Here is a 115343-nt window from a genome sequence, read left to right as displayed (position 1 = left end):
GCGTCCGTCGGCATCGGCACGCTGACCGTGAAGGTGCGCGCCGGCGTCAGCAGCTCCGGGATCAGGGCCTCGGCCTTGGCGCGCGCCGAGCTCGACGCGCCCGCGTCAACGAGGAAGTCGATCAGCTCGCGCAGCAGCGGGCTGACGGCCACGACGGTCGGCGCCGTCCAGTCCGCGCGCATCTCGCGGGGCAGGTAGATGCCCTGCATCGTCGCAGCCGCGCGCGCCGCGGACGAGCTGTGCCGGACGCCGGCCGGCACCCAGAGGGCCAAGCTCGGCGGCAGCACCCAGTTGCGGTCGCCGACCGTCACCATGAGCACGCCGTCGCGCACCCATGCCAGCTGGTGACGGTCGTGGACGTGCTCGTCGAAGCCCTGGCCCGCGTCCAGCGGGAACCGCGCGAGCACGATCGCCGTAGGGTCGTCAGTCATGGTTCGGTAAGGGTCACCTTACCTGGCGCGGGGGCATCGGCCCAGGCCGACCACAAGCGCCGATACGCACCATCGGCAGCGAGCAGCTGTGCATGGTCGCCCTTCTCGACCACGCGGCCGGACGCCATCACGACGATCTCGTCGGCGGCCCGCGCCTGGTCGAGCCGGTGCGCAACGATCAGCGCCCCACGGCCGCGCACCACGGCAGCGGCCGCCGCGTCGAGGGCACGGGCGTCGTCGCTGCCCGTCTCGGCCGTGGCCTCGTCGAGCACCACGAACTGCGGATCGAGCAGAAACACGCGGGCGAGGGCGAGATGCTGCGCCTCCTGTCGCGACAACACGTGGCCTCCGGCACCGATGACGGTCTCCAGCCCGCGCGGAAGGCGATCGACCCAGGCATCCGCCCCGGTCGCTCGCAGACTCGCGCGCAGCGCCTCGCGCCTCGCGCCGGGGTCGGCTAGCCGAAGATTGTCGGCGACGGTGCCGGTGAAGACGTGCACCTCCTGGCTGACGACGGCGACGGTGCGCCCGCGTCGGGCGCGGCCGAGCCGAACGGTAGGAAGCGCGCCGATGCGGGCGCTGCCTTCGTCCGGCGCCCGCAGCCCGGCGACCACGGTGGCCAGTGTCGACTTGCCGGACCCGGTCGCTCCGACCACGGCGACCCGGCGACCGGCCGGAATCCGAACGGTCACTCCGTGCAGCGCCGCAGACCCGCCGGGGTAGCAGAACGAGACCTGCTCCGCAGCGAGCACGACACCGGCGCCGGCGCCCTCATCCGTCGCCCCATCGTCGGGTTCGGGCTCGGGGGCCGCCACGACGCCGAGGAGCCGCGCGAGCCCGGCCGCCGCCTGCTGCAGCTGGTCGACGACGGCGAGCACCGTGTTGATCGGGCCGAACAGCCCGGCGAAGAACAGTGCGGCGGTGGTCGCGGCGCCGAGGCCGACGACGTGGTCGCGCACGAGGACGTAGCCGACGAACAGGATCGAGCCGAGCCCGACGAACTCCGCGACGTTCAGCCTCCCGTAGAACCGCGTCGCCGCCCGCGTGGCTGCAAGCTCGACATCGACGGCCGCGGTCGAGCTCTGCGTGATCCGGCCGAGCGCGCGGCCCCCCAGACGCAGAGCCCGGATCACGGGCAGGGCGCCGAACGCCTCGATGAGCGCCGCTGCGCGAACTCCCTCGGCCGCGCGCGCCGCCGCGTAGATCGGCCGCGCCGTGCGCAGATACCAGCGCAGCGTCCAGGCCTGGACCGGTACGGCCAGCAGACCGGCCAGCGCGAAGCGCCAGTCGAGGCTGCCGAGGCCGATCAGCGTCACCGCGATCGTCACGGCGGCGGACAGGAAGGCGCCGAGGGCCCCCGTCGCGGCATCCGTCACCTGCTCGACGTCTCCCGTGGTGCGCGCGACCAGGTCGCCCGCGCCCGCGTCCTCCAGCCGGTCGAGCGGAAGCCGCAGCGCGGCGTCGATGACGTCCTCCCGCAAGCCGCCCACCGGCGGCAGCACCAGCGCGGCCAGCAGAACGCCTGACGCACGGGTGCCGGCTGCTCCGACGACGGCGCAGCCGAGAAGCAGTCCGAGCGGCGCGATCAGCGCCTCGGCGCCGGCGTGCGTGGTCACGGCCGCGACGATCCAGCCCACGGCGACCGGGCCGCCGAGGCCGGCGACGGATGCCGCAGCCGTGGTCGCGGCGACGCCCAGAGTGAGCGCGCGGCGGCGTCGGAGGACCTGCCAGGCGTAGCGCACGACGACTCTCGGGGACGCGACCGGCAGCGGCGTCATCGGGCGACCGCCCGGCGATAGGCCTCCGTCTCGAGCAGCTGCTCGTGCACGCCGGAAAGCGGCATCTCCCCGAGGAGGAGCACGCGGTCACACGCAGTGAGCAGCGCCGGGGAGGTCGTGATGATCAGCGTCGTGCGCTCCCGGCGCAGCTCGCGCAGACGGCGGGCGATGATCGCCTCGGTGACCGCGTCAACGGCGCTCGTCGGGTTCTCGAGCACGAGAACGGGCGCGTCGGCGGCGAGCAGTCGGGCCAGGCCGAGCCGCTGCCGCTGGCCGCCCGACAGTCGCGCGCCCGCGTCGCCGAGCTGCGTCGTCGCGTCGTCGGGGGTGAGCTCGTCCGCGTGCGCTGCGCTCAGGGCGCCCGCGACCGCCCGCCCGCCGGGCGCCGACAGGAGCCCGGCGTTCTCGAGCACGGTGCCCGCGAAGATCGGCTGCTCACGGGCGCCGACGAGCAGGACGCGGCGCAGCGCATCCAGAGACAGGGAGTGCAGGTCGGCGCCGTCGACCAGGATTCGGCCGGTCAGAGGGTCGAGCAGGCGGGCGAGGAGCTCGACGAGTCGGCCCGATTCCGCGCCGTCGGCGCAGACCAGGCCGGTCAGCCCGCGACCGAATGAGAACGATGCGACCGATCCCGGTGCGAGCTCGACGTCGACCAGCTCGACGGTGGGCGCCGCCGGGAAGCGGCGCTCGACGGTGGCATCCGTCGCCTCGATCACCGCGGGCGCAGCCGAGATGATCTCGTGCACGCGCTCGGCCGATGCGCGCGCCCGCGCGAGCGCCGGCGCGAACCCCGCGACGGCCTGCATCGGCCCGACGACGAAGAGGCAGAGCCCGAGCGCCGAGACGAGCTGCCCGATCGTGAGCGCGCCGCTCAGCGCGACCACTCCGCCCACGCCTGCGACCAGCGCGAAGTAGCAGCCGGCGAGCAGCGCGTTCACGCCGCCGACGGATGCCTCTGCCTGCGCCAATCGACGCGACGCCTCGACGCCTGCGCGATTGAGCGCGCGATATCTCGCGAGCGAGGCGTCCTCGGCTCCGATTCCTTTGACGACACGGATGCCGCGCAGCAGGTCCTCAGCGGCGATCGCCGCCTGCCCTGCGGTGTGCTGCTCGGCGTGGCTGAGCGGCACATTGCGACGCGACGCCATCGCTGCCGCCAGCAGCAGGAGCAGCGCCCCGGCGAGGATCGCGAGGCCGAGCAGGAGCGCGATGCGAAACAACAGCGCCGCTGCGACGAGCACGGCCATCGCGGAGGCGACCGTCTGCGCGATCACTCCGGCGAACGCGCCGACCCTGTCCGCATCCGCCGACGCGCGCGTCAGCAGGTCGCCGGGTGCGCGATCGGCGCCCCCTGCCGGTGCGAGCGCCCGCCGCGCGACGGCGAGGCGCAGACTGTGGCCCGCGAACTGCTTGGCCCGGGCGCTCGCACGCGCGCCGAACCGGTAGGACAGCGAGAGTGCGACGAAGTCGGCAGCCAAGAGTGCGAGCCAAGCCGCGATGTGCACCGCGTCACCATCCGCGATCGCCCCGCCCACCGTGGCGCCCACGATCACCGGGACGAGCGCCTCGCCGAACTGGTGGCCGCAGTAGAGCGCGCACGCCGCCATCAGGTCGCGGCGACGGGCCAGGACCGCCGAGCGCAGGAGCGCGAGCGCCGGTCGATGGGCGCGGGCACCATGCGTGGCAGTGGTCATCCCTTCACGGTAGGCATCCCGATCTCTGTCCGTCTCGCGTCATCCGGCCAGATGATGCCGAGAATCGGCCAGTATCGGTTGCGCGCGGAGTCGGCGCCCGGGGGCGCGCGTCGCCTCGGCCGCCCCTGCACCCCGTGATGGCTAATCGGCCGGATGTCCATACAGTGGGGGCATGCTTCACGCGATCCCACGGGACCCTGACTCCCCGGCGGCGCAGGGCTCGACCTTGGCCGCTCGCGGCGACATCGTGCTGCGCGGCGGGCTCTACGCCCTGCGCAACGCCGACCTGACGCCGCACGAGTCCATGCTGAGCGATCTGCTCGCCGTGCGCGCCGTGCTCGAGGCATCCGGCATCGCCTTTCTGCTCGTGCGCGACGAGACGGGGCGGCTCGTGCTCGCGGTCGATCGCGCCGCCCGGAAGCGGCTCGCCGCAGCGCTCGCTGAGGCCTTCAGAGACGAGCCGTTCTATGCCAAGACGATGCGCGTCGACGGCACACTGGCGCGCAAGGACGACAGTCGGCCACTGCTGCTGGCAGACGGGGTGCTCTCCGAGCGGCGCAAGGCCGCGGTGTTCCGGCTGTACCGCCCGCGCATCGAGCCGATCGGCCGACTCCGCTACGGCCATCGCGATGCGTTCCAACTCGAGTTGTGGCGCTTCGGCGACGAAGAGATCGAGGCGCCGCTGCCCAATCTGCTGACCCGCACCCGCATCACGCGCGCAGAGGCGGTCGCTGACGAGGTCGAATTGTTCGGGCACGGCTGGCCGACCCTGCAGGGCATGTTCGAGCCTGCGGTCGGCGACATCGACTTTCCGATCGACCTGGTCTTCTCGTGGGTCGACGGCTCGTCAGCCGAGTTCCAGCGGGCGCGCGCCGCGCGGATGGCCAGCTACGTCGTCGGTGAAGGCGACGATTCCGAGGCGCGGTTCCGCCAGATCGACGAGCTCAAGTACGCGCTGCGCAGCGTGCACATGTTCGCCCCGTGGATCCGCCGCATCTTCATCGCGACCGATTCGCCTGCGCCGGCGTGGCTCGCGGAGCACCCTCAGGTGACGATCGTGCGCAGTGAGGAGTTCTTCGCGGACCTCGACATGCTGCCCACCCACAACTCGCATGCCGTCGAGGCGCAGCTGCACCGCATCCCGGGCCTTGCTGAGCACTTCCTGTACTCCAACGACGACATGTTCTTCGGCCGTCCGCTGCAGCCGTCGCTGTTCTTCTCGCCGGGCGGCGTGTCGAAGTTCATCGAGGCGACGACCCGCATCGGCCTCGGCGACAACGACCCGGCGCGCAGCGGCCACGACAACGCCGCGCGGGTGAATCGCCGCCTGCTGCGCGAGCGATTCGGTCGCACGACGACGAGGCATCTCGAGCACTGCGCCACTCCGCTGCGCGTCAGCGTCGTGAACGAGCTCGAGGCGGAATTCCCCGAGGAGTTCCGGCGCACCGCGGGCAGCAGCTTCCGCAGCGCGACCGACATCTCGGTCACCAACTCGCTGTACCACTACTACGCCCTCGTCACCGGGCGTGCGGTCGAACAGCGGCAGGCGAGGGTCACGTACGTGGAGACCACCCTGCGCCGCTCGCTCAACCAGCTCGACCGACTGCTGCGCCGTCGCGATCAGGACATGTTCTGCCTCAACGACGGCAGCCGCCCCGAGCTCTCCGTCGAGGAGCGCACAGCCGCCGTGACCGAGTTCCTGGAGCGCTACTTCCCGATCCCGGCGCCGTGGGAACGGCCTGCGACTAGCGCTCGAGCACCGGTTCCTCCTCCGGAAGCCGCATCGGCTCCTCAGGTGTGACCCACGCGTTGACGCGCTCCGCGATACGGATGCCTGCGTCGGCGAGCTGCGCCTCCGCGGCCTCGGGGCTCACGTAGTCGAGCGCCTGGTATTGGCCGAGCGGTACGACCGAGTGGAGCACGGTGTCCGGGTAGACGTGCACGAGGTTGAACGCCCGGGCGCCGTCGCGCGGCCGCGTACCCCTGGTCTGATCGTGGACGGGGACCTGGAGGTCCTGGGTGTAGCAGGTGGCGGACGCCACGGACACCGGGATGCCGGCGAACACGCCGCTCGAGGAGTAGTGCAGGTGGCCCGCGAGGATCGTGCGGACATCTGAGCCTTCGACGACCTCCGCGAGGCTGGCCTGGTCGCGCAGCTCGACGGTCACCGCCAGGTCGAGGACTGCGGGGACGGGCGGGTGGTGCATGGCGAGGACCGTGCCGTGCGGCGCGGGCGTCGACAGCTCCTCCGCGAGCCAGTCGAGCTGCGCCGGAGTCACGGCGCCCCAGTGCACGCCCGGCACGCTCGTGTCGAGGGTGATGACGCGCAGGCCGTTGACGTCGTAGACGCGGTCGACGGGGCGGGGAGTCGGAACCTCGCCGAGGAGGTGCTCGCGGAAGGTGCGGCGGTCGTCGTGATTGCCCATCGCCCAGATCACCTGCGCACCGATTCGCTGGGCGGCGGGCTCGACGATCGAGCGCAGCAACTGGTAGGCATCCGCCTCGCCCTTGTCGGCCAGGTCGCCGGTGAAGACGATCGCCTCAGGGCGGCCGCGGCTCGCCTCGAGCTCGGCGAACAGCTGAGTGAGGTTGGCGGCGCTGTCGACCCGGCCGTAGAGCCGCCCAGGGACACCCTCGTGGCGTCCGAGCAGGTGGGTGTCGGAGAGGTGCAGCAAGAAATGGTCCGGTCGCGGGTACTCCGCTGTGCGGATGTTCACGGGAGAGTCCGTTTCGCTCGTGCGTGCTCGCGGGATGCGACACGCGTCCGGCGACTATACGACCACCTCGAAATGAACTCCCCACGAACGACACGCAACAAGCCGCGCTCGGGCCGCCGCTCTCCACGTCGTCGACACCGACAGCGTCGCGGATATAGCGCGCAGAGACCCGCGCGTCGCGAGGGTCTGTGAAAAGGACAACGAGCTCTCGCACGCCGCACCGTCTTACTGGAATCCGAAGACTCGAGCACCCCACGCGGCGCGCAGAGACGCGTCGAGGTCCTCGGTCTCCCGATCAACGCGCCCGATGACGAGAGAGGCGCGCCGCGTGCCGAAGAGCGGCCATGGCGGCGCCCCCTCGACATCGGGTGGACCGCCGCGAACGAACGCACCCCACCTGCCCTGCGCGTGCGCCGAGATCCGGTGGGCGAGGCGCTGGCCGCCGAATGTGGCAGCGGAACCGAGATTGCCCCACACGTAGGGCAGCTCGGAGCCATGCGTCGCGCCGAGTCCTGTGATCCGCAGCAGCGGAGCGGCATGGTCGAATCGGTACAGCCAGGTTCCTGCGGCCGTCGCGTGCCCCTCGGCGATCCACGTGGCAGGCAGGCGGAAGGCGAGGTCACGGGCGATGTCGATGCCGCCGCGCCGCCCGGACGCCGCGTAGGCCCGCAGGATGTGCTCGACGCCCGGAAGCTTCACCTCCGGTTGCTCATCACGCAGCTCATCGACCATCCGCCGCAGCTGCGCCGTGGTGATCGGCAGGACCGGCGAGCGCATGAGGCGGAAAACGGAGGCCTCGTCCCGATTGGTCCCGATGATCAGCGGAACCGCTGCACCCTCACCACGGCTCAGCGCCCTGATGGGCGCCTCGGGTAGCAGCTCGCCATCGACGACCGGAGCGAATGCGAGTCTGCCCGGTGTCTCGGTAGGGATCTCGGAATACAGCTCGGACGCGGCAGCGAGGATCCTCTCCACCCCGACGTTCCGCAGCGACCGCGTATCGCGCGGCTCGATGCCGAGGCGGCGGACGAAGCGCGCGGCCACCGCCTCGGCCCGCTCGATTCCGTACATGCTCGCCGCCGGCGCCGACTGCATGATCGCCCGCGTGAACAAGCCGCGGGCCGCCTCGCACGTCAGGAGCGCACCGACCATGCCTGCGCCGGAGGACTCGCCGGCGATCGTCACGCGCGCAGCGTTGCCGCCGAATGCCTCGATGTTGTCCCGGACCCACTCAAGTGCGAGCAGCACGTCTCGCAGACCCAGATTGCCGTCGAACTCGGTGCGGTCGCGCAGCAGCGCCCCCAGCTCAAGGAAGCCGAATGCGCCGAGCCGATAGTTGAGCGTGACCACGACGACGCCCTGGGAGACGGCGAACCGGCCGCCGTCGTAGAGCGGTTGGCTGCCCGATCCCAGCGCGTACGCGCCGCCGTGGATCCAGACCATCACGGGCAGGGGCTCGCCCTCGCTGCCGGCCGGCCGCCAGACGTTGAGGAAGAGGCAGTCCTCATCCAACCGGACGCCGTCACCCAGCCGGATCGCGCGGTTCGGGCTCTGCGGCGCGGCGGCGCCGAAGCGGACCGCATCGGCGGAGACCGGCGAGGCCGCACGCGGGGCGCGCCAGCGCAGCATTCCCGTGGGGGCCTCGGCGTAGCGGATGCCCTTCCAGAACTCCACGCCGCCGCTCGCGCCGCCGCGGAACTCACCGGCGGCGCAGCGAGCCGTCGGACCCCGCGTCCCCGGCGCCCGCGCGTCGGCGGTCATCGACGAGCCCCCAACAGCCTTCGCGCGATCTGCGCGGGTGAAGGGGCCGGAACCGCGCCGTCGGCCGCGCACGCCAGGATCGCATGCTCCAGCTCGTCGAGCTCATGCTCGCCGAGCGGGCGACGGCCGGCGCGCAGCGCGGCGTCGAGCGCGCTCACCCCGTCGACCGCGTCCTCCAGGGCGACGGCGACGGGCAGTGCCGCGTCTCCGCCCGTGCGGGACGGCGTCGGGTCTGCGGCGACGGCTGCCGCCGCAGCCCGGGACTCGTGCGCCGCCCGGTAGGCGTCTTCGCGCACGCGGGGCAGATCGTCCGGCTTCCTCCCGGTCGCCGCGATCTCCCGCAGGTAGTCGACGGCGGCGTGGGCCGTCGCGGCGAAGTGAGCCTCGCCCGGCAGCGAGCGCCGCCCCGGCCACAGCAGGTATCCGAACACGAGCGCGATCGCGCAGCCGATCGCGGTGTCGCCGAGGCGCAGCGCGGGAAGCACGGCGTCCGGCCCCGCGAAGCACGCGCTGAGCAGGGCCGAGGCCGTGATACCGACGACGCTCAGCGCATAGAGCCGCGGGGCGACGAGCACCGCAAAGCCGATCGCGCACGCGGCCACCGGCACAAGCGGCCAACCGGAACCGAGGAAGGACAGCGCGACCGCCGCGACGAACGCACCGCCGACCGTGCCGCCGATGCGGTTGACGGTGCGGGCGAACACCGAGCCGTACTCGGTGCGGACGACGACAGCCACCGTCAGCGGAAGCCAGTAGGAATGACCGGCATGATGCAGCAGACCCGCGGCCGCCGTCGCGAGCGCCATGCACCACGCCAGTCGCGCCCCGGCGAGCAGAAGCGCACGCGGCCCGACTCGTCTCAGGTTCGCGAGCGCGCTCCGACCCCACGGAGCCATGACCGGCGGCGCCCCCTCATGCGCGCCCGAGGGCCGGCCGGCGCGCACCAGGCGGCCCTCTGCCCGAAATCCGTTCGCCGTCCCCGGCTCCGCGACGGCACCGCTCGCATAGTGCGTCGCCGCATCGAGCGCCGCGCGCTGTGCGGCGGCCAGTTCGACGAGGATCTCCGGTCGGCGACGCGGCGGAGTGAGCCGGTAGCCGAGCACGGATGCCTGCGCGGCGGCGCTGCGCGAGGCGAGGTCGGCTCGGCGCTCCGGCGCGTCCGCGGTTCCCACGGCGTCGAGCAGATCCGCGGAGGCGCGGAACACCTCTGCGACGGCCCGGCGCTCGAGCGTCCGGGCGCGCACCGCCCACGGCAGCAGTGCCGGCACCGCCACCACGGCCGTGCCCAGCAGGTACCAGAGGGCTTGTTGCCACCACGGCATCGCCAGGCCGCTGAACTGCCCGAATGCGACCCCGATCACCGCCATCAGGGCGCCGGCCGTGAACAGCGGCCCGATCGCACCGGCCGCACCGGAGACGAAGGCCACGGCAGCGGCGACGACGACCGTGCCCGTGAGGCCGACGGGCAACGCCCCGAGCCCGAGACCAGCGGCCGCACCGAGCGCCTGGGCGGCGAGAGCGAGGGCGCGGGCGCGATAGACGCCGGGGGTGACGAACACGGCGGCGCAGGCCGCGCCGAAGTACATCACACCGAGGGCGGCCGGATCGCCGAGGGAGAATCCGAGCACGGCGCACGCGAGAACGGCGGCGACGGTGCGCGCCGCGGGCAGCACCGCGAGGGGTCGGGCGGCGGGTGTCAGCGCGCGCCGCGCTGCCGGACCGAGCGCGCACCCCCCAGGCATCCGATCGCGGTCTCGCCGTGCGTGCGCAGCCTGCGCTGTCCGCATGTTCACGCCTTCCGCCCGCTCGCGAGGCGCACCGCTCCGTAGACGACCGCCGCGACCGCCGCCGCGTAGCCGACGAGGTGGCCTGCCGTCACCGGGACGACCTCGTGCACGAGCAGCGCGCCGAGGGCGACCGCGATGACGGGGTCGGCGGCGAGGTTCGCCGGGAACGCCGCCGCCAGAGGGCCTGCGCGGAAGGCGAGCTGCGTCAGCGCGATGCTGACGCCGCCGAGCACGAGGAGAACGATCAGCGGCACGAGACCGCCCGGACCGGCGAAGCCGGCGATGCCGGCGCGCGCCCATGTCGCGGCGCAGGCGTCGATCAGCACGGCGACCAATCCGAACCAGCACCCGGCGACGCCGCCGAACACGGCGGCCTTCACGGCCGGCCGTGCCCGCGCCGCGAGCGCGATCAGCAGCCCGCCGAGGGCCGACGAGACGGCTGCCGCGGTCAGGACCGCGGCCGGCTGTGCGGGTCTGGCATCCCCCGGCCGCCCGATGAGCAGGAAGAAGCCGATCAGTCCGGCGAGCATCCAGGCGCAGCCGAGGTAGTCGCGTGTCGTCGGCCGCGGACCGCCGAGCGCCCGCGAGAACGGCAGGGAGATCGGGAGCGCCAGCACGAGAACCGGCTGCACCAGCGCGACGGGGCCGGCTGCGAGCGCCGCGATCTGCAGCACCATCCCGAGGGCGTCCCCACCCATCCCGAACAGCCAGCGCGGGGAGCGGAGCAGCTCACGCCAGCGCGTCCTCGCCCGCGCCGTCCGCCCGTCGCCCTCGCCCATCGCGGCGTGCTGCGCGGCGCTCGACGCGCCGTACGCGGCCGCGGAGGCGAGGGCGCAGACCAACGAGACGATCAGCAGCACGAGCAGCCTCCGACTTCCGCCGGCCGCGTGGGGGAGGCCGATCGGTTGACGGCGCGTTCAGCCGGCCGATCGTCCGAGCGGCCGACGGGTCGGTGACGCCGGCCGGCCGACAGTGGTCTCACCGGCCCGGGAGAACCCGGGTCTGAAGATCGAAGGAGAACATCATGACCACCAGCATCGACACCACCACCCGCACGGACCGCCGGGTCCGCCCCCTCAAGGTCATCGCGGTCGTCGCGGCCGGCCTCGGCATCGTCGGCGCCATGGCGGCCTCGGGCATCGCGGTCGCCGACGACGGCAGCGTCTCGGGCCACCACGCCTCCGCACACGTGAGCCCCGCTCCGGGCCACGCGACCACGGGGCAGCCGATCTCGCAGGGCGGCTCCGTCTCTCCTCAGCACCCCGTCGCTCCTCAGCACCCCGTCGTGCCCGCCGTCGCGCCCAGCGCCGCCGTGGCGAGCCTGCAGCGCGAGCTCGGGCAGCTCAACTACTACGAGGGCCCGGACGACGGGCTCATGGGGCCTCAGACGCGGCAGGCGATCATGGACCTCCAGCGCGTGGCGGGTCTGCCCCAGACCGGGGTAATGGATTCGGCGACCGACAGCGCCCTCATCCACCAGCTGACCTTCGGCAACAGCCAGATGGGCGGCGGCGCCTGAGCCGTCCGGGCCGTGCGGGGCCCGGGCACGGCCGCCCCGTCTGTACCATGGGCCCCGGCGCCCCCGGGCACCTCGCGAGGTGAGGAGAGACGACGCATGTCGACGAAGAGCCAGCCGATCACCGTGGTCGTCGTCGACGACCACCCCTTCTTCCGCGACGGCGTGACGCGGGGCTTGAGCAACAGCGGGTACATCCGGGTTGTCGGCGAGGCCGGGAACGGACGAGAGGGGCTTGACCTGATCGCGCGCGAGCGCCCCGATGTCGCCCTCGTCGACTATCAGATGCCCGAGCTCGACGGCATGGCGGTCGTGCACGCGGTGACGCGCGACGGGCTCCCGACGCGGGTTCTGCTGCTGTCCGCTGTGACCGACAGCGCCGTCGTCTACCGGGCGCTCGAGGAGGGCGCGAGCGGATACCTCTCGAAGGAGGCATCGCGGGGCGAGATCGTGGATGCCGTGCTGAAGGCGGCGAAGGGGATTCCGGTCGTGCCGCCCGAGCTCGCCGCAGGGCTCGTCGATCAGATCCGGCTGCGCGCCCAATCGGCGGGACCGGTGCTCAGCGAACGCGAGACGCAGGTGCTCCGGGGCTTCGCCCGCGGACTCTCGATACCGCAGCTGGCCGCGGAGCTGTTCCTGGGGCAGAGCACGGTGAAGACGCACACGCAGCGGCTCTACGAGAAGCTCGGCGTCTCCGACCGGGCGGCCGCAGTGGCAGAGGCGATGCGCCGCGGCCTGCTCGACTAGCCCCGCACCGCCGCGCGCCGCGGCCGCAGCTGCGCGCCTCATGCGAGCGGCACCATGATCGTCACGGTCGTCCCCCGTGGACGTCCCGGCTCGATGACGAGCTCGCCGGAGGCTGCGGCGATCCGCGTCTGCAGCGACGCGAGCCCGATGTGCCCCTCGGCGAGCCGTGCCTGTCGTGCCGTCTCGCTCAGGCCGACGCCGTCATCTGCGACGACCAGCACCACGTTGCCGTCGCGAGAGCTCAGCGACACGGCGGCGGTGGCCGCCCGGGCGTGCTTCGCGACATTGGCCAGAAGCTCGCGCGCGCTGCCGTAGAGCAGGGCGTCCCAGCCTGTGGCGGCCTCCGGCCAGGCATCCGTCTCGACCGTGACCCGCAGCCCGCCGCGGCCGGACATGCCGTCCCCCAGCTCGTGCAGCGCCCTGGCAAGGCCCGCCTGCTCCAGCACCGCAGGATGCAGCTGGGTGACCGTCTCGCGCAGCAGCGCGCCCGACTCGGCGAGGGCGTGAGCGATGCGCGCCCGCGTCTCCGACCCTCCGTCGGCGGGAAGGTCCTCGAGGTCCATCCGCGCCGCCAGCACGTATTGGAGAGCACCGTCGTGGAGCTGCTCGGCGAGCAGGGTGCGCTCGCGCGCCTCGAGCCCCATGAGCTCGCCGAGCAGAGCCGTGCGCTGCTGCGCCAGCTGGCCGATCGTGAGCACCCGCGACAGCTGCACGCGGGACAGCCCGAAGCAGGCGGCGGCGACCGCGGCGAACACGAAGGCGCGCAGCAGGACGGACCCCCACGGCTCGGTGTTCGGCGCCTTCGTCGCGACGCTGGCCGCCAGGTAGGCGAGCGTCGCCGCACCGGCGACCGCCGCGCAGATGCCCGGTCGGAGCTGTGTTGCCGCAAGAACAGGGATGACGAAGAATCCGTTCACCAGCAGGTCCGCCGTCCAGGTGATCTGATCGGAGGCCCCGGCGATGAGCGTGAGCGCAGACAGGACCGCGACGTCCACGACGAGCGCGAGCCACATCCAGCGCACCGGCCCGACGCCGCCCTGGCGCGCCCAGATCGCGAGCGCGGCGATCCAGCAGGCATACCCGCCGATGAGGACGGCCGCCCCGGCCCGCCCATGGACCGGCGGGACGGCGGCGATCGCGAGCGCCATGAAGGCGAACAGCAGGATGCGCAGCACGAACTGCACGCGGAGACCCCGATACGCGTGCTGGATCAGGATCGCCGACAGCTCGGGGCTCTGCAGGAGGCGGCGCACGCCGGCGACGCGTGGGCCGCCCGCCGGTGTCGACCGGGTTTCTGCGGCAAGGGGCATGGCGTTCACGCGAGGCCTTTCCGAATGCGGAGGCGGAGGGACCGCCTCGGCAGGCGGAAGCCAAGCCGATGCGGCGATTAATGTCTACGCGTTCCCGCGAGCGTCGCCACTGGGGACATTCCCTAGCGTCACTCGCCGAGCGCGCGCTCGCCGTCCTGCCGGGCCGAGCCGGAGAAGTCCTGGGGGTTTCCCCCAGTGGCCGAGGCCGCGCGCGCCCGTAGACATGAGAAGCGGCCGTCCGCCGTGTTCCGTCCTGTCCTCTCACTCTCGTCAAGGAGCCGAGCCCCATGCTCGAGTCGCTGCCCCTGGTGTCCGGCCCCCTTCCGGCGCTGGCGCTCGCCGCGGCGATCGGCGCCGTCCTCGGCACCCTCGCCTGGCGACGCCGCACGGTGCTGCGCCGACAGCTGCTGATCGGCGTCCCGATCGCCCTGGGAGCGACCGCGGCACTCGCTCTCGTCGCGTCGGGCCTCGGTGCGGCATCCCTCGGCATCCCGCCGTCCTGCTACGCCGGAGCCGGTCTGATCCTGCTCGCGCTCGCGCTGGGCGTCGTCGGCTGGCGCCGCCTCGGCGCCGGGCAGCGCGCCGTCGCCGTCATCGCCGTCGTGTTGACCACCCTGTCGGCGGGGCTGCAGCTCAATCTGCAGTTCCAGTACCTGCCCACCGTCGGGGCGCTGTTCGGCGTCGACTCGCAGCACGAGACGACCGAGCGCGCCCTCGACAAGCTGCGCGGAGCGGGCGCGGGCGACGCCGGCCTCGGCTACACGGTGCAGATCGCGATCCCGGGCACGACGTCGAAGTTCCGTGCCCGCGACGCGTACGTCTGGCTGCCGCCGGAGTGGTTCTCCCACCCGGCCGTGAAGCTGCCCGTGATCGAGATGCTCGCCGGGGTCCCCGGCGGCCCCGTGGACTGGACCAGGAGCGGGGCGGCCGACCAGACCGCGCAGGCCTTCGCCGGCGCCCACGGCGGCGTCGCGCCGATCCTCGTCATGCCCGACGCGACCGGAGCCGAGACCGTCGACACGGAGTGCGTGAACAGCGCGCTCGGCAACGCCGAGACGTATCTCACCGCGGACGTCCCGGAGTTCGTGGAGAAGAGGTTCGGGGCGGCGGCGGGCGCCGCGTCCTGGGCTGTCGCCGGCCTGTCCGCCGGCGGAGCATGCGCGATCATGCTCGCGCTGCGGCATCCCGATCGCTACTCGGCCTTCGCCGACTATTCGGGGTTGGAGGGGCCGACGGTGGGCGACACGATGGAGCCGGCGCAGACGACGCAGCAGCTCTTCGGCGGCTCGACCGCAGAGTACGACGCCCATCAGCCGGCGATGCTGCTGCGCGAGGGCAGCTTCCCGGGCATGGGCGGATGGTTCGAGACCGGCGCCGCCGACCCGGGGCCGCTGGCCGCCCAGCGTGAGCTGGCTCCGCTCGCGAGTTCCGCCGGCATCAGCACCTGCACGGCGGTGATCCCGAACGCGGGGCACAGCTTCGGCACCTGGACGGAGGCCTTCCGCGACTCGCTGCCGTGGCTGGCCGGACGGCTGCGGCTCACCGCCGAACCGAGCAGCACTGCCCCGGCGATGTGCGCGTAGTGCACGACCTGACCGATTGGAGACCCGGAAAGTGACAATCATGGACCCGAGCCGCGCCGAGGACCTGCCGGCCTACCGGTTCGACGTGGATCGCCACGCCGCAGACATCGCGGCCGAATGGGGCACGCTCGCCCCAGGCGAGCGCGGCACGGCGCCGGTGAGCTGCGCCGGCCGGCTCATGCTCGTCCGCCATCACGGCGGCCTCATTTTCGCGGTGCTGCAGGACCGCACAGCGCGAATGCAGCTGTTCGTCGACCGCGCGGCCGTCGGCGACGAACTCCACGCCCGCTTCGGCGCGCTCCGACGCGGCGACTGGGTGGGCGTGACCGGACCGGTCATGCGTACCGACCGGGGCGAGCTGTCGATCGCGGTGACGGAGCTGACGCTGCTCGGCCGTGCGGCCCGCCGCCCGCCGGACAAGGACAAGGCGTTCGACGACATCGAGGCCCGGTCGCGGCGCCGGTACGTCGACCTCATGGTCAACGAGCGCACGCGGGAGACCTTCCGCATCCGTCGCGCGGTCATCGACAGCATCCGCGACGGGTTGCGGGCCCGCGGATTCTGGGAGGTCGAGGGTCCGATGCTGCAGTCGATCCAGGGCGGCGCGACGGCACGGCCCTTCATCACCCACCACAACGCCCTCGACCTCGACCTGTACCTGCGCATCGCCCTTGAGCTGCACCTCAAGCGGCTCATCGTCGGCGGCATGGAGCGCGTGTTCGAGCTCTCCCGCGTCTTCCGCAACGAGGGCATCGACGTGCGCCACAACCCCGAGTTCACGATGCTCGAGGCGTATCAGGCCTTCGCCGACTACGGCGACATGATGGAGCTGGTGGAGAGCCTCGTCGTCTCCGCCGCCCGCGCCGCCTTGGGCGACCACCTCGTCGTCACCGTCGGCGATCGCCGCATCGACCTGGCGCCGCCGTGGCCGCGGATCACGCTCGACGAACTCATCCGCACGCGCCTCGGCGTGAGCATGGACCCGACCATGCCCGTCGACGAAGCCCGCGCCATCCTCGACGGGCTCGGCGTCGAATGGGAGCCGGGCTGGGGCTCCGGCAAGCTCATGAAGCAGGTGGTGGACGAGCGGATCCAGCACGAGATCATCGAGCCCGTCTTCTGCGTCGACTACCCGGAAGAGGTCTCACCGCTCGCCCGCCTGCACCGCAGCCGGCCCGGCTATGTCGAGCGATTCGAGCTCATGGTCGCAGGCTTCGAGCTCTGCAACGCCTACAGCGAGCAGAACGACCCGGTCGCACAACTGGCCGCCTTCGAGGCCGAAGCTCGGGCGAAGGCGCAGGGCGATCCCGAAGCGGGCGACATCGACGAGGACTACGTGCAGGCGCTGGAATACGGGCTGCCCGCGACGGGCGGGCTCGGCATCGGGATCGACCGGCTCGTCATGCTGCTGTCGGGCGCCGGCAACATCCGCGAGGTGGTCCTCTTCCCCACCCTGCGGCCCATCGGCGGGGGGCGGTCGCTCGGGGCGGGGCATCCGCTCGGGCTCGGTCGCCTCGCAGACCGGGACGGCACGGTGCCGGCAGCGCCCCCCGTCGCGACTGCGGGACCGGCGCAGGCCGGACCGGTGCCGGCCGAGCCGATCATGCGACCGGATGCTCCGCCCGATACCCGCCCGGCGCAGCGCTCCCGCCGACCGGTGCTCGCGCTCGCCTGGCTGACGCTGATCGGCGGAGTGATCCAGCTGCTGCCGCTCGTCCCCGTGCTCCACTCGCGGCTGCAGGCGGACCCGATCGGACCGCTCTGGTTCCGGGTCACGGGCCACCTCGTGTCCACGCTGCTCGGCCTCCTGCTGATCCTGCTCGCCGGGCAGGTGGCGCGCGGGAAGCGCAGGGCATGGCAGCTGAGCCTGATCCTCTTCGGGGCGGGCGCGGCCGTCAACGCTCTGAAGGGGCCCCACCCCGTCTCGCTCGCGTACTGCCTCGTGATGCTCGCCGCACTGCTGGCGTACGACTCCCGCTTCCGCGGTCGCTCCGATCCGCCCTCCCTGCTGCGGCTGGTGCGTCTGGTGCCGCTGTACGTCGCCGCCGTGCTGCTGTTCGGCTTCGTCACGCTCGCGCTCGGACGCCACCAACTCGGCGCGCCGCTGACCTTCCTCGGCGGGCTCGAGACGATCGCGAGGGGCCTCATCGGGCTGCCGGGTCCGTACGACTACGCGCACCCCTTCTTCGACGCGTACTTCCGAGGGGCGCTGCTCGCGCTCGGCGTGGCGGGCGCGCTCGGCGCGGCGTTCCTGCTGTTCCGGCCCTTCCAGGCGCGCCAGCCGCATTCCCCGCAGAGCTGGGAGCGCGCTCGTCGACTGGTTCACAGCTACGGCTCGGACACCCTGGCGTACTTCACCCTGCGGCCGGACAAGAGCTTCTTCTTCGGCTCGGACGGCGAGGCGTTCCTCGCGTACACCTACCTGGGCGGCTATGCACTCGTCTCGGGTGATCCGATCGGGGCGGGAGCCTCGGTCGATCGGCTGCTCGACGAGTTCCTCGCCTTCTGCGACGACCGATCGTGGAAGGTCGCGTTCCTCGGCGCCCGCGGATCGGAGTCGGCCCGCTACACGGCGCGGGGGCTGCACAGCTTCTATCTCGGCGACGAGGCGATCGTCGAGTGTCAGCGGTTCACGCTGGAGGGCGCGGGCATGAAGGGGGTCCGTGCGGCCGTGAACCGTGTCGGGCGCACCCACCGCTTCGAGCTGCTGCGCGAATCGCAGGCCTCGCCGCAGCTCGTGGCGGCACTGAACGGGATCAGCGCCCGCTGGCGGGGCAAGGCGCCGGAGCGTGGATTCACGATGTCGCTGAGCCAGGACGTCGAGGGCAACGGGCGCAATCCCGAGTTCCTGCTCTGCGTCGCGCTCGACGAGGACGATCGGCCGAGCGGATTCCTGCGCCTGGTCCCCGCGTACGGCGAGGACTTCGGCTACACGCTCGACCTGATGCGGCACCTGCCGGACGCCCCCAACGGGATGACCGAGTTCCTCATCGCGCGCACCGCGGAGGCGTTGAGGGCCGAGGGCATCGACCGCCTCTCGATGAACTTCGCCATGTGGGGGCGGCTCTACTCGGACGACATCCGGTACTCGCCGACCCAGTGGCTGGCCAAGCGGGCCATCGACGTGCTGAACCCGTTCTTCCAGATCAAGTCGCTCCGTGACTTCAACGAGAAGTTCTCGCCGCGCTGGCTCGGTCGCGTGCTCGTGTTCCAGGAGCCGGCCGACCTGCCGCAGGTGGGGCTGCTCTACGCGGGGGCGGAGGGGTTCCTGTCCATCCCGGTGGTGGGCGAGCTGTTCGTGCCGCGGGCCGTCGGAGAGGAGAGCGCGGTGGGCTGACAGAGGCGCCTGCCCCCCCGAAAGGGGGGAAAGTGGATCGCGATGGTCCCGCCGTGGCGGGGATTGGGTCAGGATCGGCTCATGATGCGGGGCGAGGCGGCAGGAGCGAGCTGATGGCTGAGCAGCCGGATGTCGTCGGCTTCGTCGGTCGCGACGAAGAGCTGGCGCGCATCCGCTCCGCGGCCGCCGTCGCGCTGTCCGGCCAGGCGCGCGTCGTGTGGATCGAGGGGCCGGCCGGTGCCGGCAAGACCGCTCTGCTCGATCGAGCGGTGAGCGAGCTCGCGGATTCCTTCACCGTGGTGCGCGCGGAGGCGGACGAGCTCTCCGCCGAGTTCCCCCTCTCCGTCGCCCGCCAGCTCGCCCCCATCGATGCGTCAGACGCTCTCGGCGCGGGTCTCCAGCTGCTCGACGGCATCGTCGAGCTGCAGCGGCACGGGCCGCTCCTGCTGGTGGTCGAAGACCTGCACTGGGTGGATGCGACCTCGCGCGAGGCGGTCCTCGCCGCGGTGCGGCGACTCGACCGGGACCAGGTGCTGACGATCGTCACGAGCCGCGCGGACGACGCCGAGGTGGGCGGCTGGGAGCGGGTGCGACTCGACGCGCGACGCTGCGAGCGGATCGGTCTCGGCCCGCTGACCGTCTCGGACGTCGTCGAGCTCGCCGCGCCCATCGTGGCGCTCTCGACGGCCGCAGCCGAGCGGCTTCACCGCCACACGGCGGGTCACGCGCTCTATCTGCGCACGCTGCTCTCCGAGCTGCGCGCAGACCAGCTGGCCGTAAGCAGCGGCGAGCTGCCCGCGCCACGCTCCCTCGCGGCGACGACCGCCGCGCGCCTGGCCGACGCGTCGGTGGAGGCGCAGTCACTGGCGGTCGCACTGGCGGTCATCGGGCACCCGGTGAGGCTCGCTGTCGCGGCGCGGGTGGGCGCCGTGCAGCATCCCACCGAAGCGCTCGAGTCACTGCTCGAGACCGGATTCTTCGCGTGGCGTCACGGCGACACCGGCTCCGTCGTCGGCTTTGCCCACCCGCTGCTGCGGGCGGCGGTGTACAACGATCTGCCGCCGCTGCGCCGCCAGCGCCTGCACCTGGCGGCGGCGGAGGAGCTCGGGGCGGCCGATGGCCTGGCTCACCGCGTCGCCGCCGTCGACGGAGCGGACGATGCGCTCGCGGACGAGCTCGTCGCCGAGGCCGAGCGCGAACGAGCGGTCGACGCGGCTGGATCGGCCGCCCGCCTCCTGCTCTGGGCATCGGGGGTGCGCACCCCCGGGGCAGTGGCCGACCGGCATCTCACCGACGCCGCGCGCCTGCTCATCTACGACGGCCAGCTGGCGCGCGCGGCCGAGCTGCGCGCCGAGGTGGAAGCCACCCGGCCGAGCCCCGCGCGCAGCCTCGTGCTCGGCACGCTCGACTGGGAGTCGGGCGACACCGTCGCCGCGGAAGCCGAGCTGCGCGCCGCAGCCGATTCCGCCGATCCGGGATTCGCGGCGGAGTCGACCGAGGCGAACGTGGTCCTCGCTCGGCTGCTCGCCCTGCAGGGTCGGGGCCCTGAGGCGATCGCCGCGGCAGAACGCGCGCTGCGTGTGCCGGGGTTGCCGCGCCGGCTGGAGCACCTCGCCTGGCTGGGGTCCTCGCTCGGGGTCCTCATGCGCGACGGCGGGCCGGCCAGCGTCGCCCACCTGTCCACCCGGCTGCCCCAGCCCGCGCCGGAGGTTCCCGCCGAGGAGGTCGACCTGCTCGTCGCGCGCGGTGCGATCGACTACTTCGCCGCGCGGCCCGCGGCGGCGGCCGCCGACCTCAGGGCGGCGATCGCGCTGATCCGCGCCGGCGCCCCTGCCGCCGAGCTGCACCGCGCCCACTACCAGCTCGCGCAGTCGCTCGTGCTCACCGGCGACTGGGATGAGGCGGCCATCCACGCCCACACCGCGCTCGAGATCGTTCAGGACCAGCAGCTGGTCTCCCTGCGGGTCCAGGCGCACTGCGTGCTCGCCTCGCTCGCGGGGCTGCGCGGCCACTGGGACGAGGCGGACGAGCAGCTGCGCCGGGCGATGGACGGTGTCGCGCCCGGTCGTGTGCTGGAGGCGCTCATGACGCCGATGATCGCGCGCGCGACCATCGCGCGCGCGCGCGGCGACTGGGCCGACATCCTGCGGGCCTTCGAGCCTCTGCTGGGCGAGGCCGCCACGCGCGCAGGCATCCGGCTGACGATGGGCACCTCGCTCGAGTGGTGGGCGATGGTCGTGAGCGCGGCGATCGAGGTGGGCGATTTCGACGAGGCCACCCGCCAGCTCGACTCCTTCGAGCGAGCCGCCGTCGAGCGACAGATCGAGCTGTCCGCCGCGCTGCTCGGGCTGCGCGCACGGCTGCTGGCCGCGCGGCCCGGTGCGACGTTGACCGACGCCGAGAACGCGATCGCCCTCCTCCGGCAGGCGATCGCGCAGGAGACCACCGAGACCGCGGTGCTCACGCACGTCGAGCTGCACCGCTGGCTCGGCCGGCTGTTGATCGCGCGCGGCGCCCGGCGCGAGGGCCTCGACGAGCTGCGTGTCGCGCATCGCCGGCTGACGCAGCTCGGCGCCGGACCCGAGCTTGCGCGGGTCGCCGCCGAGCTCGCGGCCGCCGGTGCGGACCCGGGCGTCCCTGCGACCTCTCCGCTGTCGACCCTTACGGAGCGCGAGACGGATGTCGCCGCCCTGGTCATCCGCGGGATGACCAACCGGGAGGTCGCCGGGGAGCTGTACGTGACCGAGAAGGCGGTCGAATACCACCTCGGCAACGTCTACGCGAAGCTCGGACTGCACTCCCGGCGCGAGCTTCGCGCCCTGGCGCACTCGGCGTAGACCCGCGCGGCGGTGTCCGCCGGCGTGCTCCCGGCGCCGCGCCCCCCAAGGTTTAGGGACCGCCCCTAGGGCATCCTGTCGCCACCCGGCGCACGCTTCTGCAATGGACATCGTGCTGACCGTGACGGTCTCCGCCGACGGACGGCTCGCCGGGATCGCCGCGCGCGCCGACGCGTCGGCCGCGCCCCTCGCCTTCTCCGGGAACCTCGAGCTCCTGGCCACCCTCGAGCGACTGTGCGTCGCCGATGTCCCCCGATCGGCTGACGCCTGATTCATCCGATCCGTCATCCGGGCGGCCGACGGATCCGGCGCCTGCCCGACACCAAGCTGATCCACAAGAACGACTTCTCACAGGAGGAACGAGTCACATGAGCACCACGACCGCCATCTCGACCATCGCCATCGTCGCGCTGATCGGATATTCGCTATATCGTCAGACGCGCACCAGCCGGCTCACCCGCGGCGGCCGCTACAAGATGGCGCTGATCTACGGCATCATCGGTGTCTGCCTGGGCGTCAACATCAGCCACGACCCCGCCGCGCTCGGCTTGACCGCGATCAGCCTGGCGGCCAGCGCCGGGGTCGGAGCGCTCCGCGCACAGCGCACGCGGCTGTGGCGCGACGAAGACGGCCGCGTCTTCACCCGCGGCACACGGACCACGATCGGGCTGTTCCTCGCGCTGATCGCCTTCAAGGTCGCCCTCGGCACCTTCGCCTACTTCGTCCACGTGCCGTACGAGGCCAACGTCGGCGAAGTGATGGTGATGCTCGCGCTCATGCTCGCGGTGCAGGCCACGATCGTCTGGCGGCGGGTCGAGGCGCTCGGCTGGGCGTCCTCCAGCGCACCGTCGGATCCGGTGCGCGTCGGGGCCGCCAAGTGAGCGGAGCCACGGCCGCCCTGCTCGCCGCCCGCACCGTCGGGCCCGTGTGGGATCGCTCCGCCGATGACCGCGCCGGCTACGACGCAGGACGCAGCGGATTCAACCTGGCGCTGGACCATCGCCCCGATCTCGTCCTCGCCGCCCAGGTGCCGAGTGACGTCGCCGCAGGCATCCGGTTCGCCGCCGAGCAGGGCCTGACGGTCGAGCTTCAGGCGACCGGCCACGGTGCGCATCGGGCCATGGACGGGGGGCTGCTGATCACGACGCGGGCGCTCACGGAGGTGTCGGTCGACCCGGCGCGCCGCGTGGCGCGAATCTCGGCGGGCGCCACCTCGGCCGACGTCCTCGCCGCGACCGCGCCGCACGGGCTGACCGCTCCGGTCGGCTCGGCCGCGACCGTCGGCTACGTCTCGTACAGCCTCGGCGGCGGCCTCGGCATGCTCGGGCGCGCCCACGGCTACGCCGCGGACCGCATCCGTGCCCTGCAGGTGGTGACGGCGGACGGGCGAGAGCTCTCCGTCAGCTCGGAGCACCACCCGGAGCTGTTCTGGGGACTGCGCGGGGGCGGCGGCAAGCTCGCCGCGGTCACCGCGATCGACGTCGAGCTGATCCCGTTGAGCGAGCTCTACGGCGGCGGCCTGTTCTTCGACGGCGTGCGCGGCGTCGAGCTCATCGAAGCCTTCCGTTCGTGCATCGTCACCGCACCCCGCGAGCTGAGCCTGTCGATCGCGTTCCTCCGCTTCCCCCGGGTGCCGACGGTTCCCGAAACGCTTCGCGGGCGGTACTGCGGTCACGTGCGCGTCGCCTACCTCGGCGAGGCTGCGCGCGGCGCCCGTCTCATCGCGGGGCTGCGCGCCCTGCCGACGCTCCTCGACACGGTCAGGACCATGCCGGTGACAGACCTCGCCAGCGTGCACGCCGACCCCAGGAATCCGATGCCGGTCTGCACCGACAGCGTCGCACTGCGTGGCGAGCGCGCCCTCGATCGGCTGCCCGCCCTGCTCGACCCGGATGCTCCGTTCGTGCTCGAGCTGCGCCACCTGGGCGGCGCGCTGGTAGACCAGCCCGCGCACCCGAACGCGGTCGGCCACCGCGCGGCCGAGTTGAATCTCTTCACCTCCGCCTACCCGGGCACCGATCGGGGCGGCGCGGCGGCGGCGCAGCGCCGGGTCACCGGCGCACTCGCGGAACTGAGCGTCGGCGGTCCGTTGCGCAACTTCCTGCCGAGCGGCGCCGCGGACGCCTCGGCATGCTACGAGCCCGGCCTCGCCGTCGAGCTCGCGCGTCTCGCGACCCGATGGGACCCGAGCGACGTCTTCGCGTTCGCACCCGCGCTGTGATCAGTCGCGGACCCCGAAGAGGCCGTAGCCATGCTTGCTGAGCGCGTCGTAGGCGTCGCCGAAGGTCTCAGGCACCGGCGCGCCGGGCTCGTAGCGCGCGAGGAGCAGACCGAGCAGGCCCCTGCCCGGCGCGGTGAGCGGACGCCGCCGATCCGCATCGGAGGGGGGCTGCTTCGCCGCCTCCGGATTCCGCGGAACGTAGGGGCGCGGCACGTCGGGCCACAGCTGAGGCTGCCGCGGATCCGTGCGGTTGATCGCGTTCTGGATGCCCCGCGCGTTCGCGTCGCGATGCGTGAGGGGAGCGAGCCCGTGCTGCTGCGTCACGGTGTGCACGAGCGAGGCGTGGTCCATGGGCTCATTGATGATCGTGCCGGGCTCGGTGTATGCGGAGACGACGAAGGTCGGCACGCGACCGCCGAGCCGGTCGAAGGTGAAACCCATCTCGCCGGGCTCGGGCCGTCCGGCGGGCGGCGTCGCGCGCGGCGGCGGGACATGGTCATAGAGCCCGCCGTGCTCGTCGAACGTCACGAGCAGGGCCGTGTTGATCGCGTTCGATCCCTCGGGCGAGGCGCCCGAACGGACCGCCGCGTACACCTCGGCCAGCAGCGCCTCCGCAGCGCGCACGTCGGACATCGCGCTGTCGAAGGGCGGCTGCCCCGCCACGTCGACCACTCGCGGCCGGTTCTCGGGCGGGTGCATGTCGTTGTGGTCGAACACCATCCGCGGCTCGATGAAGGCGTAGTCAGGCAGGTTCCCTGTGTGCGCGTCTTCGGCGAACTGCTCCATGCTGCGGAAGTTCGTCTTCCAATACCGCTCGATGGACGGCGCGTGCAGGAACCCGGTCAGGGAGATCACCTGCTCGGCGTCGTAGTAGACGCGCCAGGTCTTGCCCGCGTCCTCGAGCCGGTTGAAGATCGTCGGAACGCCGGGGGCGTCGAGCCACTTCTTCGGGCCGCTGGTGTACCCGTTCGTCACGAAACCGTGCGAGGTGCTGGCATGGAAGAAGGACCGGTTGCAGAACGTCTGCGACGGCACCGCGCAGTGCCAATGGTCGTAGACGGCGAAGCTCCTCGCGAGGGCGGAGAAGACGGGCAGCATCTCGGGCGAGAACCCGCCCATCACCTGGGAGTACTCCTCGACGGTGGGCTCTGCGCCGCGCTCGGCCCGGTAGTTGAGCACGTAGTCGTGCACGAAGCCCGACATCGTGGGGTGGGCGGTGTCGGCCGGGGCGTTCCAGGGCTCCCGGAATCCGTTGTGGACGAAGTCCTCGTTGCTCGCGGGGTCTACGACGCCGAACCACTGCGTGTTGACGTGGGGATAGAACTCGCCGGGGTCAGGGTCGGGACGGGACATGACGTCGTCGGTGGAGCCTTCGTACACGTGCGCCGCGACGACGGTGCCGTCCGGCGCGGTGTTCTCGTGCCGCCCGTGCTGCAGCCCCTCGAACTGCTGGCCTGCGCGCAACTCGCCGTCGGTGTAGAGCCGGCCGAGGACGTGATCGAAGCTGCGGTTCTCGAACATCAGGACCACGATGTGGTCGAAGCCCGGCTCGCGGCGCGGGGGCAGCGGGGTGAAGCCGTAGCTCTGCGCGGTGTGGTGCGCTGCGGCGACTCCGACGCCGACCCCCGCGGCGACGCCGCCGACGGCCGCCCCGGCCGCCCCGATTCCGGCGCGCTTCAGGAACTCCCGCCGAGACGGCGCGGGCTCGTCCGGGTCATCCGCCACCCGCGCTCCTTCGGACACCTGAAGCGGCCCACGAAAGGGCGCGCACGGCGTCAGCTTCCCGCGCGGCACCCTCGGTGTCAATTTCGCACGGATCCCCGCGCAACCCCGATCAGAACGAGAAGACAAGGAGAAGACGGATGAGCGTCATGGATGGCGAGGACAGAACGCCGTGGCAGGCGCCGGGGCGGATCGCGCTCGGCGCCCCGGAGCGACACGGCTGGTGGTGGAAGACGCTGCTCGTGGGCTGGGTCCTCTGGCTCGCGACGATCACCGTCACCCTGCTGACCCGGAACCCCAATCTCGTGCCGACGTTGATCCTGCTCGGCAGCTTCCTGGTCCCCTTCTGCGCGGTGCTGTTCGCCGTCGAGCGTCTGCGCGGCAACGTCACGGCGCTCCAGATCATCCTGGCGTTCTTCGTCAGCGGGGTCGCCGGCGTCCTCGGCGCCTCCTTGCTGGAGGCGAATCTGCACCAGAGCCTCTGGCTCTACGGCCTCGTCGGCCTGATCGAGGAGTTCGTCAAGGGATGCATACTCGTCGTGCTCGGCTGGCGATTCGCGCCGAAGTCAGCGACACAGGGCGCGCTGCTCGGCGCCACGGTCGGTGCCGGGTTCGCGGCGTTCGAGTCGGCCGGCTACGCCTTCAACGCCGCCCTCGGCACGCATGGCATCGACATCGCGGCGCTGCTGCAGACCGAGGTCATCCGCGCCCTTCTCGCCCCCGTCGGGCACGTCCTCTGGACAGCGATCATCGGCGCCGCGCTGTTCGGCATCGCCGAGCGGCGAGAGCGGCCGGACGACCCGGGCTATGCCTGGTCGATCTGGGTCGTGGTCGCGTATCTCGGCGCTGCCGCGCTGCACGCGCTCTGGGACTCGATGAGCAGCATCGCCTCGCTGCTCGCGCTGATCGCGACAGGCAGCACGGCACAGCTGCTGCAATACGGATTCCTGCTGCGGCGCGACGCGGATGCGGTGCAGTCTCTCTCGAGCGTGCTCTACGTGTGCGGGCTGATCGTGGTGTCGCTCGCCGGTGTGGTCACCCTGTGGGCGGTCATCCGCCGCCATCGCACCCGAGCGCGACGTCGACAGGTCTGAGGCGCTCTCGGGCCCGTCGCCCGATCGGAGGAGCGCGCATCATCCTCTGCGTCCCCCGACCAGCCGACGTCGCCGACATCGGCCGACGGCGACGCTTGGGGTCAGAGGCCAACTCAGCCTCGGATCTCATCGAGAAGGAGAACCCCATGATCGCCACCATCGCCACTCACATCGCCGCAGCCGCCGTCGCCGCTGCCATCGGAGGCGCCTCGTTGACCGGAGCGGGCGCTGCCGGAGCGCACGCCGCCGGAGCGGGCGACATCCACACCACCGTCGTCGACAAGGGCTGGTTCTCAGTCCAGGAGACGATCACCAACAACACCGACGTCGACTGGACCTTCAACCCTCAGAACACGAGCGAGGGCACTGAGAACCACTGGCAGCAGCGCCCTCAGCAGGTCCTGAAGGCGCACACCAGCGAGGTGGTGTCCGACTACACCGATGACGGCGTGCTCGGCGAGTCGCTGCAGGTGGCGTACACGATGCCGAACGGCGACTACGTCGTGTCCCTGTACCAGGCGAGCATGAGCGAACTGCCCGAGTTCGACCCGACGTTCACCGGCGTCTTCACCGCGAACCCGATCAACACCTACCCGCCGCAGGACAAGGCCTTCACCGTGTCGGACAACCCGGGATCGGGATACCGCACCGACGCCTCGTTCGCCGTCAGCGCGGCCTCATAACCGAAACAATGACCGAGTGCCCGTCCGACGACGCGCCGTTCGCGTCTCGGGCGGGCACCGGCCGTTGTGCAGCAGCCTCACTCACTGGGAGACCCCTCGAAGATGAACAGCATTCCGATCTTTCATCACATCGGAAGACCCGTCCCCGTGGACGCGCTTCAATCCGATCCGCGTGCGCGTTACAGCCCGCTGTATCGCATGTACACATTGGATCTCCCGAACGACCTTTCCCTGCATATTCAGCTGCACGCCTTCCGCGAAGAATCCGGGCTGCACGAACGCATCCGCACAGAAAGCCACGTTGCCTTCACCGTCGAAGACCTCGAGACCGCACTTCGCGGCACGGAGATATTGATGCCGCCGTACGAGCCGTTCGCCGGCTATCGCTGCGCAATCGTCTCCGTCAACCACCAACTGATCGAGCTGATCGAGACCGGCCTGTCCGATGAGCAGATCTGGGAAGAGGCGCGCTACCGCGGTGGGGTCTTGTACCCCGCCACGGACACGGATTGATCGACCCTGCGCCGACCCGCCGCCGTCGAGTCGAGAGCGACCGGCGTCAGATTGGCCTGAATCATCCGCGGATGATTGGCCGGATATCTGCGCCAATTGCAAACTAGCGTGGCGTCCATGACGCCCCTGGCTCGGCCTCCGCGTTCGCTGGAATCCACGCAAGAACTATTCGAAAGACAGATCCCATGAACGACGCAGCGCCCAAGCTTGAGGCCATCAACAGGTTCTTCGCCGCATATGCCACCTACGACGTCGACGGGATGCGGGACGTGATGACGCCCGACATCGAATGGGTTATCCCCGGACACCATCCCCTGGCGGGAACCAAGCACGGCGTCGACGAGGTCGCGGAGTTCATCACCCAACTCGGCAAAGCAGGATTTCGTGCTGAGCCGCTATTCCTAGAAGCCAACGACCACTACGTCGTCGACATCCATCGAGGCTGGACCACGGACGGGATCGGGAGTGTTGACACTCTCTGGGCGCTCGTCTGGCACTTCGACGGCGACAACAGAATCGACCGAGTCGTCAACCTCAGCGCGGACCAGCACCAGATGGATGCCTACGTCTGGGCGAACTATCGCCTCGCGCCGCTTCCAGCGCGCCTCGCGTCGGGGCGATGACCTCGCTGAGCTCCGCACCGAACGCCTCGGCCTCGCCCTTTCATGCGCCGCTCAGGTAGGCCAGCACCGCGAGGACGCGTCGGTTCGCCCCGTCATCTTTGCCGAGTCCGAGCTTCTCAAAGGTCGTTGTTGTGTACTTGCTCACTGCTCCCTCGCTGAGATGAAGCGCTCGAGCGATCGACTGATTCGAGAGTCCCTCCGCCATGAGCGCCAGGATCGACCGCTCACGCTCAGTCAGCACCGCCAGCCGCGATGTGCTCACCGGTGTTGCGAAGAGCTTCGAAACGACCACCGGGTCCAATACAGTCGCCCCGGCTGCCACGCGTTCGAGCGCGTCCACGAACTGCTCGGCGTCGAAGACGCGATCCTTGAGCAGATAGCCCACGCCGCCTGTGTCATCCGCGATCAACTCGCGCGCATACAACTGCTCGACGTGCTGCGAGAGGACGAGGACAGGGAGACCGGGCACCTCGCGTCTCGCAGCAAGAGCTGCGGCAAGGCCTTCGTCCGTGTTGCTCGGCGGCATCCGCACGTCGATCACGGCGACATCCGGACGGTGCATGAGCAGCGCTCGGGTTGCCTCTGGCCCCGAGGTGGCGGTGGCAACGACTTCATGGCCGAAAGACTCGAGCAGACGGACAAGACCGTCGCGGAGAAGGTACTGGTCCTCGGCTACAACAACGCGCACGGCATCCTTACGGTGATCTCAGTGGGACCGCCCGACGGGCTGGTCACGTCAAGGGTTCCATCGAAGGCCCCGGCTCGCCGACGAACACCGTCGAGCCCTCCACCGGCGACGATCATCGCTCCGCCGCGGCCGTCGTCGCGGACGATCACAGCGACATGGCCGGGCTCTTCGCGCACGATGACACTGCCACGCGCTGCATCCGAATACTTCGCCATATTGGCAAGGGCCTCAACGACGCCGAAATAGAGCGTGGCCTCGACAGGCGACGGCAACCGCAAGCCGTCAGGCGCCACCACCTCGATCGGGACCGGGGAGTCGAGCGCGACCGCTCGCACAGCGGCGACGAAGCCGCGCTCGACGAGGACGGGCGGATACACCCCGCGTACGAGGCCGCGAAGGTCCTCAAGCGAATTCGCAGTGCCTGCGCGCGCGAGCTTCAGCAGTTCTCTCGCGCGGTCCGGTTCGCGCTCAAGCAGACGTTCCGCCGTCGCGAGGTCGATTCCGACTGCCACGAGCCGAGCCTGCGCGCCGTCGTGCAGATCTCGCTCGATCCGGCGAATCTCGGCATCGTGCGCGGCTGTGAGGTCCGCGCGCTGCGCCTGCGACTCGGCCGCTGACCGCCCAGGCGTGAGCCAGCGCGCGGCGACCGGGCGTGTGGCTCGCCACGCGAATGGTGCGAGAGCGAGCGACGCGGCCGCAACCGCGACGCCAGCTGCGATACCTGGCGCCGTCACCGATGCGATCAAGATGGCAGCGCCGAACAGCGCGTAGGCCGGGAACCCGGACACGATAGCCACGACGAGCGCTGGTCCGAGAACCCATCGCACCTCTCGCCAGTACGCTCGCTCAAGCACACGGCTGAGTCGCAGGTCGGATTCCGCGTCGGAGCGCGTTCGTTCGTACGATCTGCCGTTCCACCAATAGCCGGTCGACAGCTGCACCGGTTCAGGAAGTGCCCGGAAGCCGTTCGGCAACCTCAGCCCGCACCAGCGAACCAGCAGGCTGCGGAACAACTTGGTGACCGGGTGCGCAAGCGCAAGCGCAGAGATTGCGATGAGCACTGACAGCGCTCCCCACGACCAGGGATTCCGCCATGACCATGGGCCACCGAGAAGGCCGAAGGAAGCGAGCACCGGAAGGAGCGCTGCCGCGGTCGGGACGATCAGTGCGCAGAGCATGAACCCGAAAGACCGCACGAGTCCGCGACCGGCCGAGAGGGGGGCAGCGCGCAGTCGTGCTCGCATCAGCCGCCTCCCCCCTCAGTGGCGCGCACCGCGCGCGGTGGCCTGCTTGTCACCGAGTCTGCCCTGCAGGGCGAGAGGAGTGCGATGCCACACGCCATGCGATGACCGCGACCGGAACCAGAGCAATCGCCCCGATGCCCTGGAGCGCGGCATACCAGGCCGGGCAGACCCCCGGAATGAGGTCGACGACGATGATGGCGATCGGCAAAACCGTGGCCATGATGCGGATTCGCCCAAGTGCCTCGCGGTTGCCTCTGGCGGCACGACGAACGAACCACAGCAGCAGGGGTGCAACCGCGAGCAGGATCAGGGCTCGTACCCACATGAACGCGCTAGGCGACCCGCCGAGGACCGCCGAACCGATCACCGTTGCCACCACAACCGCATTCGTCACTCCGTAGATCCAGGTGCACTTCCGCACCGCCTCCAGCAGTTCAACTGTCGGGGCATCGGTCGTCATCTGCTCGTTCTCAGCCATGGTTGTCTCCTCACATCAAGCGGCTGAGAACAACGCTAGAAACGGCGAGGTGCCCGGGCTATGGGCCTACACCCCAACCATGGTGGGCCTGTCCCCACCGGTTGGCTCGGCAGCCGAGCTGGCGTCCGCCATGTCGGTGAGCGGGCCGTGCGAGCGTGTCGGCGACGAGGCGACCTCGCGATCGCGAGCACCGGTACCGGTACCGGGGCCGTCATACGAGCTGCGAACGCACGGCCTTCTCTGCGCGATAGACCCCGTCACGCATCACCGGGACGACGTCGGAGACGTCCAGCTGAGCGGCGCTGGTGACGTCGTCGAAGCCGCCGGAAGACGCGAGTTGGCCGGCGGCCGCGAGTTGACGAGCGCTCACGGATTCCGCAAGCAGCTCGCCTGCCGCATGCCGCAGCCTGTCGAACGAGGCCGCAGCGACGGTCGCTTCGGGCGACGGGGAGCCGATGCCGAGCAAGGCAAGGGCGCCGACGAGCGCGCCGGCCGCGAGCTGGTCCTCGACAGCGGGCCGCAGGAGGTCGCCGGGATGGCGTTCGCCCGCGGCCACGATGGCGACGCCCGCACGGTGCCCGAGGACGCGTTGATGCTCGAGGATCCAGCGCGCGACGGCCGAGTAGTTGCGCAGGTTCGCTGCCACGACGGGCACGCCGAATGAGGCCGCCTCTGTCGAGACGCGCGCCCCGTTCAAAGACACGATCACGGCTCGCCGCGCGCCGAAGGCAGCAACGTTCTTCGCGTTCATGCTCGTCGGCGAGAGGGACACCCCTGGTTCGTTGCGGCGCGCGGCGACGCGAGCGCCGATCGACGCGGCGTATTGCTCAGCGGCATCGCGATCGACGGTGCGAAACGGCTCGATCTCCAAACCCTGCCCGACGCCGAGCTCGACAGTCGTGGTGAAGGAGATGGTGTCGATGACGATGACAACGCTCGTGCCTGACGCGATGCTGCGGAGGCCCTCGACCCCCCAGTCGAAGCGCACCTCGTAGCTGCCTTGTGTGGTCTCGCCGGCGCTCGCCTGGGGCATCCCTTCACCCTATAGGGGGCGAGCGGCAGCTCGGCGGCCCGAGCCTTATTCGCGAGTTCCCCGGTTCTCAGCACCGCGCTCACACCACTCTCACCAGGTGATGTCCCTCTCGCCTCTGATCAGGGGTTTTGTTGCAGATCAGCCGCGCTGGGGTCCCCAGGGGGTCCCCGGCTGCCGAAATGGTGACCCCCTGGGGACCCTCGGAACCCCTGAGGGTCCCCATGTGTCGCAAGAATTGATCGATGCAGCGCAATAGAAAAGCGCCGATGACCAGCAAGAAAAGTGCGGAGACGAAGGGATTTGAACCCTTGGTCCCCAAGAAGGGGACTCCACCTTAGCAGGGTGGTGCACTCGACCGGACTATGCGACGTCTCCAATGCTGACCGGGCCGAGACCCTGACAGACATCCGTTACACCTTATCAGGCAGAGACTGGCCGCTCAGCCAGCATCACTCACCCGGGTGGCCGGTCACGCCCTTCGTGCAGGTCTGCTGATCGGCGGTCTGACCGGTCGCGTTCTTGCTCAGCGTCACGTCGCCGGGGGGCGCCGTCGCGGTCCCGGTGGCGGGCGGTGCCGTCGCCGCGCCCGCGGGCGCAGACGGCGTCGAACTCGGCGCCAGCTCGGTGCCGCGGCCTGTCGTCGCCGAGAGAACGACGGGCTGATCGTTCTGAATCGCCTTCGCCAGAATCGGCGCGCCGTAGGTGTCGGGAACCACCCGGTTCGGGTTGGTCGGATCGGTCAGCACCGGGTACTGCACGAAGGTGATCTGCGACAGCGGGATGCTCTTCAGCGCGACCGCCATGCCGACCATCGTCTTCGCGTCGCCCATCGTGTCGGAGAGGGTCATGTTCTGGGTCGCGGCGGCGGCCAGTTGGTAGAGCTTGATCGGGTTGCCGAGCGTTCCCGCAGAGGTGATCGTGCGCAGCAGCGACGACAGGAAGTTCTGCTGATTGCTGATGCGGGCGAGGTCGCTGCCGTCCTCGACGCCGTGTCGCGAACGCAGGAACTGCAGCGCCTGCTGGCCCTGGATGGTGCTCGTTCCAGCTGGCAGGTTCAGCCCGACGTACGGGTCGTTGATGGGGGTCGCGAGGCAGACGGGAACGCCGCCCACGGCATCCGACATCGCCGCAACCCCGTCGAAGCTGATCTCTGCCGCGTAGTTGATGTCATCGATGCCGATCAGCTTCTCGATCGTGAGCACCGGGCAGGTCAGCCCGCCGTAGGTGAGCGAGGTGTTCAGCATCTGCGCCGACATCGCGCTGTACCAGCCGCCCTTGGGGCTCGGGCACGAGGGAATCGGGATGACGAGGTCGCGCGGGAAGCTGACGACCGTCGCCGCGGTGTGAGCGGCGTTGACGTGCAGCAGCATCGTGACGTCGTTGTTGCCCGCGCCGCTCGACGCCCGCAGTTCCGCCTTGCTGTCGAACTGTCCGCCCTGGCCCGTGCGCGTGTCGGTGCCGACGAGCAGCACGTTGAACTCCCCGGCGAGCGCCGTCGCCTCGGGCTCGATGGTCTTCGTCACGGGCGGCGCGGTCTGACCGACGTCCTTCTGCTGGACGAGGTGGACCTGCGCGTTCGTCTGCACGTTGTGGCTGATGTCGGCCACCGCGATCGCGGCGATCCCGAGCGAGCTGACGACCGCGACACTGACGACGGAGGCCACGATCTTCGCAGCCAGGGCGAGCGGATGCCTGCCGGCGGCGCGTGCGTGCCGCAGCACCGGCCCACGCCCCGACTCGCTCATCTGCACTCCACACGATCGCTGCGCCGCGAAATCGGCGCCCGTGGTCATTATGACCCAAGCGTCTAGGTAGCGAATATCAGCGGTGTAACGGATGCTTCCCCTGATCTGGGGCCAGAACACATCGTCACTCGCGTAAACCGGGAAGCCCCGCGCGAGCGCAGCTCGCTCGGCAGGCACCCCAAAAGGCGCTGCCCCTCGCGAGCGCAGCTCGCTCGGCATCCGCCGCGGCGAGGGCCCACCGGGCCCTCGCTCCCAGCGGCGGATGCGGAGGGATTTGAACCCCCGGACGATTGCTCGTCAGCGGTTTTCAAGACCGCCGCATTAGGCCGCTCTGCCACGCATCCGCGTCGAGTCTACCTACCCGCTGAAGGGCTTCGAGCAGGTGTAGTCGCTCGCCGACTGGCCGTGCACCTGGTCGGGAAGGGCCACCGCGCCGCCGGAGCCCGCGGGGGCCGAGGCGCCGTCGCTCGGTGCCGTCGTCGGCGTCGAGCCCGCTGTGGCGGGTGGTGTCGCGCCGGCATCCGTCGTCGCATGTGTCGGGTCCTGCACAGAGCCGATGCCGGTGTTGCCGGTGACCTGCACCGCCTCGTCGTTCTGCAGTGCGGTGAGCAGCGCGCGCTCGCCTGCGGGGTCCGGCGCCACGGCGCCGCCGCCCGGCACGTAGTTCGTCGGGAACTGCACGAAGACGATGTTCGACAGGTCGGCGCCCTTCAGCGCGACCGCCATCGAGGCCAACGTCTGCACGTTCGACAGCGACGTCGACAGCTGCATGTTCGACGCAGCGGCCTTCGCCAGCGAATACACCTTGAGCGGGTTGCCGAGGGTGTCGGCCGACTTGATCGTGCGCACGAGAGACGAGAGGAACACCTGCTGGTTGCTGATGCGGCCGAGGTCCGACCCGTCGCCGACACCGTGCCGGGTGCGCAGGAACGCGAGCGCCTGCTGGCCCTGGATGGTGCTCGTGCCTGCGGGAAGGTTGAGGCCGGTGTACGGGTCCTTGATGGGGCCAGAGAGACACACGGGCACGCCGCCGACCGCATTCGACATGTCGACGACGCCGTCGAACTGGATGACCGCGGCGTAGGGGATCGACAGGCCGGTGAGCTTCTCGACCGTGAGCACGGTGCAGGCGAGGCCGCCATATGACAGCGACACGTTGATCTTCTGCGAGCTCATCGCGGAGTAGCTGCCGCTGCCGTCCTCCTTCGGGCACGACGGGATCGGCACGAGCATGTCGCGCGGGAAGCTGACGACGGTGATGTGCTGATGATCGGCGGAGACGTGCATCACCATCGTGACGTCGTTGAGGTTCTCGCCGCGCTTGCCGTACGCCGCGTTGCCGTCGCCGGAGTCGGAGCCCGCCAGCAGCACGTTGAACGAGCCCTGCAGCGCCGCGATGCCCTGCTGCTTCGTGACCTCTTTATGCGTGGTCGGGTTGACGAGCACGACGGCGGGCTTGGTCGACGTCACCACATCGCCGACCGCGATTCCTGCGAGCGAGAACGCGCTCACCGAGGCGACGACGGCGATTCCCGCGAGGATCTTGCCCAGTGCGACGAACGGATGCCTGCGCGTGAGTCGCCCGTGGCGGGCGATCGAGGTCGGGCGGCCAGGACGGCCGCGCCGGGGGCGCAGCTGTGCGTTCGTGGGCTCGGTCATCACGTCCTTTTGCTGCGGGGGTCGGGGGCACAGACTCACCCACCCTGCCAGACGCGCCCTGGCAATGCACTCAGAGAGCGCGCTCAGAGCGCCGCGAGAACCCTCGCCAGGCCGTCCTCGTCGACGGTCGCGGTGACCTCGCTCGCGACCGCCTTCAACTCATCGGGCGCCTGCCCCATGGCGACCGCGCGGCCGCCGCCCGCGACGGCCCACTCGAACATCTCGAGGTCATTGCGCCCGTCGCCCGCGACGAGGACGTCTGACCCGGGAATCCGCAATTCATCTCGTACCCGCGCCATCGCGGTGCCCTTGTTGACGCCCATGGGCGCGATGTCGAGCCAGGCCGTCCAGCCGATCGAGTAGGACACCTGGTTGAGCCCCATGGCGCGCACGAGCTCGAGGAACTCGTTGTTGTCGAGCTCGGGCGCGGTCACGACGACGCGGCTCGCGGGGAAGTGCGAGAGCTGGTCGAAGTCGACCTGCTCAGCGCCCGTGAGCTCCCAGTCGTTCATGCCCTCGGTGTACCGGCGGAAGCCCGTCGCATCCTCGACCATGTAGCTGCCGCGCGGCAGATGGCCGCGAATGGTGCGCAGCACCTCGCTCGGGTCGAAGGTCTCGACCCATTCGCGGCGATAGCCGCTCGGCTCTGCCGCATCGCGCTGCATGATGAGCGCGCCGTTGGAGCACACGACGAACTCGGGCGTGAGGCCGAGCTTCGCGAGGATCGGCTGCGCGGTCTCCCAGCTGCGGCCGGTCGCGAGCGTGACCTCGTGGCCGAGGCGCTGCACCCGGTCGACCTGCTCGTGCACCGCCGGCGAGATCGTCTCGTCGAGGCGGATCAGGGTGCCGTCGACGTCGAGGCCGATCAACAGGCGGCGCGGGGATGCCACTATCGGGCCGCGACCGGAGTGATGAGCTCGAGGCCGCCGAGGTAGGGCCGCAGCGCCTCCGGCACGCGTACAGAGCCGTCGGCCAGCTGGTGCGTCTCGAGGAGTGCGACGATCCAGCGGGTGGTCGCGAGCGTGCCGTTGAGGGTCGCGACCGCGGCGGTCTTCGCGCCGACCTCGTCGCCGGGCCGGTAGCGGATGCCGAGCCGGCGCGCCTGGAACGTCGTGCAGTTCGAGGTCGACGTGAGCTCGCGGTAGGTGCCCTGCGTGGGCACCCACGCCTCGACGTCGTACTTGCGGGCGGCGCTCGAGCCGAGATCGCCCGCGGCGGTGTCGATGACGCGGTAGCTCAGCCCGAGCGCCGCCATCATCTCCTCCTGCCAGCCGAGCAGGCGGGCGTGCTCGGCCTCCGCGTCCTCCGGCTTGGCGTAGACGAACATCTCGAGCTTGTTGAACTGGTGCACGCGGATGATGCCGCGGGTGTCCTTGCCTGCGGACCCCGCCTCGCGCCGGTAGCAGGTCGACCAGCCGGCGTAGCGCAGCGGCCCTGCCTCGAGGTCGAGGATCTCATCGGAGTGGTACCCGGCGAGCGCAACCTCGCTCGTGCCCGTGAGGTACAGGTCGTCCGCCTCGAGGCGGTAGATCTCATCGGCGTGCGCGCCCAGGAATCCGGTGCCCTGCATGATCTCGGGCTTCACGAGCGTCGGCGTGATGAGCGGCACGAAGTCGTTCGCGAGTGCCTTGTCAAGAGCGAGGTTCATGATCGCGAGCTCGAGACGCGCGCCGATGCCGCGCAGGAAGTCGAAGCGCGAACCCGAGACCTTCGCGCCGCGCACCATGTCGATGGCACCGAGCAGCTCGCCGAGCTCGAGGTGGTCGCGCGGCTCGAAGTCGAAGGTCGGGATCTCGCCGACCGTCTTGACGACGACGTAGTCGTCCTCCCCGCCCGACGGGACCCCAGCGACGATGACGTTGCCGAGGCGGCGAACGGATGCCTCGAAGTCCGCCTCGGCGTCGGTGACCGCGGCCTGCGCCGCCTTGACGCGCGCGGCCAGCTGCTGGGCCTGCGCGACGAGCGCCTGCTTCTCTTCCTTCGGAGCCTTCGCGACCAGCTTGCCGTGCGCGTTCTGCTCGGCGCGCAGCGACTCGAACTCGGTGATCGCCGCCCGACGCTGTTGGTCGGCGGCGAGCGCCGCGTCGACCGTGTCGGGGGACTCGCCCCTGGCCGCCTGCGAGGCTCTGACGACGTCGGGATTCTCGCGCAGCAGAACAGGGTCGATCACGCCGTTAAGTCTAGAGGTCAGGGTAATTTGGTCGAATGAGCGACCCAGCGCCCGAGATCGAGCGCGCCAGCGCGCTCACGAACACGGTCGCCGCGGTCGTGAACCCGGTCAAGGGCGACCCGATGCGGGTACGGCAGGCGATCTCGCGGCACGCCTATTCGACGGGTGCGGGCAAACCGCTCTGGTTCGAGACGACGATCGAGGACGAGGGGGCGGATGCCGCGCGGCGCGCCGTCGCAGCAGGTGCGCGCCTCGTGATCGCCTCGGGCGGCGACGGCACCGTGCGCGCGGTCGCCGGCGCGCTGCGCCACACCGGTGTCGCGCTCGGAATCGTGCCGAGCGGCACCGGCAACCTGCTCGCACGCAACCTCGGACTGCCGATCGGGAACGCGGACGCCGCCGTCGAGGTGGCGTTCAGCGGCCAGGACCGCGTCGTCGACGTCGGGCTGGCCGAGTTCACGTCGCCCGACGGCGTCGCGACCGAGAATCCGTTCACGGTCGTCGCGGGCGTCGGCGTCGACGCCGCCATGATCGCGAACACCAACCCCTTCCTCAAAGAGCGGTTCGGCTGGATCGCGTACATCGACGGCATCCTGCGTTCGGTCATCACCTCGAAGCCCGTGCGGTCGAAGATCGTCATCAAGAACGCCGACGGCTCGCAGGCGACCCACACCTTCGACACCCACTCGGTGCTCGTCGGCAACGTCGGCGGGCTGCCGGGCGGCGCCGAGCTGATCCCCGACGCGCAGATCGACGACGGGGTGCTCGACGTCGCGATCATGCACCCGCGCACGATCTTCGGCTGGCTGTACATCGGCCGCACGATCCTGTGGGAGAACCTCGTGCTGCGGCACACGAAGCTCGGGCGGAAGCTGCTGCGCATCCAGTCGCGGCTGTCGCCGAACGTGCTCGAGTACGCGCGGGGACCGGTGATCACCGTGAAGCTCGACTCGCCCGTCGCCGCGGAACTCGACGGCGACGAGTTCGGCGTCGCGCAGAAGGCGGTGTTCCGGAACGACCCGGGGTCGCTGATCGTGCGCGTACCGTAGAGCCCATGCGCCGAAGCTCGAAGGCCCTGCTCGCCGTCGGCGTCACCGCTGCGGCCGTCGGGGGCGGATACGCCTGGTACCGCTGGCTGATGAAACGGCAGGCCACGTGGCAGCGGATTCTGGCCGACAACATCCCGGTGCACAGCGCCTACTGGCGCGCGCGGCGCGAACTGCCGGGCGACGTCCTCTACATCGCGATCGGCGATTCGGCAGCGCAGGGCATCGGCGCCTCGCGGCCCGCGCGCAGCTACGTCGGCGTGATCGCGAAGCGACTCGAGAAGCTGTCAGGGCGAAGCATCCGTGTCATCAATCTCGGCATCTCGGGCGCGACGCTGTCCACCGCGCTCGAGAAGGAGCTGCCCCGGTTCGCCAGGCTCAGACCCGAGCTCGTCGCGGACGCGATCGTGACCGTCTGCATCGGGGCGAACGACATCGCCGGGTGGGACGCTGCGCGGTTCTCGTCGCAGATCGACGAGGTGCTCTCGCGCCTTCCGGCCCACGCGATCGTCGCCGACCTGCCGAGTTTCTACTTCCTGCCGGGTGAGCGCACAGCGGTGCAGGCCAATCGGATGCTTCGGGCGGCCGCCGCCCGCCACGGCCTGCGCGTCGTCGACCTGCACGAGACGATGAAGCAGGAGGGCATGCTGGGCGTCGCCACGCAGTTCGCGGGCGACCTGTTCCACCCGAACGACCGAGGCTACGACGTGTGGGCGAACGCCTTCGAGGCTGCGGTGGAGGACCGGCTCGAGCAGGTGCTTCGGGCTCAGAGCCCTGCCGATCAGGAATCCGTCTCTGGCTCTTCTGACAGCAGCCCGCGGAGCCAGTCGCGCGCCTCGACGAACACCTCGTCTGCGTAGCGCTGATCGAAGTCGGCCGGCTGGCGGTCGGCGCGCGGGTAGGAGCCGAGGAAGATCACGCGCGGTGTGAAGCGGTAGAGACCGAGCAGGGCATCGGCGATGCGCTCCTCGGTGATGTGGCCCTCGAGGTCGATGATGAAGCGGTGCCTGCCGAGGGCGTCGCCGATGGGCCGCGACTCGAGCAGGCTCATGTTGACGCCGCGGGTCGAGAACTGCTCGAGCAGCTCGACGAGCGAGCCGGGGGCATCGGCAGGCAGCTCGGCGATGAGGCTGGTCTTGTCGGCGCCGGTCGGCTCGGGGATCGCCTTCGTTCGGCTCACCAGGGCGAACCGGGTGACCGAGTTGTCGTTGTCGATGATGCCCTCTGCGAGGACGTCGAGGGCGTGGTGATCGACGATCGTGGGCGGGGCGATGGCGGCGTCGGCAACCGAGCTGTTGTTGCCTTCGGCGTCCGTCTCCAGCAGCTGGGTCGCCGCCTGCACGTTGCTGCCCGCGGGCAGGTGCGCGTGGTCGGGGAGGTTCCTGTCGAGCCAGCCGCGGCACTGCGCGTAGGCGACAGGGTGGGCGGCGATCGTCTTGACGTCGGCCAGTGTCGTGCCAGGGCGTGCGACCAGGACGAAGCCGACCGGGACGAGGTACTCGCCGGTGATGCGCAGGTCGGGGATGGTCGCGAGCGCGTCCTGCGTGGCGGAGACCCCGCCGTCGATCGAGTTCTCGATCGCGATGACCGCCGCCTTCGAGCGGCCCGTGACGACGTCGTCGAGAGCCTCGCCCACGTTGTTGACCGCGCGCCACGGCTTGCCGTGGGCTTCCTCGACCTGCTTCAGCGCGAGCTCGGTGAAGGTGCCGGCCGGGCCGAGGTAGCTGTAGGTCTCGCTCACAGCACTCAGGGTAGTGGCGGGGTGTCACGACCCCCGCACTCAGGGACCTCGCTCGATGTCGGTGGGGTGCTCTAGCTTCGATGCGAAGACCCCGAATGGGCGGGAAGGGAGCGGACGATGACTGCGCTGAGCGACGCACTGCGGTATCAGCGTCTGGTCGAGTCCGATGCGGCGATGCGGATGCTCAGGTCCGACGGCGTGGCGATCGTCGCTGCTCTTCTTCTGACGCATCTCGGTGCGGAGAACCGACGAGTGGCCGCCGACGATCTGTACGAGGCGATCGACGCCGACCTGATCGAGCTTCGCGAGCACTTCGATCTGCCGCGAGCGAAGAACGCCAAGGCATACTGCGCCGATTGGCGCGAGGCCGGTCTGCTGACTCGGCGAGCCGCGGTCGAATCGCGCGGTGAGACCTTGGAACTGTCGCCGGCCGCGCTTGCTGCCATCCGTATCGTCGATCGCCTTGAAGCGCCGACGACCTCTCTGACCGAGTCGCGACTCGCGAGTCTCGCAGCGCAACTGCATGAACTCGCCCTCGAATCCGATCCAGACGCCACGCGCCGCCTCGGGGCGCTTGTCGCCGAGCGCGAGCGGCTCGACGCGGAGATCGCGCGCCTTGAATCTGGGGGCGAGGTACACACGATCGAGCCTTCACGAGCGCTCGAGCGCGTTGCAGACATTCTGGAACAGGCCGCCGACCTTCCCACAGATTTTGCGCGCGTCCGGGCGCGCTTCGAGGAGCTCAACGGCGAGGTGCGGGCGGGCATCCTCGATGGCGACGACTCGAACACAACCGTGATCGACGACATCTTCCGAGGCGTCAATCTGATCGAGAGCTCCGACGAGGGGCGCACCTTCGTGGCGTTCACTTCGCTGCTGCTGGACCCTGAGCGCAGCGCCACGCTTGAGTCGGACATCCGCTCAGTCTTGGATCGCGAATTCGCGGGCGGCCTCAGCCCGGCAGAGCGCCGCGTGCTCCGCAGCTTCCTGCGCACGCTACGAGACCGGAGCACCGAAATCCACGGCGCACTGACCGTGTTCGCACGGAGCCTGCGCCGGTATGTGCAGCAGCAGGACTACCAGCGCGAACGGGTGCTGCGGCGAAGCGTTCAGCGCGCCTTGGCGGCCGCGGTGCAAGCTTCCGCCCACACCAAACCGTATCGGCAGACCGCGATCGACCTGGACCTCACCGCCCTTCCTCTGAGCACAGCAGGGGAGCTTTCTCTTCACGACCCGGCCGACTTCGCTGCGCCCGCGACGCTCGACACGTCGGAAGCGCCCGTTGTCGACCTGGAGGCCTTGCGTTTGCTCGCCCGCGAGACCGAGATCGACTTCGACGAGCTGGAGCGGAACGTGAATGCAGCAGTGGCGGATGGACCGGCGACGATTGGTGAACTACTCGCGCGATGGCCGGCCACCCAGGGCGTGGCGAGCGTAGTCGGTCTCGTCGTGCTTGCCGTCAGACATGGCGACGTCGACCCGAGCTCACTCGAGCGCGTCGAATGGACCGGCATCGACGCGATCGACCGCGCCGCGCAGATTCCCGTGCATCGATTCACAGAGAGGATCAGCTGATGTCAGACGACACGACGAATGTCGACGCGGACGTGCTCGACGGCGCAGACGGCGATACCGCTCGCACCTCGCTCTGGCCCGGCGACTCCGGGGTGCTTGCCGACGGCTCGCGGCGAGCACTCTTGCTCCTCCTGAAGGGGCCGTACCTCTCGGGCGTCGAACGGCCCAGGTCGTGGGCGGCGCTGCTTGCCGACGAGCGCGCCATTCGCTCGCGCCTGCACGAGCTGTTCCTGGATCTGATCATCGATCGCGACGACGAGTTCGCATTCGTCCGGAAGGCGTCAACGGCGGAGTTCGAGGCACCCGCAACGGTGCGCACCGTCTCGCTCACCTTCCTCGACACCGTTATGTTGCTCGTGCTCCGGCAGGCGATGCTCGCAGCCCACGGCGAGCGGCGCGTCATCGTCGGCAAAGACGAGATCTTCGATCAGCTTCGGGTCTACGACACCGCCGTCGACCCCGTGGGGTTCGAGAAGCGGCTCAACTCGTCGTGGTCGAACATGCTCAACAAGCTGCGCGTCGTCCATACCTCGGGATCCGGCGACGAACGCGTTGAGATCTCGCCGGTGCTCAAGCTGCTCGTCGACGACGACCGCGTCAGAGCGCTCGAAGCCGAATACCGAAACATCGCTCAGAGCGACGAGCCTGACGCCATCGAGCTTGACCTGGAATGGAGCGAGCGATGACCGCGCAGCACAACTGGAATGAGGAGTCCGCCGTCGGTCAGTGGCGCCTTGCAGAGGTCCAGCTCGCGAACTGGGGCACTTTCGACGGTCTGCATCGAATGCCGATGGCCCGCAAGGGACAACTGATCACCGGCCCGTCCGGGTCCGGGAAGTCATCTCTGCTCGACGGGATCGCGGCCGTCCTCACGCCCGACAAGTGGCTGCGATTCAACCTCGCCGCCCAGGGTGCCGGCTCGCGCGCGGACCAACGCAGCCTCGTGAGTTACGTGCGCGGCGCTTGGACCCGCACGACCGACGAGTTCGAAGACCGCGTCATCAGCACCTACTTGCGACCGCGGCCCACCTGGAGCGGCATCCTTCTACGCTACAGCGATGGCGCCGGCAATGCGGTCAGCGCATGTCGCCTGTTCTTTGCCCGCGGCACGGGGACGACGCGGGCGGACCTCAGCGATGCGTGCGTGATCACGCGGAGTGCCGTCGATCTCTCGGCCTTCGGCGAGTTCGTGGGCAACGGCATCGACGTCCGCAGGCTGCAGTCAGCCTGGCCTGATGCCGTTGTCACGAGCAACGGCAAGCACACCGCCTTCTACGCGCGACTCCGCTCGCTGCTCAAGTTCGGATCGGACGCGGCACTGCATCTGCTGCACAAGACGCAATCGGCGAAGAACCTCGACAGCCTCGATCAACTGTTCCGGGACTTCATGCTCGACGAACCGAAGACGTTCGCTCTCGCGAAGAACGCGGTCGAACAGTTCGACGAGTTGCGCCGCGCGCACGACCACGTGGTCGAACTGCGCAAACAGGCCGAGCACCTCACCGGTCTTGCCGCCGCGGCGGAGCGCTTCGAACGCGCCGACCGACGCGCCACCGACGCCGCGCGTCTTGCCGCGATGCTGGGCGCCTGGCAATCGCGTGAAGCACTGCGCCTCGCGCGACTGGACCACGCGGTTGCAGAAGAAGCCGTCGCACGCCTGGCAGGCCAGGCCCTGGCGGCCGCTGCCGAGAGCGAAGCGGCGGCTTCGATCCTGCGGGCCGCCCAGCAACGCGAAAGCGGTCTTGGTGCCGGCGACGTCATCCAGCTGCGTGCTCGGATCGACGAAGCCGAGTCGTCCGCTTCGGGCGTGGACCGCCGGTGGCGGCAGCTCGCCGAGCAGCTCGCCGAGGTCGGAGTGGAAGGCGCTCCGCAGGCCGCGGACGAATACGAGCAGCTACGCCTGGCCGCCCGTCATGAGATCGACGAGTCGCCGACGACGGGCCACGACGATGACCTTCACCCTGCGTACTTCCAGAGCAAGCGGAACCTTGCGGAGTTGGACGCGCAGATCGACCATCTCCGCCGCGGAGGGAGCAACGTACCGCTCGGGCTGCAGCAGCTGCGAGGGCGCATCGCAGCTGCTATCGGCATTCCCGAGAAGGCGCTGCCCTTCGCCGCCGAACTGATGGACGTGCAGGCGGAGTTCGCCGGATGGGCGGGGGCGATCGAGCGCGTCGTGCGTCCGCTCGCTCTGACGATGCTGGTGCGCGACGACGACTTGGCTGCGGTGCTCAGCCACACCGAGAAGACTCACCTCAACGGCAGGCTCGTGTTCGAAGCCGTGCCTGGTCGTGCTCCCTCGCCGTCCCCGGCGGCCAGTTCGCGCTCACTCGTCAATCGTCTGACGGTCGCCGAATCCGACTTCGGCGCGTGGGTCTCGCATCGCCTTTCCGAGTCATTCGACTACGCCTGTGTCGAATCCGCCGACGAGCTCGCCCGAGAGCGTCGGGCCGTAACGATCAACGGGCAAGTCAAGAGCGGTGACCGCCGCTACGAGAAGGACGACCGGAGCCGAGTCGATGATCGGTCCGAATGGGTCCTCGGTGACAACGACGCCAAGCTCGAGGGGTTGCTCGCGCGCCGTCAGGCCGTAGCCGCCGAATTCGATGAGTGGACGCGCCGCATGGACGCGTTCGAGAAGCAGCGCACGGCGACGCAGCGACGCCAGGCCGTGCTCGGCGCCCTGCTGCGCCAGGACTGGGCAGACTTCGACAGGGCAGCCGCCACGCGCACGGTTGCGGCACTGAACGCCGAGCTCGACGAGCTGACTCGCGACAACTCAGAGTTGAAGGCAGCGACGGAACAGGTGCGCGATGCCGAACGCGAGTTCAAGCGGCTGGCCGATCACGCAGCCGACGTCGAGCAGCGGCGTCGCAGCGCCGCGACAACGCTCGCCGTGCTCGGCACCGAGATCGAGAGGCTCCAGGCCGAGGTCGCGGACTCGCAGGCGCCGAGTGACGGCGACAGCACCGAACTCGCGGAGCGCTACCGCCGCGTTCAGCGCAGCCTCACCCGCGAAAGCATCGCAACCGTCGGGCAAAAAGTACTGACCGAGCTGTTCGGGCAGGAGCGCGCGGCGAAGTCCGACGCCGGCTTGGCACGGAGCGAATTCGTCGAGGGTGCGACGCAGTTCAAGACACGTTGGCCTGCGGCATCCGCGGATCTCTCAGCAGATGTCGACGACCGACGCGGTTATCTTGCCGTGCTCGAGAACATTCGCGCCCACCGCCTCCCCGAGCATGTCGAGGATTTCAAGCGGCTGCTGCGAGACAAGTCGCGCGAACTCATCGGACATCTGCGCTCCGAAATTCTCGACGCCCCTGCTGCCGTCGTCGAACGCGTCGAGCCCGTCAACGCTTCGCTTCTGCGCTCACCGTTCGACGTCGGTCGCTTCCTTCAGATCGAGCCCAAAGTGCGCCGCGGACCGATGGTTCGGCAATTCATGGATGATCTGAAGACGATCGTCGACGGCTCATGGGGTGACGAATCACTCGAGGCTGCAGAGGAACGATTCGGGACCCTGGCCGAACTCATGACTCGATTCGGATCGAGCGAAGGCGCCGACCGCGTCTGGCGCGAGCAATGCCTTGATACGCGTCGGCACATGACGTTCCTCGCACACGAGGTCGACGAGAACGGCTTCCGGCACGCGAGTTACGACTCAGGTGCCGCGATGTCCGGCGGCCAGCAGCAAAAGCTCGTCGTCTTCTGCCTCGCGGCCGCGCTGCGCTACCAACTCGCCGACGCTGACGATGCGCACCCCGCCTATGGGACGGTCGTGCTCGACGAGGCATTCGACAAGGCCGATGCCCAATACACCCGCATGGCGCTGGATGTCTTCGTCGAGTTCGGCTTCCATCTCGTGCTCGCGACGCCGAACAAGCTCTTGCAGACGATCGAGCCGTATGTCGGTGCCGTCACTGCGGTCTCGAACCCGACGCGTCAGGCATCTCACGCCTCAACCGCCGTGTTCGAGGAACTCGAGTGATCACTGTCGCCGAAGCCCGTGTGAGAGCGACGGCCCGGCTGCGCACCGCGGCGCGCTCCTGGGCTGCGGGTCTTCCGCAGCCGGCGTCCGAGGTCGCGCTCACGTTCGGCCTCAAGCCCCCCTCAGAGAAGTCTGTGCTCTCCGACCCGGCTGCGGCAGAGGCGTGGGCTCGCGAATGGAGTGCCCTCGACTCCTCCGACGACGTCGTCGTGCGCTGGGCCTTGCGTAGTTGGGCACGCGTCGGCGCTCAACGGGTGCCGGAGTCGCTTACCGTCACCGGCGCAGATGCAATTGCACGATTCTCCGGCGGCAAGGGAGAACGGGATTGGTTCCGGCTGCAACGCCGTGCCGAGATAGTGTTCGAGCGTTTCGGCCACGACGAAGCTGTCGCCGTGGGCGTGCGGGCACAGGGCGGACCGCTTCTCGAGCTCGATGACCACACCTTTGAGACTGCTCTCGACGTCATCGAGTGGCTTCGGGACAACCCCGTGTCCGGATATCGGCCACGGCAGCTCCCCATCCGTGGCATCGACACCAAATGGCTGGGATCGCATCGGGGTTTCGTGATGGCGTTCTTCCGTGCGCTGACCGGAGCCGAGTCGCTCGGGCTCACGGAGGCCGACCGGCTGGTTCGGGTGCGTGTTCTCGATCCCGCTCTGGTCAGGTCTGGCCCGCTCGACTTCGCTGCGCCTCCGAACGAACTCGCAACTCTCGCCCTGAGACCGGCAAACGTGCTGGTTTTCGAGAATCTCGAGTCGGTGCTCGCAATGCCCGCACGGTCGGGCACCGTCGTCATCCATGGAGCCGGATATGCCGTTGATGCCTTGCGCGCGGTTCCGTGGGTGCAAAACAGTCGAGTCATCTACTGGGGCGATCTCGACTCGAACGGTTTCGCAATCCTTCACCGCCTCCGCGCCGGGCACCACAACGTGACGAGCACTCTGATGGATGAAAAGACGCTCATTGCTCATCGCGACCTCTGGGTGCCGGAACCGACTCCCGCGCGCGGGGAGATGCCGACGCTGACGACGGGCGAGCGCCAGGCACTTGATCGCTTGCGATCCGAGGGCAATGTACGGCTGGAGCAAGAGCGCATTCCCTGGGCCGCGGCGCTGGCCGCTCTTGACGAGGCATGCGCCGGTGATGCGTAGTTGCGGGTGTCTTTCCGCACACAGGCGAACAATCCGAAGTTACGTACACATATTTGAATATTCCGCGTCGAATGTCGGCGGCTCGTTCTAGTCTTCCGGCATGTCGAGAATCGTCGAGCGGGTGCACTCCCTGGCCGCAGCAGCGGTCGGCGCTCTGCCGTGCGCAGGTGACGTCTCCGGGCTTGCCGGGTCGGAACAGCTCGCGCTGCTCGAGGAGCTCTCGGCGCTTCGGCGCAGCGTCGACGCGTCTATTGCATTGGTGGCCTCCGACATCGAGCGGAAGTCCGCGCGTGAGCTCGGTGCCGAGTCCCTTGCACGGAAAGCCGGCCTGCGGAATGGGGCCGAGTTGGTGCAGAAGGTGACCGGCTCGTCGCTCGGCGATGCGAAGAAGGCCGTGCGTCTGGGCGGAATGCTCGAAACCGCGCATGACGTCGCACCGATCGTCGAGCTGGCGGAGGCTACGCCCGCGCCCCGCTCGCTCAAAGTGCTTGCCGACTTGGCTGGGGACTGGTCGGTGCCGATCGCGGTCGCGGTGAGGAACGGCTGGCTGTCGGCCGAGCATGGCGACCGGCTCACGATCGGCCTTGGAAAGCCCCAAGACCTTGAAAGCGCGGGAGTCTTTCGCGCGGCTGCGCTGCGCCTGATCTCTGATTGCTGGGAGGGCGAGCTGACGCCAGAGTCCGTCGAGAAGGCAGCCAAAGCCGTCCGCGCATGCCTCGACAGGGAATGGGCACAGCAGAACGCCGGCCGCCTCTTCGAGCAGCGGTCGCTGAGGCGCACCGTGCGCGCCGACGGCATGGTCAAGTACGACCTGCTCGTGGACCCCCTGACCGACGCGCAGATCTGGACCCCGATCTTCCGCCGCCTTGCGCCGCGGCTCGGCGGCCCGCGGTTCATGACCGATGAGGAACGCGCCCGCGCCGAGGAGCTTCAGCAGGACTCCCGCACCAACGAGCAGCTCCTCGCCGACACGTTCACTGCCTTTCTCACCGCCGGTGTCACGACCTCCGGCATCTTCGGCAAGTACGCGCCCACGGTCAACATCGCCGTCACCCGCACCGAGTTGAAGAAGGCGATCGCCGCCGACACGCTCCGTCGCGCCGGCCAGGAACCGCCGCCGCCCGCGGACGGCGTCGGGTGGATTGATGGGAAACCTCAGCCGATCACCGGCGCGCAGCTCGTCACCGCGATTTGCGACGGAGCGGCCGCCGGCGTCCTCTTCGACGACACCGGGCAAAGCCTAGATGCCACCAAGGCCGAGAGAACCTTCTCCACGCGGCAGCGCCGAGCCATGGCATTGCGCGACGGCGGCTGCCTGATGCCCGCCTGCACCATGCCGCCGGAGGCCACTGAAGCACACCACATCAACCCGTGGTCCGAGAGCACCCGGAACCAGAAGACCGAGACGAAGGACGGCGTCAGCCTGTGCAAGTTCGATCACCTCAACTTGCACAACAACGGCGGCCGCATCGAGCGCCGCGGTTCTACCTATTGGCTGCTTTGGCCCGGCCAAGACCCCACTCGGCTCATCCCCAAACACGGTGTCATCGCACAGCTGCGAGCAGAAGGGGAACTCGCGTGAATCGCACCGCACATAGGAAGAATCCGGGACCACCTCAACCACTGTCGCGACCGCCGCGGCCCCTGCCAGGATGGGTGCTATGAGTTCACGTGCAGGGACGTACGCGCAGGAATCCGATCTCATCGATGACGAAGCGGTCGTGAGGGCCTACTACGACCTCAAGCCCGACGCCGCGAACCCCGCACAGCGCGTCGTGTTCGGCACCTCCGGCCACCGCGGCAGCTCGCTTGACACCGCGTTCAACGAAGACCACATCGCCGCCTGCACCCAGGCGATCGTCGAATACCGCGAGACGCAGGGCATCACCGGCCCGCTGTTCATCGGCGCCGACACCCACGTGCTCTCCGGCCCGGCGCTCACGACCGCGCTCGAGGTGCTCATCGGCAACCAGATCGAGGTGTACACCGACGCGCACGACGGCTACGTGCCGACGCCCGCCGTGAGCCACGCGATCATCAAGTACAACAAGGAACACCCGGGCAAGCCGCTCGCCGACGGCATCGTCGTAACGCCGTCGCACAACCCGCCGCGCGACGGCGGCTTCAAGTACAACCCGCCGCACGGCGGCCCCGCCGACACCGACGCCACCAGCTGGATCGCGAACCGCGCCAACGAGCTGATCGCCGGCGGCCTGAAGGGCGTCGAGCGCGCAGAGCCGAGCGCCGTCGAGGGCTATGACTTCCGCGAGGAGTACGTGGCCGACCTCGTCAACATCATCGACATCGATGCGATCAGGTCCGCCGGCGTGAAGATCGGGGCCGACCCGCTCGGCGGGGCGTCCGTCGCCTACTGGCAGCTGATCGGCGAGAAGTACGGGCTCGACCTGACCGTGGTGAACCCGCTCGTCGACCCCAAGTGGGCCTTCATGACGCTCGACTGGGACGAGAAGATCCGCATGGACCCGTCGAGCAAGAACGTCATGGCGAGCGTTCTCGAGCACAAGGACGAGTTCCAGGTCGTCACGGGCAACGACGCCGACGCCGACCGGCACGGCATCGTGACGCCCGACGGCGGCCTGCTGAACCCGAACCACTATCTGGCCGTGGCGATCCAGTACCTCTACACGCACCGACCCGAGTGGCGGGCGGATGCCGCGATCGGGAAGACCCTGGTGTCGTCGTCGATCATCGACCGGGTCGCCGCCGAGTTGGGCAGGAAGCTCTGGGAGGTCCCGGTCGGGTTCAAGTGGTTCGTCCCCGGACTCGTCGACGGCTCGGTCGGGTTCGGCGGCGAGGAGTCGGCCGGCGCCTCGTTCCTGCGCACCGACGGCACCGCCTGGACGACCGACAAGGACGGCATCCTGCTCGCACTGCTCGCCAGCGAGATCATCGCCGTCACCGGAAAGTCGCCGTCGCAGCTGTACCGCGAGCTGACCGAGAAGTTCGGCGACCCCGTCTACGAGCGCATCGACGCCGCAGCGACGAAGGAGCAGAAGGCGAAGCTCTCGAAGCTCTCAGGTGAGGCGATCACCGCGACCGAACTCGCGGGCGAGCCGATCGTGGCGAAGCTCTCGGAGGCCCCAGGGAACGGCGCAGCCGTCGGGGGCGTGAAGGTCGTCACCGAGAACGCATGGTTCGCCGCACGGCCCTCGGGCACAGAAGACGTCTACAAGATCTACGCGGAGTCGTTCAAGGGGCGGGAGCACCTCGCGCAGGTGCAGGCCGAGGCGAAGGAGATCGTCGACCGCGCGATCGCGTGACGGGTAGGGCGCCCGATCGGCGGGCGCCGGCCCCGGTAGCGGCAGAGCCGCAGCGCAGCAGTAACGGCGTCGGCAGAGCAGGGGTGGTGACAGCAGCAGAGCAGCGGAGCAGTAGTGGCAGCGCTAGAGCTTGTAGCCGATCGCGCGCAGCAGGTTGTGGCGGTCGGCGGCGTCGGCATCCGTCTCGACGCCGAGCGGGGGTGCGCCGTCGATGACCCCCGTGACGCCGCGGCCCGCAGGAGTGACGGCGACCAGCACCTCGAGCGGGTTCGCGGTCGCGCAGTAGATCGAGCAGACCTCCGGCACGGCCTTCACCTGGTTGAGGACGCTGACCGGGAATCCGTCACGCAGCATGATCACGAACACATGCCCAGCCGCGACCGCGTCCGCCGCGTCGACTGCCAGCGCGACCAACTCGGCATCGTTGCCCGTGCGGCGGATGAGACGCGGGCCGGATGCCTCGCAGAACCCCACCCCGAACCGCAGCGGGCCGCCGGCACCCGCGAGCACCTCGTGCAGATCCTCGACCGTCTTGATGAAGTGCGACTGGCCGACGATGACGTTCACATCCTCCGGCTTCTCGATCGGCACGGCTTCGATGCGAACGGATGACTCGGACATGCCGCCAGGCTAGAACCGCGCCCGAGGGTGCGAAAGGGGCCCCGGGATCGCCGGGGCCCCTGAGCCGGATCAGCTCACGCTGCTCGACTGTCTACTTGTGCTTGCCGGGCTTCCCGGGCTGGCCGTGGCCGTTGCCGTGGCCGTAGCCGTTGCCGTTGCCGTGACCATTGCCGTCACCCCAGCCGTTCCCATTGCCGTTCCCGTTCCCCTGACCGGGGCCCGGGTGGTTGTTGATCGGCACGACCTTCGTGACGGCGCCGCTCTTCGGGTCCAGCAGGACGCTGCGGTTCTGCGGGTGCTGGAAGTCGAACAGGCCGTTCAGCGAGCCGGCGGTGCGGTCGAACGATCCGTCGCCGACCTTGCCCGTCGACCAGTTGTCCTCGATGAACTTGAGGATCGAGGGCTGCGAGGTCGCCGTGTGGTCGACCGAGTTCGCGTTGGTGTAGGGCGAGATGACGAGCAGCGGCAGGCGCTGGCTCGGACCGCAGCGGTCCTCATAGCCACCGAGAACCGGGTTCTTCGGCACCGAGGTGCAGACCGTGGTGTTGTTGGTGGCGTCGGCCGAGCCGTTGATGATCTTCGGCGCGACGTGGTCGTACCAGCCGTCGGAGTCGTCGTATGAGATGACGACCGCGGTGCTCGACCACTCCGGCGACTGCTCGAGCTTGTTGATCGTGTTCACGAGGAACGTCTGCTCGTCGGTCGGGTCGGAGTAGCTGGCGTGACCGTCCTGGTACTCGGGAGCCTTCAGGAACGACACGGCCGGAATGTTGCCGGCCGCGACCGTGTCGTAGAAGCTGCTCAGGTCGTACTGGTGGTTCGCCTGGTCGGTGTAGCCGATGGCCTTCTCCGACGACGGCGGCAGGTGGTGCGGGTTCGAGGTGGACTTGTAGTACTCGAACGGGTTGTGGTGGGGCGAGTAGTCGACGACCGAGGTGCCGGCGACGTTGGTGTGGGTTGTGCCGCAGACCGCATAGCCGGTCGAGCTGGCCTTCGCCGTCGTGGTCGGCGTGAAGCCGCCCTGGAACCAGCCCCACGTGACGCCCTGCGTGTTCAGCAGGTCGCCGACGTTCTTGCCCGACATGCCGCCGAGGGCGTTGGTCGAGGTGTGGTTGCTGTCGGCGCAGTCGTCGTAGACGGGGTCGGGGTCGTTCGTGACCGTGCCGACGCCCTTCGAGTTGGGGTCGACGACCGTGTACGAGTCGGGCGTGGCGGTCGGCTTCGGATTCGTCGCGCCCGTCGAGGGGTCGTACGAGGTGACGCCGTGCGTCTGCCCGGAGACCAGGTTCAGCGCACCGGGCGTCGAGGGGCCGAAGGTCGCATCCCAGCTGTTGTCGCTCATCGCGTAGTTCTGCGCGTAGTTCCACAGGGCCGTGACGGTGTTGCCGTCGTAGTAGTCCATCGCGAGCCCCGGCGCCGAGTACAGCGGCGCGGCGCACTTGTCGACCGACGTGCTCTGCACGAACTGGTCCATCTTCCCGGCGTTGACCGCCTTCTGCTCGGGAAGGTAGCTGTGGTTCTGGTCGCAGGTGTCAGCCTGGGCGGGCGTGAGCCGCGTCGGCTGGTACTGGTTGGGGTTGTTCGTCAGCGTCCTCGACGTGACGAGGTTGTTCACCGCGGGCGTGCCCTTGGCTGCGACGAACTTGGTGCCGTCGGCGTTGGTCGCGTTCGGGTAGGTGCCGAAGTAGTGATCGAACGAGACGTTCTCGTCGAAGATCACGACCAGGTGCTTGATGGGCGTTGTGGTGTGCGCAGAGTTGTTCGGCGTCTCACGGGCATCGGCAGGCGCCGCCGCGAACGCGGTCGCCACAGCGAAGCCGGCCGCGACGGCCAGAGCACCACCGGCGATGCCGAGACGCTTCAAACGTGCTTTCTGGAACACGGTTGACTCTTCTTCCTCTTATGGTTCCCGACGCCCTCTTGCGCCGAGCCTGTGAGTTCGCAGGCGACGGATGCCTGAGGCTCCGCCCCTCATGCGAACAGTCCCTTCCCGAGCCAGTCGGACGAGTTCTTCGCGCCGGGTACCGCGAAGAAGTAGCCGCCACCGACCGGGGAGATGTAGTCGACGAGCGGCTCATCGATGAGCCGCTTCTGCACGGTGACGAACTGGCGCTCGAGGTCCTGGTTGAACGCAGTGAACACGAGGCCCTGGTCGAGGTTCCCGTTCGCGTCGACGCCGCCGTCGTAGTTGAAGGCCCGGCGAAGCATCCGCTGGTCCTCGGTGCCCGGCGTGCGGGGGTTCGCGACCCGGATGTGCGCGCTCAGCGGGATGGAGTCGCCGTTGGGGTCGCGCTCGTAGTGCGGGTCGTCGTGCTCGGCGCTGCCGGTCAGCGGCGCGCCGTTGCCCTTGTAGCGGCCGAACATCTGCTGCTGCTCTTCGATGCCGACGCGGTCCCAGAACTCGACGAGCATGCGGATCTTGCGCACAGCGAGATAGCTGCCGCCCGCAGCCCAGGCCGGCTCGCCGCGCGCACCGCCGTGCACCCAGACCAGCTGGTCCATCAGCTTGGCGTCGGTGCGGTCGGGGTTCGCCGTGCCGTCCTTGAAGCCCATCAGGTTGCGCGGCGTTCCGCTCGGCCGCGGCGGCGATGCGAAGCCGTCCTGTCGCCAGCGCAGCTGCATGCCCGCCCTGGTCGCGCGCAGCACCTCGCGCACGGCGTGCACCACGACGTCGTTGTCGTCCGCCTCGAACTGCAGCAGCAGGTCGCCGTCGCAGATCGAGCGGTCGAGGTCGTCGTTGGGGAAATCCTCCATGGTGCGCAGCTTTGCGGGCTTGACGGATGCCAGACCGAAGCGCTCGTCGAACAGCGACGCCCCCACGGCGAGCGTCGCGGTGAGACCGCCCGCCACGACCTCTGGGCCGAGCACGCCGGAGTCGCTCGGCGCCGCCGTGATGCCGAGCTCCTGCGGGGTTCCGCCCGCGGTGAGGAAGCGCAGCCGCTCGGTGATCGTCTGCAGCAGGGCCTTCAGCCCGTCCACGCCCTGGGCCGTCACGTCGAGGGCGAGCAGCGCCGTCGAGCGGCGCACCGGCGCGAGCACCCCGGCCTGATGAGTCCCATGGAAGGAGAACGCGGCGGGCTGCTTCGTCGCGGCATCCGCGGCATCCGCCGCGCTCCCGTCGATCGTGGCGCTCGCCGCCGTCGCGGCGGCGCCGGCTGCGGCGCCGGCGACGCCCAGCAGGAACCTGCGGCGGCTGGACTTCTCACTCATCTGCGGTGAACCTCGGCTCTGCGATCTCGGCGATGGGGGCGAGCAGCTCGACGAGCCCGCCCAGCGACGCGTTCAGCTGCTGCCGCTGGGGCTGGGTGAGCGACTGCAGGGGCAGCCACGTCCCGTCGTCCGCGCGGTAGGACTCGACGAGCTTCTGCGTGGACGCAAGCGCCGCCTCGACGTCGGGCAGGGCCGAGTAGCGCGACGCGAGGTCGCTCTTCAGGAAGCTGAGCGCCGCCGTCGCGCCGGTCAGGTTGGCGTCGATCGTGGCGAGGTTCGTGTGGCTGCCGGCATCCGTCGCCCCTGTCAGCTCGAACTGGATCGCGTTCTCGACGATCTCGTGCGAGCGCAGGCCGATCAGCAGCGGGTCGATCTGCGAGGTGCCCGGGTCGGCGACGAGCGACGCGACCGCCTGCACGAGGCCCTGCGTCTGCGCGGCGACCGCCGACGCCGGCGCGCCTGACCAGAGCAGCGCCTCGATCTTGTGGAACCCGGTGAGGTCGGGGTCGCCGAGCGCCGTCTGGCCGGAGGCGGGAGTGCCGTTGATCTCGGCGTCGTGGTCGCCGAAGGCGTCATAGGCGGCGCCGAGCGTCTCGTATGTCAGGTGGGCGGTGAGCCAGTCGGCCTTGGCGGCCGCTAAGTCGCCCTCCTCAGCGTCGTCGTCGAGCCGCCCGACCTGCTGCTGCAGCGTCGGAAGCCGACCGTCGACCCACTTGCCGTACGCGATGGCGACGAGGTTGAGCTGGTTGCGCGTGAGCGGCTGCACCCCGGCGCTCAGCACGGCGTTCGGCGGGGCGGCGCCGACATGCACGGTCGCCCCGATGGCGGGCGGCTCGTCCTCCGGGTAGCACGCGAAGCGGTACCTGCCCTTCGCGAGCACGACCTGGGCGCCGACCTTCGATCCTGCTCCGACGCCGTCGAGCTCGAGGAAGACCTTCTTGCTGTCGCGCTCCTGCAGCTGGATGTCCATCGGCGCGTCGTTGCCATTGGCAATGGAGAAGTCCTGCTCGCCCCCGGGCACCGACGCGCCCCAGCCGACGCCGCATGTGCTCCGGTTCGCGGTGAGGTCGTACGAGTGCGCCTGCGCCGACTGCGCGGCCACCGCGCCGGCGTTTCCGGCGTGGGCCGGGGCGCGCGTCACCGTCGCGACAACCCCGATGGCGACGATCACAGCGACCACGACCCAGAAGAGGGCGTACTGCGATCGCTTGGACATCGTGTGCGGGGCCTGTTCGGGGAAGCGGGTGGGGATTCTGGCGCGCTGAGCAGCGGCGCAGGGCGTGCCTCAAACGAGGCTAGGGCGCGGCCCGGGCCACCCTCGGGCAGTTCAGAAGCTGTTCACCGCCGAGACACGGATCGGTCCCCTGACGGGGGCGGTACGCTCTGTCCATGGCATCCGCCCGTATCCGCGAGATTCCGGTGACCACCATCGACGGCGGCAGCACCTCGCTCGCCGACTACTCCGACAAGGTCGTTATGGTCGTGAACGTCGCGTCGAAGTGCGGTCTGACTCCGCAGTACGAGCAGCTCGAGCAGCTGCAGAAGGCCTACGGATCGCGCGGGTTCACGGTGATCGGATTCCCGTGCAACCAGTTCGGCGGCCAAGAGCCGGGCAGCGCGGAGGAGATCGTCGAGTTCTGCTCGGCCACCTACGGCGTGACGTTCCCCCTGATGGAGAAGATCGACGTCAACGGTGCCGACGCCCATCCGCTCTACCGGGAGCTCACGGGCACGCCCGACGGCGAACACGTCGCCGGAGACGTGCAATGGAACTTCGAGAAGTTCCTCATCACGCCGGACGACACCGTGACCAGGTTCCGGCCGCAGACCCGGCCGGACGACCCTGAGATCGTCGCGATGATCGAGCAGGCGCTCGACCGGGTATCCACCACCTGACAAACCGATTGACCGATGAGCGCTGCGGGATTCGCATTGTCGCTTCGCAGGGTGTAAATTTGCAGTCACCGCAAATTTTCACCGAGCTCTCGGATGACTCTTTCTCGAACCTGAATCCCTGGTTCAGCTCTTAAATCAAAGGACTTCAATGTCAGACGCTGTCGCTCCTGCGAGCGCTCACGGTGGCTCCAAGGCCGTGATGTCGCACCAGCAGATCCTGCTGGTCATCTACGGCCTCATGGCCGGCATGTTCCTCGGCGCGCTCGACCAGACCGTCGTCGGCACCGCGATCCGCACCATCGGCGACGACCTGCACGGCCTGAACCAGCAGGCGTGGGTGACGACCGCGTACCTCATCACCTCGACGATCGCCACGCCGATCTACGGCAAGCTCTCCGACATCTTCGGCCGCCGCCCGCTCTTCATCTTCGCCATCGTCGTGTTCATCCTCGGCTCGGCGGCCTCGTCGTTCTCGACGTCGATGATCATGCTCGCCGCGTTCCGCGCCTTCCAGGGTCTCGGCGCCGGCGGCCTGATGTCGCTGCCGCTCGCGATCATGGGCGACATGCTCTCGCCGCGTGAGCGCGCGAAGTACCAGGGCTACTTCCTCGCAGTCTTCGGCATCTCTTCCGTCATCGGCCCGCTCGTCGGCGGCGTGTTCTCCGGCGCACACCAGATCCTGTGGATCTCCGGCTGGCGCTGGGTGTTCCTCGTCAATGTGCCGATCGGCATCGCCGCGCTGCTGATGGTCATCGCGTTCCTGCACCTGCCGAAGTTCAACCGCAGCACCGCACCGCGAATCGACTGGTGGGGCGCCACCGCCGTCATCGCGACGCTCGTCCCGCTGCTGCTCGTCGCCGAGCAGGGCCGCACCTGGGGCTGGGGCTCGGCGAGCGCCATCGCCTGCTACGTGATCTCCGCGATCGGCCTTGTGGCCTTCCTCATCATCGAGACGCTGATGAAGGAAGACGCGATCATCCCGCTGAAGCTTTTCCGCTCGCGCGTGTTCTCGACGGCCACCATCCTCGGTGTCCTCGTCGGCTTCGGCATGTTCGGCGCGATGCTGACGATCCCGCTCTACCTGCAGATCGTCACCGGCCTGAGCCCCACGGCCTCCGGCTTCGCGACGCTGCCGATGGTGCTCGGCCTGATGATCGCCTCGATCGTCTCCGGCCAGATCATCTCGCGCACCGGCAAGTACCGCATCTTCCCCGTCACCGGCACCTTCGTCACCGCGATCGGCTTCTACCTGCTGACCTACATGACGGTCGACCGCCCGCTGTGGTTCATGCTCATCGCGATGTTCGCGATCGGCCTCGGACTCGGCCAGCTGATGCAGACGCTGACCCTCGCCAGCCAGAACTCGGTCGAGCCGAAGGACATGGGGGTGGCGACCGCCGCCTCGACGTTCTTCCGCCAGATCGGTGGAACGCTCGGCACCGCGGTGCTGCTCTCGGTGCTGTTCTCGGTGCTGCCCGGCAACATCCAGACCGCGACCACGAACAAGGCCGACCTGACGAACGCACTCGACGCGGCGCTGAACCCGACCGTCGCCAGCGCGCCGCACAACGCCGGCATCATGAAGCAGTTCTGGACGCCGATCGTCACGCCGCTGAAGGAGGAGGCGCCGCAGGGCATCGACTTCTCCAACACGCAGCAGCGCGAGGCCTTCGTCGACAAGGCCGTGCCGCAGATCATCGAGAAGACCAACGCCGGCACCACCTCGAAGAGCTCCGGCAACATCGACACGAGCAACACGTCGTTCCTGAACAACGCGGATGACGCGCTCAAGCGCCCGTTCCTGAAGGGCTTCAACGCCTCGACGATCGAGATCTACTGGGTCGGCCTGATCGTCATCCTGGTGGCGTTCGTGATCAGCCTGTTCTTCAAGGTGCCCCCGCTGCGCAAGGTCTCTGCCCTGCAGCAGCAGGCCGACGCCGAGGCCGCCGCGGGTGCCGCGGAGAAGCCGTCCGAGATCTCCGCGTCGGACGAGCTCGAGGTCGAGGCGGTCGCCGCCGCCAACACCGCGGGCGCGCTGGTCGCACCGAGCACCGGCTCGCTCGACCTCACGACCGAGAAGAAGTAGCGTCCCGGAAGTCGACGCCCTCCACCCCGAGGCGGTCCCGCATCACGCGGATCGCCTCGGGGTTCTCGTCGATCAAGAGGAAGCGGCGGCCGAGTTGCGCCGCAACCGCTCCGGTCGTCCCCGAGCCCGCGAAGAAGTCGAGCACCCAGTCGCCGGGGCGAGATGAGGCCTGAAGCATCCGTCTGATCAGCCCTGCCGGTTTCTGCGTCGGGTAGCCGGTCTTCTCGCGGCCTGTGGGCGAGACGATCGTGTGCCACCACACGTCGGTCGGCAGCTTGCCGCGCGCGACCTTCTCCGGCGTGACGAGACCGGGCGCCATGTAGGGCTCGCGGTCGACGGCCTCCGAGTCGAAGAAGTAGCGCGCGGGGTCTTTCACGTACATCAGGATCGTGTCGTGCTTCGTCGGCCAGCGGCGCTTCGACTTGCCGCCGTAGTCGTAGGCCCAGATCAGCTCGTTGATGAAGCACGCGCGGCCGAACAGCGCGTCGAGCAGCACCTTCGCATAGTGCGCCTCGCGGTAGTCGAGGTGCAGATAGAGCGTGCCGTCCGGGGCGAGCAGACGCCACGCCTCGGCGAGGCGCGGCTCGAGGAACGCCCAGTAGTCGTCGAACACGTCGTCATAGCCGAGCAGGTCGCCCTTGATGCGCTCGTAGCTCTGGCCGGCGAATCCGGTGATGGCTGTGACAGACCGAGCGGATGCCTCGGCATCCGCCACCCGCACCGCGGTCGTCGTCTGGCGGCGCTGCGTTCGGCCCGTGTTGAACGGCGGGTCGAGATAGACGACCGTGAACGCGCCGTCGGGCAGGTCGGGCAGCACCGCAAGGTTGTCGGCGTGGATCACCGTGTCGGGGTTCTCGGCGGTCCACAGTGGCATGGTGTCGATCATTCCAGCCCACGAGGCGAGCACCGACCCGATGGACTCCCCCACGCCGTACGCCGAGGCGCTGCGCCGCTTTGCGGCGCGCGACACGGTGCGGATGATCGTGCCAGGGCACTCCGGCGACCCGAGCGCCTCGCCCGAGCTCGCCGAGTTCTTCGGCGCGCAGCTGCTGCGGCTCGACGTCGCGCCGCTCGTCTCGGGCATCGACCTCGGGCTGTACACGCCGTACGAGCGGGCCCTCGAGCTCGCCGCGCAGGCGTGGGGCGCGAAGCGCAGCTGGTTCCTCACCAACGGCTCGTCGCAGGCGAACCGCATCGCCGCGCTCGCGCTGGGATTCTTCGGCTCGCGCTCGCAGCCCGTGGTGGCACAGCGCAGCACGCATTCGAGCTTCGTCGACGGCATGATCATCGCCGGGCTCGACGCGGTGTTCGTGCAGCCGACGATCGACCATTCGCTCGGCATCGCGCACGGGGTGTCGACCGCGCGGCTCGCCGAAGCACTCGACCGCACCCCCGACGCGAAGGCCGCGTACCTCGTGAGCCCCTCGTACTTCGGGGCGACCGTCGACGTGCCCGCGCTCGCCGAGATCGCACACACGCACGGCGTGCCGCTCATCGTCGACGCCGCGTGGGGCGCGCACTACGGGTTCCACCCCGAACTGCCACCGTCGCCCGTGGCGACGGGCGCCAATGGCCACGGCGCCGACCTCGTCGTCATGAGCACCCACAAGCTCGGCGGGTCGCTCACGCAGAGCGCGATGCTGCACCTCGGGCACGGCGAGTTCGCCGCCGCGCTCGAGCCGTACGTCGACCGGGCGTTCGTGCTGGAGCAGTCGACGTCGGAGAGCGCGCTGCTGCTCGCCTCCCTCGATCTCGCCCGCCATCAGCTGCAGACGGGCGCCGAGCGCATCGGCGCGTCGCTCGAAGCCGCCGAGCAGCTGCGCACGGCGATCCGCGAACGCGGTCGGTTCCGGATCGCGAGCGACTCGTTCATCAGCGCGGGCTTGCCCGCCGCTGCGAACGTCGCGGGCGAGGCCCGCGACACGGCAAACACAGACGTGACGGCCGTGGACGCCTCGCGCGTCTCGATCGACGTCGGGGCAGGCGGCCTGCTCGGTCACGCGGTGCGGTCGGTGATGCTGCGCGACCACGACATCCAGTTCGAGCTGTCGACGGATGCCTGCGTGCTCGCCATCGTCGGGCCGGGCTCGCACCCCGACATCGCCCGCATCGTCGACGCGCTGCACGGCCTGTCGGCCGACGACCCGGAGGTCGCGGCTGCCGGCTTCGTGCGCGTGCCGCTGCCGGAGCCCGGTGAGAGGCGGATGCTGGTGCGGGACGCCGCCTTCGCGGCATCCGTCGTCGTGCCCGCAGTCGAGGCCGTCGGGCGCGTGTCAGCCGACTCGCTCGCCGCCTACCCTCCCGGCATCCCCAACGTCATGCCGGGCGAGGCGATCACCGCGGAGACCGTCGAGTTCCTGCAGCACGTCGCCGCCGCGCCGACGGGGTTCGTGCGCGGCGCGGTCGACCCTGCGGTCGAGACGCTGCGGGTGGTCGCCGACTAGGCAGACCTACCAGCCGCCGCCACCGCCGCCGCCGAAGCCGCCGCCGGAGAATCCCCCGGAGAATCCGCCGCCGCCCGAGCCCGACCACGAGTGCGAGCCGCTCTGCGTGCTCGCCGTCGTCGCGTAGTTGTGCGACGCGAAGGCGTTCGCGAACAGCAGGGCCTGCAGGGGCAGCAGGGTGGGCGAGACCTCGGTCGGGGTGGTGGCCCAGTAGCGGCCGAGCACCTCGCGCCACTCCTTCTCGATGTTGAACAGGATTGCGTAGGGCAGCAGCTTCTCGTAGAGCTTGACGACCACGGTGTTGTCCGGCGCGCCCTGCGGCGTCGCCGTCTCGGCGCCGCTCGGGCTCTGCAGCATCCGGATGCGGTCGGCCTCGGCCAGCCGCAGATAGTCGCGGATGCCGAGCAGGTGCTCGTACGCCGGCACCGCCGCCGCAGTGCGCCGCTCGCGCGGCCAGACGAGCGCGAGCGCCGCGATGGCGAGCACGGCCGCCAGCACCAGCGCGAGGGTGTGCAGCCAGGTCCCGAACGCCAGCGCGTTGAGGAGCACGGCCCCGGCGACCGCCGCGAACAGCGCGAAGAACGCGATCACGAGCAGCAGCACGCTGAGCGGCGTGTGCACCCGCCCGATCAGACCCTGCTTCCGCACCGAGTCGCGGGCCTCGCGCAGCAGCTTCGCGATGCGGTCGCCGATCTTCGGCTCCTTCGGGTCCAGGGTGACCGCGGCGTCGGGCTTGATGGAGCCGAACAGGGTGTGCACGGCATCCGCATCTTCATCGTCGAGAACGGTCGCATCGTGCAGCGTCAACGAATACAGGTCGTCGCTGGTCTTCTTCGTGCCGCGGTCGTCGCGGATCATCGTCGCCGCCCGGCTCACGACGAGCTGGGTCATCAGGGCCGGGAACGCGCGGTCGCGCTCGTCGAGCAGCTCGGCCGCCTCCATCACCCCGATGCCGGGGAACGCCTGGTACTGCGCGACGATGATGCCCGTTCCCTTCGGGTTGCCGAGGCTCACGATGCGCACCACGAGCGCGAGGGCGAAGACGACGATCGCGATGCCGAGCAGCACCCACACGAGCACGCGCGCGACCGAGACCGGCACCTCGAAGGTGCCGGGCTTGAAGCCGACGCTCATGGTCAGGTTGTGGCCCGCGGCGAGGTTCGATGCACTCGCGGCGACCGTGCCGCCACTCGCGCTGATGTCGCAGTCGCCGCCGGTCGCGCCCCGCGCGCCGGCGTAGCAGTGATTGTCCCCGGTGAGCGCACCGGTGAGCCCCGCGGGCACGTGCAAGGTCGCGCTCACCGTGCCGAACGGCTGCCCCCAGCCGGTGCCGTTCACGTCGAACAGGAACTGCTGCCCGCCGCCGCTCGCCTCATGGATCACGTCGCGCATCGTGTACGCGATGACGTAGGTCTGCACGCCGTGCGCGTAGGCGTACGGGTCGCCGATGCGCAGCACCCTGAACCCCGCGGGCGAGTTGTCGGTCTGGATCTGGTACGGGACGGCGGCTCCGGCGGCATCCGTCACGCCCCTGATCTGAACGTGCAGCGAGCGGCCGTCGGCCGTCGTCGGGATCGCGCGCTCGATGCCGTGGTTCTGGTCGAAATCGGGAAACCGCGCGACGAACGTCTCGGTGACCGCGAGGTTCGCGCGGTGGTCGGCGGTGCGGGTCAGCCGGTAGTCGGTGTGCAGGCTGTCGAAGGTGAACTCGGCGGTGCCCGCCGAGACGACGCGGCCACTGCGAACGGATGCCTGCGCCGGCGCCGCCGCGACGAGACCACCGCTCGCCAGCGCGCCGAAGAGCAGAGCGAGAAGAATCCGGATGCCCCACCGCTGAATCACGCGATGAGCCTATCGGCGGCTCTCGCTCCTGGCCGTGGTGTTGCCCCACTGGTCGAGCTCGATCGTGACATGGCCCGGCTTGCCGCCGCCCGCGCCGATGCCGATGCCGAGCGGGTCGCCGTCGGCCTCGGGCGACGGCGCCGGAAGGCTGCTCTGGCGCTCGAGCTCGAGCTGCGTCTCGTAGCGCACGGGGTGGAACACCTCGTCGAACGCGGCGCCGAGCATGCCGCTGCCCACCGATCCCGAGCCGCGCTTCTGCGTCTTGTCGCTGAAGTCGACGACCCCGGTCCTGTTGAGCACCCACAGCAGCAGGCACACGCCGACGATGGCGGCGCCGACGATCAGGGGGTTCACGGGCGCCAGGGTAGCAAGAGCCCCTGAAGACCCGGCGCGCCTAGTGGCCCTGTGCGCGGGTGAAACGACGCTTCCGCCGGAGTCGTCTCACCCGCGAAAGCGCGTTTTCACCCGCGCACGCGTCACGGGACGCGGTAGAGCCACTCGGGGGTCGAGAACTTCTCGGTGACGAGGCGCTCGGCGGCCGCGTACTCGGCCGGCGTGATGTCGCCGGGGGTCGCGCCGTACATCGACGCGAACTGCTGCTTCATGCGGTCGATGATCTCCTCGCGCGGCAGGCCCGTCTGCGACCGCAGCGGGTCGACGCGCTTCGCGGCGCTCGCAATGCCCTTGTCGCTGATCTTCTCGCGGCCGATGCGCAGCACCTCGGTCAGCTTCTGGCCGTCCATGTCGTAGCTCATCGTGACGTGGTGCAGCACAGCACCCGAGCCGAGCCGCTTCTGCGCGGCGCCGCCGATCTTGCCTTTGGGGCTCGTGATGTCGTTGAGCGGCATGTACGACGCATCGATGCCCATTCCCTTGAGCGCGAGGATCGCCCACTCGTCGAGGTACGCGTAGCTGTCGGCGAAGGTCATGCCCTGCACGAGGTCGATCGGCACGTACAGCGAGTAGGTGACGACCGAGCCCTTCTCCATCATCATCGCGCCGCCGCCCGTGATGCGGCGCACCACGTCGAAGCCGTACTTCGCAGCCCCCTCCGGGTCGACCTCGTTCTTCACCGACTGGAAGGAACCGATGACCACGGCGTTCTCCTCCCACTCCCAGAAGCGCAGGGTCGGCTTGCGCGCGCCGGTGGCGACGGATGCCGTGAGCACCTCGTCGAGTGCGAGATGCGTCGCGGGGCTCACCGCGGGGGCGTGCACGATCTCCCACTGGTAGTCGCCCCAGCTGGTCGCACTGGCGAGCGAGCGGCGGATCGCGACGCCGACGGACTCAGGGGTGAAGCCGAGGAGCACGGCGCCGTCGGGAAGCGCGTGGCGCACGGCATCCGCAATGACGCGCGTGTCCGACTCGACGGGCAAGCCGTTGATGGCCGCGTCGATCGCCGAGAGCGCCTCGTCGGGCTCGAGGAAGAAGTCGCCGGCCAGATGGAAGTTCGCGATGCGCCCGTCCACAGAATCCAGGTCGACGACGACCAGCTTTCCCCCAGGCACCTTGTACTCGCCGTGCATATACCAACCTTAGGCAGGTATGTGCACAGCGAGACCGCCCTAGGGCGCGGGGGTGGCGTGCCTGATCAGATCAAGGGTCTGAGCGGGGAACCAGGAGCCGGCCGCCGGGTCGTTGAGACCCCAGAGCGGGTCGAACTGGGCCTGCGCCGTGGCAGCCGTCGGCCACCCGGGCTGCGTGTACGCGCCGAAGTCCCAGGCGCGCGCGCCGCCCGCCGAATCGCACTGGCCGTCCGACTCGCCCGGGGTCTTCGCCCAGACATACGCGTCGACCAGCGGAGTGCCGGTCTTCGTGGTCGGGCGCAGACCGAGGCCCGCTCCCGGCGGGTTGCACCAGTTGCCGGCGGCGAGCGTCGAGACGGTCGCGGCGCTCTGGCTGTAGGGCGCTGCACCGTATTCCGCCATGTTGTTCGGCCCGGTGCCGTTGCGGCTCGTGTCGACGACGAAGTGCGCCGTCGGGGTCACGCCGGCGTTCGCGAGGTCGGTGTTGTACTTGCCGGTCACGTCGCCCGCGTAGCTCGACAGCTGCGACGGGTCGGTGTTCTGCCACTGGCTGTACGGGTCGAGCGCGACGCCATTCCAGCCGGTGTTCGGGCCGCCGTTCCAGTACTGGTTGTAGCAGTTCGCGGCGGTGGTCGCGCCCGCGTTCACGAGGGCGATGCAGTCGGAGATCCAGGTGCCGTAGTCGACGTCGTTGACCGTGTACTGGAAGTTCGACACGTTGGTGAAGAAGCCCTGCGCGTCGTTCACGCCCGCCGAGATCAGCCGGGTCGTGATGTCGCCGATGTTCAGCCACGCGGGATGCGTGGCGTCGAGGTAGACGCTCGTGTTCGGCTTCGCCTCGAGCGCGTCGACGGCATAGTGCAGCTGCGCGAAACGGGTCGCGTCAGCGGCATCCTGCGGGGTCACCCCGCAGTTGCTGCCGGGCAGCAGGCCGAGCCCGTCCGGCTCGACCAGGATCGCCGCCTTGGCGTTGCCGACGCCTGCGGCGATGCCGTCGATCCATGCCTCATAGGCGGCCGTCGTCTGCGCGCCGCCCGCGGAGTACGAGCCGCAGTCGCGGCCGGGGATGTTGTAGGCAACGAACACCGGGACAGCGTGCTCGACGGTCGCCGCCACGATCGCCTGCTGCACGGTCTTGCGCACCTGGGCCGGGGTGCCGCTCGTGAGCCACACGGCCTGCGGCGTGGCGAGCATCTTGGTGAGCGCGAGCGCGTCCTTCGTGTCTCGGCTCTTCGCGAGCTGCAGTACCTGCTTCAGCCCGTCGACGTCCGGCGCCTTGACGAACAGCTGCGGCGAGCCGAGCGCGTGGCTCGATTTCTGCGGGGCGACCGGCGCGTGCGGCGCGGCCGCCATAGCCGGGGCGGATGCTGCGGCGACGAGCGCCGCGGCGGCGAGGCCGGCGCTGACGAGCGCGGCGGAACGCCAGATCGATCTGGACATGGTTCTCCTCATTGAGACGTCCGTTCGAGGCCCCCGAATGTGGGGCAGAACCGAGATTCCCGCCCTTAACTGGTTAAGTCAAGATGCGTGAGTCCAGCCAGGCCACGAGGTCGGCGAGCACCTCCTCCTTGTTGAGCTCGTTGAAGACCTCGTGGCGGGCATCCGTGTAGATGTGCACGGTCACATCGCTCAGCCCGCTGCGCGTGCGGTACGCGTTCGCGAGCTTGACCACCGACTTCTCGCCGCCGAGGGAGTCGTCAGACCCGATCTGGATGAGCAGCGGCACATCGCGCTCCAGGTTGCGCGCGGGCCGGCCGAGCATGCGCATGGCGTCGACGATGCCGAACTTCGCGATCGTCTCCGCCGAGAAGTTGAGCGGGTCCTCATCGAACGCGGTCTGCACGGCGGTGTCGCGCGACAGCCACTCGTGGCCGGTCGTGCCGAGGTTCTTGTGCAGCGCGTTCAGATCGCCGGAGCGCATCGAGCCCAGCATCCGATACGCCGTGCCGGTCAGCACGACGGCGTCGTAGTCAGCCGCGTGCCGGTTGATCAGCATCTGCGCCATGAGCGAGCCCCAGCTGTGGCCGAGCAGGATGACAGGGACCGAGGGATGCCTCGCGCGGATGATCCTGCCCAGCTGCCGCAGGTCGGCGATCGTCGCGCGCAGCCCGCCAGGGCCGAGCTTCCCCAGCTGTGTGACGTCGCCGCCCCACTGCGCGAGCCCCGTCTGCCCGTGACCGCGGTGGTCGTCGGCGTACACCGCGTAGCCGGCGTCGTTCAGCGCCCGCGCCACGTGGGCGTAGCGGCCGGCGTGCTCGCCGAGACCGTGCGCCAGCTGGACCACGCCCTTCGGATCGTCGACGGGGTACTCGTAGTAGGTGACGACCACGCCCTGGTCGTCGGCGAACGTAGGCATGCGCACATCATGCCCGAGACAAGTAATTGCGGTCAGCTAATTAGCACGGCTAACGGAGTACGCTGTTGTGCGTGAGCGAAGAACTCGATCTCGACGCGCAGCTGCGCATCGCCGTGGGCCGCCTCAACCGCCGCATCCGTGCCGAGAAGGCGAGCGACGACATCTCCGACGGGCAGTTCAGCGTGCTCGCGCAGCTGTTCCGGGAGGGGCCGCACACGGTCGGCCAGCTCGCCGAGGCCGAGCGCGTCACCCCGCCGTCGATGAACCGGCGCGTCAACTCGCTCGAAGCAGGCGGCTACGTCACCCGCGAGGGCTCCCCCGACGACGGCCGCAAGGTCGTCGTGCGCGTCACGCCGGAGGGCTCCGCGTTCGTCACCGAGACGCGCCGCCGCCGCGAGCAGTGGCTCGGCAAGCGCACGAGCGAGCTGACGGATGCCCAGCGGGAGACGCTGCTTGCGGCATCCGCCATCATGCGCGAGATGGCCGACGGATAGGCCGGCACCGATTTGAACAACCTCTTCCGGTCCCTCGCGGGCGTCAACTACCGCATCTGGTTCGTCGGCGCGATCGTCTCGAACGTCGGCACCTGGATGCAGCGCACCGCGCAGGACTGGATCGTCCTCACCGAGCTCACCCGCAACAACGCCACCGCCGTCGGCGTCACGATGGCCCTGCAGTTCGGCCCGCAGCTCGTGCTGCTGCCGGTCACGGGCTGGGCCGCCGACCGATTCGATCGCCGCCGCCTGCTCATGTGCACGCAGGCCGCGATGGGGCTGCTCGGCGCGGGTCTCGGCATCATGACCGTGACGGGCGTTGTGCAGCTGTGGCACGTGTACGTGTTCGCGCTGCTGCTCGGCATCGTCGCCGCCTTCGACGCACCGGCTCGGCAGACCTTCGTCGGCGACCTCGTCGACGGCCGCAACCTGTCGAACGCCGTCGCGCTCAACTCGGCGTCCTTCAACGCGGCGCGCACGATCGGGCCCGCCGTCGCCGGCCTGATGACGGCGGCCGTCGGCGCAGGGTGGGTGTTCCTCATCAACGCCGTGACCTTCGGCGCCGTGCTGATCTCGCTGCGGCTGATGCGCACGGACCAGCTGGGCCGGAACGCGCGCCCGTCGCGCCGGGGCGGCCTGGTCGACGGCTTCCGCTACGTGCGGCGGCGCCCCGACATCATGGTGATCCTCGTGATGGTGTTCCTGATCGGCACCTTCGGCCTCAACTTCCCGATCTACACCTCGACCATGGCGTCGACCGTCTTCGGCAAGGGGGCGGGCGAATTCGGCATCCTCTCGTCGATCATGGCCGTCGGCTCGGTGGCGGGCGCGCTGCTGTCTGCGCGGCGCGAGAAGCCGCGCGTCTCGCTGCTCTTCGTCGGCGCGCTGATGTTCGGCGTCGGATGCCTGATCGCGGCCGTCATGCCGACGTTCTGGCTCTTCGGGGCGGCCCTCGCGCTCATCGGGCTGTTCTCGCAGACGCTGATGACCACGGCGAACGGCACCGTCCAGCTCGCCACCGACCCCGCGGTGCGCGGGCGGGTGATGGCGATCTACATGGCGATCTTCATGGGCGGCACACCCATCGGGGCCCCGATCGTCGGCTGGGTCGCCGACACGCTCGGCCCGCGGTGGGGGCTGGGCGTCGGCGCCGCGTCGGGCATCGTCGCGGGGGCCGTCGGCGTGTACTACCTCGTGCGCTGGCGCGGCCTGAGGCTGCGCGTGCGCGGCGGGCGGCCGGCATTCGTCCTCGAGGAGCCGGAGGTCGCGCGGCCCGAGGCCGCTGCCGCCTAAGCCTCCCGGGTGATCTCGACCTTCACGAAGATGTCGGCCGCGCCCGCACCGGCGTAGACGCCGCGGATCGGCGCGATGTCGTCGTAGTCGCGGCCGTGGCCGACGTAGACGTGCCGGTCGCCGGCCTCGGTGAGATTGGTCGGGTCCCAGCCCCGCCAGATGCCGTGGCCGTCGCCCTCGGCGGCCCCGCAGTACCACTCGACCCACGCGTGCGACTCGCCGGCGACCTTCTCGTGCAGCTCCGCGTCGGGCCTCGGGTGCAGATAGCCCGACACGTAGCGGGCCGGAATGCCCACGGAGCGCAGCGCGCCGAGGGTGACGTGCACGATGTCCTGGCAGACGCCGCGGCGCGCTGCCCACGCCTCCGCGCCGGTGGCGTCGACGCGGGTGACGCCCTGCACGTACTCCATCTCGCCGCCGATCGCACGGCAGATCGCCTCGGCGGCCTCGCACGGCGTCGCGGCTGCCGCGGCGATGTCCGCCGCCTCAGCCGCGACCTCGGCAGGCGGCTCGGTGCGGCGGCTCTGGCGCAGCTGCTCGACGGACTCGACGGTGAGCCTGCTCGCCTCGCGCAGCTCGTCCCAGCCGATCGAGCAGTCCTCGTGGGGGCGGTCGTCGACCTCGATCAGGCTGCTCGCCGAGAGCACGAGCTCACGATGGGGTGAGAGCACCTCGAACGAGGTGACCCGGGTGCCCCAGTAGTCGGTGTAGGTGTGCTGCGGCGCGTTCGGCTTCGTGTCGATGTGCGCGGAGAGCACCCACTGGCCCTCACGCGACGCGGGAAGCATCCGCGCCTCGTTGTAGGAAGCGGACGCCTCGCCCTCGTAACGGAACCCGGTCGTGTGGGTGACCCGCAATCTCTTCATACCCGCTCCCCTGCCCATGTCGGCATCACCTGCGTCGGGAAATACCGCTGCTTGACGGCCTCGCTCGCTGCGCTCGTCGCGCGCTGCACCCCCTCCATGGCGTGCGGCAGATCCACGAGGATCTCGGAGATCGGGCGGTATTCGAGGCTCGACACCGCCTGCCCGAGCACCCGCAGCGCCTGGTCGACGGCGCCGATGCGCTCGGTGCGCGGCTCGAGCGCGTTCAGGCTGTCGATCGCGCGGTTCATCGAGAACAGCACCGAGCGCGGGAAGATGCGGTCGACGAGCAGGAACTCGGCCGCGTTGCGCATCGACGAGACGCCGCGATAGGTGCGCAGGTACGGCTCGTAGGCGCCGCACGAGCGCAGGATCGTGGTCCAGCTCGGGCCGGACACCTCGGTGAGCGCGCGCGTCGCGAGCAGGCGAGCCGTCATGTCGGCCCGCTCGAGCGCGAGGCCGAGCGAGAAGAAATGGTAGGCGTCGTCGCGGCTCATCACCGTCTCGTTCGTGCCGACGGCCAGCGCCGTGCGCTCGCGCACCCAATGGAAGAAGTCGTGCACCCGCTCGCTCGCCACCTTGCGCGGCATGCGCGTGGTGGTCGTGTTGAGGCACTCCCACAGCTCGCTCGACACGATCTCGCGCGCACGTCTGGCGTTCTCACGCGCGGCGTTCAGCGAATAGGCGATGGATGCCGGATTCTGGCGGTTCACGGCCAGCAGGCTGAGCACACCCTCGCGGTCGAGGCGGGTGTCGGGCGGAACCTCCGACCCCATCACACCCAGCAGCGCGCGGCACGCGGTGTCCTCGTCGACCCAGGGGTCCTCGAGCAGCAGCTGGAGCTGCACGTCGAGGATGCGGGCGGTGCCGTCGGCCCGCTCGAGATAGCGACCGATCCAGAACAGGGATTCGGCAATTCTAGAGAGCACGGATTCCTCCCCCGTTGTGCTGCGTGACGGCCTTGTGGGCCTGCTGCTGCTGTTGTTGCTGCTGCTGGGTCGCCCCGAGCTGGTCCTCGGGCGCGAACTGCGGGTCGGTCCTGCCCTTGGGCGCGACGGCCGCGAGCGGCGGCGAGCCGGCCGCCGCCAGCTCGATCGGCGCGGCCTGCTCGGCGGTGAGCGCCGAGACGTCGATCGCGCTCGTGGCCGGGTGCGCGACGGGAACCGGAATCGGCCCGGAGACCGGTGCGGTCCCGCGGCCGAGCACCCAGGTGTCCTTCGAGCCGCCGCCCTGCGACGAGTTCACGACCAGCTGACCGGCGGGCAGCGCGACCCGGGTGAGGCCGCCCGGCAGCACCCAGATGTCGTCGCCCGAGTTGACGGCGAAGGGGCGCAGGTCGGTGTGCCGCGGCTGCATGCCGTCATCGGTCAGCGTCGGGATCGTCGAGAGCTGCACGACGGGCTGGGCGATCCAGCCGCGGGGGTCGTCGATGAGCTTCGTGCGCAGCGACTCGAGTTCCTTGCGCGAGGCGGACGGGCCGATGACGAGGCCCTTGCCGCCCGAGCCGTCGACGGGCTTCACGACGAGCTCGTCGAGGCGGTCGAGCACCTCTTCGAGCGCGCCCGGGTCTTCGAGGCGCCAGGTGTCGACGTTCGGGATGATCGGCTCTTCGTTGAGGAAGTACCTGATCAAGTCCGGCACGTAGGTGTAGGTCAGCTTGTCGTCGGCGACGCCGTTGCCGATCGCGTTTGCGATCGTCACGTTGCCGAGGCGCGCGGCCGCGAGCAAGCCAGGCGTGCCGAGCACCGAGTCGGCACGGAACTGCAGCGGGTCGAGGAACTCGTCGTCGATGCGGCGGTAGATCACGTCGACGCGGGTGGGGCCGCCGGTCGTGCGCATCCACACGCAGCCGCCCGAGACGTAGAGGTCGCGGCCCTCGACGAGCTCCACGCCCATCAGGCGGGCGAGCAGGGTGTGCTCGAAGTACGCCGAGTTGTAGACACCCGGAGTGAGCACGACGACCACCGGGTCGTCGACGCCGGCCGGCGCAGAGGCGCGCAACGCCTGCAGCAGCCGGTACGGGTATTCGCCGACAGGCCGCACCGACATGGACACGAACAGCTCGGGCAGCGTCTGCGCCATGACGCGGCGGTTCGAGACGATGTACGAGACGCCGGACGGGACGCGCACGTTGTCTTCGAGGACCCGCCACGCGCCCCTCTCGTCGCGGATCAGGTCGATGCCCGCGACGTGCACCCGCACGCCGTTGGCGCTCTCGATGCCCGCGGCCTGACGGAAGAAGTTGGCCGAGGTGGCGATGAGGGACGCGGGGATGACCCCGTCGGCGACCGCCTGCTGCCGGCCGTAGGCGTCGCCGAGGAACGCCTCGAGCGCCCGCACCCGCTGCTTGACGCCCGCTTCGACGTCGACCCACTCGTCCTCGGGGATGATGCGCGGCACGGCGTCGAGCGGGAACGGCCGCTCCTCGCCGGCGAAGTCGAAGGTGACGCCCTGTGCGAGGTAGGAGTTGGCGAGGGCGTCTGCGCGGCCGCGCAGCTCGTCCTGCGTCATCCGCCCCAGCGCCGCGTGCAGCTCGCGGTACGGCTCGCGCGCCTTCGTCGCGCCGTCTTCGGCGGGGCCGGCGAACATCTCGTCGAAGGCGACACCCGGTCGCCCTGGCGGCAACGCTGCGCCGTACCCCGCGAACAGATCACCCATGACCGAGAATCTAGGAACGGAGTGTTGCGGCTGCGTTTCCGGCAGGGGTTCGATTTGTGTCGCCCGTCATGGGGGGGGACACTATCCGCGTTCGGCGAGGAGCGCCGCGACGCCGCGCGTCCCGAACCGTAGGCTGGCGGCATGCCAGAGCGCCTCGTCGTCAGCCTTCCCGATGATCTGCTCCGCCCCTATCTCGACGGGCTCGCCGACCCGGTTCCCGCGGGCGCGGTCGACTTCGTCACCTGGTCGATCGACGGGCCGCCGCCCGTGCCGCGCGTCGACCTCGCGGTGCTGCCCTACATGTCGGCCCACTCGTCGCGCCTCAGGTGGCTTGCCGAGGGCGAGATCGGCCTCGTGCAGTCGCAGTCGATCGGCTACGACGGCGTCGCCGCCGCGCTGCCGGCCGGCCTCGCCTACGCCAATGCGTCGAGCGTGCACGAGACGGCGACGGCAGAGCTCGCGCTCGCGCTGATACTCGCGTCGCAGCGCGGTCTCGACGAGTTCGCGCGCAACGCGGAGCACGGACTGTGGAAGGGCGGCCGGCGGCCGTCGCTCGCCGACCGCACGGTGCTGATCCTCGGCTACGGCGGGGTCGGCAAGGCGGTCGAGGCGCGGCTCGCGCCGTTCGAGGTTGCCGAGGTCGTGCGCGTGGCATCACGCGCGAGATCGGATGCCACGGGCGAGGTGCACGGCATCGCTGAACTGCCTGAGCTGCTGCCGCACGCCGAGATCGTGGTGATCGGCACTCCGCTGACGGATGCCACGCGCGGCCTCGTCGGCGCCGCAGAGCTCGCCCTGCTGCCTGACGGCGCGCTCGTCGTCAACGTCGCGCGCGGCCCCGTGCTGGACACCGACGCGGCGCTCGCCGAGGCGGGGCGCCTGCGCTTCGCGCTCGACGTCACAGACCCTGAGCCGCTGCCGGCTGACCACCCCCTGTGGTCAGCGCCCGGCGTGCTCATCAGCCCGCACGTAGGTGGGGCGGCGTCGGCGATGGAGCCGCGCATGGCCCGCCTGCTGCGCCGCCAGATCGGGCACCTGCTCGCGGGCGAGGAACCCGAGAACGTGGTGCTGCGCAGCTGAGACGTGGCACAACCGCGTCATACGGTCACTGCCGCGCGCTGCGCGCGGGCGGAACGCGCGGGGATGTTCGCTTCGCGCGGATGAGCGCGCCCCTTTGGGCACTGCGCGCGGCTGCTCACGCTCACTTGAGCGTGAGGGTCGCCGCCGCGCTCGTCGTGACGTTGCCGGCCGCGTCGCGCGCCACCGACGTAACCGAATACGTGCCCTTGGGGAACGACGCCGTCGACGCGGTGAGGCGGTAGCTGCCGTCCGACGCCTTCGTGGCCGGGCCGAGCGTCGCGCCGCCCGCGCGGAAGATCACGTCGGTGAGGCCGACGTTGTCTGAGGCGCTCGCGATCAGAGTCACGGTTCCCGTCACCGTCGAGCCCGACTTCGGCGCGGTGATCGCCGTCTTCGGCGCGGTCGTGTCGGCCGCGGTCGCGGCGCCGGTGCCCTTCGGGGTGTCCGCACCCGCGATGGTCGCCGAGGTGGCGTCGCCGTCGACGTCGGTCGGTGCACGGGGCACGGTGGTGGCCACCGCCTTCACGGTCGCGTCGGCTGGCGCGGTCAGATGCAGGTCGTTGGCCGCGGCGTTCGCGAACCGCACCGAGCCCGCCTTGTTGCCGCCCGTCTGCAGCAGCGGCAGCGTCGCACCGCACAGTTTCGTGTTCCACGACGCGACCACCGAGTTCGTCAGCGGCACGGAGCAGTCCGACAGGTAGGCGATGACGTTGCGGTCCGCGACGGTGCCGGCCTGCGTTCCGAGGCGCGCCGCGCCCGCCCCGAGCGTGTTGTTGCGCAGCACCAACCCCACGGTGCTGGCCTCGCGCAGATCCACCGCGGAGCCGCCGCCGCACAGGGTCGTCACCGTGATGCATCCGCTGATGAAGTTGTCCTCGATCGTCACGCCGTAGATGCCGTGCCCGGCGCCGACGGAGAGGATGAGCCCCGAGTTGTAGCAGTTCGAGAGATTGTTGCGCTCGACCACCACGTTCGCCGAGTCGAAGATCTGAATGCAGTCGGCGTGCATCCCGTTGTTCGTCGACTGGTTGTAGTTGCGCACCGTGTTGCCGGCGATCGTGACGCCGTAGGCGTTGCCGACCTGGATGCCGTCGATCGACGAGCCGTTCTCGAACAGCGAGCCCGTGACCGTCGCGTCCGTGCCGCGCACGAACAGGCCGCCCCCGTCGATGTGGGCGCCGGAGACCGTGTCGCCCGTGCCGGTGAGATAGAACGCCGCGGTGACGAGCACACCCTTCCAGGTGAGATAGTTCGCCTGGTCGGTGACCGTCGTCAGGGTCGCGGCGGCACCGGATGCCGGGGTGATCGTGACGGGCGCCGCCGCCGTGCCGTGCCCGCCCTTCACCGTCACGGCCGGGTAGGTGCCCGCCGTGAGCTGAATGGTCGCGCCCGCAGGGGCGGCCGCGACCGCCGTCGGCAGCGAGCAGGGCGCGGCACTCGAACAGGTCGACCCGGTGCCGGTGGGCGACGCGTAGAGCGTCGTGGCGGCGGCGGCCGGCGCGGCGAGGGCGATGACCCCGGCCACGACGAGCCCGACGACCGCCGTCAGTGCGGCGAACGAGCGCCGACGCGCGCGCCCGTGGTTGATTCCCCACCCCGAAGTCATGCGACCAACCTTGCGACGATCGCCTGCCCACCGAAAGGGGGTGCGGTGTGCGCCGACAAGCTTTTACATCCTGGCAACGTGAGGAAACATCACCGTCAACCTGCCGGGTACATGCTTCAAGTCGACGCCCTCCTCAAACGAAGGGAGCACGGCCCCCGATGTCCCAAGGCAGTGGCTCTCTCCGTTCACGCAGTCTGCTCGGCGGCATCTGGACCGCTCTGCAGCGGGTCTACGGCAGCCTGCTGAGCGTCGTCACGCTCGCCCTGCTCTCGCGACTCGTCGGCGCAGAGGCCTTCGGCATCGTCTCACTGGTCTCCGTGTTCATCGGGCTGCTGTCGCTCGTCGGCGACCTGGGGTTCACGCCGTCGCTGATCAGGGCGACGGCACCCTCCAGGCGCCAGATCAACACCGCGTTCTGGACGGGGCTCGCGGTCGGCACGGTCCTCGGCGCTCTGCTGGCGCTCGCGGCGCCGGCGATCGCGGCGTTCTACGGGCATCCCCAGCTCACCCTGATGATCCGCGTCGCCGCGCTCATCCTGCCCCTCAACGCGCTGTGCTCGATTCCGACCATCCTGCTCACGCGCGAGCTCAAGATGCGGCCGCTCGCGATCCGCTCGGGCGTCGGCGCGACCATCGGCGCGGTCGGCGCGGTCATCCTCGCGCTGATGGGGGCGGGTGCGTGGGCCCTCATCTTCCAGGGCGGCGGCAACATCCTGGTCGACATCGCGATCCTGTGGGGTGCGGTGTCGTGGCGGCCGCGCTTCGAGTTCTCTTTCCGCGAGGCGCGCGACATGCTCAAGTTCGGGCTGCCGACGCTCGCCACCCAGCTTGTGCACGAGGGACGCGACCGCATGGTCGAGCTCGTGCTCGGCAAGCTGCTCGGCGCGACAGCGCTCGGCTACTGGGTGGTCGCGACGCGCATCACCTCGCAGCTGCTCACGCTGTTCGCGTCGGTGGTCAACGCGGTGGCGCTGCCCGCCTTCTCGAAGATCAAAGACGACCCGGAGCGGCTCAGGAACGCGGTTCGGCACGCCGAGCGCGTGTGCGCGAGCATGGCCGTCCCCGGTCTGTTCGCGATCGCCGCCGTCTCGCCCGTCGCCGTGCCGTTCCTGTTCGGGCAGCAGTGGGCGACGAGCGGCCAGATCGCCCAGCTCACCGCGCTCACCGGATCGATCACGGCGCTGCAGTGGCTCGACGGGAACGTATGGTGGTCGCTCGGCCGCCCCGGGGTCGAGCTCGCCCTCGTCACGATCATCTCGGCGGTGCACGTCGCCGCGGTGTTCATCGCCGCGCCGTACGGGCTGCTCGCGGTGGCCTTCGCGCTGCTCGCGCGCACCGTGCTGCTGTCGCCGCTGCGTGTGGTCGCACTGGTGAGGCTCGGCCGCATGCCGCTGAACATCTACCGCGACATCCCCGGTATCGCCGTGTCGGCCGGTGTGATGCTCGTCGCCATGGTGTCGATCGGCCACGTGCTGCCGCACTCGCCCGCCCTGCTCTATCTCGCGGCAGAGGCGATCATCGGTGTCGCCGTCTATTTCGGCATCGGGATGCTGGTGCAGCGCAGCGCCTTCGTCGAACTCCGCACCGACGTGCTGCACATCGTGCGGCGGCGCGCGACGGCATGATCGCGGTGGCCGCGTGAGATCGACCGTCGCCGAACTGCACGAGCGCGCGAGCGCCGAGCTCGTCGACGCGCTCGGCGCCCCCGGCCCCGTCGATGTCGTCGACTTCCCCGATCACCTCAACTGCGGCGACGCGGCGATCTGGCTCGGTGAGCTGGTCGTTCTGAGCGCGTCGGGCGCGCGCATCCGATCCGCGATGTCGCGGCGGTCGTTCCGCATCGACGCGCTCACCCCGGCGAGCACCATCGTCCTCCAAGGCGGCGGCAACTTCGGCGGCCTCTACCCCACCCACCACCAGCTGCGGCTGCGGCTGCTCGACAGGCTGCGAGGCCGGCGCATCGTGCAGATGCCGCAGTCGATCGAGTACCCGGGCGAACGCGAGCGCGATGAGCTGCGCCGGGCGGTGTCGCGGCACGGCGCGTTCGTGCTGCTCGTGCGCGACCACCGCTCGTTCGACCTGGCCGCAGCCGACTTCGACTGCGAGGTGCGGCTCGTGCCCGACGCCGCCTTCGCACTCGGCACGCTCACTCGCCGTGCGCCCACGGTCTCCACCGCCGTCCAGGTGCGCACCGACCGCGAGGCGACGGGCGGCGCAGACTTCGGCGACTTCCGCTTCGACTGGCTGCAGGCGCCGCTCACCGAGACGCGCAGGCGCAGGCTCGAGTGGCACGAACTCATCTCGCGTGCGGCGGCGAAGACCGGCTCGGCGCGACTTCGCACCGCCGAGATCGCCTCCGCGCAGCGCCTCGCCGAGGCCAACCTCGCGCGCGCGATCGGGCTGCTGAGCACCGGCCGCACGCTCGTGACCGACCGGCTGCACGGCCATATCCTCGCGACCCTGCTCGGCGTCGAGCACCTCGTCGTCAACGACAAGTACGGGAAGATCCGCGCCTTCTGGGACACCTGGACCCGCGACATCCCCCACGCCCATTTCGTCGAGACCTGGGCCGACACGCCCGCCGCACTCGCCGAGCTGACGGAGGCGCGTGCGGAGGGCGCGGCGTGAGCGCGCCCGACGTGACGGTGGTGATCCCCTGCCGCGACGTCACGGGCGTGATCGAGCGACAGCTGCGCGCGATCGGCGAGCAGGCGACGGCTGCTCGGTTCGAGGTGGTGCTCGCTGACAACGGCTCATCCGACGACCTGCGCGGCTTCGTCGACCGTCTCGGCCTGCCCGAGGTGCGCGTCGTCGATGCGAGCGACACTCCCGGCATCAACCACGCGCGCAACCGGGGCGTCGAGGGCGCGGCCGGCAGCGCCCTCGTCGTGTTCTGCGACGCCGACGACCTCGTGCACCCTGGCTGGCTCGAGGCCCATTGGCAGGCGTACCTCGGCGGCGCGAAGCTGCAGGGCGGCGCCCTGCACCGCGTGCTCGCGGACGGCTCGGAGCTCGGCTGGCAGACCGAGCTGCAGGACACGCTGCGCTTCCTGCCGTGGGCGCCCGGCGCGAACTGCGCGGTGGCGACCGAGGTGTTCGCGGCGTGCGGGCCGTTCGACGAGTCGTACCGCGGCGGCGGCGACGAGACGGACTTCTTCTGGCGGGCGCAGCTCGCCGGCTACGAGCTCGTCGCCGTGCCCGACGCGCGCATCGACTACCTGATGCGCATCGACGCGAAGGGCGTCTACCGGCAGAACGTCGCCTACGGCAAGAGCCACGTCAAGCTGTTCGCCGCATATCAGGGGCGGGGGATGCCGCGCTCGCTCGACCCTGCGATCGCACAGCGCCTCGGCCGCGACCTCGCCAAGCTGCTGCTGCGCGGCTTCCGGCGCGACGATTCGTACCGGGTCATGAAGGACCTCGGCTTCGCGGCCGGACGCGTCATCGGCTCGATCGAGCACCGCACCGTCTACCTCTGAGCGCGCCGGGTCAGTGCGCGACCTTCACCGAGACGCCCGGCGAAGTGCCGACGTTGCCCGCGGCATCCGTCGCCTTGGCCACAAAGGTGTAGGTGCCGTTCGGGTAGCCGGCCGTGCTGATCGTCGCCGACCACAGGCCCGACGACTGCTTGGCCGCCGTCGCGACCTTCGTCGTGCCGACCCAGAAGGTCACGCCCGTGACGGCGACGTTGTCGGAGGCCTGGGCGACCGCCGTTCCCGAGGTCGAGAACGCCGTGCCCGACGGCGGTGAGGTGATCGTCACGGTCGGCGGCGTGGTGTCCTTCGGCGGGGTCGGTGTCGCGGTCGGGGTGGGTGTCGGAGTGGGAGTCGGGGTCTTCGTCGGCGTCGGGGTGGGCGTGGGTGTTGAGGTCAGCGTCGGTGTCGGGGTGGGCGTCGGCGACCCGGTCCCTGACAGCGGCACCGTGCTCGCCAGATAGCCGTAGTACTTCCCTGCGACCGGGTGCAGCGGGTCGCCCTGGAAGCCGTGGCCGAGCGACGCCTGCGCCTTCGCCTGGGCGATCACCGTCTGCATGACGGCCTGCGACGAGGTCATGGCCGCACAGCTGCCGCCTGCGGCGAGGCAGTCGGCGACCACGCCGCTCGCGACAGCGGTCGACATGCTCGTGCCCGACTGCAGATAGCCCGTTCGGTTGCCCTTCAGCGTCGAGTACGGGCACGCGCCCGGCGCCGCGATGATGTGCGCCTGATCGGCCGCGCTCACGGCGTAGCCGCTGTTCGTCGCCGCGGTGTCGTCGCCCCACGGCATGCTGAACTGTGCGGTGCAGGCCGCCGGCGCCGTCGCCTTCCCGCCCGGCTGCCCATCGAAGTCGGCCATGTTGCTCACCGCGAGCACCTCGTTGTAGGACGCCGGGACCACCTTCGCGATGTCGACGTTGTTGTTCGTCGCGGCGGCGACCACGACGATGCCCATGCCGGTGATCGTGCAGATCGCCTGGTGGATCGGGTCGCCGTTGGTCTTGCCGCAATTGCCGTCGTCGGTGCCCGCCGTGCCGAGGCTCAGGTTCACGACCCTGATGTTGTCGGCCTTCGCGTTGGCGATCACCCAGTTCAGACCGCACATCATCGTGGTGGGCGTGCCGGCGTTCTTGCTGTCGAGGATGCGCACGGAGTAGAGGGGCACGCCCGGTGCGACGCCGACGATGCCCGCGTTGTCGTCGTACGCGCCGATGACCCCCGCGACGGCGGTGCCGTGGCCGTTCGCGTCACCGGCATCCCCAGAGCCGAAGCAGTTCACCTGGGCCTTCAGGTTGTAGTCGGTGCGCGCCTCCGACCCCGAGTCGAGGATCGCGACAGCCGGCCCGGACCACGGCACGTTGGCGCCGCTGCCCGCCTTCACCGGCGGGAGATTCGCCTGCACCGTCTTCACCGCGGGCGGCACCGTCTGCACGCCCCACGCCGGCAGCTCGCCGGTCAGCACGGCCGCCACGACGAGCAGGGCGACGGCGCCGGTTGCGACCAGGCTGCGGCGGTTCACTCCGCGGCTCACTCCACGACGGGCACCCATCTGCGCTCCTTCGTCTCTGCGGTGTGCGGCTGCAGCACCGCGCGGTACGCGTCCAGGGTGGCTGCGGCGATCGCGCCCCACTCGAGTTCGGACAGGTCGGCGACCTCCGGCCGCGGCTCGTCGCGCGCCCAGGCGAGGGCACCGGCGAGCGCGGCGGCGTCGAACTCGCCGTCGTAGGTGCGCACCCACGCGGGCCCGACCAGCTCGGCCAGCTCGCCCATCGCGCCGATGCGCGGCACGAGCACCGGCCGGTTCGCCGACAGCGCGAGGATCGCCGAGCCCGAGTTCTCGATCGCCCGGTAGGGCAGCACGACGAGGTCGCTCGCGCGCAGCCAGTCCGCGACGCGCTGCGCGGGCTGGAACGCGAGCTCGAGCACGATGCGGGGGTCGCCGGCCGCGGCATCCGTGATCGCATCGCGCTCTTCATCGCTCGACGGGCGACCCGCGATCGCGAGCCGCGCGTCGGGGTCGAGGCCGCGGAACACCTCGAGCAGGTGCGGCACGTTCTTGTACGGCCGCAATTGGCCGATGGATGCCGCGACCAGGCCGTCTCGGTCGAGATCGAGCCGCGCCCGGGCCTCCGTCCGCGACGCAGAGAAGTCGTAGTCGGCGCGGTAGTGCCCGTGCGGCGTGACGAACGCGGGCGTGTGCTCGAGCTCGGGGTAGCCGCGCCGGGCGGCCTCGACGCCGCTCGCGGACAGCGACAGGATGCCGTCGACGTTCGCGGTGAGCAGCCGGCGCAGCCGCGCCCGCAGCGCGGGAGTCGAGCGCTGCTCGTGGTCGACGACGTTGTGGACGGTCCATACGACGCGGGTGCCGCGACGGCGGGCGACGCGCAGCGCGCCGAAGAACAGCACCAGGCGGGTGACGACGCGCCAGGACCTGTCGCCGGAGAGGAAGGTGAGCTCGGGCCAGTGCAGGTGCACGACGTCGACGTGCGCCGTCGCGAGTCGCCAGTAGCTGAGATCGCGCACCGTCATGCCGAGCTCGCTCATGCTGCGGTAGAGACGCGCGGTGTAGGGGTTGGCGTGCTCGGTGCGGAACGCGGGCTCGGCCTCGATCACGAGCGGTCGCCCGGCCGCCCGGGCGGAGGCGACGGGAGCTGTGCCGAAGAGGGCCGCGCGGGCCGCCGGGTACCCGGGCGACCACTCGCCGCGCCGGCGCCACACCTCGCCCCAGGTGCCGCCGGCGCGACCGACCGCCCGCTCGAGCAGGCCGCGGGTGAGTGCTCCCGCCCTGAGCAGCGCGATGCCGACGACCGCGCGCGCGGGCGACCAGCGCGCCTTCAGCAGCGTGGCCTTCCCGGCCATGACCATGCTCATCTTGCGGCCGTTGCCCAGACGCCGATCACCCGGCCGGCCGGCCTCAGAAGTCGAGCCGCCGACCGTGTGCACGATCGTCGCCGCGGGCACGATCACCGGGCGCATCCCTGCGGCAGCGGCCCGCAGCGAGAAGTCCGCGTCCTCGCCGTAGAGGAAGAACCGCTCGTCCATTCCGCCGAGGCGGTTCCAGTCGAAGCGGGCGATGAGCAGCAGGCATCCGGTGATCACGGGCACCTCGCGCACGGTGTCGCGCTGCCAGCGCCCGAGCGACTCCGGGTCGAACAGACGCGAGCGCGCGAACGCGGTCGACAGCCCCGTCGCGAAGCACAGCAGCGACCACAGGCTCGGCGCGCCCCAGCACGACGACGGCTCGAGGGACCCGTCGGCCGCGAGCGTGCGCCCGCCGTAGAGCCCGTGCTCGGGGTGCGCCTGCGCGAAGTCGACGAGCGCCACGAGCGCGCCGGGCAGCACGGTCGTGTCGGGGTTCAGCAGCAGCACGTATTCCCCGGTCGCCTGGGCGGCACCGCGGTTGACGCCTGCGGCGAAGCCCAGGTTTTCGCCTGCGTCGATGACGAGGACGGCCGGATGCCTCGCCCGAACGGCCTCGGCCGACCCGTCGGACGAGCCGTTGTCGACGACGACGGCCGACACCTCGAGCCCGGGCGCTCGCGCCGCCTCTGCGACGAGAGAGTCGAGGCAGGCGAGCGTCTGCTCGCGGGTGTTGTAGCTGACGATGACGACGGTGAGGGTGGTCATGCTGGCACCTTCACGCTGGCGGGCCGGTAGCCGAGCACGCGCGCGGGCACCCCGCCGACGATGGCGTTCGCCGGCACGTCCTTCGTGACGACCGCGCCCGCGCCGATCACGGCGCCGTCGCCGATCGTGACGCCGGCGACCACGACCGCGTTCGCCCCCAGCCACACATCGGCGCCGACCACGATGTCCCGCTCGACCTTCGGCTGGTCCATCACTGGGACTCCTTGCTCGATGCCGTAGTTCGACGCCGTCAGCGTCACGTGCGGCCCGAGCAGGCACTTCGGCCCGAACACGATGCGGCCGGTGGAATTGCCCGCCCAGATGATGCAGTGCTCGCCGATATGGCTGCCGTCGCCGACCCAGACGCGCTCCGCGTTGCGGAACGACACGTTGGGAGAGATGCGCACCTCGGCGCCGCGGTTGAGGCGCGCCACCTGATCGACGTACGAGTAGGCCGCGAAGTTCGCGAGCTTCAGCGCCTGCAGGTACGTGCGCGGGTCGAGCAGCGTGCGCAGCGCGTCTTTCCCGGTGCTCATGAGGCGACCTCCTGTTCCGCGGCGAGCACTGCCCAGGCATCCGCCGACTCGTTCTCGATCACGCTGCGCACGGCCGCCGGGTCCAGCCCCGGCGCGCACAGGGCGGCGAAGCTCAACTCGCCCGCGTACGACGTCGCGAACAGCCCGAAGCGCGACCCCGGCGTCGGCACCGGCCACAGCACCACCTGGCGCACGGCGGCGCCGGCGATCGCTGCCTGGCCGCGCCGGTACGGCAGGTACGAGGCGTAGCCGCCCGACTCTGCCGGCGTGAGATCGCCGCCGCCGGTGCGCCCGAAGTGTGTGACCTGCGCGTGCACGGCGGCGACCGCCGCGGCGAGCGGGGCAGTTTCCGACACAGACACGCGCAACATCACGATGCTGTTGCGCACGCTCGCGCCCTCGCGCCTGCGCCGCGAGACGGGCACTGCGACGGATGCCTCACCCGCCGCCCCCTCGAGGCGCACCGCCACCCGCAGCGCGAGCGCGACGACGAGGTCGCTGATGCTGCCGCCCAGGCGGCCGGCGAGCTCTGATGCCTGCGCGAGCGGGGTCGACCAGTAGCCGGCGGCCATCGCCGGCGCGTACACCTCGCGCAGGCCGCGCTGCGCGATCGCGCGGTTGCGCGCAGGGCGCAGCATCCGCCCGCCCCAGCGTGTCAGCCGCTTGCGGAACGGCTTGCGCCAGTACTCGTGCCAGGCGTCCCGAGGGCCGGAGCGCGCGCGCAGCCAGCGCCCCCACACCACGCCCAGGCCGCCAACGCGGGTACGCGGGGCCGGCCCGAGCGCGGGCGGAGCGTCATCTGCGCCGACGCCCATCAGCGCGTCGACGAACCGCAGCGCGAACAGCGCGTCGCCGAGCGCGTGCTGCACGCTGCCGACGACCGCGAGGTCGCCGTCGGCGCGCTCGATGACCGTGCAGCGCCACAGCGGGCGGTCGCGGCGCCGCGGCACGTTCGCTCCTCCGGCGAACAGCGCAGGCTCCTCGCCGACCGTGGGAACCCGCGGGAACCAGCCCAGGTGGTAGTCGCGATCGAGCGGCCCCGCGGGCACCCACAGCGGCGTCGTCACGCCGAGCGGCGAATCCACCAGCTTCAGCCGGGTCTCGGTGAACCGCTCGCCGACGACGAGCAGCGCGTCGGCGACCCGCTCGCGGTCGACGGTGCCGTCTGCGCGGCGGAACGGCGCGGAGTCGACGATGATCGTCGCCGTCGGCCACATCGCCTCGAACTCGACCCGGGTGCGGATGAACTTCTCGTCGAGCGTGCGCATCAGCTCGACCTGGGTGCGCGGGGTCACGACCGCTCCGTCCGCGTGAGCCGGGGCCGTTCGTCCTCGGGCACCGCGTCGTCGGCGCCGGCCGGGGCGATCGGCGCCGGTCGGTCCGCGTCGACGAAGAGCGCGCCGCGGCGCGGCACGCGCGCCGCCGCCCCGATGCCCTGCGGAATCGCCTTCAGCAGCGCGAGCCGCGCCGAGCGCTCGCGGGGGTCCGGCCAGCGCACGGCGCCGAGGGCCGCCCGGCCGATGAGCAGCCCCGCCATCGCGAGGCCGGTGAGCGGACGGCTCCTGATCCACTTGTCCGCCATCGCCCCCGCCCCGAGGCCGTAGCCGCGGTAGAGCGCGATGTGATCGTCGTCCTGCCTGGTGAAGTTGTGGTGCACCGTCGCGGTGGTGTCGGACACGATGGCGTAGCCGGCGGCGAGCACGCGGCAGAACGCGTCAAGGTCTTCCGCTCCGGCGAACCGCCGCCCCGCGCCGAGCACCTCGTCGAAGCCGCCGAGGCCGAGCATCAGCTCGCGGCGGAACGTCATGAACGCCCCGTGTCCCGCGTCGATGCCGCGCAGCACGCCCGTCAGACGCTCGACGCGGCCGGGCGCCGCGTCGGCGACGAGGGTGTGGTCGAGCATCCGCCCGGTCACGGCGCCCACGCGCTCGTCTGCGAAGTGCGCGAGCACCCCGTCGACCCACCCGGGCACGGCGACGCAGTCGTCGTCGGTGAACAGCACGAGCGGCCGCTCGGCGTGGGCGAGCCCCAGGTTGCGCGCGATCGACAGGCCGGGCACGTCGGAGCGGACATAGGCGACGGATGCCTCCCGCGCGACGCGCCTCGTCTCGTCGGTGCGCGACCCCGAGTCGACGACGAGCACCTCGACGCCCGCAGGCGTCGCCGCCGCAATCGAGCGCAGCGCCTCCCGCAGCATGGGCGCCCTATCCCTGCTGCACACGATGACGGTGAGGTCACCCGGCCCGTACACGCGGACCCTCCCCCGCGCCGGCAGCGCCCGGCGCGCCGGCCTGCAGCCACACGGCCTCGCGGTACGCGCCCGCCAGCCGCTCGGCTGCGGCCGCCCAGCCGAGCTCGGTCGCACGAGCCGAGGCCGCTCGCGACATCCGCTCGAGCTCGCCCCGGTCGCGCTCGAGACGGTCGAGCTGCGCCGTCAGGGTCACGATGTCGCCCACGCGGTGCGTGAGGCCCGTGGCGCCCTCGACCAGGTCGGCACCGGCCGCCGTGGAGACGAGCGGCACGCACCCCGACGCCTGGGCCTCGTACGTCACGAGCGCACTGCCCTCTTCGACGGTCGGCAGCAGCAGCACGTCGGCGTCGGCGAGCACCGCCCCCGCGTCGCCCGTGAAGCCCGCCACCTCGACGCCCGTGCGGTCGAGGAGCGGGGCGAGCGCCGCGCGGTACGCGGGCAGGAAGTCGCCGTAGATCGTGAAGCGGCCGCGGCCCGCCGCCGCAGAGTCGAGCCACGCGCGCAGCGCGTAGTGCAGCCCCTTGCGCGGGTCGCAGCGACCGAGGAACACCGCGTGCAGGCCGGTGCCGGGGGCGCGCGGCGTGTGCGGGCGCACCGCCTCCGGGCGCACGCCGTAGCGGTGGCGCAGGAGCCGCGCGGGCGCGAAGCCGCGATCGACGAAGGTCTGCCGCACGGCGCCCGACGGGGTGAGCAGCGCGGTGGCCGTCTCATACTCCGCCTGCTCGCGGGCGAGCCGCGACTCCGAGCGGGTGTGGGACTTGCCGCGCGGCTGCTCGAGCCCGAGCTTCCGGTACTCGGCGGCGACCACCTGGTAGGCGTGCTCGGTGTGCGTGTTGGGCACCTCGCGCACCGAGGCGATGCCGAGGGATGCTGCGGCCGCGAAGGTGCGCCGGCCGTTCAACGGCCAGCCGTGCACGACGTCGACGTGCTCGCCGGCCGCGACGCGACGCAGTGCGCGGGCGGCGAGAAGGTCATGCAGCTCGAAGGCCCTCTCGCGGCCGATCGCCCGGTGAGGCATCCGCACCCGCCCCCGCTGCAGTGTGGTCTGCACGCTCGCCGCCTGCGGAACCGGCCTGCTGACGGACGCCGCGAACACGTGCACGCGGTGGCCCGCAGCGGCGAGCTCCGCCGCCTGATTCCACGCCGTCCACCCGATTCCCGCCTCGCCCAGCGCGTGGGGGAACGCATAGAAGACGGTCAGCGGCCGGGTCATGGGTCTAACGGTGGGGCAGTCGCCGAGCGGCCGGAAGTGGATTTGAGGATCCGTCGTGAACCTTTTACATCCCGGCAACGTGAGGAAACATCACTGTCAAGGTGCCGGGTGCACGCTGAAGCTGTCCCCAGTTCGGGTGCACCGGCGCACCGCTTTCACCGACCCCCTCACAAGAGAAGGCGACGCAAATGGACGTTCCCCAGTACCTCCGGGTGCTCTGGCGCTACAAGTGGCTGCTGCTCGTCGGCATCGTCATCGCCGCGATGGCCGCCATGATCGCGGGCTTCAGCCTCGTCGACGGCAAGCTCGTCTCGCGCACGACGCAGCAGTACTCGGCGGCGACCACGATCATGCTCGGCTCGGCCGATCAGTCGATCTTCACCGACCAGCAGGTCGGCCCGACGCAAGCGCCCGGTCAGACGGTGCAGCAGACGAACCTCGCACAGACGGCGGTCGTCTACGCCTACCTGATCTCCGGCGACACGATCCGGCAGCAGGTCGAGGCGAAGCTCGGCGCCTTCGGGCCCGACGACATGCTCACCGCGGTCAGCCGCACCACCCAGCCGGCGGGCAGCGAGCAGTTCCCCGGCAAGTACACGCTGCCGATGATCAACATCGTCGGCGAGAGCGACAACGCAGGCCGCGCCGAGAAGATCTCGCAGACGGCGGCGGAGCAGTTCCAGACCTACGTGGTGCGCCAGCAGAACGAGTCGAAGGTCGCGACCGCCGACCGCATCCAGCTCACGACGATCAGTGACGGCGCCGCGGTCGCGGCCGAGGGCTCCAACCCGGCGATCCCGATCGTGATCACCGGCGTCGGCGTGCTGCTCGTCTTCGTCGCCCTCGCATTCGTGCTCTACAACATCGCCCTCTCACGCGAACGCGCGAGGGTGCGCCGTGCCCGAGCCAGCCGCGCGGCCGCGCCCGAGCTGGTCGCCGAGCAGCCGAAGCCAGCCCTCTCGTCATGAAGACCCGGGCGATCGTCTCCGCAGCACTGCTCGCGGCGGTCGCGCTGGCCGCAGCCCTGTGGGTGCCGCCGATCATCGGCGGCGGCATCCTCATCGGGGTCTCCGTGCTCTACCTGGCGCGCAAGGCACTGTTCACGTGGGCGTCGGCGCTCATCATCCTCGCGAGCGTCGTCATGTTCATCCCCGTGCGGCGCTACGCGATCCCGATCCCGCTGCCGTTCCAGCTCGAGCCGTACCGCGTCGTGATCGTGCTGATCGTCATCGCGATGGTCGTGGCGCTCCTGATCGACCCGCGCTTCACCTGGAAGCCGGTGAAGTTCGGCGTCTCGATCGGCGCCTTCTTCCTCGCCATGGTGCTCTCGATCGCGACCAATGTCGCGTACATCTCCGAGAACGGCCTCGGCGGCGCCGTGCTCGGCAACCTGATCAACTTCGGGCTGCTGATCAGCGTGTTCTTCATCGTGCGGCAGCTGCTGCGCGGCGAGGGGCGGGTGCTGCTGCTGATCCAGTTCCTGGTGTGGTCGGCCGCGATCGTCGCCTTCTTCGCCGTGGTCGAGAAGGTGACGAACGTCAACGTGTTCCTCGACCTCGGCAAGGTGCTGCCGCTCAAGCTGATCAGCGACCAGACGCAGTCGTTCCGCGCCGGCGGCGACCGATCGTACGCCTCCTCACAGCATCCGATCGCCCTGTCCGTGATGCTGTGCATGGTGCTGCCGTTCGCCGTGTGGCTCACGAAGTACGGCTCGCGGCCGGCGAACCGGATTAGCCGCACGATCGTCTACGGATGCCTGATCGCCGTCATCCTGCTCGGAATGACCACCGCGGTGAGCCGCACGGCCGTGATCGTCATCGCGGTCATGGTGCTGCTCACGCTCGCCCTGCGACCGCGGCTCGCCGCGATCCTGATCGGGGCCACGATCCCCGCGCTGCTCATCGGCGCGGTGGCCCTGCCGAAGCTGATCGGGACCATGATCGGCTCGTTCCTCGACCCGGCCCAGCTGCTCGCGTCGCAGTACACCTCGGCGGGATGGGGCGGCGCCGGGCGCCTCGCCGACCTCGGGCCGGCGATGGCGAAGGTCGTGCAGAACCCGTTCTTCGGCACGGGCTTCGGGTCGCGCGTGCTCGTCGGTGCGAACGCCAACGCGTTCATCCTCGACGACCAGGTGCTCGGCACCCTGCTCGAGGCCGGCGCGGTCGGCGTGCTCGGCCTCGCGATCCTCATGCTCACGCCGCCACTGCGGCTGATCGGGTTCGCGCTGCGGAAGGACGTGCCGCCGCGCTACGCGCAGCTCGCGTTCGCATGCGCGGTGTCGTGCGCCGGCTACATCGCCGCGCTGTTCTTCTACGACGCGTTCGGCTTCCTGCAGACCTTCTTCGTCCTGTGCTGGGTGTGGGCCATCGGCGCATGGCTGCTCAGCGAGTCGCCGCGGCTCGGCGGCGTGCTCGAGGACGCCCCGGCGCACCTCGCCCTCGACGGCCCTCGCGACGGCTCCCCAGCCGGCGTGCCAGACGACTCACCCGCAGTGCCCCCGACCCCTGCCCCCGACCGCACCCCCGAGGAGGTGCCCGCATGACCTCGAACCCTGCCCCCGCTCGCGGCGCGATGAGCGTCATCATCCCGGCGCACGACGAAGCGGCCGTCATCGGCCGCCTGCTCGGCCGCCTCATCGACGGCGACCCCGATGGACGGCTCGAGCTGATCGTCGTCGCCAACGGCTGCACGGATGCCACGGCCGAGGTCGCGGGCTCCGTCGACCCCCGCGTGCGGATCGTCGAGATCCCCACGGCGTCGAAGCCCGCTGCGCTGAACGCGGGCGACGCCGCGGCGAGCGCGTTCCCGCGCGCGTACGTCGACGCGGACGTCCGCGTCGAGGCGCGCTCCCTGCTCGCCGTCGCCGAGCTGATGGCGCGCGAGCCCGGCGTGCTCGCCGCGTCGCCGACGCTGTCGATCGACCTGACCCGCGCGAGCGCCGCGGTGCGCCTGCATTACCGCATCTGGGCGCGCAGCGACTATCGCCGGGAGGCCCACATCGGGTCCGGGGTGTACGTGCTGTCGGAGGCCGGGCGGGCGCGCTTCGGCGCGTTCCCGTCGGTCATCGCCGACGACCGCTACGTGCAGCAGCTGTTCGCCTCCGACGAGCGGCGCACCCTGCCGGACCACACCTTCTCGATCTCCGCGCCGGCGACGCTTGACGCCGAGATCGCGCGGGCGACGCGCATCGTCGCGGGCAACGAGGAGCTCGTGCGCTCCGGCCTCGTGCAGGTCGCGCCCGCCACGGGGGACGGCGCACGGGCGCTGCTGCGCCGGGTCGCGCCGCACCCCGGACTGTGGCCGGCGCTCGTGGTGTACTGCTACGGCAAGGCGATGCCGCGGCTGCGTGCCCGGCGCCGCGTGCAGGCGGGGCTGCCGATCATGTGGAACCGCGACGAGTCGAGCCGCGTGTGAGGTTCGCGCGGCCGGCCGCGCGCGGTGCGGCGTCCGCCGCCGCGCTCGCGGTGCTCGCCGGCGTCGCCCTGTCGGGGTGCGCGGCGGCCTCGCATGCGGCCGAGCCGCCGCCGACCGCCTCGGCGGGGTTCCTCGGCGACGTCGCCACGGTGGGCGTGCTCGGCGACTCGATGAGCCTCGGTGTGAACGCGTGCGGGCACAGTGGGGTGTGCACACGGGCGTCGTGGGTGATGGGCACGGACGGCGACGTCGACTCGGTCGCCGACCGCATCGGCTCGGCGACCGGTCATGCGCCCAAGATCGTGAACGGCGCCGTCAACGGCGGCTCGGTCGCGACCATGCTGACCACGGCGCCCCAGGTGATCGCCGCGAAGCCCCAGCTCGTCACCGTGCTGATCGGCGCGAACGACGCCTGCAAGCCGAGCTTCGACCAGATGACGACGGCCGCGCAGTTCCAGACCGACTACGCCGAGCTGATCGATCAGGTCGCGACGGCGCTGCCCGACGCGCACATCCTCGCGCTCTCCGTTCCCGATCTGAACCGGCTGTGGCAGCTCGGCCACGGCGTCGCCCCCGTCGCCGCCGCATGGAACAGAGCGCCGAACTGCCGCTCGCTGCTCGGCAACGCCGCGTCGACGGCGTCGGCCGACGTCGAGCGGCGGACTGCGGTCGGAAAGCGCGTCGACGACTACGACGAGACGATCGAGTCGGTGTGCGCGCAGCACCCGAACTGCATCTTCGACGGCGATGCGCTGCACGACCACGGCTTCACCAGCGACGAGGTCTCGCGCGTCGACTTCTTCCACCCGTCGGCCACGGGGCAGGCGGCGATCGCGAAGCTCGCGTGGGCGGCCCTGACGAAGGCGGGCGGATGACGGGGCGCGGGCGCCTCGCGCGCACCGCGGTCGCGGCGGCCGCCCTCTCGATCGCCGTGGCGCTCGGCGTGAGCGGCTGCTCGGCCGACCTGATCGACTCGCTGCATCAGGCGGGACACGACGTGAAGTCCCACGCGGAGGCGGCGGGCAAGGGCCGGGCCCTCACGACCGGCCACGTCGCGCCAGACGGCTCGGGGAACGCCTGCACGCTCACGAAGCCGTGCGACCTCGCGACCGCGGTCGCGCGCGCGGCGCCCGGCTCGACGATCCGCCTCGCGGGCGGCACCTACCCGACCACCCGGCTCGCCGCAGACGGCGCCCCGCGCCTCGACGGCGCCGATCGCAACGCGACGGTCGAGCCCGAGCCCGGCGCAACGCCCGTCTTCGGCGCACTCACGACCGAGGCGCCGCACCTCACCTGGACCGGCATCACCGTGACCGTGCAGTGGTACCTGAACGGCGGCGCCGTCGGCAACGTCGTCGACGACGTGAAAGTCGACGGCGGCGGCCTGTTCGTGCGCTCCTCCGACATCACGGTGAAGGACTCGGAGTTCATGAACGGCTCGTCGATCGACGGCATCCAGGTCGGCCTGTCGAACAACGTGCTGATCGAGGGCAACTCGGTGCACGACTACAACCAGGACAAGAACGACAACATCCATGCGGACTGCATCCAGGTGTTCGACTCGTCGAACGTGACGATCAGAGGCAACCGCCTCAAGAACTGCTACAACACGGGGCTCATCATCTCGGTGGGCGCCGGCAAGGGCATCCACACGCTGACGGTCGAGTCGAATTTCATCCAGGGCTGCATCGTCGTCGGCCCGCGCTGCGGCGGCGGCTCGTCGGCCGCCCTGCAGGAGAAGAGCGCCACCGACCTCGTGGTGCGCGGCAACACCTTCGCGAACGGCTCGGTCCGGCTGGTCCAGACGCCGGGCCTCGTGTTCGACCGCAACATCGTCGGCTACATCTCGAGCTGCGACGCCCCGATGACGAACTCGATCATCGAGTTCTGGAACACGAAGATGTGCGGCACGCCCGCCGTCGTCTCACGCGACGGCAACAGGGCCGTCAAGGTCGCGTTCCAGGATCAGGACGCGGGCGACCTCAGGCCGGCGGATGCCTCCACCGTCCGCATCTCACCGCAGGGCACGCTCGGCCCGGTCGCGACGGACATCGACGGCCACCCGATGCCGGCCGACGTGGCGGGCGCCGCCGCCCCCTGACGTTGCGACCGGTGGCTACGCGACGAGCTGGAAGCGCGGCGGCGCCGCGGCGGCCGCGCCGAGCGACGCGGCGTGCAGCAGGTCCTCCATGGTGAGGTCCTCCGCGTGCCGCATGAGCGCGAGGCCCCTGCTCTCGAGCTCGCGCCCGATCTGCACCTGGTGGTCGTCGACGTGCTCGTGGTACTTCGCGAGCCGCGGCACGAGCACCGGCACCTTGCCGTTCTCGAGCGCCGTGATCGCGGTGCCGGTGCCGGCGTGCGCGATCACGACGTCGGCCTCGGCGATCGCTTGCGCGAGCTCGGCGTGCGGCACCATGGCGCGCCCCGAGATGCCGTACTGCGAGACATCCTCTGTTCCGGTCTGCCACAGCACGTCGCAGCCGTCGAGCAGCGGGGCGAGCGCGTGGTACAGCCGGCGGAACGGGTAGCCCTCCTGCGTGCCGACCGAGACGACCACCCGGCCGATGCGGCGCCGACCCGTGGCATCCGCCGGCTTGAACGAGTCGAAGATCGACCCGCGGTACTTCCACCGGTCGCTCTGCCACACCGGGTACTGCGTGTACGTCGGGATGTGCGCGTTGCGGGCGATCAGCCTGCCAGACAGCGACGGCCCCTCCGCACGTGCGGCCGACTCGATGTAGTGCACCGGGATGCCGTGCTTGTACGCCACCGGCAGCACCGCGACCGCAGGGCTCGAACCGGTCGAGACCGCCATCGAGAACCGGTTCGTCGCGAGCAGCAGCTCGGCGAACGCCCGCAGCCGCAGAATGTTGGTGGCGTCGCGCGGCGCGGCGAACGGCGTGAAGATCACCTCGCGCTCGGCGAGCAGCGACTCGCTGAGGCCGTTGCGGAAGGTGAGCCAGAGCTGCTCCTCCGCAGCGATGCCGATGCGCTCGGCCAGTGCGAACAGTTGCTTCAGATGGCCGCCGCCCGAGCAGACGAGCAGCACTCGCTCTTTCGACATCAATACGCTCCCTCGTGTGCGAACACCGTGCGCGCCGTGCGCAGCAGGATCATCAGGTCGTTGGTGAGCGACCAGTTCTCGACGTACCAGAGGTCGAGCTTCACGCTCTCCTCCCAGCTCAGCCCGCTGCGACCGGACACCTGCCACAGCCCCGTGACGCCCGGCTTGATCAGCAGGCGGCGGTTCACACGCCCCTCGTACCTCATCACCTCGGCAGGCAGCGGCGGGCGGGGGCCGACGAGGCTCATCTCGCCGCGCAGCACGTTGAACAGCTGTGGCAGCTCGTCGAGCGACAGCCGGCGGATGACACGGCCGACGCGCGTCACCCGCGGGTCCTCCTTCAACTTGAACAGAAGCCCCGCGCCCTCATTGCGACTCACCAGCTCGGCGAGCCGCGCCTCGGCGTCGACCACCATCGACCGGAACTTGAGCATCGCGAAACGGCCGCCGCGCATGCCCACGCGCTGCTGGCGGAAGAGCACGGGCCCGCCGTCGGTCTTCACTGCGAGCGCGACGACGATCATGACGGGGGCGGCGACGAGCAGCGCGACGGTGCCGACGACGATGTCGAACGCGCGCTTCACGCTGTAGTTGAAGCCGGAGAACCGCGGCAGGTCGACGTGCACCATCGGCAGTCCCTCGACCGGCCGCCAGTGCATGCGCGGGCCGGCGACCTCGATGAGCCGCGAGACGAGGATCAGCTCGACGCCAGAGTCCTCGAAAGCCCAGCCGATCTCGCGGATCTGCTCGTTCCCGCCCGGCAGGCCACCCGCGATCATCACGGCGCGGGTGCGGGTGCGGTGCACGGTCTCGACGAGCTCGTCGAGACCGACACGGGGCAGAGCGGATGCCTGCCCCGTCGGCTCCCCATCATCGGTGAGCACCACGGCGATCGCCTTGTAGCCCGCGCGCAGCTTGCCGCCGAGCTCGCCGACGGCCCGCTCGACCTCGGCCGTGCCGCCCACGACGACCGCTCCGGTGAGGCAGCGGCCGACGCGGCGCATCGCGTGCACGCGGCCGCGCCAGAAGAGCCGGCCGGCCAGGAGCAGCGCGAGGCCGAGCGGCAGCGCGATGGCGAGATAGCCGCGGGCGATGGTGAGCTGCGCCAGGTACGCGAGCATCGCGAGCAGCCCGAAGGTGATGAAGGTCGCGTTCGCGACCCGGCCGTACTCGACGAGCCCGACCCCGAGGATGCGGCGGTCGCGCGAACGCGTCGCCCACAGCCCGAGCAGCCAGGCGAGCGCGACGATGAGCGCCAGCCCGCGGAACTCGATCGAGCGCGGGTCGGTGCCGCTCAGGCCGACGGTGCCGAAGCGACCGAGCTGGGCGACCGTGACCGCGATGGCGATGGCCGCGGCATCCGTCGCGATCAGCGCGTACTGGACGCGCCGCTGCCACGCGAGATGGAGGGGCTGGAAGACCACAGCGGTGTGGACAGGCATTGCGGATTCGGACACGACGTCCTCCACGCATCGAGAGCTGTCAGGGGCTTGTTGCCCCCCAGGCTAGGCGCACCCGAACGGGGCAAATAGAGCGATCGTCACCTTTTTACGTGAGCGTTTGTCACGTGTCATCGAGTGGAAACCTGGGCGGCCGCCGGCATCGCCAACTCAAGCAGCGCGCGGTGCCGGGAGCGCCATGAGTTGTCGTTCACGAACCGTTCGCGGTCGGCCTCAGGGCTGCGGCCGAGCGCCAGTGCGGCATCCGCCGCGCCCGCGAAGCCCGCGACGTCGGCCGTGAGCAGCACCCGCGGGCCGAGGCCGCGCACGGGCGGCAGGTCGACCGCAAGCACGGGCGCGCCCGCGGCGAGGTACTCGTAGAGCTTGAGCGGGCTCATCGCCTCGGTGAGCGGCGTGCGCCGGTGCGCGAGCAGCGCGATCTCGGTCGCGCGCAGCACGGCGACCAGCTCGCCGCGGCCGACGTGCGGCGCGATCGTGATGTTGGGCACGGCGCGCAGCGGGGCGACGTCGCGCTCGTCCGGCACGGACCCGAGCAAGACGATCGACAGCTCAGGGCGCGCAGCGGCGAGCGCCGCGATGCCCTCGACGTCGATGCGGGTGTCGAGCGTGCCGACGTGGACGGCGCGCGGCCCGGGCAGCGCCGCGAACCAGGCGGGCGGGGCGACGGCGGGGCCGAGCCACTCGCGCGGGTCGACGCCGTTCGGCACGACAGCGGCCTCGCCGCGCAGGCCGCCAGGGTCGGCAGCCGAGATGCGGTCGATGATCTGCCGGCTGACCGCGGTGACGGCGATGCCGCTGCGGGCGATGCGCGCGTACGCCTCGGCGTAGACGGGCCACCAGCGCTGCTTCGCCGGGGTCGTGAGCCAGTCGTCGCGGCCGAAATAGGCGACGGAGCCCGCCCATTCGAGCGGAGCGAACCCCGCGATCACCGGGTTGGTCGTGATCACGGCGGGGCGCTCGATGCCGAAGCGGCTGGATGCCTTGCGCAGCGCCCGGTCGTACGCGGCGTACTGCCGTGCCACGACCGCGGGATCCGCGGAGTCGCCACGGGCGAGACGCACCGGCTCGAAGAGCTGCCTGTTCCCGGTGGCGGGGAACGCGGGCTGGTCGTGCAGCACCCGGTGGGCGGCGACGGTCGCGAGCGACCGGAAGGGGTTGGACACGAGCAGGCGGCCGACGGCGCCGGCATCCTGCTCTGCCATCAGCGTCTCGAGGATGCGGTCGGGCGGCCGCATCATCTCACGCGCCCGCGCATCGGCGTAGGTCTCGTACGAGAACGTGAAGACCGCGTCGACCGACACCGGCTCCTCCCCTAGACCACGAGCTGGCGGACGACGCGCGCCGGAGCACCGACCGCGACGCTGCGGGCGGGCACGTCTTCGCGCACGACGCTGTTCGCACCGACCACGGCGCCGGCGCCGATGGTCACACCGGGCAGAACCACGACGTTCTGCCCCAGCCAGGCTCCCTGGCAGATCCGCACGGGCGCGACGCGCTCGAGCGGCTGATCGCGGATGTAGGCCTCAGGGTCGTCGAAGCCGTGCATATGGTCGGAGATGTACACGCCGCGGGCGAGCTCGACGCCGTCCTCCACGACCACGCTCATCACGCCGGTGATCGACGTCTGATGCATCCGCACCCGGTTGCCGATCACGATCACGGGACCTGCCGCGGCGCGGTCGGGAACCAGCAGCCACGAGCCGGCCGCGATCAGGCACTTCTCGCCGATCGCGATCTTGTCGCGGTTGCCCCACCGGAACGGCAACAGGATGCGGCTGCCCGTGCCGAACCGCGCGAAGCCCCGTGCCGCGAGCAGGCTGAACGCTGCGTCGCGCGCAGTCTGGACCAGCTTGAGGAGGTCGACGGGCATGCCCCGAGGATAGGCCAGCAGTGTCCCCCCGGTGAGGGACGCTCACAAATGTTAACCCGTCCGAAACACCCCTCTTACGGGATCGTTCCAGCGGCTATCCCAGGACGCCGCCCCAGACCGCGCGGGCTCCCGAGTCGCCGATCAGCACGATCTCGACGATGAATCCGACGCCGACGACGGCCGCGGCCGCCCAGAGCACGGCGGTGCCGCCCCAGCGCACCGTCGAGGTGAGGCGCGCGCCGAAAACCGGGTTCAGCGCGAAACGCCACCACCCCCACTCGGCGAGCCCGACCGCGAACAGCGCGATCGACCAGGGCAGCAGGCCCTCGCCGCGCTCGACGTGCGTCGCGAGAGCGGGGGTCGTTCCGACCACGGACTGCAGGTACTCCCCTGCCGAGACCGTGATCGGTGTGAGCACGAGGATGACGAGCCCGGCGAGCGGTGTCACCACCCCGAGACGTCGGCGCGCGGCCGGCCAGAACGCGTGCAGGATGACCGCGAGAGCGGCGAGCGGCCCGAGCACGACCACAACGTGCACGAGCAGGATGTGCAGGGGCAGCCCCGCGAAGGTGTCGAGGTTCACGATGACCGCACCATATCGGCGGCGCTGAGGTTCATTCTGAGAATGACGACAGTGATGAACCGGATGCCGGTGCGCATCGTGTCCCGATGAGGAGGTGCTCATGCCGAACGACGACGACGCACTGCTGCGTGCGCTGCACGATCAGCATGCGCGCCCGCTGTGGCGGTACGTCATGTCGCTCACCGGCGACGCCGCGCAATCGGAGGACATCGTGCAGGAGACGCTGCTGCGGGCGTGGAAGAGGCCCGCGGTGCTCGACCAGCGGGAGGCGTCCGCCCGTGCCTGGCTGTTCACCGTCGCCCGGAACCTGGTGATCGACGAGTCGCGCAGCGCGCGACGCCGGCACGAGACGGTGACCGCTGCCGAGACGATGCCCGAGCCGGTCGCGGCCGACGAGACCGAGCGGATGCTCGACGCATGGCTCATCGGCGACGCCCTCGCCGCGCTCACCGCCGAGCACCGGCAGGTGATCGTCGAGGCGTACTACGGCGGAAAGTCGGTCGCCGAGGTCGCCGCCGTTGTCGGCGTGCCTGAGGGCACCGTGAAGAGCCGACTGCACTACGGGCTGCGGGCGCTGCGCCTCGCCCTGCAGGAGAAGGGAGTGACGCGATGAGCGACGGTGTCGACTCGGTTCATGAGTGGGACGCTGCCTACGTTCTCGGGGCGCTCTCGCCCGACGACCGGCGGCTGTTCGAGGAGCACCTCGAGACCTGCCCGGAGTGCCGCGCCTCGGTCGCCGAGCTCGCGGTGATGCCCGCGCTGCTGGCGAAGGTGCCCGCGCCAGAGTTCCCGACCGTTGAGGAGCAGCCAGAGGCTGCGTCTCGAAAGGATCCTGGCGGCGATCCTTTCGAGACGCGCGCTTCGCGTGCTCCTCAAGGATCGGAGACGCTCGCTTCCCTCGCCCACCGCGTGCGCCGCCGGCGCATCACCCGCCGCTGGGTGCTCGCCGGGGCATCCGTTCTCGCCGCGGCCGCGATCGCGGCCGCCGTGGTGCTTCCGACCGCGCTCAGCGCGCCGCCGGCCGGCACGCAGATCGCCCTCGAGCAGACGACGCCGAGCCCCGTGACGGCGACGGTCGCGGTCGCGGCGAAGCGCTGGGGCACCGAGCTCACGATGAGCTGCAGCTACGCGCAGACGAGCTATTCGACGGCGACGCGCGACTACGCGCTGTATGTGACGGATGCCTCGGGCCAAGCCACCCGCGTCTCGTCCTGGTCGGCGTGGCCGGGGTCGACGATCCGCACCTCGGCGGCCGTCGCCACGCCGAAGGCCGAGCTGCGCACGCTGCAGATCCGCGACGTGAAGACGGGGACGGTGCTGCTCAGCTCGCCGGTGAGGTGAGCCCGGCGGCTACTCCTCCCCGATGTCCTCGTTCCAGAGGTGCGGGTGCTCCTCGATCCACGAGCCCATGAGCTCGATCAGCTCCGGGTCGTTCACGACGGTGACCTCGACGCCGTTCTCGGCGAGCCAGTCCTGCCCGCCGAGGAACGACTGGTCGTCGCCGACGACGACGCGGCCGATGCCGAACTGCCGCACCAGCCCCGAGCAGTACCAGCACGGCGACAGGGTCGTCACCATGACCGTGTCACGGTAGCTCGTCTGACGGCCGGCGTTGCGGAAGGCATCCGTCTCGCCGTGGATCGAGGGGTCGTCCTGCTGCACGCGCCGGTTGTGGCCGCGGCCGAGCAGGCGGCCGTCGCGGGTGAAGAGGGCGGCGCCGATGGGGATGCCGCCCTCCGCGAGGCCCGCACGCGCCTCTTCGACGGCGACCGCGAGCTTCGCGGCATCTGTCTCGTACAGCGCGTCGGTCATCGTCTACGCCGCGCGATCTGCCGCGTCGATGCCCACGATCAGCTCGGGCTCATCGGCGAGGGGGCCGCCGAGGCGCACCTTGAACGCGCGGAACAGCGCCCAGTAGATGACCGCGGCGAGCACGAAGCCGACGAGCGGGGTGATGTCTCCGATGCCGGTGTCCTTCGCCAGCAGGCCGACATAGAACGTCTGGTTCGAGAACAGCCAGATCGAGATCGCGCCGGCGACGACCAGCGCGATCGGCCCCGCCCAGTTGCGATACTTCGCGCTGTCGGGCACGAGCTCGGCGATCGACGTGCCGCGGCGCAGCAGACGGTCGGTGAGCACGATGCCGAGCCACGGAGCGATCCAGTAGGCGATGACGAGCAGGAAGTTCTCGTACTGCGCCTCGAAGTGGCCGTTCAGCACGGCGGCGAGCGCGATGAAGAATCCGATGATGCCGAAACCGAGCGCGATGATCGCGCGGCGCAGGCCGAAGGGGATCTTGATGCCCGCGGCGAGGAACGACATCGCGCCCGAGTAGATGTTCAGCGCGTTGGCGGCGATCGCGCCGATGCAGATGGCGAGCAGGGTCAGGTCGCGCAGCCAGGTGGGCAGGGGCTGCACGAAACTGTCGGTCGGGTTGTCGCCGTTGAAGGCGATGTAGACAGATGCCGCGCCGGCGATCATCAGCACCGTGCAGCTCACGAAGTCACCGAGGCCGGCGGCGAGGCCGAGCTGCAGCTTCGAGACGTCCTTTTCCTGGTACCGGGTGTAGTCGGAGGCGTACGGGTTCCAGCCCGCCGCGTAGCCGAACGCCGCCGACGCGGTGAGCGTGAAGCCGGCGAACGACCAGCCGAGGCCCTTCGGCGCCGCGGCATCGCCCGCGTGGGTGAAGATCACGATGACGGCGATCAGGAAGATGATGCCGAGCACGATCGCGGTGTAGCGCTCGAAGTGCTGCACGAGGTCGTGGCCCACGAACGCCAGCCCCACCTGGACGATCACGACGATGATGAGCGACAGCCACAGCGGCATGTGGGTCAGCGCGGAGAGCGCGAGGGTGCCGCTCACCGAGTTGGTCGCGAACCAGCCGAGGCCCGCCATCACGGTGTTGATCGCCGACGGCAGGATGTTGCCGCGCAGGCCGAACGCGGTGCGGCTCAGGACGAGCTGTGCGAGCCCTTCGCGCGGACCCCACGTCGACAGGATTCCCTGGGTGATCGAGCCGAGCGCGTTCCCTATGACGATCGCGAGGATCGCGGCGGGCAGACTCAGCTGGAAGTAGGCGACGGCGATCATGCCGACGAAGACCGTGGCGAACTCGAGGTTGGGCGACGTCCAGGTCGCGAAGAGCTGCCACGGCGAGCCGTGTCGGCGATCCACCGGGATCGCTTCGATGCCGCCCGCTTCGATCAGCGTCGACGCAGGCGCGGTGGGGGTCGTTGTCATGAACGGATGCTATCGGCCCGGCCGCCGTTCGACTGTTTCCGGTCGATGAAGAGCTCGAGCACGACGGCGACGCCGACGGCGACCACCGCCCCGATGAACGTCTCGACGCCTCTCTGCCAGATCAGGGCGCCCAGCGGCTGCGGGTGTCCGAGCTCGCCCATGGCGAGCACGAGCGGCGTCATGACGATGAGCGCGAGCGAGTAGTTCCGCACGACGACCAGTTCGACGAGCGCCTGGAGTACGACGATGATCACGATCGTGACGAGGCCGGTGGGGTGGAACGCGAGGATGAGCGCGCCGAGCGCCAGGCCGAGCAGCGTGCCGGCGAAGCGGTGCACCGCCCGCAGCACCCGGTTGTAGCCGCCTGCCGCCGAGAGCGCCGCGATCACCGAGACGATGGCCCAGTACGGATGCCCGATGCTGATCAGCGCCGGAATGGCGCCGGCGAGTCCCGCCCCGACGAGGAACATCGTCGCGTGCTGCAGATAGCCCTCGGCGGGCGGCGGCACGACGATCGGCTTCGTGTACGGATTGCGCAGGCGACCCTCGCGCGCCCGCCAGATGAGTCGCCCGACGTAGCCGATGAGCAGCGCGACCGCGATCGCGCCGACGGCCGCGATCAAACCCGCCCCGTACGTCGACGGAGTCGCCGGCACATAGGCGACGCCCGCGAGGCCGAACACCTGGAAGATCGGGCCGGGCGGCGTCCAGCGCACGCGGTCGGCGAGCAACGAGGCCCCGAACACCCACAGCGCCGCCACGATGACGACGATCGAGTTGCGGTTCGGCGAGAGCGCGATCGCGCCGCCGACCGCGATCGACAGCAGCTGCGCTGCGCCCGCGATGAGTTGCAGCCGCAGCCGGGAGACGTGCGGGAAGTTGCGCCCGTAGACGCTGGTGAACGCGCCGAACACCGCGTACACCGCGAGGTCGGTGCGCCCGGTCGCCCAGAGCACGATCAGCGGGATCGCCGTGGCGAGACCCACGCGCAGGGCGGCCCAGTGGTCGCGGTCGTACGGGCGCAACTCGAAGAGGTCACGCCAGCGAGGGGTCAATCGGGGTGCGGCATCCGTCATCGCCTTCTATCCTTTCGCACACCGCCGCCGCGTGAGCGTGCCGCGACTCAGCGCACCGGCGCGATGAGTCGCTTCACCAGCGGCGTGAACGCGGCGAGGGCGACGCCGAGCACGATCGCGATGCCGCCGAGGACGCCGAAATAGGCGCCCTCGTCCTGCGCCGAGTACAGCGTCGACAGCTCGCCGGAGATCGCCGTGCCGAGCGCGACGGAGAGGAAGAACAGGGCGACCATCTGGGTCTGGAACGCGGCGGGCGCGAGTTTCGTCGTCACAGACAAGCCGACGGGCGACAGCAGCAGCTCGGCCACGGTGAACACGAAGATGATGCCCACCAGCGCGAGCAGGGGCGTCGAGTTCGGGCGGCCGCCGACGAAGGGCAGGAAGAGCAGGAACGCGACGCCCATCACCGCCGTGCCGGCCGCGAACTTGTACGGGGTGGCGGGCTGCCGGTCGCCGAGCTTCTCCCAGATCGCCGCGAACACCCCGGACAGGATGATGATGAACACCGGGTTGATGGACTGCACCCACGACACCGGCATCTCCCACCCGAAGACGGAGCGGTCGAGCCGCTGGTCCGAGTAGATCGTCAGCACCGTGAACTGCTGCTGGTACAGCGACCAGAACGCCACGGAGGCGATGAACAGCGGGATGAATCCGATCACGCGGCGGCGGTCGCCCGAGGTGATGTCCTTGCTGGACAGGATCACGGCGAAGTACGCGATCGCCGCCGCGACGGTCACCCAGATCACGATGGCCGCGAGGTCGTTGGCGCGGATCACCCGGAGCGCCACGAGCACGGCGATCACGACGACGGCGATGGCTGCGACGCCGATCCAGAGCGGGTAGCGGCTGCGCGGCAGCGGGTCTGGTGCCCTTCGAGTCTCGGCCGGAAGCTCCCGGCGCCCGAACCAGTACTGCACGAGCCCGAGGAACATGCCGAGCGCTGCGAGGCCGAAGCCGAAGTGGAACCCGATGGTCGACTGCAGCAGCCCTGTCAGCAGCGGACCGAAGAACGCGCCGAGGTTGATGCCCAGGTAGAACAGGCTGAACCCGGCATCCCGCCTGGGGTCGCCCGGCTCGTACAGCGACCCGACCACACTCGTCGCGTTCGCTTTCAGTCCGCCGGAGCCGAGCGCGATCAGCACCAGCCCGACGCCGACGCCGACCACCCCGGGCAGCAGCGCCAGTGCGAGGTGGCCGAACATGATCACGATCGCGCTGAAGAACAGCACACGCTCGCTGCCGAGCACCCGGTCGGCGAGCCACGCGCCGATGATCGTCGAGAGGTAGACCGCCCCGCCGTACGCGCCGACGATGCCGGCAGCCGTCGCCTGCGGAATGCCGAGCCCGCCGTGCGTCGCCGAGTAGTACAGGTAGATGAGCAGGATGCCCTGCATGCCGTAGAAGGAGAAGCGCTCCCACATCTCGACACCGAACAGGTGCACCAGTGCCCAGGGCTGCCCGAAGAATGTGCGCACCGCCCGAGGCTAGCCATCGACGCCACGCGCCGACAAGGGCGCGACGCGGCGGACTACTGGCCGGCGGGAAGCAGGCGCGTGAAGTGGATGCCCACGGAGCGCCAGATGTCGACGGACTCGATCGAGACGCGGCGACCGGGTGCGGGGGCGGCGAGCACCTGGTCGTCGCCGAGATAGATGCCGATGTGGTCCTCGTTGTCGAAGACGACGACGTCGCCCGGCTGCGCCTCTGACTGAGGGATGCGGGTGCCGAGCCTGTCTTGCGCGCCGACGCCGTGGTACATGTTCATGCCGATCGCGGCGTACGCCACCATCGTGAGGCCGGAGCAGTCGATGCCGGTGTGGCTCGAGCCGCCCAGCACATACGGCGTGCCGATGTAGCTGAGCGCGGTCTCGACGATGGTCGCCCGTTCGCCGCCGGCAGCGAGTGCGTCGACGATCGCGGGTGCGGCGGCGGCGGCGTCCGCGCCGCCGACCTTCGCGACGATCGCGGCGATGGCCGTGGCGACGTAGTCAGGATTCTGGATGGTCGGCCCTTGCACGTTGTCGGCGATCTGCAGGATCTGCTGCGCCGTGTGCCCGTGCGCATCGACGGTCGCCGGGCCGGGCGTCGTCTCGGCGGTGGCCGGGACGACGAGCCACAGCGAGGGAATCAGCACGATGGCGCCGACGCCGGCCGCGAGTGAACGCCGCACCCCGCCCCTGCGCTTCGGCGCCGCGACCGCCGTGGGCTGCTTCGCATCGGAGCTCGCCGGGCGAACGCGGTGCGAGTGGATCCGGTCTTCCGTGCGGCGGGCGTTCTCGGCCTCGACGACCGACTCGACCGTGTTGGGGGTCTCGGAACGCTCCTGCGCCTCACGCAGGGCGCGCGCCTCGCGGCGGGTCATGGGCTGCACGACGGGCGCGGCTTCGGTCGCGGCATCCGTCACCGGGACCGCCGGTGCTCCGACGGACCAGCGATTCTGCGCCTGCACTGGGATCTCGCCGGTCTGCGGGACCTTCTGCTGCTCGCGCAGTGCGGCGACTTCGGAGGGGGCGATCTCGCCGGCGTCTGCCAGGTCTGCGATCAGAGCATCGAAGGCGTCAAGTGAAGCCTCGGTCCTCTGTCGCGCCATAGCTCTACTCCCTTTGCCGTCGGGGCGTCACGGCCCGTGTTGCTCTGGCCCCCGAAGTGCCGACCGGAAAGTCGACCCGGCGAACCTATCAGACGCTTCGATGCGGCCCGCACGGGACGCTCCCAGTTTTGGGGGTCAGCGCAACAATTCGCGCTAGTCGGCCAAGACGCGAGTGAAGTGATAGCCGATGCCGGACCACTTGCTGACCGGCTCGATCTGCACGCGCGTGCCGGGCTCGCGCGCCGCGACCAGCTCGCCGTTGCCGAGATAGACGGCGATGTGCTTCTGGTTGTCGAAGACGATCAGGTCGCCGGGCTTGGCGTCGGCCGCCGAGACCTCGTGCCCCGCCCGATCCTCGGCTGAGACGATGTGGTCGAAGCTCATTCCGACGGCCTGATAGGCCTCCAGCACGAGCCCGGAGCAGTCGATGCCCGAATGGCTCGCACCGCCGAGCACATATGGCGTGCCGAGGTAGCTGAGCGCGGCGCCGACGATCGCGAGCCGCTGCCCAGGCATGGCGCCGAGCGCCGCCGACGTCGAGGCGAGCGTCGCCGCGTCCGTCTGCGGCGCGGCTTGCTGCAGCAGCGCGGGCACATCGGGCGGCAGCGCGGTGAAGGTCTCGCGCACGAGCTTCGGCGCGGCGATGCGATCGGAGACGTCGAGCGTCTGCATGGTGGCCGGATCGGTCGAGGATGCAGAGACGGATGCCGGGGCGGCCGCGGCGTTCACGGTGGCCGCGTGGGCGGGAACAGCGATGGCGAGACAACCGGTGATCGCGAGGGTCGTACCGGCGAGCAGGCGAGCAGAGCGCCTGCGGAGCCAGCTGTGGTGCTGGTCTTCGAGCAGGGTGGAGCGCATGTCGTTTCGGGTCGTTCGGGTCGGGGGTGGGGACTCAGAGAACTGAGAGCCCCGGTGGGGGCCGCCTGGGACTCTATGCAGGCGGACTGGGCCGAAGGTCCCGGGGTAGACAGGCCGTGCGCCCGCGTTGCCTCACGCACCGACATTCGTGCGCTGCCGGCGCGGTGATTCTCCGGTGATTCCAAGGTTCCGGGTTGCAGGCGGCGGGGCTTCCCCTGTTGGATATTCGCAATGACCTGCACAAAAAGGGCGTGCACGTCTGCGTGGGGACGCACGTGCCGGTGAACCGCCTTGAGAGTGTGGAGACCATCAAGGGGGGAAATCTGGCATGGAACTGAGAATTGACGCCGCAAACCCTGCACCCGCGTCGGAGCAGGTGAGAATCCAGCTGCTGAACGCGGTGCGGGAGGGCTCATTGCCGCCCGGGGTGAAGCTGCCGACAGTGCGCCAGCTGGCCGATCAGCTCGGCATCGCTGTGAACACCGTGGCCCGCGCGTACCGCCTCTTGGAAGAGGACGGCATCGTCGAGACGTTCGGCCGTCGCGGCTCGTTCATCGCGAACCAGGGCGACGCGGTCCAGCAGCAGCTCCAGGCCGCCGCGACGCAGTTCGCACGCAAGGCTGCGAGCCTGGGCGCGAGCGTGCGGGAAGCCGAGCAGGCCGTCATCGCAGCGATCAAGGCGGAGCTTCGCTGAGGCGCTAGATCACATCGTCGGTCAGATGCGCCACCGCACCGTAGCGATGGTTCGTGATCGAGATGGACTGCTCGCGGAAGAACGGCAGCAACTCGACCCGCCCCGATGCGGTGACGGGCGCGTCATAGATCGCGACCTCCGGGTCGCCGCGAAGCGCGCGGGCAGCGGCGAGCCCGTTGCCGCCGATCAGCCGGATGCGATGAATGGGCTTCGGGTGCATCGCCGGACCGCCGACCTCGATGGTCTCTGGCCGGAAGGCGAGCCGCGCGAGCCAGGCGTCGTCGTCCTCGATCTTCACCGGCACGCTGTGCGCCTCGAGCCAGGTCGCGATCCCGGCCGGCAGCGACGCGCTGGTGGACACGTCATAACGGGTGCGCGAGACGGATGCCGCGGCGAGCACCCGCAGCAGTTCGGGCAGCCTGCCGTCGTCGCCGAGGCGGATGCTCGCGGGCACCGGCCGGTAGCGGAACAGATTGCGCTCGGACGTGAGGCCTGCGGCATCCGCCACCCGCCCGTATTCGGTGGCGTAGGCGATCGCGTCTGACAGTGCCGAGCGGCGCACGAGGTCGAAGTCCTCGTAGGCGAGCTCGGACTGGCTGAGCTCGATGAGCTGCTGCACGTCGGGGTCGAGCCCGCGCAGGTGCAGGCTGTGGCTCTGCTCGCCGGGCACGCTCGCCCAGGTGCCGAGCGGGAACAGCGTGTTCGGGCCGCCTGCCTTCACCGTCGGGCCGACCGCCGACTTCTTCCAGCCGCCGAACGACTGGCGCTGCACGATCGCGCCCGTGATGTGCCGGTTGACGTAGAGATTGCCGGCCTCCACCGCCCGCAGCCACTGCGCGATCTCGCGCGCATCGAGCGAGTGCAGGCCCGCGGTGAGGCCGTATTCGACGGCGTTCTGCAGCCGGATCGCCTCGGCGAGCGTGCGCGCGCGCATGACCCCGAGCACCGGGCCGAAGAACTCGGTGAGGTGCGTGCGACTGCCGGCCGCGACGCCGGTCTTGATGCCCGGCGACCACAGGCGGGCGTCGTCGCCCTCCGTGTCGACGCGCCGCGGCCGCACGAGCCAGGTCTCCCCGTCGTCGAGCTCGGTGAGCGCCCACGCGAGCTTGCCCGTCGGCGGCTGCACGAGCGGGCCGAGCTCGGTCGCGGCATCCGTCGCGGGTCCGACGCGCAGGCTGCGTGCCGCGTCGACCAGCTGACGACGGAAGCGCGCGTCGTCGGCGACCGATCCGACGAGGATCACGAGGGATGCCGCGGAGCACTTCTGCCCCGCGTTGCCGAACGCGCTCTTCACGATGTCGGCAACCGCGAGGTCGTAGTCGGCGCTCGGGGTGACCACGATGGCGTTCTTGCCGCTCGTCTCGGCGAGCAGCGGCAGATCGGGGCGCCACGAGCGGAACAGCTGCGCCGTCTCGAACGACCCGGTGAGGATCACCCGGTCGACGCGGTCGTCGGTGATGAGCTGCCTGCTGACCTCTGCTTCCTCGTCGACGTCGACGAGCGCGAGGGCGTCGCGAGGGATGCCCGCGCGGTGCAGCACGTCGACCAGCACCGCCGCGCACCGCTTCGCCTGAGGCGCCGGCTTGACGATGACGCCGCTGCCCGCGGCGAGCGCGCTGAGCACCCCGCCCGCGGGGATCGAGACGGGGAAGTTCCAGGGCGGCGTGACAACCGTGAGCGCGCTCGGCTCGAAGCGGGCGCCCTGCACGGTGTCGAGCTCACGGGCGAGCGCCGCGTAGTAGTGCGCGAAGTCGGCCGCCTCGGTCACCTCGACATCGGCCTCTGCGAAGGTCTTTCCCGTCTCGGCGACCATGATCTCGATCAGCTGGTCGCGGTTGGCCGCGATCGCGAGCCCTGCGAAGTCGAGCACGTCGGCCCGCTCGCTTCCCGGCGCCTGCGCCCAGCGCACGCCCGCCGCGCGCACGGCGGCGATCAGCTGGTCGAGCCGGCGCTCGTCGGAGACCCGCGCCGCGATGACCGCCGCGATGCCGAGGTCGCTTCCCGGCACGCGGGCGAGGATCCGCTTCGCCCACGCCCGGTTCGCCGCCCGCGACGGGTCGCTGTCGGACTCGTTGCGGAACGTCTGCCGGTCGCCGCGCGCCTGCCACTCGGCGGGCAGCGGCGGCGCGAAGGCGGCGGCTTTGCGGGCGGCTGGGGATGCCTGCACCCATGCGTCCTGCTGCGGCAGCCCCAGCACGGCGCTCGTGAGGCCCGCGTCGCCCGCGGCCTGGCCGGCCGGGTCGACGGGGTCGACGCGGGGGTGGAACAGCGCCGTCGCGTTCTCGTCCTGCCATTCGCGGGCGCGGTCCTGACGGCGGTTCGGCAGTGGGGCGACCCCTACCGGCTCGCGCACGGCCTCGTAGCGCTCGACCGCGTCGAGGAAGCGGCCGCGCTCGCGTTCGAACAGCTCGTCGGTGTTCGGCCCGTGGCCGCTCAGCTCGAAGGTGGCCGACATGAAGTTCTCGGGCGAGCCGTTCTCCTCCAGGCGACGCACGAGGTACGAGATCGCGACGTCGAACTCTTCAGGGCGCACCACGGGGGTGTACAGCGTCAGACCGCCGACGGTTCTCGCGACGGCATCCGTCGCCATGCCCAGCAGCATCTCGAAATCGATGCGGTCGCGAACACCGCGCACCCCCGCCAACTCCCATGCGAACGCCACGTCGAAGAGGTTGTGGCCCGCGACGCCGATGCGCACGGCATCCGTGTGCTCGCTCGTCAGGGCCCAGTCGAGCACGCGCTTGTAGTTGACGTCGGTGCCGAGTTTGCTGCCCCACGTCGCGAGCGGCCAGCCGTGCAGCTCGGCGTCGACGCGCTCCATCGGCAGGTTCGCGCCCTTGACGAGCCGCACCTTGATCGCCGCGCCGCCCGCCGCGCGACGGGCCTGCGCCCATTCGGTCAGGTCCTGCAGGGCGTCGAGCGCATCGGGCAGGTAGGCCTGCAGCACGATGCCCGCCTCGAGATGCGCGAGGCGCGGGTTGGAGAGCACTCGCTTGAACACTGCGACGGTGAGGTCGAGGTCCTTGTACTCCTCCATGTCGAGGTTGATGAACTTGGTGCGGCCGGGCGCGACCGACGTCTCGCCGCCCGCGCCCGCGAGCTCATAGAGAGGCGTGAGCCGCTGGGCGACTCGGGCCACGGCGTCGTCGAAGCCCCACAGGTTCACATTGCTGACGACGTTGCTGACCTTGACGCTCACGTAGTCGACGTCAGGGCGCTCGAGCAGCGCGCGGATGCCCGCGAGCCGGCTCCCTGCCTCTTCTTCGCCCAGCACCGCTTCGCCGAGCAGGTTGAGGTTCAGGCGGTGGCCGCCCTGCCTGAGGCGCTCGAGCGCCGGCCCGAGCTTCGCAGGCGTCGCATCGACGACGAGGTGCCCGACGAGCCGTCTGAGCGCCGCTCTGGCTGCCGGGACGACGACCCACGGCAGCACCGGGCCGACCTGGCCGCCGAGTCCGAGCGCGGTGCGCAGCCCGCCGTGCAGCGAGGCGGGCACCCGTCCCGAGAGCTCGTGCAGGCGCCGAGCCGCGACGCTCAGGTCGCGTGGCCTCGCGACCCCGTCGACGAACTGGACGGCGAAGTCGAGACCGCTCTCTTCGCGCAGCAGCTCGGCAAGGCGGCGGGCGCCGGTCGGCCACTGCTGGGCCGGTTCGGCGAGCCACGCACGCACCTGCCGGGCCGCGGCCTCGGCGACGGATTGCAGCTCGCTCACGTTCGCCTGGCTCCCCATGCTTCCGAGGATATTTCTAGCGACGCCGATGATCGGTGAGCGTCGCCCGCGGGCCGCGCCTCTCGGGCAGTCGCCCGCTCGCGAGGATCAGTCGCACGACCCGCTGCCGCTGCCCTGCCCAGGGGGCGAGCAGCTCGAGCATGCCGGCGTCGTCGCAGTGCCGGTCGCCCGCGAGCGCGTAGCCCACGAAGTGCGGCACGTGGTAGTCGCCGACCGACACCTGGTCGGGGTCGCCGTGGCTGCGCTGGAGAGTCTCGGCCGCCGTCCAGGGGCCGATGCCGGGCAGGGTCGTCAGGATCGCGGCATTCTCTGCTCGCTCGATCGCGCTCGCGCGGCTCGCGGCGTTCACGAGCGTCCGACTGCGGGTGGGGTCGACGCCCGCCTGATGCCATTCCCAGCTCGGGATCGCGCGCCAGGCCTCGGGCGTCGGCGAGACGCGCAGCTTGCGGGGCATCGCCGGGCGCGGCCCGGGCGGCAGGGCGCCGAAGCGGGTCACGAGCCTGGCCCACTCGCGGTACGCCTCGAGGCTCGTCACCTTCTGCTCGATGATCGCGGGCGCCATCGCCTCGAACACGCGGCGGGTCGCGGGCAGGCGCAGGCCGGGCAGGCGACGCAGGGTCTCAGCCAAGAACGGATGCCTGGACAGATCGAGCTGCGACCAGTCGTCGTCGCGCCCGAGCAGCCGCGGAACCCCGTCGATCGCCCACTCTCTGCCGGGCCCCCAGGCTCGTGCCCGCACCGGTGCGCCTGTGCTGCTCTGCTCGAGCCGCAGGGTCACCGGTCCCTCCGGGCTGGTGAAGGTACGCCAGACCGCTGAGCCCTGCCACTGGGTCGTCGGGTCGTAGGGGCCGCGCCCGAGCGGCCCGAGTGTCGCGCGCAGGTCGACGGGCAACGCGGGGTCGTAGACGGTGCTGAGCGGGCCGGCGGATTCGTCGACGGATGCTTCAGCCGAGGCATCCGTCAACGTCATGCCCACACGCTAACCCGCGGCGCTGACAGTGCCGCCCGGCCCGCGCGCGCGGCTCGCCATCGGCCGCGCGGCAGGATCGGGCAATGGGCTCGATCGGCGACGCGAACACGCACCTGATCGTGATCCGCGGCGTGGTCATACCGGTTATACTCGGGGGATGAAGACGGCGATTTCGGTTCCGGACGACGACTTCCAGCGATTCGAGCGCATTGCGGCACGCAACGGGATGAGTCGTTCTGAGTTCTATCGACGCGCAGGCGCCAAGCTGGCCGACGAGCTCGAAGGCGCCAGCCGCCTGACGGCCATCGCCGACTCGGTTCTGACTCGGGTCGGCCGAGCGTCTGACGCCGATCTCTTCCTCAGCGAGGCGCAGCGCGTCATCGAGTCCGGAAGCGACTGGTGACCGCACGCGGCGATGTGGTCTGGGTGGACTTCGGCCAGCCACGCGGATCACAGCCGGCAAAGGTCCGTCCGGCCGTGATCTTCCAAGATGACTGGTTGCTGGCGACAGCGATCAGCACGGTGCAGATCGTTCCGCTGACGTCGAACCTCGCTCTCGAAGCATTTCCCGGCAACGTGCTCGTGCCGGCCGCAGCGTCTGGGCTCGACAAGGATTCCGTCGCTCTGGTCACACAGCTCGGGCCTGTCAGCCGTGAATTCCTGCAGCCATACGCTGTCGGGCGACTCCCGGCATACCTGATGAACGAACTCGGTGCCGGTGTGCGCTTGGTCACCGGCATCTGATGCTCGCGTCAAGCGAACGGCGTAGGTTGAGCGCATGACGGACGATGTGGCGCCGCGATTCTCTTCGTGGTTCAGCAGATGGTGGCTTGCGCTGCTCGGCGCCGTTGTCGCCGTCGGCGGCGGCGTCCTGTGGCTGCTCACACGGGTCGGGGCGAGCGCGGCGAGCTTCGGGTGGTTCGCCTACCAGCCGCTGCCGCGCCGTTACCTCACCTACGACGAGAGCACGTCGTTCGCCGCGGCGTACTCATACAACCCGCTGTGGCAGGTGATCCACCTCGCCGGCGCAGTGCTCTTCATCGCCGGGCTGGTGGCAGTTGCCCTCGTCGTCGGCTATCGAGTCGGTCGGGCGCGCTCGTAGTCGACGGCCAGCCGCTCGACCAGCAGGTCGAAGTAGCGCCGTACGGACTCGGCGAGCGCGAGCCGGTCGCGCGAGAGGAACCGTTGCAGGCGGATGCCGTCGAGGTAGGCGACCAGCGCCGACGCCTCCCAGTCCGCGTCCGCATCGCTGCGGATCTCGCCGCGCTCGATGCCCTGGCGGATCAGCCCGACGATGAGGCCGTGCGTGTTCGCATAGCGTTCGATCACGTAGTCACGGATGGGCGACTCCGGCGCGATGCCCTCGGCGCTCATCACGATCTGCAGGCTCGTCAGCTCGAGGCTCTCTTCGACGATCGCGCCCCAGTCTCGCATCCGCTGAATCGCCTCGAGGCCACCGGGTGCGAGCAGCTCCTGCATCCGTGTCGTCTGCAGTGTCAAGCCGCGCTCGAGCGCCGCCTCGATGAGCGAGGCCTTCGTCGGGAAGTGATGCAGCACACCGGCATCCGTCAGCCCCACTCGCTCGGCGATCGCCGCAATCGTGGTGCCTTTGAACCCTCGGCTCCCGAAAAGCTCGATCGCGGCGTCGACGATGTCGCCGATGGTGGTCTTCGGCGGCCGGCCCATCTTCGGCGAGCCCTGGACCTTCTTCGACTCCGGTGCGCTCAGGGCTCTGTCCGTTCTCTCCAGGATGCTGCGACTCTAGCGCCGCGCCATAGTGACCACTAACTTTGTGCCCACTAAGCCAACTTGCACACCTGGAACGGACAAGAGGAGGCTCCGGTGCTCACGACCGAGCAGGCAGCGACGACATCATCAGCCGATGAGCGGGCGCGTGAGATCGAACAGCAGATGACCGACGACGAGCGGTTCTCGCTCCTGGTCAGCGTGATGGGCACGAACGACGTGGTCACCGTCCGCGACGAGCGGATTCCTGAGGGAACGCCGATGAGCGCCGGCTACGTGCCGGGCGTCGCGCGCCTCGGGGTGCCTGCGCAGCTCATGAGCGACGCGAGTCTCGGCGTCACGAACCCCGGCTATCGCCCAGGGGACGGCGCGACCGCCCTGCCAGCCGGCATCGCGCTCGGCGCGACGTTCGATCCGGTGCTCGCGCGCACCTCGGGCGGCATGCTCGGCCGCGAGGCGCGCAGCCGCGGCTTCAACATCCAGCTCGCGGGCGGCGTCAACCTTCAGCGCGACCCCCGCAACGGACGCAACTTCGAGTACCTGTCTGAGGACCCGCTGCTCAGCGCGGTCCTCTGCGCAGAGTCGATCAACGGCATCCAGGACGAAAGTGTGATCTCGACCATCAAGCACTACTCGCTGAACTGCAACGAGACGAACCGTCACTGGCTCGACGCGATCATCGACCCGGCAGCGCATCGGGAGTCCGATCTGCTCGCCTTCGAACTCGCCCTCGAGCTGTCGCAGCCCGGCGCAGTGATGACCGGGTACAACAAGATCAACGGCGAATACGCCGGCGGAAACCGCGCGCTGATCGACCTGCTCAAGCGCACCTGGGGATTCCGCGGCTGGGTGATGTCCGACTGGGGCGGCACCCCCGGCTGGGAGGCCGCGCTCGCGGGTCTCGACCAGGAATCCGGCCTGCAACTCGACCTCATGATGTGGCAGACCGAGTGGTTCACCGACCGTCTGCGCGCGGCCCACCGCGACGGCGGGCTCCCCGCAGAGCGGCTTTCCGACATGGTCAGGCGGATTCTTCGCTCGATGTTCGCGGTCGGGGTCGATCGATGGGCGTCAGCCCCCGAGATCGACCTGGCCGCGCATCACGAGATCGCGTTGAAGACCGCTCGGCAGGGGATCGTGCTGCTGCAGAACGACGGCACCCTTCCACTCGCGCCCGACGCGGCGCTCACGATCGTCGTGATCGGCGGGCACGCGCAGCTCGGCGTCGCCAGCGGGTGCGGCTCGAGCGCGGTCGTGCCGCCCGACGGGTACGCCGAGGTGATCAGAATCGGCGGCCCCGGCGTGATGGGGGTCGGGCGGAACCTGTATCTGCACCCGTCCTCGCCCCTCGCCGAGCTCCGCAGGCTTCTTCCGAACGCGCACTTCGAATACGACCCCGGCATGAGTCCGGCCGAATCCGCACTCGCAGCCGCCCACGCGGACCTGGCGATCGTCTTCGCCATCAAGGTCGACTCGGAGGGATTCGACGACCCCGACCTCGCGCTTCCCTGGGGGCAGGACGCGGTCATCGAGGCTGTCGCCGCCGCGAATCCGAACACGGTCGTGGTGCTCGAGACGGGGAACCCCGTGGTGATGCCATGGAAGGATCGCGTGCGCGCGATCGTCGAGGCGTGGTACCCGGGGCAGGCCGGCGGTCAGGCCATCGCTGAAGTCCTCGCCGGTGTCGTCAATCCGTCCGGCCGGCTGCCGATCAGCTTCCCCGCCGACCTCTCTCAGACGCCGCGCCCCGAACTGCCCGGACTCGGAACGCCCTGGGGCACCGCCGTCACGATCGACTACGCGGAGGGCGCCGAGGTCGGCTATCGCTGGTTCGCGAAGACCGGAGAGAAACCGCTGTTCGCCTTCGGCCACGGCCTGAGCTACACGAGCTTCGCCTACGACGAGCTGCGTGTCGAAGGCGGCGAGACGGTTACCGCCACCTTCACCGTGACGAACATCGGTGAGCGCGCGGGCGCGGACGTGCCCCAGCTCTACCTCACCGATGCGGTCGGGACTCGGCGACAGCGATTGATCGGATTCCAGCGCGTCGAGCTCGGGCCCGGGGAGTCGCAGACGGTCACCGTCACCGCAGACCCCCGGCTGCTGGCGACGTACGACACCGCGGTCGGCGCCTGGCGGATCGCAGACGGCCCGCATCGGGTCGCGCTCGCGAAGGCCGCCGACGGCGTCGAGGCCGCGAGGGTGGTGAACCTCGCCGGGCGCACGTTCGGTCGCTGAGCCTCAGCCGAGGCCGCGGCCGGTCGGCCTCACACCGCGCTGCGCGGGCCCCGTGTACTGCGAGAGCGGGCGGATCAGCGAGTTGTGGGCTTGCTGTTCGATGAAGTGGGCCGTCCAACCGGTGACGCGCGCCGCAGCGAAGATCGGGGTGAACGTCGGGGTGTCGAAGCCCATCAGGTGGTAGGCGGGGCCCGACGGGTAATCCAGGTTCGGCTTGATGTTCTTGGCGTCGCCCATCGCCTGCTCGAGCGCCGTGTAGAGCTCCAGCAGGTCGGGCCGGTTGTAGTAGTCGACGAGCGAGTCGAGCGCCGCCTTCATGGTCGGCACCCGCGAGTCGCCGTTCTTGTAGACGCGGTGGCCGAAGCCCATGATCTTCTTCTTGCTCGCGAGCGCGTCCTCGAGCCAGGCCTCGGCACGGTCGGCAGAGCCGATCTCGCTGAAGGTCGCCATCACGGCCTCGTTGGCACCGCCGTGCAGCGGCCCCTTGAGCGCGCCGATCGCGGCGACCACACCCGAGTGCAGGTCTGACAGTGTCGAGGCGACGACCCGCGCCGTGAACGTCGACGCGTTGAACGAGTGCTCGGCGTACAGCACGAGCGACACCCGGAACGCGTCGATGACGGTCTGGTCGGGCAGCTCGCCGAAGGTCATCCAGAGGAAGTTGGACGCGTAGTCGAGGTCTTCGCGCGCCGGCACCGGATCCATGCCGTGACGATGCCGCTGGTCGTACGCGACGATCGCTGGCAGCTGCGCGAACAGGCGAACGGATTTCTCGTAGTCGCTGCGCTCGTCGTCCGGGAACCGGGTCTCGAGAGCGCCGAGCAGGCTGACCGCGGTGCGCAGCACGTCCATCGGATGCCCCGACACCGGCGTCTGCTCGATGAGCGCCTGTACCTCCGGCCTCAACGCGCGCTGGCCGCGCTCGACGGCCTCGAAGCCCTCGAGCTCGTCGGCGGTCGGCAGCTCGCCGTGCCACAGCAGATAGGCGACCTGCTCGAAGGAGCACTTGGCGGCGAGCTCCTGCACGGGGTAGCCGCGGTACAGCAGCGAGTTCGTCTCCTGATTCACCGACGAGATGTCGGTCGTGTCGACGACGACGCCGGCGAGCCCCTTGTGAATCTCGATCTGGTCAGTCATCCGTCACTCCTTCGTGAGGTTGAAATTGAAGATGCCGGAGTCGAACGCGTTGTAGCCCTCGTAGTCGATCAGCTCGTACAAGTCTGCCCGGTGCTGCATCTGCCCGGTCAGGCGGGCGAGTGAACCCTGGGCGTCGAGCTCGTCGAGCCCGCGCAGGGCCGCCCCCATCGCGAGCCGCAGCAGCGAGACCGGCCAGATCACGATGTTGACGCCGACGTCGGCGAGCTGCGACACGGTGAACAGCTCCGACTTCCCGAACTCCGTCATGTTCGCCAGGATCGGCACGTCGACGGCCGCCCGCACCGCGGCGAACTCGTCGAGCGAGGTCATCGCCTCGGGGAAGATCGCGTCGGCGCCGGCATCCACCAGGGCCTTCATGCGGTCGATGGCGGCCGGCAGGCCGACGGCGCCCCTGGCATCCGTTCGCGCCATGATGAGCAGATTCGGGTCGCGGCGGCCGTCGACGGCCGCGCGCACCCGCTTGATCGCCGTCTCGTCGTCGACGACCTCTTTGCCGTCGAGGTGGCCGCAGCGCTTCGGGTTCACCTGGTCTTCGATGTGGATGCCGCCGGCTCCGGCATCCTCGAGCTCCTGCACCGTGCGCGCGACGTTCATCGGCTCGCCGAAGCCGGTGTCGACGTCGACCAGCGTCGGCAGCTCGGTCATGCGCGCGATCTGGTGCGTGCGGCCTGCGACCTCGGTGAGCGTCGTGAGCCCGATGTCGGGCAGGCCGAGATCGGCCGACAGCACGGCGCCCGAGACGTAGACCCCGTCGAAGCCGCGCTGCTCGATCAGCCGCGCCGACAGCGGGTTGAACGCGCCGGGAAAGCGCAGCAGCTCACCGGCCGCGAGCCGCTCGCGGAACGCGGCGCGCTTGGCGGCGGCCGTCTGCGTGGCGTAGAGCATCAGAACAGCCCGTCGGGTGCGGATGCCTGAGCCAGATACCCGTACTTCGCGACGATGGTCAGCTGCCCGAGCTCGTCAGCAGTCAGCTCGGGCAGTCGCTGCGCGACGTCGAGGAAGCGCTCGATCTCCTCCGGCTCGAGCGCGGGCGCGGCCAGCGTGCGGAACTTGCGCACGTAGTCGGCGCGGGCGAACGGCCGCGCGCCCTGCGGGTGCGCGTCGGCGACCGCGATTTCTTCGTCGATCACCGAGCCGTCGGTGAAGGTGACCTCGATCGCGCCGCCGAACGCCTGCTCGGTGGGGTCGAGCGAGTGGTACCGCCTGGTCCACTCGGGGTCCTCGACGGTGGTCACCTTCTTCCACAGGGCGACGGTGTCGGGCCGGTGCGCGCGCTCGGGCGCGTACGAGGTCTCGTGATCGAAGCCGCCGTCCTGCAGGGCGACGGTGAAGATGTACGGGATCGAGTGGTCGAGGGTCTCGCGCGAGGCATCCGGCGAGTACTTCTGCGGGTCGTTCGCCCCAGAGCCGATCACGAA

General features: G+C 70.3%; 96 protein-coding genes, 2 tRNA genes and 1 pseudogene (2 of these 99 cut by a window edge). 42 read left to right on the top strand and 57 right to left on the bottom strand.

The genetic code is table 11. The features are described 5' to 3' along the window. The 3 genes in view from D7I44_RS09625 to D7I44_RS09615 are tightly spaced (each overlapping or abutting the next) and all read right to left on the bottom strand, a layout consistent with a single transcriptional unit that may run on beyond the window. A protein-coding gene (locus tag D7I44_RS09625; protein ID WP_120789302.1) for an AraC family transcriptional regulator crosses the window boundary here: on the bottom strand, nucleotides 1-431 show its 5' portion. 343 nt of this gene lie to the left of the window's left edge; only the first 431 of its 774 coding nucleotides appear in the window; the start codon lies at nucleotides 429-431; its stop codon lies beyond the left edge, outside the window. Continuing rightward, nucleotides 428-2209: an ABC transporter ATP-binding protein gene (locus D7I44_RS09620; RefSeq protein WP_120789301.1), complete on the bottom strand. Its 1782-nt coding sequence runs from the start codon at nucleotides 2207-2209 to the stop codon at nucleotides 428-430. Before D7I44_RS09620 ends, D7I44_RS09625 begins: the two co-directional genes overlap by 4 nt. After that, nucleotides 2206-3903: an ABC transporter transmembrane domain-containing protein gene (locus D7I44_RS09615; protein ID WP_120789300.1), complete on the bottom strand. Its 1698-nt coding sequence runs from the start codon at nucleotides 3901-3903 to the stop codon at nucleotides 2206-2208. The genes D7I44_RS09620 and D7I44_RS09615 overlap by 4 nt, the downstream gene beginning before the upstream one ends. 172 nt (nucleotides 3904-4075) lie before the next feature. Between D7I44_RS09615 and D7I44_RS09610 the strand changes: the two genes are divergently transcribed. Continuing rightward, on the top strand, nucleotides 4076-5704 hold the full coding sequence (locus tag D7I44_RS09610) for a stealth family protein (protein WP_120789299.1): 1629 nt from the start codon (nucleotides 4076-4078) through the stop codon (nucleotides 5702-5704). Here the strand turns inward: D7I44_RS09610 and D7I44_RS09605 are convergent. The 4 genes from D7I44_RS09605 to D7I44_RS09590 form a co-directional block, all read right to left on the bottom strand. After that, on the bottom strand, nucleotides 5649-6620 hold the full coding sequence (locus D7I44_RS09605) for a phosphodiesterase (protein ID WP_120789298.1): 972 nt from the start codon (nucleotides 6618-6620) through the stop codon (nucleotides 5649-5651). The two genes, D7I44_RS09610 and D7I44_RS09605, sit on opposite strands and share 56 nt — an antisense overlap. Before the next feature lie 225 nt (nucleotides 6621-6845). Next, entirely contained in the window at nucleotides 6846-8381 is a 1536-nt protein-coding gene (locus D7I44_RS09600) for a carboxylesterase/lipase family protein (protein ID WP_120789297.1), read from the bottom strand. Continuing rightward, complete coding sequence (locus tag D7I44_RS09595; protein WP_120789296.1) at nucleotides 8378-10168, bottom strand: FUSC family protein; 1791 nt, start codon at nucleotides 10166-10168, stop codon at nucleotides 8378-8380. The genes D7I44_RS09600 and D7I44_RS09595 overlap by 4 nt, the downstream gene beginning before the upstream one ends. 2 nt (nucleotides 10169-10170) lie before the next feature. Next, the gene (locus D7I44_RS09590) at nucleotides 10171-11028 is read right to left on the bottom strand and encodes a DMT family transporter (protein WP_120789295.1); all 858 of its coding nucleotides are present in this window, start codon (nucleotides 11026-11028) and stop codon (nucleotides 10171-10173) included. Between the two features lie 164 nt (nucleotides 11029-11192). Here D7I44_RS09590 and D7I44_RS09585 point away from each other — a divergent pair, with 164 nt between their 5' ends. Continuing rightward, on the top strand, nucleotides 11193-11687 hold the full coding sequence (locus D7I44_RS09585; protein WP_120789294.1) for a peptidoglycan-binding domain-containing protein: 495 nt from the start codon (nucleotides 11193-11195) through the stop codon (nucleotides 11685-11687). 96 nt (nucleotides 11688-11783) lie between these two features. After that, entirely contained in the window at nucleotides 11784-12431 is a 648-nt protein-coding gene (locus tag D7I44_RS09580; protein ID WP_120789293.1) for a response regulator, read from the top strand. A gap of 38 nt (nucleotides 12432-12469) precedes the next feature. Here D7I44_RS09580 and D7I44_RS09575 read toward each other — a convergent pair whose 3' ends face one another. Next, nucleotides 12470-13741 (bottom strand): sensor histidine kinase, encoded by a 1272-nt coding sequence (locus D7I44_RS09575; RefSeq protein WP_120790882.1) that lies wholly within the window; start codon nucleotides 13739-13741, stop codon nucleotides 12470-12472. A 287-nt stretch (nucleotides 13742-14028) separates the two neighbouring features. Between D7I44_RS09575 and D7I44_RS09570 the strand changes: the two genes are divergently transcribed. The 6 genes from D7I44_RS09570 to D7I44_RS09555 all read left to right on the top strand — a co-directional run bounded on the left by D7I44_RS09570 (nucleotide 14029) and on the right by D7I44_RS09555 (nucleotide 23719). Further along, nucleotides 14029-15324 (top strand): alpha/beta hydrolase, encoded by a 1296-nt coding sequence (locus D7I44_RS09570; protein WP_120789292.1) that lies wholly within the window; start codon nucleotides 14029-14031, stop codon nucleotides 15322-15324. Nucleotides 15325-15364: 40 nt separating this feature from the next. Continuing rightward, on the top strand, nucleotides 15365-18661 hold the full coding sequence (lysS, locus tag D7I44_RS09565) for a lysine--tRNA ligase (protein ID WP_120789291.1): 3297 nt from the start codon (nucleotides 15365-15367) through the stop codon (nucleotides 18659-18661). Nucleotides 18662-18774: 113 nt separating this feature from the next. Beyond that, nucleotides 18775-21498: a helix-turn-helix transcriptional regulator gene (locus D7I44_RS09560; protein ID WP_120789290.1), complete on the top strand. Its 2724-nt coding sequence runs from the start codon at nucleotides 18775-18777 to the stop codon at nucleotides 21496-21498. A 103-nt stretch (nucleotides 21499-21601) separates the two neighbouring features. Then, nucleotides 21602-21769 (top strand): hypothetical protein, encoded by a 168-nt coding sequence (locus D7I44_RS18180; protein WP_162940180.1) that lies wholly within the window; start codon nucleotides 21602-21604, stop codon nucleotides 21767-21769. 97 nt (nucleotides 21770-21866) lie between these two features. Then, on the top strand, nucleotides 21867-22379 hold the full coding sequence (locus D7I44_RS18175) for a DUF1453 domain-containing protein (RefSeq protein ID WP_162940179.1): 513 nt from the start codon (nucleotides 21867-21869) through the stop codon (nucleotides 22377-22379). Continuing rightward, nucleotides 22376-23719, top strand: coding sequence for an FAD-binding oxidoreductase (locus tag D7I44_RS09555; protein ID WP_162940178.1), 1344 nt, complete (start codon nucleotides 22376-22378; stop codon nucleotides 23717-23719). The genes D7I44_RS18175 and D7I44_RS09555 overlap by 4 nt, the downstream gene beginning before the upstream one ends. Here the strand turns inward: D7I44_RS09555 and D7I44_RS09550 are convergent, their stop codons facing one another. Further along, complete coding sequence (locus D7I44_RS09550) at nucleotides 23720-25444, bottom strand: alkaline phosphatase family protein (protein WP_120789288.1); 1725 nt, start codon at nucleotides 25442-25444, stop codon at nucleotides 23720-23722. 137 nt (nucleotides 25445-25581) lie between these two features. Between D7I44_RS09550 and D7I44_RS09545 the strand changes: the two genes are divergently transcribed. The 4 genes from D7I44_RS09545 (at nucleotide 25582) to D7I44_RS09530 (ending at nucleotide 28354) form a co-directional block, all read left to right on the top strand. Continuing rightward, a complete protein-coding gene (locus tag D7I44_RS09545; RefSeq protein WP_245979507.1) occupies nucleotides 25582-26535 on the top strand; it encodes a PrsW family intramembrane metalloprotease in 954 nt (317 codons plus the stop codon). Nucleotides 26536-26681: 146 nt separating this feature from the next. After that, the gene (locus D7I44_RS09540; protein ID WP_162940177.1) at nucleotides 26682-27218 is read left to right on the top strand and encodes a hypothetical protein; all 537 of its coding nucleotides are present in this window, start codon (nucleotides 26682-26684) and stop codon (nucleotides 27216-27218) included. Between the two features lie 102 nt (nucleotides 27219-27320). Continuing rightward, on the top strand, nucleotides 27321-27731 hold the full coding sequence (locus tag D7I44_RS09535; RefSeq protein WP_120789285.1) for a hypothetical protein: 411 nt from the start codon (nucleotides 27321-27323) through the stop codon (nucleotides 27729-27731). 185 nt (nucleotides 27732-27916) lie between these two features. After that, nucleotides 27917-28354, top strand: a complete 438-nt coding sequence (locus tag D7I44_RS09530) for a nuclear transport factor 2 family protein (RefSeq protein WP_120789284.1) — start codon at nucleotides 27917-27919, stop codon at nucleotides 28352-28354. Nucleotides 28355-28394: 40 nt separating this feature from the next. Here the strand turns inward: D7I44_RS09530 and D7I44_RS09525 are convergent, their stop codons facing one another. From D7I44_RS09525 to serS, 10 genes are all read right to left on the bottom strand, one after another. Continuing rightward, nucleotides 28395-29042 (bottom strand): response regulator transcription factor, encoded by a 648-nt coding sequence (locus tag D7I44_RS09525; RefSeq protein ID WP_120789283.1) that lies wholly within the window; start codon nucleotides 29040-29042, stop codon nucleotides 28395-28397. Beyond that, nucleotides 29027-30103, bottom strand: a complete 1077-nt coding sequence (locus D7I44_RS09520; RefSeq protein WP_220093752.1) for a sensor histidine kinase — start codon at nucleotides 30101-30103, stop codon at nucleotides 29027-29029. Before D7I44_RS09520 ends, D7I44_RS09525 begins: the two co-directional genes overlap by 16 nt. A gap of 232 nt (nucleotides 30104-30335) precedes the next feature. Further along, nucleotides 30336-30764, bottom strand: coding sequence for a hypothetical protein (locus D7I44_RS09515; protein WP_220093751.1), 429 nt, complete (start codon nucleotides 30762-30764; stop codon nucleotides 30336-30338). Nucleotides 30765-30975: 211 nt separating this feature from the next. After that, complete coding sequence (locus tag D7I44_RS09510) at nucleotides 30976-31797, bottom strand: 2-phosphosulfolactate phosphatase (RefSeq protein WP_120789282.1); 822 nt, start codon at nucleotides 31795-31797, stop codon at nucleotides 30976-30978. Between the two features lie 285 nt (nucleotides 31798-32082). After that, nucleotides 32083-32172, bottom strand: a tRNA-Ser gene (locus D7I44_RS09505). A gap of 74 nt (nucleotides 32173-32246) precedes the next feature. Next, nucleotides 32247-33542 (bottom strand): LCP family protein, encoded by a 1296-nt coding sequence (locus tag D7I44_RS09500; protein ID WP_162940176.1) that lies wholly within the window; start codon nucleotides 33540-33542, stop codon nucleotides 32247-32249. Between the two features lie 259 nt (nucleotides 33543-33801). Then, nucleotides 33802-33886, bottom strand: a tRNA-Ser gene (locus D7I44_RS09495). A gap of 13 nt (nucleotides 33887-33899) precedes the next feature. Beyond that, entirely contained in the window at nucleotides 33900-35201 is a 1302-nt protein-coding gene (locus D7I44_RS09490) for an LCP family protein (protein WP_120789280.1), read from the bottom strand. An 83-nt stretch (nucleotides 35202-35284) separates the two neighbouring features. Further along, the gene (locus D7I44_RS09485) at nucleotides 35285-36091 is read right to left on the bottom strand and encodes an HAD family hydrolase (protein ID WP_120789279.1); all 807 of its coding nucleotides are present in this window, start codon (nucleotides 36089-36091) and stop codon (nucleotides 35285-35287) included. Beyond that, on the bottom strand, nucleotides 36091-37371 hold the full coding sequence (gene serS / locus D7I44_RS09480; RefSeq protein WP_120789278.1) for a serine--tRNA ligase: 1281 nt from the start codon (nucleotides 37369-37371) through the stop codon (nucleotides 36091-36093). Before serS ends, D7I44_RS09485 begins: the two co-directional genes overlap by 1 nt. A 35-nt stretch (nucleotides 37372-37406) precedes the next feature. On the opposite strand from serS, the gene D7I44_RS09475 reads away from it, so the two are divergent. Both D7I44_RS09475 and D7I44_RS09470 read left to right on the top strand, forming a co-directional pair. Then, entirely contained in the window at nucleotides 37407-38420 is a 1014-nt protein-coding gene (locus tag D7I44_RS09475; protein WP_120789277.1) for a diacylglycerol/lipid kinase family protein, read from the top strand. A gap of 5 nt (nucleotides 38421-38425) precedes the next feature. After that, the gene (locus D7I44_RS09470; protein WP_120789276.1) at nucleotides 38426-39277 is read left to right on the top strand and encodes an SGNH/GDSL hydrolase family protein; all 852 of its coding nucleotides are present in this window, start codon (nucleotides 38426-38428) and stop codon (nucleotides 39275-39277) included. On the opposite strand, the gene pheA is transcribed toward D7I44_RS09470, so the two are convergent. Next, nucleotides 39199-40158 (bottom strand): prephenate dehydratase, encoded by a 960-nt coding sequence (pheA, locus tag D7I44_RS09465; RefSeq protein ID WP_425459309.1) that lies wholly within the window; start codon nucleotides 40156-40158, stop codon nucleotides 39199-39201. The genes D7I44_RS09470 and pheA overlap by 79 nt on opposite strands. A gap of 117 nt (nucleotides 40159-40275) precedes the next feature. On the opposite strand from pheA, the gene D7I44_RS09460 reads away from it, so the two are divergent. The 6 genes from D7I44_RS09460 to pgm all read left to right on the top strand — a co-directional run bounded on the left by D7I44_RS09460 (nucleotide 40276) and on the right by pgm (nucleotide 50153). After that, nucleotides 40276-41733, top strand: a complete 1458-nt coding sequence (locus D7I44_RS09460) for a DUF3375 domain-containing protein (protein ID WP_120789274.1) — start codon at nucleotides 40276-40278, stop codon at nucleotides 41731-41733. Beyond that, the gene (locus D7I44_RS09455) at nucleotides 41733-42419 is read left to right on the top strand and encodes a DUF4194 domain-containing protein (protein WP_120789273.1); all 687 of its coding nucleotides are present in this window, start codon (nucleotides 41733-41735) and stop codon (nucleotides 42417-42419) included. The genes D7I44_RS09460 and D7I44_RS09455 overlap by 1 nt, the downstream gene beginning before the upstream one ends. Next, nucleotides 42416-45721, top strand: a complete 3306-nt coding sequence (locus D7I44_RS09450; protein WP_162940175.1) for an ATP-binding protein — start codon at nucleotides 42416-42418, stop codon at nucleotides 45719-45721. The genes D7I44_RS09455 and D7I44_RS09450 overlap by 4 nt, the downstream gene beginning before the upstream one ends. Further along, nucleotides 45718-46872, top strand: coding sequence for a Wadjet anti-phage system protein JetD domain-containing protein (locus tag D7I44_RS09445; RefSeq protein WP_120789271.1), 1155 nt, complete (start codon nucleotides 45718-45720; stop codon nucleotides 46870-46872). Before D7I44_RS09450 ends, D7I44_RS09445 begins: the two co-directional genes overlap by 4 nt. A 121-nt stretch (nucleotides 46873-46993) precedes the next feature. After that, complete coding sequence (locus D7I44_RS09440) at nucleotides 46994-48454, top strand: HNH endonuclease signature motif containing protein (RefSeq protein ID WP_162940174.1); 1461 nt, start codon at nucleotides 46994-46996, stop codon at nucleotides 48452-48454. A gap of 79 nt (nucleotides 48455-48533) precedes the next feature. Next, a complete protein-coding gene (gene pgm / locus D7I44_RS09435; protein ID WP_120789269.1) occupies nucleotides 48534-50153 on the top strand; it encodes a phosphoglucomutase (alpha-D-glucose-1,6-bisphosphate-dependent) in 1620 nt (539 codons plus the stop codon). Nucleotides 50154-50276: 123 nt separating this feature from the next. Here pgm and D7I44_RS09430 read toward each other — a convergent pair whose 3' ends face one another. The 4 genes from D7I44_RS09430 to D7I44_RS09415 all read right to left on the bottom strand — a co-directional run bounded on the left by D7I44_RS09430 (nucleotide 50277) and on the right by D7I44_RS09415 (nucleotide 55200). Beyond that, on the bottom strand, nucleotides 50277-50774 hold the full coding sequence (locus tag D7I44_RS09430) for an adenosine-specific kinase (protein WP_120789268.1): 498 nt from the start codon (nucleotides 50772-50774) through the stop codon (nucleotides 50277-50279). 91 nt (nucleotides 50775-50865) lie between these two features. Beyond that, nucleotides 50866-52656: a phospholipase C gene (locus D7I44_RS09425; protein ID WP_120789267.1), complete on the bottom strand. Its 1791-nt coding sequence runs from the start codon at nucleotides 52654-52656 to the stop codon at nucleotides 50866-50868. An 89-nt stretch (nucleotides 52657-52745) separates the two neighbouring features. Further along, nucleotides 52746-53984, bottom strand: coding sequence for an iron uptake transporter deferrochelatase/peroxidase subunit (gene efeB, locus D7I44_RS09420; protein ID WP_120789266.1), 1239 nt, complete (start codon nucleotides 53982-53984; stop codon nucleotides 52746-52748). Then, nucleotides 53977-55200, bottom strand: a complete 1224-nt coding sequence (locus D7I44_RS09415; RefSeq protein ID WP_120789265.1) for an EfeM/EfeO family lipoprotein — start codon at nucleotides 55198-55200, stop codon at nucleotides 53977-53979. The genes efeB and D7I44_RS09415 overlap by 8 nt, the downstream gene beginning before the upstream one ends. Before the next feature lie 173 nt (nucleotides 55201-55373). Between D7I44_RS09415 and D7I44_RS09410 the strand changes: the two genes are divergently transcribed. Both D7I44_RS09410 and D7I44_RS09405 read left to right on the top strand, forming a co-directional pair. Further along, nucleotides 55374-55880 (top strand): glutathione peroxidase, encoded by a 507-nt coding sequence (locus tag D7I44_RS09410; protein WP_120789264.1) that lies wholly within the window; start codon nucleotides 55374-55376, stop codon nucleotides 55878-55880. A gap of 148 nt (nucleotides 55881-56028) precedes the next feature. After that, entirely contained in the window at nucleotides 56029-57966 is a 1938-nt protein-coding gene (locus D7I44_RS09405) for an MDR family MFS transporter (protein WP_245979504.1), read from the top strand. Here the strand turns inward: D7I44_RS09405 and D7I44_RS09400 are convergent. Further along, nucleotides 57947-58840, bottom strand: a complete 894-nt coding sequence (locus D7I44_RS09400) for a DNA-methyltransferase (protein ID WP_120790879.1) — start codon at nucleotides 58838-58840, stop codon at nucleotides 57947-57949. The two genes, D7I44_RS09405 and D7I44_RS09400, sit on opposite strands and share 20 nt — an antisense overlap. Between D7I44_RS09400 and D7I44_RS09395 the strand changes: the two genes are divergently transcribed. Further along, entirely contained in the window at nucleotides 58839-60410 is a 1572-nt protein-coding gene (locus tag D7I44_RS09395) for an aminotransferase class I/II-fold pyridoxal phosphate-dependent enzyme (protein ID WP_120789263.1), read from the top strand. The genes D7I44_RS09400 and D7I44_RS09395 overlap by 2 nt on opposite strands. 6 nt (nucleotides 60411-60416) lie before the next feature. On the opposite strand, the gene D7I44_RS09390 is transcribed toward D7I44_RS09395, so the two are convergent. From D7I44_RS09390 to D7I44_RS09370, 5 genes are all read right to left on the bottom strand, one after another. Beyond that, nucleotides 60417-62252 (bottom strand): DUF2207 family protein, encoded by a 1836-nt coding sequence (locus D7I44_RS09390; RefSeq protein WP_120789262.1) that lies wholly within the window; start codon nucleotides 62250-62252, stop codon nucleotides 60417-60419. A 9-nt stretch (nucleotides 62253-62261) separates the two neighbouring features. Further along, on the bottom strand, nucleotides 62262-62606 hold the full coding sequence (locus tag D7I44_RS09385; RefSeq protein ID WP_120789261.1) for a hypothetical protein: 345 nt from the start codon (nucleotides 62604-62606) through the stop codon (nucleotides 62262-62264). A 122-nt stretch (nucleotides 62607-62728) separates the two neighbouring features. After that, nucleotides 62729-63778 carry a lipoate-protein ligase LplAB gene (lplAB, locus tag D7I44_RS09380; protein WP_120789260.1) on the bottom strand — a complete coding sequence of 350 codons (1050 nt, stop codon included), beginning with the start codon at nucleotides 63776-63778 and terminating at the stop codon, nucleotides 62729-62731. A 39-nt stretch (nucleotides 63779-63817) separates the two neighbouring features. Beyond that, entirely contained in the window at nucleotides 63818-65218 is a 1401-nt protein-coding gene (locus D7I44_RS09375; RefSeq protein ID WP_120789259.1) for a glycoside hydrolase family 6 protein, read from the bottom strand. A gap of 73 nt (nucleotides 65219-65291) precedes the next feature. Beyond that, nucleotides 65292-66134: an alpha/beta fold hydrolase gene (locus tag D7I44_RS09370; RefSeq protein ID WP_120789258.1), complete on the bottom strand. Its 843-nt coding sequence runs from the start codon at nucleotides 66132-66134 to the stop codon at nucleotides 65292-65294. A 71-nt stretch (nucleotides 66135-66205) separates the two neighbouring features. Between D7I44_RS09370 and D7I44_RS09365 the strand changes: the two genes are divergently transcribed. Continuing rightward, complete coding sequence (locus tag D7I44_RS09365; RefSeq protein ID WP_120789257.1) at nucleotides 66206-66628, top strand: MarR family winged helix-turn-helix transcriptional regulator; 423 nt, start codon at nucleotides 66206-66208, stop codon at nucleotides 66626-66628. 12 nt (nucleotides 66629-66640) lie between these two features. After that, a complete protein-coding gene (locus tag D7I44_RS09360; RefSeq protein WP_120789256.1) occupies nucleotides 66641-67921 on the top strand; it encodes an MFS transporter in 1281 nt (426 codons plus the stop codon). On the opposite strand, the gene D7I44_RS09355 is transcribed toward D7I44_RS09360, so the two are convergent. The 3 genes from D7I44_RS09355 to D7I44_RS09345 are packed head-to-tail and all read right to left on the bottom strand — an operon-like array spanning nucleotide 67918 to nucleotide 71442. Further along, entirely contained in the window at nucleotides 67918-68787 is an 870-nt protein-coding gene (locus D7I44_RS09355) for a transglutaminase family protein (RefSeq protein ID WP_120789255.1), read from the bottom strand. The genes D7I44_RS09360 and D7I44_RS09355 overlap by 4 nt on opposite strands. Then, the gene (locus tag D7I44_RS09350; RefSeq protein WP_120789254.1) at nucleotides 68784-69713 is read right to left on the bottom strand and encodes an alpha-E domain-containing protein; all 930 of its coding nucleotides are present in this window, start codon (nucleotides 69711-69713) and stop codon (nucleotides 68784-68786) included. Before D7I44_RS09350 ends, D7I44_RS09355 begins: the two co-directional genes overlap by 4 nt. After that, nucleotides 69703-71442, bottom strand: a complete 1740-nt coding sequence (locus D7I44_RS09345) for a circularly permuted type 2 ATP-grasp protein (RefSeq protein ID WP_120789253.1) — start codon at nucleotides 71440-71442, stop codon at nucleotides 69703-69705. Before D7I44_RS09345 ends, D7I44_RS09350 begins: the two co-directional genes overlap by 11 nt. Before the next feature lie 141 nt (nucleotides 71443-71583). Between D7I44_RS09345 and D7I44_RS09340 the strand changes: the two genes are divergently transcribed. Then, on the top strand, nucleotides 71584-72522 hold the full coding sequence (locus D7I44_RS09340) for a 2-hydroxyacid dehydrogenase (RefSeq protein WP_120789252.1): 939 nt from the start codon (nucleotides 71584-71586) through the stop codon (nucleotides 72520-72522). A 121-nt stretch (nucleotides 72523-72643) separates the two neighbouring features. Here the strand turns inward: D7I44_RS09340 and D7I44_RS09335 are convergent, their stop codons facing one another. Beyond that, nucleotides 72644-74128, bottom strand: coding sequence for an Ig-like domain-containing protein (locus tag D7I44_RS09335; RefSeq protein WP_120789251.1), 1485 nt, complete (start codon nucleotides 74126-74128; stop codon nucleotides 72644-72646). A 158-nt stretch (nucleotides 74129-74286) separates the two neighbouring features. On the opposite strand from D7I44_RS09335, the gene D7I44_RS09330 reads away from it, so the two are divergent. From D7I44_RS09330 to D7I44_RS09320, 3 genes are read left to right on the top strand one after another with little or no spacing between them, the layout of a single operon-like run. Next, nucleotides 74287-75753 (top strand): lipopolysaccharide biosynthesis protein, encoded by a 1467-nt coding sequence (locus D7I44_RS09330; protein WP_120789250.1) that lies wholly within the window; start codon nucleotides 74287-74289, stop codon nucleotides 75751-75753. Between the two features lie 13 nt (nucleotides 75754-75766). After that, entirely contained in the window at nucleotides 75767-76756 is a 990-nt protein-coding gene (locus tag D7I44_RS09325) for a polysaccharide pyruvyl transferase family protein (RefSeq protein WP_120789249.1), read from the top strand. Further along, a complete protein-coding gene (locus D7I44_RS09320) occupies nucleotides 76753-77607 on the top strand; it encodes a glycosyltransferase family 2 protein (RefSeq protein WP_162940173.1) in 855 nt (284 codons plus the stop codon). The genes D7I44_RS09325 and D7I44_RS09320 overlap by 4 nt, the downstream gene beginning before the upstream one ends. Nucleotides 77608-77617: 10 nt before the next feature. Here the strand turns inward: D7I44_RS09320 and D7I44_RS18415 are convergent, their stop codons facing one another. From D7I44_RS18415 to D7I44_RS09290, 6 genes are read right to left on the bottom strand one after another with little or no spacing between them, the layout of a single operon-like run. Next, nucleotides 77618-79153 carry a S8 family serine peptidase gene (locus D7I44_RS18415; RefSeq protein WP_120789247.1) on the bottom strand — a complete coding sequence of 512 codons (1536 nt, stop codon included), beginning with the start codon at nucleotides 79151-79153 and terminating at the stop codon, nucleotides 77618-77620. Then, the gene (locus D7I44_RS09310; protein ID WP_120789246.1) at nucleotides 79132-81231 is read right to left on the bottom strand and encodes a glycosyltransferase; all 2100 of its coding nucleotides are present in this window, start codon (nucleotides 81229-81231) and stop codon (nucleotides 79132-79134) included. Before D7I44_RS09310 ends, D7I44_RS18415 begins: the two co-directional genes overlap by 22 nt. Further along, nucleotides 81228-81767 carry an acyltransferase gene (locus tag D7I44_RS18660; protein ID WP_120789245.1) on the bottom strand — a complete coding sequence of 180 codons (540 nt, stop codon included), beginning with the start codon at nucleotides 81765-81767 and terminating at the stop codon, nucleotides 81228-81230. The genes D7I44_RS09310 and D7I44_RS18660 overlap by 4 nt, the downstream gene beginning before the upstream one ends. Continuing rightward, entirely contained in the window at nucleotides 81764-83062 is a 1299-nt protein-coding gene (locus tag D7I44_RS09300; protein ID WP_120789244.1) for a wax ester/triacylglycerol synthase domain-containing protein, read from the bottom strand. The genes D7I44_RS18660 and D7I44_RS09300 overlap by 4 nt, the downstream gene beginning before the upstream one ends. Continuing rightward, a complete protein-coding gene (locus tag D7I44_RS09295) occupies nucleotides 83059-83964 on the bottom strand; it encodes a glycosyltransferase family 2 protein (RefSeq protein WP_120789243.1) in 906 nt (301 codons plus the stop codon). The genes D7I44_RS09300 and D7I44_RS09295 overlap by 4 nt, the downstream gene beginning before the upstream one ends. 37 nt (nucleotides 83965-84001) lie before the next feature. Further along, nucleotides 84002-85231 (bottom strand): glycosyltransferase family 4 protein, encoded by a 1230-nt coding sequence (locus D7I44_RS09290; protein ID WP_120789242.1) that lies wholly within the window; start codon nucleotides 85229-85231, stop codon nucleotides 84002-84004. 188 nt (nucleotides 85232-85419) lie between these two features. On the opposite strand from D7I44_RS09290, the gene D7I44_RS09285 reads away from it, so the two are divergent. From D7I44_RS09285 to D7I44_RS09270, 5 genes are read left to right on the top strand one after another with little or no spacing between them, the layout of a single operon-like run. After that, nucleotides 85420-86199, top strand: a complete 780-nt coding sequence (locus D7I44_RS09285; RefSeq protein ID WP_120789241.1) for a YveK family protein — start codon at nucleotides 85420-85422, stop codon at nucleotides 86197-86199. Next, nucleotides 86196-87773: an O-antigen ligase family protein gene (locus D7I44_RS18165; protein ID WP_162940171.1), complete on the top strand. Its 1578-nt coding sequence runs from the start codon at nucleotides 86196-86198 to the stop codon at nucleotides 87771-87773. The genes D7I44_RS09285 and D7I44_RS18165 overlap by 4 nt, the downstream gene beginning before the upstream one ends. Continuing rightward, on the top strand, nucleotides 87770-88645 hold the full coding sequence (locus tag D7I44_RS18160) for a glycosyltransferase family 2 protein (RefSeq protein WP_162940170.1): 876 nt from the start codon (nucleotides 87770-87772) through the stop codon (nucleotides 88643-88645). Before D7I44_RS18165 ends, D7I44_RS18160 begins: the two co-directional genes overlap by 4 nt. Continuing rightward, entirely contained in the window at nucleotides 88642-89520 is an 879-nt protein-coding gene (locus D7I44_RS09275; RefSeq protein WP_120789240.1) for an SGNH/GDSL hydrolase family protein, read from the top strand. Before D7I44_RS18160 ends, D7I44_RS09275 begins: the two co-directional genes overlap by 4 nt. Continuing rightward, entirely contained in the window at nucleotides 89517-90746 is a 1230-nt protein-coding gene (locus D7I44_RS09270; RefSeq protein ID WP_162940169.1) for a right-handed parallel beta-helix repeat-containing protein, read from the top strand. The genes D7I44_RS09275 and D7I44_RS09270 overlap by 4 nt, the downstream gene beginning before the upstream one ends. Before the next feature lie 15 nt (nucleotides 90747-90761). On the opposite strand, the gene D7I44_RS09265 is transcribed toward D7I44_RS09270, so the two are convergent. The 5 genes and pseudogenes from D7I44_RS09265 to D7I44_RS09245 all read right to left on the bottom strand — a co-directional run bounded on the left by D7I44_RS09265 (nucleotide 90762) and on the right by D7I44_RS09245 (nucleotide 95622). Further along, entirely contained in the window at nucleotides 90762-91709 is a 948-nt protein-coding gene (locus D7I44_RS09265; protein ID WP_120789238.1) for a glycosyltransferase, read from the bottom strand. After that, on the bottom strand, nucleotides 91709-93166 hold the full coding sequence (locus tag D7I44_RS09260) for a sugar transferase (RefSeq protein WP_162940168.1): 1458 nt from the start codon (nucleotides 93164-93166) through the stop codon (nucleotides 91709-91711). Before D7I44_RS09260 ends, D7I44_RS09265 begins: the two co-directional genes overlap by 1 nt. 113 nt (nucleotides 93167-93279) lie before the next feature. Next, nucleotides 93280-94470, bottom strand: a complete 1191-nt coding sequence (locus D7I44_RS09255) for a glycosyltransferase family protein (RefSeq protein ID WP_120789236.1) — start codon at nucleotides 94468-94470, stop codon at nucleotides 93280-93282. Between the two features lie 11 nt (nucleotides 94471-94481). After that, a pseudogene (locus D7I44_RS18735) lies at nucleotides 94482-94631 on the bottom strand (sugar O-acetyltransferase); the annotation flags it as partial. Between the two features lie 502 nt (nucleotides 94632-95133). Further along, nucleotides 95134-95622 carry a hypothetical protein gene (locus D7I44_RS09245; RefSeq protein ID WP_120789234.1) on the bottom strand — a complete coding sequence of 163 codons (489 nt, stop codon included), beginning with the start codon at nucleotides 95620-95622 and terminating at the stop codon, nucleotides 95134-95136. A gap of 100 nt (nucleotides 95623-95722) precedes the next feature. Between D7I44_RS09245 and D7I44_RS09240 the strand changes: the two genes are divergently transcribed. Both D7I44_RS09240 and D7I44_RS09235 read left to right on the top strand, forming a co-directional pair. Beyond that, nucleotides 95723-96235, top strand: coding sequence for a sigma-70 family RNA polymerase sigma factor (locus D7I44_RS09240; RefSeq protein ID WP_120789233.1), 513 nt, complete (start codon nucleotides 95723-95725; stop codon nucleotides 96233-96235). Next, nucleotides 96232-96963, top strand: a complete 732-nt coding sequence (locus D7I44_RS09235) for an anti-sigma factor family protein (protein ID WP_120789232.1) — start codon at nucleotides 96232-96234, stop codon at nucleotides 96961-96963. Before D7I44_RS09240 ends, D7I44_RS09235 begins: the two co-directional genes overlap by 4 nt. A 9-nt stretch (nucleotides 96964-96972) precedes the next feature. Here D7I44_RS09235 and D7I44_RS09230 read toward each other — a convergent pair whose 3' ends face one another. From D7I44_RS09230 to D7I44_RS09205, 6 genes are all read right to left on the bottom strand, one after another. Then, nucleotides 96973-97434, bottom strand: coding sequence for a nucleoside deaminase (locus D7I44_RS09230; protein ID WP_120789231.1), 462 nt, complete (start codon nucleotides 97432-97434; stop codon nucleotides 96973-96975). Nucleotides 97435-97437: 3 nt separating this feature from the next. Beyond that, nucleotides 97438-98865, bottom strand: a complete 1428-nt coding sequence (locus D7I44_RS09225; protein ID WP_120789230.1) for a purine-cytosine permease family protein — start codon at nucleotides 98863-98865, stop codon at nucleotides 97438-97440. Next, nucleotides 98862-99941, bottom strand: a complete 1080-nt coding sequence (locus D7I44_RS09220) for an FUSC family protein (protein WP_120789229.1) — start codon at nucleotides 99939-99941, stop codon at nucleotides 98862-98864. Before D7I44_RS09220 ends, D7I44_RS09225 begins: the two co-directional genes overlap by 4 nt. A gap of 47 nt (nucleotides 99942-99988) precedes the next feature. Next, complete coding sequence (locus D7I44_RS09215; RefSeq protein ID WP_120789228.1) at nucleotides 99989-101419, bottom strand: peptide MFS transporter; 1431 nt, start codon at nucleotides 101417-101419, stop codon at nucleotides 99989-99991. A 53-nt stretch (nucleotides 101420-101472) separates the two neighbouring features. Beyond that, the gene (locus tag D7I44_RS09210; protein ID WP_245979501.1) at nucleotides 101473-102534 is read right to left on the bottom strand and encodes a C40 family peptidase; all 1062 of its coding nucleotides are present in this window, start codon (nucleotides 102532-102534) and stop codon (nucleotides 101473-101475) included. A 153-nt stretch (nucleotides 102535-102687) separates the two neighbouring features. Further along, a complete protein-coding gene (locus tag D7I44_RS09205) occupies nucleotides 102688-103392 on the bottom strand; it encodes a C40 family peptidase (RefSeq protein ID WP_120789227.1) in 705 nt (234 codons plus the stop codon). 328 nt (nucleotides 103393-103720) lie between these two features. Between D7I44_RS09205 and D7I44_RS09200 the strand changes: the two genes are divergently transcribed. Continuing rightward, nucleotides 103721-104086: a GntR family transcriptional regulator gene (locus D7I44_RS09200; RefSeq protein ID WP_120789226.1), complete on the top strand. Its 366-nt coding sequence runs from the start codon at nucleotides 103721-103723 to the stop codon at nucleotides 104084-104086. A 4-nt stretch (nucleotides 104087-104090) separates the two neighbouring features. Here the strand turns inward: D7I44_RS09200 and D7I44_RS09195 are convergent, their stop codons facing one another. Further along, nucleotides 104091-107813 (bottom strand): proline dehydrogenase family protein, encoded by a 3723-nt coding sequence (locus tag D7I44_RS09195; protein ID WP_120789225.1) that lies wholly within the window; start codon nucleotides 107811-107813, stop codon nucleotides 104091-104093. 16 nt (nucleotides 107814-107829) lie between these two features. After that, nucleotides 107830-108783, bottom strand: coding sequence for a DNA-3-methyladenine glycosylase family protein (locus D7I44_RS09190; RefSeq protein ID WP_120789224.1), 954 nt, complete (start codon nucleotides 108781-108783; stop codon nucleotides 107830-107832). A 157-nt stretch (nucleotides 108784-108940) separates the two neighbouring features. On the opposite strand from D7I44_RS09190, the gene D7I44_RS09185 reads away from it, so the two are divergent. Genes D7I44_RS09185 through D7I44_RS09175 form a run of 3 tightly spaced genes read left to right on the top strand, consistent with a single transcriptional unit; the run spans nucleotide 108941 to nucleotide 109885 of the window. Then, the gene (locus tag D7I44_RS09185; protein ID WP_120789223.1) at nucleotides 108941-109186 is read left to right on the top strand and encodes a ribbon-helix-helix protein, CopG family; all 246 of its coding nucleotides are present in this window, start codon (nucleotides 108941-108943) and stop codon (nucleotides 109184-109186) included. Continuing rightward, a complete protein-coding gene (locus tag D7I44_RS09180) occupies nucleotides 109183-109527 on the top strand; it encodes a type II toxin-antitoxin system PemK/MazF family toxin (protein WP_120789222.1) in 345 nt (114 codons plus the stop codon). Before D7I44_RS09185 ends, D7I44_RS09180 begins: the two co-directional genes overlap by 4 nt. A gap of 34 nt (nucleotides 109528-109561) precedes the next feature. Then, complete coding sequence (locus D7I44_RS09175) at nucleotides 109562-109885, top strand: hypothetical protein (RefSeq protein ID WP_120789221.1); 324 nt, start codon at nucleotides 109562-109564, stop codon at nucleotides 109883-109885. Here D7I44_RS09175 and D7I44_RS09170 read toward each other — a convergent pair. Then, nucleotides 109858-110469 (bottom strand): TetR/AcrR family transcriptional regulator, encoded by a 612-nt coding sequence (locus D7I44_RS09170; RefSeq protein ID WP_120789220.1) that lies wholly within the window; start codon nucleotides 110467-110469, stop codon nucleotides 109858-109860. The genes D7I44_RS09175 and D7I44_RS09170 overlap by 28 nt on opposite strands. 156 nt (nucleotides 110470-110625) lie before the next feature. On the opposite strand from D7I44_RS09170, the gene D7I44_RS09165 reads away from it, so the two are divergent. After that, nucleotides 110626-112767, top strand: coding sequence for a beta-glucosidase family protein (locus D7I44_RS09165; protein ID WP_220093750.1), 2142 nt, complete (start codon nucleotides 110626-110628; stop codon nucleotides 112765-112767). A gap of 3 nt (nucleotides 112768-112770) precedes the next feature. On the opposite strand, the gene D7I44_RS09160 is transcribed toward D7I44_RS09165, so the two are convergent. The 3 genes in view from D7I44_RS09160 to D7I44_RS09150 are tightly spaced (at most 3 nt apart) and all read right to left on the bottom strand, a layout consistent with a single transcriptional unit that may run on beyond the window. Further along, complete coding sequence (locus tag D7I44_RS09160; protein WP_120789219.1) at nucleotides 112771-113904, bottom strand: bifunctional 2-methylcitrate synthase/citrate synthase; 1134 nt, start codon at nucleotides 113902-113904, stop codon at nucleotides 112771-112773. Nucleotides 113905-113907: 3 nt separating this feature from the next. Beyond that, complete coding sequence (prpB, locus tag D7I44_RS09155; RefSeq protein WP_120789218.1) at nucleotides 113908-114810, bottom strand: methylisocitrate lyase; 903 nt, start codon at nucleotides 114808-114810, stop codon at nucleotides 113908-113910. Next, nucleotides 114810-115343, bottom strand: partial view of an MmgE/PrpD family protein gene (locus D7I44_RS09150; protein WP_120789217.1) — the end only. The gene runs 1002 nt beyond the window's last position; only the last 534 of its 1536 coding nucleotides appear in the window; its start codon lies beyond the right edge, outside the window; its stop codon occupies nucleotides 114810-114812. Before D7I44_RS09150 ends, prpB begins: the two co-directional genes overlap by 1 nt.

Source organism: Gryllotalpicola protaetiae (genome assembly GCF_003627055.1).
GTDB lineage: Bacteria > Actinomycetota > Actinomycetes > Actinomycetales > Microbacteriaceae > Gryllotalpicola > Gryllotalpicola protaetiae.
This window is presented reverse-complemented; position numbering and strand designations above follow the sequence as displayed.

Coding starts and splice junctions, on each gene's coding strand:
- D7I44_RS09620 (WP_120789301.1), bottom strand. CDS start 2,209: ATGACGCCGCTGCCGGTCGCGTCCCCGAGAGTCGTCGTGCGCTACGCC.
- D7I44_RS09615 (WP_120789300.1), bottom strand. CDS start 3,903: ATGACCACTGCCACGCATGGTGCCCGCGCCCATCGACCGGCGCTCGCG.
- D7I44_RS09610 (WP_120789299.1), top strand. CDS start 4,076: ATGCTTCACGCGATCCCACGGGACCCTGACTCCCCGGCGGCGCAGGGC.
- D7I44_RS09600 (WP_120789297.1), bottom strand. CDS start 8,381: ATGACCGCCGACGCGCGGGCGCCGGGGACGCGGGGTCCGACGGCTCGC.
- D7I44_RS09595 (WP_120789296.1), bottom strand. CDS start 10,168: ATGCGGACAGCGCAGGCTGCGCACGCACGGCGAGACCGCGATCGGATG.
- D7I44_RS09585 (WP_120789294.1), top strand. CDS start 11,193: ATGACCACCAGCATCGACACCACCACCCGCACGGACCGCCGGGTCCGC.
- D7I44_RS09580 (WP_120789293.1), top strand. CDS start 11,784: ATGTCGACGAAGAGCCAGCCGATCACCGTGGTCGTCGTCGACGACCAC.
- D7I44_RS09575 (WP_120790882.1), bottom strand. CDS start 13,741: ATGCCCCTTGCCGCAGAAACCCGGTCGACACCGGCGGGCGGCCCACGC.
- D7I44_RS09570 (WP_120789292.1), top strand. CDS start 14,029: ATGCTCGAGTCGCTGCCCCTGGTGTCCGGCCCCCTTCCGGCGCTGGCG.
- lysS (WP_120789291.1), top strand. CDS start 15,365: ATGGACCCGAGCCGCGCCGAGGACCTGCCGGCCTACCGGTTCGACGTG.
- D7I44_RS09560 (WP_120789290.1), top strand. CDS start 18,775: ATGGCTGAGCAGCCGGATGTCGTCGGCTTCGTCGGTCGCGACGAAGAG.
- D7I44_RS18180 (WP_162940180.1), top strand. CDS start 21,602: ATGGACATCGTGCTGACCGTGACGGTCTCCGCCGACGGACGGCTCGCC.
- D7I44_RS18175 (WP_162940179.1), top strand. CDS start 21,867: ATGAGCACCACGACCGCCATCTCGACCATCGCCATCGTCGCGCTGATC.
- D7I44_RS09545 (WP_245979507.1), top strand. CDS start 25,582: ATGAGCGTCATGGATGGCGAGGACAGAACGCCGTGGCAGGCGCCGGGG.
- D7I44_RS09540 (WP_162940177.1), top strand. CDS start 26,682: ATGATCGCCACCATCGCCACTCACATCGCCGCAGCCGCCGTCGCCGCT.
- D7I44_RS09535 (WP_120789285.1), top strand. CDS start 27,321: ATGAACAGCATTCCGATCTTTCATCACATCGGAAGACCCGTCCCCGTG.
- D7I44_RS09530 (WP_120789284.1), top strand. CDS start 27,917: ATGAACGACGCAGCGCCCAAGCTTGAGGCCATCAACAGGTTCTTCGCC.
- D7I44_RS09515 (WP_220093751.1), bottom strand. CDS start 30,764: ATGGCTGAGAACGAGCAGATGACGACCGATGCCCCGACAGTTGAACTG.
- D7I44_RS09510 (WP_120789282.1), bottom strand. CDS start 31,797: ATGCCCCAGGCGAGCGCCGGCGAGACCACACAAGGCAGCTACGAGGTG.
- D7I44_RS09500 (WP_162940176.1), bottom strand. CDS start 33,542: ATGAGCGAGTCGGGGCGTGGGCCGGTGCTGCGGCACGCACGCGCCGCC.
- D7I44_RS09490 (WP_120789280.1), bottom strand. CDS start 35,201: ATGACCGAGCCCACGAACGCACAGCTGCGCCCCCGGCGCGGCCGTCCT.
- D7I44_RS09475 (WP_120789277.1), top strand. CDS start 37,407: ATGAGCGACCCAGCGCCCGAGATCGAGCGCGCCAGCGCGCTCACGAAC.
- D7I44_RS09470 (WP_120789276.1), top strand. CDS start 38,426: ATGCGCCGAAGCTCGAAGGCCCTGCTCGCCGTCGGCGTCACCGCTGCG.
- D7I44_RS09460 (WP_120789274.1), top strand. CDS start 40,276: ATGACTGCGCTGAGCGACGCACTGCGGTATCAGCGTCTGGTCGAGTCC.
- D7I44_RS09455 (WP_120789273.1), top strand. CDS start 41,733: ATGTCAGACGACACGACGAATGTCGACGCGGACGTGCTCGACGGCGCA.
- D7I44_RS09450 (WP_162940175.1), top strand. CDS start 42,416: ATGACCGCGCAGCACAACTGGAATGAGGAGTCCGCCGTCGGTCAGTGG.
- pgm (WP_120789269.1), top strand. CDS start 48,534: ATGAGTTCACGTGCAGGGACGTACGCGCAGGAATCCGATCTCATCGAT.
- D7I44_RS09430 (WP_120789268.1), bottom strand. CDS start 50,774: ATGTCCGAGTCATCCGTTCGCATCGAAGCCGTGCCGATCGAGAAGCCG.
- efeB (WP_120789266.1), bottom strand. CDS start 53,984: ATGAGTGAGAAGTCCAGCCGCCGCAGGTTCCTGCTGGGCGTCGCCGGC.
- D7I44_RS09415 (WP_120789265.1), bottom strand. CDS start 55,200: ATGTCCAAGCGATCGCAGTACGCCCTCTTCTGGGTCGTGGTCGCTGTG.
- D7I44_RS09410 (WP_120789264.1), top strand. CDS start 55,374: ATGGCATCCGCCCGTATCCGCGAGATTCCGGTGACCACCATCGACGGC.
- D7I44_RS09405 (WP_245979504.1), top strand. CDS start 56,029: ATGTCAGACGCTGTCGCTCCTGCGAGCGCTCACGGTGGCTCCAAGGCC.
- D7I44_RS09395 (WP_120789263.1), top strand. CDS start 58,839: ATGGTGTCGATCATTCCAGCCCACGAGGCGAGCACCGACCCGATGGAC.
- D7I44_RS09400 (WP_120790879.1), bottom strand. CDS start 58,840: ATGCCACTGTGGACCGCCGAGAACCCCGACACGGTGATCCACGCCGAC.
- lplAB (WP_120789260.1), bottom strand. CDS start 63,778: ATGCACGGCGAGTACAAGGTGCCTGGGGGAAAGCTGGTCGTCGTCGAC.
- D7I44_RS09375 (WP_120789259.1), bottom strand. CDS start 65,218: ATGTCCAGATCGATCTGGCGTTCCGCCGCGCTCGTCAGCGCCGGCCTC.
- D7I44_RS09370 (WP_120789258.1), bottom strand. CDS start 66,134: ATGCCTACGTTCGCCGACGACCAGGGCGTGGTCGTCACCTACTACGAG.
- D7I44_RS09355 (WP_120789255.1), bottom strand. CDS start 68,787: ATGAAGAGATTGCGGGTCACCCACACGACCGGGTTCCGTTACGAGGGC.
- D7I44_RS09345 (WP_120789253.1), bottom strand. CDS start 71,442: ATGGGTGATCTGTTCGCGGGGTACGGCGCAGCGTTGCCGCCAGGGCGA.
- D7I44_RS09340 (WP_120789252.1), top strand. CDS start 71,584: ATGCCAGAGCGCCTCGTCGTCAGCCTTCCCGATGATCTGCTCCGCCCC.
- D7I44_RS09335 (WP_120789251.1), bottom strand. CDS start 74,128: ATGACTTCGGGGTGGGGAATCAACCACGGGCGCGCGCGTCGGCGCTCG.
- D7I44_RS09330 (WP_120789250.1), top strand. CDS start 74,287: ATGTCCCAAGGCAGTGGCTCTCTCCGTTCACGCAGTCTGCTCGGCGGC.
- D7I44_RS18415 (WP_120789247.1), bottom strand. CDS start 79,153: ATGGGTGCCCGTCGTGGAGTGAGCCGCGGAGTGAACCGCCGCAGCCTG.
- D7I44_RS09310 (WP_120789246.1), bottom strand. CDS start 81,231: ATGACCACCCTCACCGTCGTCATCGTCAGCTACAACACCCGCGAGCAG.
- D7I44_RS18660 (WP_120789245.1), bottom strand. CDS start 81,767: ATGAGCACCGGGAAAGACGCGCTGCGCACGCTGCTCGACCCGCGCACG.
- D7I44_RS09295 (WP_120789243.1), bottom strand. CDS start 83,964: ATGCTGCGGGAGGCGCTGCGCTCGATTGCGGCGGCGACGCCTGCGGGC.
- D7I44_RS09290 (WP_120789242.1), bottom strand. CDS start 85,231: ATGACCCGGCCGCTGACCGTCTTCTATGCGTTCCCCCACGCGCTGGGC.
- D7I44_RS09285 (WP_120789241.1), top strand. CDS start 85,420: ATGGACGTTCCCCAGTACCTCCGGGTGCTCTGGCGCTACAAGTGGCTG.
- D7I44_RS18165 (WP_162940171.1), top strand. CDS start 86,196: ATGAAGACCCGGGCGATCGTCTCCGCAGCACTGCTCGCGGCGGTCGCG.
- D7I44_RS18160 (WP_162940170.1), top strand. CDS start 87,770: ATGACCTCGAACCCTGCCCCCGCTCGCGGCGCGATGAGCGTCATCATC.
- D7I44_RS09270 (WP_162940169.1), top strand. CDS start 89,517: ATGACGGGGCGCGGGCGCCTCGCGCGCACCGCGGTCGCGGCGGCCGCC.
- D7I44_RS09265 (WP_120789238.1), bottom strand. CDS start 91,709: ATGTCGAAAGAGCGAGTGCTGCTCGTCTGCTCGGGCGGCGGCCATCTG.
- D7I44_RS09240 (WP_120789233.1), top strand. CDS start 95,723: ATGCCGAACGACGACGACGCACTGCTGCGTGCGCTGCACGATCAGCAT.
- D7I44_RS09235 (WP_120789232.1), top strand. CDS start 96,232: ATGAGCGACGGTGTCGACTCGGTTCATGAGTGGGACGCTGCCTACGTT.
- D7I44_RS09230 (WP_120789231.1), bottom strand. CDS start 97,434: ATGACCGACGCGCTGTACGAGACAGATGCCGCGAAGCTCGCGGTCGCC.
- D7I44_RS09225 (WP_120789230.1), bottom strand. CDS start 98,865: ATGACAACGACCCCCACCGCGCCTGCGTCGACGCTGATCGAAGCGGGC.
- D7I44_RS09220 (WP_120789229.1), bottom strand. CDS start 99,941: ATGACGGATGCCGCACCCCGATTGACCCCTCGCTGGCGTGACCTCTTC.
- D7I44_RS09210 (WP_245979501.1), bottom strand. CDS start 102,534: ATGGCGCGACAGAGGACCGAGGCTTCACTTGACGCCTTCGATGCTCTG.
- D7I44_RS09205 (WP_120789227.1), bottom strand. CDS start 103,392: ATGCGCTCCACCCTGCTCGAAGACCAGCACCACAGCTGGCTCCGCAGG.
- D7I44_RS09200 (WP_120789226.1), top strand. CDS start 103,721: ATGGAACTGAGAATTGACGCCGCAAACCCTGCACCCGCGTCGGAGCAG.
- D7I44_RS09195 (WP_120789225.1), bottom strand. CDS start 107,813: ATGGGGAGCCAGGCGAACGTGAGCGAGCTGCAATCCGTCGCCGAGGCC.
- D7I44_RS09190 (WP_120789224.1), bottom strand. CDS start 108,783: ATGACGTTGACGGATGCCTCGGCTGAAGCATCCGTCGACGAATCCGCC.
- D7I44_RS09185 (WP_120789223.1), top strand. CDS start 108,941: ATGAAGACGGCGATTTCGGTTCCGGACGACGACTTCCAGCGATTCGAG.
- D7I44_RS09175 (WP_120789221.1), top strand. CDS start 109,562: ATGACGGACGATGTGGCGCCGCGATTCTCTTCGTGGTTCAGCAGATGG.
- D7I44_RS09170 (WP_120789220.1), bottom strand. CDS start 110,469: ATGGGCCGGCCGCCGAAGACCACCATCGGCGACATCGTCGACGCCGCG.
- D7I44_RS09160 (WP_120789219.1), bottom strand. CDS start 113,904: ATGACTGACCAGATCGAGATTCACAAGGGGCTCGCCGGCGTCGTCGTC.
- prpB (WP_120789218.1), bottom strand. CDS start 114,810: ATGCTCTACGCCACGCAGACGGCCGCCGCCAAGCGCGCCGCGTTCCGC.